Origin of the sequence: Mucilaginibacter sp. P25 (assembly GCF_050859465.1) — a bacterium.
GTDB lineage: Bacteria > Bacteroidota > Bacteroidia > Sphingobacteriales > Sphingobacteriaceae > Mucilaginibacter > Mucilaginibacter gossypii.
The window spans coordinates 629,839-744,507 of sequence record NZ_CP193937.1 but is presented as its reverse complement, the minus strand read 5'-3'; the positions used below and the strand labels follow the sequence as shown (position 1 = coordinate 744,507).

Genomic DNA, 114,669 nt, shown 5'->3' with positions numbered 1-114,669 from the left:
GAAAACGAAATAGGTTGACGGCCTGATCTGTGTTTTAATATGCTCGCTGTCATTAATAAAGTCCCAGGCTACAGGAAAAATAATCTCGTAGGATACCTCGTTGCCATTATTCATTTTGGCGATTACCTGGCTGGTTGGGTGTTCGGTGTCAGTTTGCAGCAGGTGCTTTTTTATGCCCCAGTTATCGAGCAGGTTTTCAAGCTTTTGGCCATCGGGATCATTACCAATTTTACTTACCAGGCTGGCGGGCATACCCAGTTTATTAAGGTGGTACGATACATTCAGCAATGCCCCGCCGGGCTGCGGGCCATCCGGCAAAACATCCCAAAGTATTTCGCCGTAGCAAATGGCCGGTGTTAAGGTATTTGTATGTAAGTTCATCATTGCAGATCCTGATTAATGCATTACCATATTAGTTTCAATTTGCTCCAGCGATCTGCCTTTTGTTTCGGGCATCAACCTCCACACAAAAATTAGCTGGCATATCATCATGGTGCCGAAAAAGGAAAATGTTATTGTTCCGCCAAGCTTTTCGGCGAAATATGGAAAGGAGAAAGCGATCAATGCCGCCATGATCCAATGGGTTGAGCTGCCCAGTGTCTGGCCTTTTGCACGTACCTGGTTTGGGAATATCTCCGAGATAAATACCCAGATAACTGCCCCCTGCGAAAACGCAAAGAATGCAATGAACAGCATCATATAAGCGGGAACGGCAAAGCCGCTCATGTTTCCTGAGTAAAAGGTATAGGCTACCAGGAACAGGGAAATGATTAAGCCAGCCGAGCCGATGAGCATCAGGATACGGCGCCCAACTTTATCTATCACATTAATAGCGATGAGCGTGAATACAAAGTTGATAGCCCCCAGGCCAACTGTTGACAGTAATGATGAATGAGCACCTAAACCTGCCATTTCAAATATGCGGGGTGCATAATAAATAATAGCATTGATACCCGAAACCTGGTTGAAAAAGGCGAACAGCACAGCTAATATTATAGGCGTTTTATATTGACCCGAGAAGAGGTTGCCGCCGGAAGCAGTATCATTTAAAGTTGAGTGTTTGATAGATGCCAGCTCCTGTTCACAGTTAAGCGGATTAATGATCCGTAAGATCCCGAGGGCCTTTTCCATTTCGCCCTTTTTAAGAATAAGCCAGCGCGGGCTTTCAGGTATAAAGTAGATCAGTATTAAAAACAGAGCCGAAGGGAAAGCCTGTACGCCAAGCATCCATCGCCATGAAGTTTCGCCAACCTGGCTGATAAGGTAGTTGGACAGATATGATATCAGAATGCCCAGCACCACATTAAACTGAAACAGGCCCACCAGCCTGCCCCGGCGGTCAGCAGGTGAAACTTCTGAAATATAGATAGGCGCGGTAACCGATGAGATACCAACACCAAGACCGCCCAGCAGTCTGAAAACCAGAAATGCATACCAGCTATCGGCCAGTGCAGTGCCCAATGATGATAGTAAATATGCCGCAGCTACAAAATAAAGCGTGTTTTTACGGCCAAACAGATCTGAAGGCCGGGCTCCTAACAATGACCCGATGACTGTTCCTATTAGTGCGATAGAAATCGTGAACCCATGCTCCACTACGGATAGGTGCCAGAATTGCTGGATAGATTTTTCAGCGCCCGATATTACAGCGGTATCAAACCCGAAAAGGAAGCCACCAAGGGCCACGACCATGGACCAGGCCAGGACGGAGTGTTTTCTCATAATAATTATAAAAGGTGTTATATTGGATTTATTGAGGCCAAAGTAGGGTAATGGGCCATGTGAGGGTTATTGATTTTGTATCAATAAAGTATAAAAATCAATCTTGTTTTATCTTATTGGTTTACAGTTAGATAAAATAAAAAATGCGAAATTTGAAATTGAAATATTCGTTTATGTTACCTGTTACTTTCAATTTGGTTACATCACTCCGGTTGTGAGGTAGGTTGCCCGGCCCTATAAATTTGTTTTTCAGGAACGTTTATAGATATCTTTACTTTGTTTAATCCTAAAAGGGAAAAAATAAACCAATAATTAACCCTGTTTTATTACCTTTTTCTTCCAAATAATCTGAGCTTATGACCTTGCTTAATAAGTGGCATGCAAAAAACATAAGGACCGGTATCCTACTGATCGGTTTTATGATGCTTATTGCTGCCGGTTGTAAGCGGGCTGATAAAACATCACAGTATACGATAGGGTTTTCGCAATGTATTGGTTCTGATCTCTGGCGTCGCACGATGCTTGATGAAATGAGGATGGAACTTTCATTACACCCTGACGCCCGGTTTATTTATGCCGATGCGGACGGTAACAGCAGCAAACAGGTTGAACAGGTGAAAAAAATGCTGGACGATGGCGTCGATCTGTTGATCATATCACCCAACGAAGCGCAGCCCCTCACCGGGATAGTGGAGCAAACGTACAATAAAGGTATCCCGGTAATTGTGATCGACCGTAAAACATCATCAGCTTTATATACAGCTTATGTTGGTGCGGATAATTACCAGATAGGTAAAATGGCGGGTGAATATGCAGGTGCCCTTTTAAAGGGAAGGGGGAACGTTGTAGAAGTTATGGGGCTGCCCGGCTCGTCTCCGGCTATTGAGAGGGACCGCGGCTTTTCCGACGGTTTAAGGAAATACACTGATATTAATATAACAGACAGGATATATGGTGATTGGTTAAAGGATAGCGCTAAAAAACAATTGACCAGGATAGCGCCTGTTATAAAAAATGCAGATGTAATATTTGCACATAACGACGTAATGGCCCTCGGGACCAGAGAGGTGCTTGACAAATTTAAAATTCATGGCACCAAAGTATTGGGAGTTGATGCCTTGCCCGGACATGGAGGTGGCCTGCAAATGGTTGCTTCAAAAACTATCAATGCCAGTATGCTATATCCTGCAGGGGGTAAAGAAGCAATTATGACCGCTTTCAGGATCCTGAACAAAGAGTCGTTCGCAAGGGAAAACCTGCTACAGTCGGTTGTTATTGACTCTGCCAATGTACAGTTAATGAAAATGCAATGGAGCAAGATCAGCAGTCAGCAGAAAGATATTGAACGGCAACGATCATTATTGACTGAGCAGCGTGAGGTGTACAACAGCCAGCAATTGGTTTTAAATGTAATTGTAATGTCGCTGGTGTTAGCTATTGTTTTTGGCGGTCTTGCATTTTACTGGCTCATGGAAAACCGGAAGATCAACAAAAGCCTGGAGGCAAAAAATAATGAAATTCTGCAACAGCGTAACCAGCTGATCGAGATGTCGGCAAAGGCTGAAGTAGCTACGGAGGCTAAATTGCAATTTTTCACTAATATTTCTCACGAATTCCGTACGCCGCTCACACTTATCCTCTCGCCGGTAGAAGATATGATGAGTAATGAAAAGCTAAACCTGGTTGCCGGGAAAAGCCTGAAACTGATCCATAAAAATGTATACCGTTTGCTGCGCCTGATTAACCAATTGATTGAGTACCGTAAAATAGAATACGATAAACAACAGATCAATGTATCACCCAATAATATTGTTGAATTTGCCCGGGAGATCATCACCAGCTTTCAGGAAAATGCCCAGAAGCGTAATATCAGCCTGAGCCTGGTAAGCGATGAGCAACAGATAATTGTTTGGTATGATGTTAACCTGTTAGATAAGGTGTTTTTTAATATCATAGCTAATGCGCTGAAGTTTACCAGCGACAATGGCCGTATCCAGGTGAGTTTCAAAAACAGAGATAATAACTCTGTTGATATCGCCATCCAGGATAACGGGATAGGTATGGAGCCGCAGGACACCACCCATGTATTTGAGCAGTTCTACCAGGCCGAAAACAGCTCTTCGGGAGGATCCGGATTAGGGCTTGCACTGTCAAAAGAAATCGTATCCCTGCATCATGGCAGTATCGAAGTTAAGAGTAAAAAATGGGAAGGAACTACTTTTACCATTAACCTGCTATTGGGAAATGGTCATTTTGACCAAACTGCCCAGGAGCACGTTAATGCAAAACAAACAGATCTTGAAGAGCGGGCAAAAATTTATGTTACAGACCTGGCTACACCTGTGTCAGTGGCCGATGAAGGGCAAATATTCGGCACGCCCAGGGAGCAATCCATATTGATCATCGAAGACAATAAAGACCTGCTGAGCTACCTGAGTGAAAAACTGGGAGCTACTTATGAGATATTTACAGCGGATAATGGCACAAGCGGATTAAATGAAACCTTTGAGCGTGTTCCGGACCTGATCATATCTGATGTGGTGCTGCCGGGGATGTCTGGCAAAACGTTAACAGTAAAACTAAAAACTGATGTACGTACCTCGCACATCCCTATTATTCTTTTAACGGCACAAGGCAGTGTTGAACAACAGATAGATGGGATTACTTGCATGGCCGATGCCTACATTGTTAAGCCATTTAATTTTGATTATTTACTCGCGACCGTGAAGAATTTGATCAAAAGCCGGGCAACACTTAAAGAACATTTTACCAGCGATGTAAGTAAATCAACTGTACCTGTATCAAAAGCCCTTGACAAAAAATTCCTGAATGATTTTGCGGGTATTGTAGAACAGAATTTAGCGAATGAAAACTTTAGCGTTGATGAAATATGTAAACTGATAGGTGTTTCAAGAATCCAGCTTTACCGAAAGGTTAAAGCGTTGCTTGGCTGCAGCATCTCTGATTACATATTAAACCGCCGGCTAAAAAAAGCGAAATATTTGTTAATGAATGAAGGGTATCCGATATCCGAAATAACCTATATGGTGGGTTTCTCTACGCCAAACTATTTCTCCACGGTTTTTAAAGCAAAATATGGCTGTACGCCAAGTGAATATAAACGCAAGCAACAGCATTCATAGGTTTTATTTTCTGATCATTAACGAAGGAATAAACGTTAGCTATTGTATAACAAGATAACGCCGCATACACAGTTATTAAAACCTTTTTTGCCAATCCCTGTTACTCCTGCATCGAAACGGCCTGTTGAGTTTTCAATGATTAGATAAGATGGATAACCACACATCTACATAAGACGGATATTTACAGACAGCGCAAAAAGAAGATAGCTTTTCATGAAGAATAACTTATTACCTGACCTCTTCACACTAACCGCCATTTTTGAAGGAATGGAAGATGCGGTATTGAGCCATGATCTTGACTATATTATTTTAAATTGCAATACGGCTGCTGAAAAAATGTTTAGATGCCCGGCCCCGGTGTTGTTAGGGCAGAACATCCTTGGCCTGATCCCCGAAAGCGTCCGTCAGGAACAACTGGCTATTCTTGAACGTGTATGGTCAGGTGAAAGAGTAAACCACTTATATACTGTCCGCAACGACAAACTACATGTCGATTTTCCGGTATCACTTACCATTTCCCCAATAAAAAATGAAGAGGGGAGGTTATTGGAGCATCACACATTATGCGTGATGTGACTGACGAAAGAGAGACAGAAGAGAAACGGGGCATGCTGGCTGCAATTGTTGAAAATTCTGATGATGCCATTATTAGCAAAACCCTTAACGGGATCATCACTACCTGGAACGGTGGTGCCGAAAAGATTTTTGGTTACCAGGAAAGAGAGACTATCGGTAAACATATATCTATTCTCATTCCTCGTGACAGGCTGTCCGAAGAGGATATCATCATTAAAAACATCAGGAACGGTAATAAAGTTGATCATTTTCAAACAGTTAGGCTGCACAAAAATGGAAGCGCCATTGATATATCTCTTACAGTTTCACCGGTAAAGGACCGGCATGGAACCATTATTGGTGCATCAAAGATCGCCAGGGATATTACAGCCGCAAAAAAAGCCGAAACGGCTATCCGACACCAGGCGGAAAAATTGAAGATCCTGAATACTATAGGGAAAGCCATTTCGGAGAAACTTGATACCGAATCTATTCTGCAAAAAGTAACGGATGCCACTACACAAATTACCGGTGCCACTTTTGGCGTATTTTTTTATAATACCATCAATCAGGACGGCGAAGCCTATATGTTGTACTCTTTGTCGGGCGCACCAAAAGAGGCATTTGAAAATTTCGGAATGCCCCGGAATACGGCAGTTTTCCATCACACATTTAGCGTTGAAGGCGTACTAAGGGTAGATGATATAACGAAAGACCCCAGGTATGGACAAAATGCGCCGTATTTTGGAATGCCCGAGGGGCATCTGCCGGTAGTAAGCTACCTGGCCGTGCCGGTTATAAGCAGTTCAGGCAATGTTGTTGGTGGCTTATTCTTTGGTCACCCGGAAGCTGGGGTTTTCCTGCAGGAGCATGAAGACATCGTGGTTAGCCTGGCTTCCCAGGCGGCAGTGGCACTCGATAATTCCAGGCTGTTTACAGAAGTAAAAGAGCTGAGTCAGAAAAAAGATGAGTTTATCGCTTTGGCTTCCCATGAATTGCGAACCCCTCTCACTTCTATGAGCGGTTTTTTACAACTGCTGGAACGAAAGGTAATTGATGTACACCAGCCTTTTGTTGCAAAAGCAATAACCCAGTTAAAAAAGCTGAATGCCCTGATCAATGACTTGTTTGATATCTCAAAAATACAATCCGGAAAATTGCAGTTTTATTTTGAAGAATTTGATTTTGCGGAGCTTATCAAAGAAAACCTTGAAGCTATCCTGGAAGCATACACATCACATGAAATTTATTTCGAAGAAAGTGGAGAAATGATTTTAGAAGGGGATAAAATGAGGCTGGATCAGGTACTAACCAATTTGGTCACCAACGCGATCAAATATTCGCCGGAATCTGATAGAATTGAAGTATCAGCAAAAAGGTCAGAAACGGAAATTCAGGTATCTGTTAAAGATTACGGTATGGGCATCAATGAGGAAAATATCAGCCACATATTCAGCCAGTTTTATCGTGCAAAAGATGTAAACAGTAGCATTACTGGCCTGGGCTTGGGGTTATATATTACCAAAGAGATTATTGAACGGCATGGGGGCCGCATTTGGGTAGAAAGTGAGGCCCGGATGGGATCGACTTTTTCTTCGTGTTACCGCTAAAAAAACGAAACAGCGTTAATAGCCACCTCCGAAAAAAGAAGAAGAGAGGGTCTGAAGTTGTGCTTTTCCATCAATTAAGGCATCAGGCTTTGCACTCAATATATGCCAGCAGGCAAATGTTAACATACAACACCGATTTCTTAAGCCATTTGTATATGTCAACAGCCCGATTTTTATAGGTGTCCTATAATAGGGTAATTCGAATTTGTACTTTTTTACATCTTTACGCTATAGTTAAATTGCGGCCGGTGGACTTGCCTGTTCGCGGAAATTCCTGGTGAGTGTGGTGAGTTGTCTTTCAAGCACGGTGGCCTGCTTCTTTAGTCCTTTGAGTGTCTCTTTGCTGTTCCGGGTATCCGCCGTGGTTGAAAGAAGTGCGATGGCCAGTTCATTGTCATGCCAGTCGCCGATGGCTGCCTGCACCAGGTCAAGATAAGGTTCATTAAAAGTGAGGTCCAGTTCTGGGCCAGCGAGGGGGTAATTATAAAGAAGTACCTTCAGTTGTTTACGGCAGGTATGCAATTCCTCATTAAAACGGGGGCGGCTTAAGGCTGCAGCAATAATTTCCAGTCGTTGCCTGTAATATAGGGAGAGGTGATGTTTACTGATCGGCCTGATCTGCTTCAGCAGTTTGCGGCGTGTTTTTCGGAGCCAAGCCCGGTGCTGATCCTTATCGGTGTTAAATGCCCGGGTGGTGATTTTCATGATTTGCTCTTGCTCCCGGATAAAATCGGTGTTTTCACCAACTGCTTTGCCCAATTCCTGGTTTATATAGGCATTCCTGATTTCGCCGGCCTGCTTAAATATCTTACGAACAGGTTTGAAGCGTTTCTCCAGCGCAACATCCTTTGCCGCGCTGTCTCCCAAGATCAAAAGCGCCCGTAGTTTTTTTACCCCGGTGCGAAAACGATGCAAATCTTCCTGTTCGCCGTTTTCGACAAAAGAGCGGAGATGGCGTTTCATGGTTCGCCATGTCTTAATTATATACTTCTTTTCCGTCTTCTTTTTCATAGCCGGCGGCATAAAAAGGATGCCACATATTCAAAAATACGGCTAAAACGACAAATTTGGTGCTAAAAATCGATCTAATTAATCCAATATTATTACATACAAATCACCGGCCGTACAACAGCATGGGATGCTTGGTGAGGCAATGATAGAAATAACAATCATTGCTCACCTGCTATGTTTTGGATTGCCTGTGCCCGATGTCTGGATAGTTTTAACCGGAACTTTATCATATTGGGCCAGGCAACTGTCCAGTGGTTTACCCAGGTTGTGCACACAGTCGCAAAAAACCTTACAAGCCTCCGGTTTGGCATTTCCGGTACATCCATTATTGCATTCCATTAATGAATTGCCCGGACGGATATCATATATGAACTGGTTAATTACTATTACCGCGGCTATTGTTGCAAAAACGCCTCCAAAAAACATGAACGGAAACTTATTACTCTGCATTTCGGGTTGCGTTGTATCGCTGCTTTTTTGCTTGAATGGCAAAATGAATTTTAAACGGTCATAATCCCAACCCAGCAAATATAAGTTGGCAAGTACCATTAAGGTGGTGATGCGGGTGCCTTCAAACCTGACGGCGTATGCCAGTATGCAGATGTTCAGTATAATAGGAAAATAAATTAACGCCCCGAGGAGCCGAGTACGGGGAATCAATAACAGGATAGCGGCTGCAACCTGCAAAATGCCAATAAAAGTGTAATAATAACCTGTATGGTGCAACGCTTCTAAATAATGGCCCATTGGTTGGTTGGCCGATAAACCACTGGCGAACCGCTCACCCATAATTTTAACACTACCGGCAATAAAGAAACCGGCCGCCAGCATTATCCTGTTAAAAGTAGCAAAAAGCTGCACCCATTTATTTCCTTTTGCCAAAGAGTGCAATTGATCGAGTATGGTAGAAACGCGCATGATTACCTGTAATTTATGTTTATAAAAGTACTTTGAAATACAAAGTTACTGAAAATAGATTGATATTTGCAAGAAGCAAAAAATCCTCTTAGCGTTAACTTAGAGGATTTCTTTTTCTGTGGTACCAACAGGGATCGAACCAGTGACACAAGATTAAATAAAGAATTTTTATTTGACTCGCTTGTAGATTTCTACAGATTGGCCATTTGTAGCACTATTAATCACCTGGGTATATTGGTCATGACCATTCATCGTAACTTTAACAGTAAATTTGTTACCCTGAAGAAGCCGGTAATTTGATATTTGCTCTTCTTCCCTAAGCGTATCATTACTAAAAGTAAATACCCCGGTGCCAAACCCATTTTTAAAGATGGTTTTTTCCTTGTTTTGAGCGAGCCTGTGGACGAAAATAAAATGCCCTCCCCAAAATATTTTATACTGCGTTACATCAGTTGGGATTGTGTCTTTGCCTTTTATCGTGTAGGTTTTTTCCATTTTCCACAAGCCGTCAAGTACTGAGCTATCCGCCGGTGGGAGTTTTTTATAATCTTCCTTCAATGCATATTTTATACCTTTTACCGTGGCAAAGTCGGGAATCACTTGGCTATAACCATCAGGTTTTTTTGTAACCTCAAGATTATACGTTAGGGATGAGTCGAGCGCTCTGCTGGTGTAAATACTATGTTCTTTAAGTCGGTTAGCCGAGTCAAGTGTATAAGTGCCCACACCAAATCCAACAGATGAATCAGGAACTATACTGGCGTATAAATAATTATGATCTGTGTAGATTTTAATTTGCGTTCGTTTAATAACAGAGTCTTTGCCTCCTCGATCAAGCACTTGTTTTTCAAGTTCATATACACCCGAGAGGCCTGCCTCGGACGGCTTATCTTTTTTCTTACATCCAAAAATCAGGAAGCTAAATAAAGCTGCGAAAACTAAAATCTTATTCATAATGCTTAAGGTTTAATATGATATAAGGCTTTACTTCGTCTGGTAGCGGTTTTATTTGGCGGGCGACAACTTCTTGGTAAAAGAGCCAGGTAAAGACAAAATAATGCCTAAAATTTTATCACCATAAATAATGCAATTGGTTACATAAACTTACAAATAATATATATCATAAACAATTTGTTAGTGAATTATTAATATATTGTTAATGAGGTATTTAAATGGAAGTAAGGCTGTTTAATTAAATACAGTGCAAAGAGAAAGTCAATCAATATTTAGTTGGAGAGAAAAAGATGCCTTTAAACAGAAAGAAGGCCATTTTCTTATCGAAAAATGACCTTCTTTTTTGCTGTGGTGCAGACTTTAGTTATAACACAACATTTCTTTTATGATTTAAAGAGATTGGCTAATTTGGACCTAAAATGAAATTGGTTCAAATTAGGCAAAATGCTATATAGTAATGCCTTTTTTTGAACAGAGAAAATCAATAAACATTTAAAATTTATAGCGTTGTGAATAAATCTTAGCGTACTTCTGAACCGCTTGTTTAAAAATGGTTCTATGCCTCCTTGTCTGTTTTACAATAGAATTAGTACCCATGATTTCGCTTGCTCGCTCTCCGTATTTAAAATAATTACTTCTAAATTCACCTTCATTCTTTTGAACCCTATAAACATAATCTCCAAATTGATTTGGAACAAGAGATTTAAAATTGCGCGTAATTGATTTTTTGTCAAGATCAATATTGGTGTATAATCTATAGAGCCTTCGATTGAAAAGAGCAGTATTGATCGTTTGATTGCCATAAGCTGATGCATATGCGCGCTTTGTTCGACTTTTCACAGCCAAAATCATCCGCCGATAGAACTTCGATAAGTTAGCAGATTTTATTAAAGTTTTATTTCCATAAAATTCAAACCCTAAATACGTCAAGGGACGGTTGTCAAAAAATCGCCCATTTTGCCACAGTTGTGAGGTTAATTTTGAAACGCCCCGAACATCTTTATTCGAAAAGAAATATTCCTCGTTTTTACCAGGGCTTACGTTCAATTCAATGTCCTCCAAAGTATTGTCGACCAATTCCATGATCGCTTTTTTATGTTCCTCGCTACACACTATAATGATATCGTCGGAATAACGTCGATAGAACCCCTGCCTTTTTACAACAACCTCGTCAAGCATAATTTTATCGAAGCTTAAAAGGTATAGGTTTGCCAATGTCGCACTTATCGGTAATCCCTGGGGAATGCCTACCATCTCACCCTGTTTGTTTCTAAAATTGTTTTTGTGAACCTTTAGTTTACCTTCTTTCAAAGTGTTCCGAAAATCGACTGGATCGTAAAAAAATGCCGATACGTTCGTTTTTCTTATTTCCGCAAGGTAACGTTCATCAAAACCAGCACGCCTATTAAAGTCATGTGATTTTAGACGGAGGTCATCGCGATAAATGAATGAAAATTTAGTTGCAGCTTTAAATACACTATAATGATCAGTAGGTAATGTTGTGTTGTCAAGCAACTTTGCCCAAGCATTTTTTAAAACGCGATGGTTCATGTTGCTAAAAAATTTTTCTATATCATATTTTAGTGCCCAGCACCCTTGCTCAGAGCGGCTTTCAATTTCTTTAAATACCTCGTGAGCAAAATCTATAGTGCCTTTGTTTTTACCTTTACGTACTGGATGCGCAATCTGGATGTAAGCAGTAACACAGTCTGTTAACCCCTCGGTTTTTTTCAACTCATCCAAATATTTTAACTGTAGCCTTTCGCCATAATAGCCAAAAATCATGGCATCTATATGTGTAGCGTAATGGAGTGGCCGTAGTTTATAAGTTTGCTCACCGTTATGTGAATGGGCTCTTGCCGTACCTGGCTTATCGAATTTATATCGCCTCACTTTGATATTAGTGTGTATCAAAGGAAAAAAGCATGTTTTGCAACTGCTTCTTTATTTTTCACAAAACCCAAAATCTCTCCTCGCTTTTCACTTACATTAATTTGGTTTGTGAAATGCAGATAACCGCGATTGCGAAGCCATGTTGATTTACGTTTCGGTTTCATAAAAAAGGGACTTCGGATTACGGCGTAGTTGATATCAGACCCGCATACACCCTTAGGCTGACCGTTACCCAATTTCTTGAGTCACGCCACTGTCTCGAATTATACAGTAAATAACCAAACAACAGTTAAAGTAATGAAAGCACTACCTAACATATTGAAGATAATTGCTATATTTGTTCATAGTCTAACCATAGCGTTGCCGATGATGAGTTACCTCACTAAAGGTTCGCCAGTAACCTATAATCAGCGGGAGATGATTATCACCTCTGCTTCCTACAAGGCCGGTAATGACAATGTACATCCATCATGCACTATTTCGCATGAAGTATCTTATGGTCAATTCCAAATGCAATAGATAAGGCCATTTCTTCCTCCGAAGTCCCTCCCAAAGATATTATATTTGAGTTTATTTTTTCCCTATGCCTAAATTCACTATTGGGGATGCAGTGATTTTAAAAACGCACCCATTTCAAGAAACAATCCATTCCATCGTTATTAGCGGTGAATATCTGATGACGCCGCCAATAATGGTTGTTACAGAGGTTATCAATCATGATGAAGATGTTGATCCTCCAATTTTGAATAAGTACAAATGCGTATGGTTTTCAAGTAAAAAAATCAATTTCAGGAAAGTAATTTACTGGAAACTGATTTAAGAAGGCTTGAAATTGAAGGCACGGATTATGATAATTTCCTACCTGGTTCGTTAGTAGCATTAAAAACTTTACCAGTTGAATTGGGTAAAGAGAGAAGTTTTATGCATTCCGAGCTTTCGTCTAACTCCAGCAAGAAAACTAATACTCTAAGTGGTTTACTTTCATTTGTAAGCCCAATAATGACGCTTTGCGAAATTAAAGAACACGATTTGGAGAAAGGAAGCAAGGTAAGCCCCGATATTAAGCGCAAAAAAATCTATCCCGACTATGTTGCAAAGTGCAAGTGGTTCAATGCAGTTGGTGAAAAATTCTCTGAAGAACTGTTGCCGTTAGCCTCGCTAATGATCATCATGGAACCTGACAATGAATTATTATCGATTTTGGATAAGGCAATAAAGGAAGAAACCTGTATAAATTGTTTAAATACGATTTTGAAACCTTTACAATTGTCAAATCGGAGCGGAATTTATTATATAACCTATTTCGATTATGTATTAAATAGAAACGTTAATAAAGAAGTTTCAGAGATAATTGATCCGATTGTAATATCTAATCCCTTTAAAACCCACGCTCCAATATTTAAGAAACGTAAGAAAGGCGGAAAAAGCATCCTAAAGCTTACTACCGAAGTTGAGACTCTTTTAAATAACGCCCTTAAAAGAAAAAGTAAAAACTACTTATTTATAAAATATCAAGATCGATTTGGGCAGATAACAACACGGACTTTAAGTAATTATGAGGTGATTGAGGGAGAGGATGATTTGTCACCAACAAAAGATCTTGTGAAATACTTAAGAGCATTCTGCCATCTTAGAGGATCGGATAGAAATTTTCGGGTAAAATCGATTATCGAAATTAGTGAATTGAGGTTAGCATTTTAAACGCTATAGCTTGCGACAGCAACGCCCGTTCTGCCGCGTCGCGGCAGACGGGCACGAGATATATATTTAATAAAAAAAGCCCTCAGAAAATCTCTGAAGGCTTAATAAATTTTTTTAATAATTTGACCATATGGTCTTTTAAGTGGTACCAACTGGGATCGAACCAGTGACACAAGGATTTTCAGTCCTTTGCTCTACCATCTGAGCTATGGTACCAAACCGTTCCCGTGTTTGGGGAGTGCAAATGTAGCCTTTTTTTTATGTTTGAAAACTTTTTTTGAAAAAAGTTTCTGTTCGCCCCCTGGTTTTAAATAATTGTGCAGGTAATCAGCTAATTAATTTTCAAATATTTTTTCAATCCCAAAACATTTTGCGCTTTAAACAATTCATTTAACTTTGAGAAAAATACTATGCACGCATAATGATTGCTCAGCTTATATTTATTATCATCCTGGCGGCTGCCGTTTACTTCTTCGGCAATAACGTGTCTAAAATAAGGCGCAATATTTTGCTGGGTAAAGACACGGATCGTAACGACCAGCCAGCCCTGCGCTGGAAAGTGATGGCCAAAATTGCCCTTGGCCAAACCAAAATGGTTAAACGCCCCGTAGCGGCGGTAATGCACTTTTTTATTTATATTGGTTTTATTATCATCAATCTTGAAGTGCTGGAGATCATGATTGATGGGGTCTTTGGCTCGCACCGCATTTTTGCGCACCCGCTTGGTGGCTTGTATGGTTTTTTAATAGGCGGTTTCGAGGTGCTTGCAGTATTGGTACTTACGGCATGTATCGTTTTCCTGTGCAGGCGCAATGTTGTGCATCTAAAACGCTTTACGGGTACAGAAATGACTCAATGGCCAAAATCCGATGCGAATTACATCCTCATTACCGAAATATTGCTCATGACCGCTTTCCTGACCATGAATGCGGCCGATTATAAATTACAACTGCTGCATTTTGGCCACTATATTACAGCCGGAAGCTTTCCGGTGAGTTCATTGCTGGCGCCGTTACTGCCTGGTAGCGCTTCGGCATTGGTAATTACCGAACGGGTTTGCTGGTGGTTTCATATTGTAGGAATCTTGTGTTTCTTAAATTACCTACCATATTCAAAGCATTTTCATATCCTGCTGGCTTTCCCCAATACATACTATTCAAACTTGAACCCTAAAGGGAAATTTACCAATATGGCATCGGTTACTAATGAGGTTAAGGCCATGCTTGATCCATCATCTCGTCCCTGAAAATAATGGCGAGCCCGCCCGTTTTGGTGCAAAGGATGTAACTGACCTTACCTGGAAAAACCTGATGGAGGCATATACCTGCACCGAATGCGGCAGGTGCACCTCGGTTTGCCCGGCTAACATTACCGGCAAACTGCTGTCGCCGCGCAAGATCATGATGGATACCCGCGACCGCATCACCGAGATTGGTAATAACATTGATAAGCACGGTAAAGACCACCAGGATGATAAATCATTGCTTGACAATTACATTACCCGCGAAGAGCTCTGGGCTTGTACCAGTTGCAATGCCTGTGTGGAAGCTTGCCCGGTGAACATCAATCCGCTGGAGATCATAACAGAAATGCGCCGTTATATTGTAATGGAAGAATCGCAGGCCCCGGCAAGCCTCAATAATATGTTTGGCAACGTAGAAAACAACGGCGCCCCATGGAAATACAGCCAGGCCGACAGGTTTAACTGGGCGGAGGAATAGTTTTACAGATCATAGTTAATGGTTTATAGATCATGGCTGTGAAGGGAAATAAAAATAATTAACAATGGTCCATGGACTATCGACCATAAATAAAACCATGAGCTATGAACAATGAACCATTGGCCATCCCAACCATGGCCGAAATGGCTGCACAGGGAAGGGAGCCTGAAATATTGTTTTGGGTAGGGTGTGCCGGCAGCTTTGATGAACGTGCCCGTAAAATTACCCGCGATATTTGCAAGATATTACAGCATGTGGGTATTAGCTACGCAGTGTTAGGTACAGAAGAAAACTGCACTGGCGACCCGGCTAAGCGGGCTGGTAATGAATTTTTGTTTCAGATGCAGGCCATGATGAACATCCAGGTGTTGGATGGCTATAACATCAAAAAAATAGTTACCGGTTGTCCGCATTGTTTCAATACCATAAAAAACGAATACCCTGGCTTGGGGGGTAATTATGAGGTGATTCATCATACACAACTTATTCAACAGTTAATTGATGCCGGTAAGCTGAAAGCCGAAAACGGTGAAAGTTTTAAGGGTAAAAAGATCACCTATCATGATCCTTGCTATTTGGGCCGGGGAAACGGCGTCTACGAGGCTCCGCGGGCAGCGCTGGAGATATTGGATACTGAGTTGGTGGAAATGAAACGCTGTAAATCAAATGGTTTGTGCTGTGGTGCCGGTGGTGCCCAGATGTTTAAGGAGCCTGAGCCCGGTATAAGGGATATCAATATAGAACGTATTGCTGATGTTATCGAGACTAAGGCCCAGGTGGTAGCCGCCGCTTGTCCTTTTTGTATGACCATGCTAACTGATGGCGTAAAAAACCAGGATAAGGAGCAGGAGATAAAAGTTTTGGATATTGCCGAGATCACGGTTAGGGCTAACGGGTTATAAACCTTTTGTCCTGAAATAATGCAACGCATTCTTCAGGCTGTCAAATTTGGTGGCGCTCATGTTATGAACCGGTAAATCAAATGTAGTGGCCATTGAGTCGATATTGCCATTAGGGTCTTCGTAGGTTTGTACAATAATATCATCAGTTTGCGTATTGAATTTTAATATGCCTGTAGTATCGCTGGCCAGATAATCAACATTGGTTAGGCGGTGCAGGTTAAAAGAAAAATATTCCTGTTTACCCTGTTGATAAGTTTTCCTCACACGTAAAAAATAGTCGTTAGTAAGGGTTATCTCCCACTTTTTGAGGTTGATACCAGGCGCGGGATTAAATGAGCTGTTGAGGCATTTATTGCTCCAGTTTAACCATTCCTGTTCGCTCATTTCGGCTTTAAAACCGTAATTTAGCGCAACAAGGGCTAAAATTGATGTAATGAGCGCGGTTTTTTCAATTGATGGCAGAATTGATATTTTCATGACAACAAAATGTAACCCGAAGTTAATAAATTGATATTTTTGGAAATGAAATTTTCTCCACAGTCAAGAGTTTGGATCTATCAGTCGGACAGGAAATTAACCGACCAGGAAGTACAACAGATTCAGCCTGAGCTGGACAAGTTTGCTACCGGGTGGACAGCTCACAATAACCAGCTGAAAGCCAAAGGTGAGGTTAGGTACAACCGTTTTTTTATTTTGATAGTTGATGAAAGCCAGGCAGGTGCCAGCGGCTGTTCTATTGATAAATCGGTTCATTTTATGCAGCAGGTGCAGCAGCATTTAGGCATCAATCTTTTCGACAGGTTTAATTTGGCTTATCGCGAAGGTGAGGAAGTGCTCTCACTGCCACGCCGTGATTTTGAGGCTAAGCTGAAAGATGGTAGCATCAATAAGGAAACGGTTGTTTACAATAACCTGGTTCAAAATTTAACCGAGCTTGAAACTAAATGGGAGGTGCCGTTTAAAGATAGCTGGCATATTCAGTTATTTCGCGACCTGGTAGCCAGTTAATTAACCGGCTATCCAAATTTTTTAAATTTACTGTGCTTAAGCCATGCAAATGTTTACCTTTGGCACAAAATTTAGATATAAATCATTTATACTGATACTTTATAAATAAGCTATAAAAATGAAAGGCTTCATCTCAACCAAAACTTACGGATTTTTAAACTACGTTGTAGCCCTGTTAATGATCTCAACTTTGTGGACTTTTGGTGGTACCCTGCATGTTGGTGGCGCTGCTTTATTCCTGCCTCTGATAATTGGCTGGCTGCAGTTGATCATGGCTATCTTCGCTAAAAACGAAATGGGTTTTATCAAACAATTCCCGATGGTTATGCACAATGTAGGTGACGTAATTATGGGCTCGTTCCTGTTTTGCTCGCCTTGGGTTTATGCTTTTTCTGATAAAATGGTTTTACCTCAATTAGTTTTTGGTGCTTACCTTTTAATTGTAGGTTGCTTTACCAAAGGTTCACCATTCATTAACCCACAGGTTGAAGAAGATCACGGCGTAAGCTATAATGCTTAATCCTTTTTCCCGAAAAGATATAAAACAAAAGAGGTGCTCATTTGAGCACCTCTTTTGTTTTATATGCCAAGCTCTTTTGATCGCTGCTCTTCCCGTTGATTACGCATGATTTTAGTGAAACCACGATGATTGTGCTGTTCATCAAACAGCGGAAAAACCAACCCGCTGCCCCAGAAACGTGTGCCGTCCTTGCGTACATGATAACGCTCATCAATAGCCCTGCCCCGGCTCAGCGCTTTTTTTAATTCGGCTTCGGGTTTACCTTCAGCAATATCTTCGGGAGTAAAAAAATCCGGGCGCTTAGGCCTAATACTTCCTGTTCGGTGTAGCCAAGCACTTTTTGGGCGCCGGTATTCCAGCTGTTAATATCACCATTTTTATCTGTAGTGATCACCGCGTAATCTTCTAGGCTGTCCAACACCTGCCTGAAAAAGTCCTCGCTCATCCTAAAATAAGTGTCATCGAAAAGGTCCTGGCTGGTTATAGTGTCATCAAAGGTTTGATATTCGATGAAAATACTGGTATTGTCGACACCGCAAACCAGTTGCATGGGCTCGCGGGTGATGCGGTAAAAAGTTTCAAAGCCCGCTGGTAATTTATTTAATTCCGGTTTTTCTTTTATTGGTACAAGTGTTATGTCGACAGCCTCATCTTGTTGTGGGTTCAGGTTGATCTTTACCAATACATATTCGTAGCCTTTTTCAATCAGGTCGCCAAGTAGTTGTGAGGTTAACGGAGTGCGCATTTTTAAGGTAGATTGCTTGTTCAGAAGATTCCAGTACAAAAATGACACCAGTTATAACGGTGTACTTATCATCGCAGCCTGTTTACAGCTAAAATACCTCGTTAAGTCCCAAAAAGAACCCACTTGAACCATAAGTTCCCCTGGCATAATCAATACATAGATTGGAGCGCGTGTATTTATTAAACAACAGTCGCAGCCCTGCGCCGCCGCCGGGTTCCCAATACCTGAATAGTTTTATGCGTTGCTGATTGTTTGCTGTTTCTGCATTGATAAAGGCAACGCCACTAAGTAATTTGTTGCTTGTTAGCGGAAAACGGTATTCGGCCTCGTTATATACAAATGACATGCCTTTAAACCTACCTATAATAAATGCTCTGCCAATGCGGCCATAAGCATCGCTGCCGGTGCCGGGCAATTCAAGGTAGGGCAGCGCCCCGCTCAACAAATAGTTTGACCAGTGCCACAACGCAAAAACATGTTCGGGGTGGGTTGATGACAGGCTCCAATACTTCCTGAATTCAAACTTTACCTGCATGGCATTGCGGTTGCTGCCCAGCCAGGTTTGGTTGCTCCGCAAAACAATATCGGCATAAATACCCCTGAACGGCCGGTTGGGCTGGTCGCGGTTATTAAACTGGAAATTGAACAGCAGTCCATTAGCCTGGTACGAGTTAACAGGAAAACCGTTACGGATACTATAGCGATAATTATGAGTTTTTGATAGCGGAATGTCTTTGCGGTCATCATCTATATGGCTGTAATAATTAAAGCTTAGCCCGGCACCTACATATATATGATGTGCCAGTTTACGGTAGATGCGCTCATTGGCTTTGATATATACATAACGGATAGGGAATGCATCAGGATTATTTTCAAAATGGGTGTTGTTCATGAAAAAGTTGCCTTCACCAAAACTGCGCCTGCCGGTGCCGAGGCCGTTGTCCATGGCAACGGTTTTCCCAATTTGTACAGTGCCCTGCAGGTTCCACTTGTTTTCGGCCGAGAAAGCGTTTTGTTTAAACTCAAAAGTAGAGAGCCCGCTTGTTGACAGGTAAAAGCCCGCATTAATTACCGAAAGGGTTGTAGTTGAAGGATCGCCAAAGTATTTTCCTCCTGATGAGATCACCCCTCCCGCAAAACCTACACTTGGGTTATAAGCGGCCGATGGCAATACCGACCAATAGGTACGATTTCGTAGCTGTTCGGTAGCTGCGGCAGGTTTGCTGCTTTTGCCGCTGAATATGGAAGCTAAGATTCCATTGGCGTCTACCTGCGATTGCAGCGAATCAACCGGATCGGCCAGTGTTTGGGCAAACAACTTGCAGGTACTTAAAAGTACAATCAAGGTTAAGGTGAGCCGGTAAGCAGCGGGAGCCAATTATTCAGGAATTAATTAGTGTTCCTGCTAATATATTTATATCATCTGAATGTAAAAAACTTATTACAAAATAAAAATTCCATAAGTGCCGGCTGTCTGCCGAATGACTGATTACAAGTAATTAAGAAGCTGCTTGCAACCAATTTGCTATTTTGCGCATCATGTTTGATATGAAGCTGCCTTTACTCTTATTACTAATGATGGTGTTGCCTGTTGTTGGCTTGTCTGCAAAAAAACGGGACACTCTTGCTACAGAAAAACACTACTCAAAACATCAGTTAGCCGAAGATGTAAAATACCTGGTTGCCACGGTTGCCGACGTACATCCTGATATGTATCACAGCATAAGTAAGGCTTCCTATTCGCGGCTCATTGATAGTGTGCTTGCCGGCCTGCACGATGGTATGACAGCAAAAGAGGCGTGGCCAATTATGGCAAGGCTGATAGGCGCATTGAATGAAGGGCATAGTGTGTTTAACTATCCCGAATCGTTAGTTGGCGAATTGAAGGCTGGGGGAAATCTTTTATTTCCTGTACTGATAAGAGAGTTTAACGGCTCAGAGTTTATTGTGAGGCTTGATGCTTCCGCGGGAGATAAACTAAAGCCGGGCGATGCCATCATCAGCATCAATGGAATTACTACAGAGAAATTGATGGGTAAGCTGGGTGGTTATGCGGGCGGTCTGCCGCAATATAAGGCTCTTGATATCTGTCGTAACCTCATCGTGTATTTGCATTTGTATGGAGTAAACGGGCCATGGCATATCCGTTACCTACGCAACAATCAGGTAGATAGTGCAGTAGTAAACCCGGTTTCATGGGCAGATTTCAGAAGCAATATTGCTGCAAGAGCGAAAGACCTGCCTAAGATTAAACCAATTGCAGATCATCAATTTGATTTTTTGAATACGGATAAAGCCTATTTAGCATTGAATACACTTACAGCTGAACCGGCTGTATTTAAACGGTTTTTAGATTCGTGCTTTACTTCCATTAAAAACAAACAAGCCAAGGTGCTGATCATCGATTTGCGAAAAAATGGAGGAGGTAATTCGGCATTAGCCGAAATGCTATTAGGCTATATTACCGATAGGCCTTTCCGGATGACAGGAGGTGTGAAGTGGAAAGTAAGCCAGGAGTACAAAGATCAGCTTAATGAAAAGTTAAAGGGAGAAGGGCCACAAACGATGGCTTATTATTTTAATGCCATTAATGGTACTACTATATCAAATAGCGGTGATAAACCTGCCCGGCCAATATTTAATGATTTGTTATTCAAAGGGAACGTTTTGGTGCTGATTGGCCCGCATACTTTTTCAAGTGCCAACATGCTGGCCAATACCATTCAGGATTATAAGCTGGCTACATTGGTCGGTGAACCATCAGGCGAACCGGCCAATGATTATGGTGAACTGATTTTTTAAAACTGCCTAACACCGGGTTTACTTTTACTACTTCAACCAAGCAATTTATCAGGGCCAATGGTAATACTAATGATCAACACCCGGTAATGCCAGATTTTATGGTAAAGGATAACCCGCTAACACCTGCTGATGAGGTATTGGATTTTGCTTTGGCCAAGTGAAAATTTTCGAGTTGGGGAAGGTAGCGTATACCGGCCAATGCGGTAAGGCCTGCAGGCGTATGAACGGATGGCCAGGGCCGGAGGCAATACCATTATGAACCGTGATTTTTAGGATTTAAGGATTGTCGGGATGTTTCTGCCTGTTCAAACAAAATAAAACCCTGGCAATCCCTGAATCTCCCCAAATCCCGGTTCAGACAATCCTTTAATCATGCTACAATATTTTCCTTAAAATCTATTTGCTAATAAGATAATTAACCCTATCTTTGCAGTCCCGAAAATACGGGGTATAATAAACGTTTAAACAATTTAATTTAAAGCAAGTGAATACGTTAAGTTACAAAACTGTCTCAGCCAACAAAAAAACCGTTAACAAACAATGGGTTGTTGTTGACGCCGAAGGCGAGATTTTGGGGCGCTTGTCTACGAAGATCGCAATGATCATCCGTGGTAAAACCAAGCCTGATTTCACCCCAAACGTAGACTGTGGTGATAATGTGATCGTTATCAACGCAGACAAGGTAAAACTGACCGGCAACAAACTAAGCGACAAAGTTTATGTTCGTTACACTGGATATCCAGGTGGTCAGCGTTTTATTTCTCCTAAGGAGTTATTGGCGAAACATCCAACCCGCATCATCGAGAAAGCGGTACGTGGTATGTTACCTAAAAATCGTTTGGGTAAAGCATTATTCGGCAATTTGCATGTATATGCAGGTGCTGAGCATCCTCATGCAGCGCAAAACCCAACAGCCATTTAATTTTTAATTTTTAAGGAGAAAAAAATGCCAACAACTAACACTTCAGGCAGAAGAAAAACAGCCGTTGCCCGCATCTACCTTACAGAAGGAAATGGTGCGATCATCGTTAACGGTAAAGATTACAAAGAGTATTTCCCTACTTTGCCATTGCAATATATCGTAACTCAGAGCACTGAGGTTTCTGGTAGCACCGGAAAATATGATGTTAAAGCAAACGTTGCAGGTGGTGGTGTAAAAGGACAGGCAGAAGCTGTTCGTTTAGCTATCGCTAAAGCTATTGTTGAACTTGATGCTGAAAAGAAACCGGCATTACGTGCTAAAGGCTTAATGACCCGCGATGACCGTATGGTTGAGCGTAAAAAACCAGGTCGCAGGAAAGCACGTAAGAGATTCCAATTCAGTAAACGTTAATCAAAGGAGGACAACAAAATGGCAAGAACAACTTATCAGGATTTACTGGACGCTGGTGTACACTTTGGTCACCTTACCCGCAAATGGGATCCGAAAATGTCACAGTACATTTTCATGGAGCGTAACGGTATCCACATTATCGATTTAAATAAAACCTTAACTAAGGTTGAAGAAGCTGCTGCAGCTATAAAACAAATTGTAAAATCAGGCCGTAAGGTATTATTCGTAGCTACAAAGAAACAAGCGAAAGATATCGTTGCTGATTATGCGAAAAGCGTAAACATGCCATACATCACCGAGCGTTGGTTAGGTGGTATGTTAACTAACTTTGCTACTGTACGTAAGTCGATCAAAAAGATGTCAAACATCGATAAATTGACTAAAGACGGTACTTACAGCAACCTTTCTAAAAAAGAGCGTCTGATGATTCAGCGTGAGCGTATCAAATTAGAAACCCTTTTAGGTGGTATCTCTGACTTGAACCGTTTACCGGCTGCTTTATTCCTGATCGACGTTAAGAAAGAGCACATCGCGGTTTCAGAAGCATTGAAGTTGAACATCCCTACATTTGCTATGGTTGATACCAACTCTGATCCTTCAAACATCGACTTCCCGATCCCTGCGAATGACGACGCTACAAAATCAATCTCTTTGATCACCAGCATCATCATCAAAGCTATAGAAGAAGGTTTAGATGAGCGCAAACGTGAGAAAGAAGACGAAGCTGAAAAAGAAGCAGTAGCTGCAAAAGCTAAAGCTGATGCTCCTGAAGTTAACGAAGGCGGTAAAAGAACCCGTAAAGTTGCTGAAGTAGCTACTGAAGGCGAAGCTGAAGCTCCGGCTGCTGAAACAGAAGAATAATCTTCCTTGTTAACCCTTTAAGGGAACAACAAAAAATATATTAATTCTCTCACCTCAGCAAGGGGTGGGAGATTTTTAATATTAAAAATAGTTGCAGGTTACAGTATTATAACACCATAGCGGTAACTTGTAACCCGATATAAAAAATCTTAAAACTCAAAAAACATGTCTACAGTACAAATTTCTGCAGCCGACGTAAACAAACTGCGCCAGCAAACCGGTGCCGGTATGATGGATTGCAAAAAAGCATTAACCGAAACTAACGGTGATTTTGAAGCAGCTATCGATTTTTTAAGGAAAAAAGGTGCTAAAGTTGCAGCAAGCCGTCAGGACAGGGAATCAAACGAAGGTGTTGTTATTGCACGTACGTCTGAAGATTTTAAAACCGGTGTTATCATCGAGCTTAACTGCGAAACTGACTTCGTAGCTAAAAATGCTGAGTTTATCGCTTTTGCAAATGAAATTGCTAACAAAGCTGTTGAAGCAAAACCAGCTTCAATTGAAGAGCTTTACGCCCTTGAAATCGACGTTGAAACTGCCCGCGTTAAAATAGGTGATGCAATCATCGAAAAAACAGGTAAAATCGGTGAGAAAATCGGCGTATCTAAATATGAAGTTGTTAACGGTGAAAAAGTTGTTGCTTACATCCACGGTAACTTCCGTTTAGGTGTATTGGTAGCATTAAGTGCTGATGGTGCAGGTGCCGAAGAAGCCGGTAAAGACGTAGCCATGCAAATTGCTGCTATGAACCCTATCGCTTTGGATAAAGATGGTGTTGACGCTTCAGTAATTGAGCGTGAGCTTGAAATTGCTAAAGAGCAGATCCGTGCAGAAGGTAAACCAGAAGCAATGGTTGAAAAAATTGCTGCAGGTAAGTTGAATAAATTCTACAAAGACTCAACCCTGTTAAACCAGGAGTTTGTGAAAGATTCGTCTAAGAGCATTTCACAATTCCTTGACTCAGTTGAAAAAGGCCTTACAGTAACCGCCTTCAAGCGAGTAGCTTTAGGAGCTTAATCATATTATCCCCCGATGAAAATCGGGGGATTTTTTTGCGATATTGTTTCGTTATCGAAACAACTGTTTGCTTCCCCTCTTGAGAGGGGGCGCGACGGGAAAGCGCGTTTGCAGGGGTGCGTTTGTACAAGCGGACAGACACACCCCTCCACCCCTCTCAAGAGGGGAATTGCACACCCCTCGCTTTAAAATGTATTGGTTTAAAAGTTATATTGATCAATCATGTCTATCCTCGCCCTCCACAACCTCAAACTCATCTCCACCGGCACTATTGCCGAGGGCAAAGCCGTTTTAATTTCAAACGGTACCATTACCGATGTAATTGATGAAAGCGCTATCCCAGCGGATGCGGTAAAGAAAAACCTGAACGGCGCATACCTTGCCCCGGGATTTATCGATCTGCAGATCTACGGGAGCGGCGGTAAGCTTTTTGCCGGTACACCTACCGTTGAGGCGCTTGAACAATTGGAGAATGACCTGCTGAACCAGGGAACTATAGGCGTGTTTGCCACTATCGGCACCAACACCAATGATATTGTGGAAACTGGTATTGAAGCGGCTAAGATCTATAGCCAAAAAAGCAGGGGGCTTTCTGGGGATTGCACTTGGAAGGGCCTTATTTAAACCCTGCAAAAAAGGGCGCTCACCCTGAAAAGTTTATCAAGAAAGCCACCCTTGCTGAGGTTAAAACCTGGCTCGAAAAGGCCGATGGTGTTATCAAGATGATCACCATTGCGCCCGAACTGCAGGATCAGGAGGTAATTAATTATTTATATGAGCAGGGTGTCATCATATCATCCGGCCATAGTAATGCTACTTATGCCGAAGGCAAATCATTTTTAAAGAAACCGGTGCAGGCAGTAACCCACCTGTTTAATGCTATGCCATCCATGCACCATCGTGAGCCCGGTTATATCCCTGCAATTTTTGAGGAAAGGCCATATACCAGTATTGTAGCAGATGGTATCCACGTTGATTTTGCTATGATCCGCCTCGCCAAACGTGAGCTTGGCGACAAGCTTTTCCTGATCACTGATGCTGTTACTTCAACCAAAGAAGGAGCTTATCAACATGAACTAAGGGGTGACAGGTATACCATGCCCGATGGTACTTTATCAGGTTCAAACCTTACCATGCTTAAAGCAGTTGAAAATTGCGTTAAATTGGCCGGTATTGACCTGGCTGAGGCCGTAAATATGGCTTCATTATATCCCGCCGAGCTAGCATCGCAAACAAAAAAGGGTAAAATAGAGAAGGGCTTTGATGCTGATCTCGTTATTTTTAATGCTGATTTTGAAGTGCTTGGGACTATACTAAAGGGTGATTTTTTAACAAAGACAACATAAAATTTTAACACTGAAATTTATTCGCTATTTTTGGCGAACTACTCTCGTATGAACAGAGCTTTATCAATTCTTGATATAAACAAAAGCAGGTTTCATCTTTTTCTATTATTAGCAAATCACACCAAATGAAATACAAAAGAATATTACTGAAACTTTCGGGCGAATCGCTGATGGGCGCAAGGCAATATGGTATTGATAACAACCAGGTTTTGCAGTATGCTCATGACATTAAAAACGTTTATGATGCCGGTATCGAGATTGCGGTAGTTGTTGGAGGCGGTAATATTTTCAGGGGATTAAGTGCTGAAAAATCGGGTATGGAACGTGCGCAGGCCGATTATATGGGTATGCTTGCAACGGTGATTAACTGTATGGCGCTGCAAAATGCTTTAGAAAGCATTGGTGTGGAAACCCGCCTGCAATCGGCCATTAAAATGGAACAGATCTGTGAGCCGTACATCCGTCGTCGTGCTATGCACCACCTGGAAATGGGCAAGATCGTGATCTTCGGAGCCGGTACAGGTAATCCTTACTTTACTACTGATACTGCCGCTTCATTACGCGCTATTGAAATTAAAGCTGATGTGGTATTGAAAGGTACCCGCGTTGACGGCATCTACACTGCCGACCCGGAAAAAGACCCAAGTGCAACCCGTTACGACGAGATCACCTTCCAGGAAGTATATGATAAAGGCCTGAATGTAATGGATATGACCGCCATAACCCTTTGCCAGGAAAATAAGCTGCCTATCATTGTATTTGATATGAACAAGGAAGGTAACTTTATGAAAATTGCCAAAGGCGAAGATATTGGTACACTGGTAAAATAAAGAGCGAAAAGCCGAAGGCTCAAAGCTTAAGGCCGAACGCAAAAGCTGAAAGCTAAATAATGCCAACAGTCAAAAAGCTTTTGGCTTTAGGCCTTAAGCTCAATCACATCGCTTTAAACTAAAAATAAAAGGACGCCCGATAAAAGGCGTCCTTTTATTTTTAGATGCTTATATATTATTTAGCATCATTCACAGCCTTGATAGCATCGTCAGCAGCTTTTGCCGATGCATCGTCTTTCATAGTAGTACGCGAGGTTTTGATACCTTCCAGTTGGGTTACTATAAATGGTGCTGCTCCGTAAACCTTAAATTTAATGCCGGCGTTTTTAAGCTCTTCAATACCTTGTTGAGCGTACTCAGGCTTATTCACTTTGGCCGTCATGTCAGCAAAGTTTTTAAGGGAATTGAACTTTTCCTGAATCCCTGCCTCGGTAAACGCATGGTAAACAAATGGCCATTCAGCATCATTACCATTAGTTGTATATAAAGTCATGATAGCGGCAGTTAACGCGCCTTTGTTGTCTTTTTCAAGGCCTTTGGCTAAGCTTAATGCCTTGGCCGGGTCAAGTTGTGCTATGGCGTTTAAGGCAGCGCCCTGTACAGCGTATGATTCGCTCGATATGGATTGGGTAAACAAAGCCATGTTACCGCTCGCTTTCAATTTGCCTAATGCAGTTATAGCAGCTGCTTTTACAAGCGTGTTATTATCGGTTTGAGCTAATGAGATTAATATTGGCTGGGCTGCATTACGCACGTCATCTTTGGTGAGATTTAATGCCCTGATGGTTTTAATGCGGAGGCCATAATACTTATCCTTTAAAGCCGCGATTAGGATTTTTTGTGCTTGCGGACGGGTTTGATCTGATGCAGCAGCTTCTATAGCCTCGTAACGGTCGAGGTAATTAGGGGCGTTGAAATACTGGAATGAAAACTCGTCAATTGTTTTATTGTCAGTTTTCTTGGTTAACAGGATTTTATCGGCATCAACATTCACCAAATCAGGTTTGCCGGTCAGTTGGTAGCTGATAGAATCTACCTTGTCATTCATCCACTCTTTGTGGCGCACTTTTTTACCGCCCTGGTAAATATCAATAGCCATTGGCAGTTTAAAGGTTTGGCCATCCTGGGTTTGTTTCAGGTAAGCGGTTTCGGTTTTAGTTGCCTCGTCCCATTTGTAGCTGATGTTCAGTATCGGGTGACCGGCGCCATAATACCATTGGTTAAAATACCAGTTAAGGTCCTGGCCGCTGGCTTCCTCAAATGCTAAACGTAATTGCTGGGCTTCACCGTTTTTGAAGGCGTTAGTTTTAAGGTAGATATTAAGGCCTTTATAAAAGGCGGCATCGCCTAAATAATTGCGGAGCATGTTCAGGATGCGGCCACCTTTTTGGTAGGTTACAGCGTCAAAAACGTCCTCTTTATCGGCATAGTAAAAACGCACCAGGTTTTTGGTGCTGGCCCCCTGCGAACGGAGATAGCTTTGCATATCTGCATAGTTATGGGCATCGGCTTCATCCTTGCCGTATTTATGCTCGGCCCAAATGGTTTCGCTGAAGTTGGCAAACGATTCGTTTACGGTAAGGTTGCTCCAGCTTTCGGCGGTAACATAATCGCCAAACCATTGATGAAACAGCTCGTGCACAATAGTGCTGCGGCCATTGCTAAAGTTGGCATCTATCAGCTCACGGGGGTAGCCTGTACATATTCGCCGTGAAGGGTAGCCGAAGTATTTTCCATGGCGCCGCTCACGTAATCACGAACTACGATTTGGGAGTATTTAACCCATGGAAAATCAACACCCAGGGTTTTTGAATAAAAGTCGATAGCTTCCGGGGTAAAGCCGAAGATCTCTTTGGCGTAAGGGGCGTATTTAGGCTCAAGGTAATAGCTTACCTCTTTATCTTTCCACTTGTCTTTATAGATCTTGAAATCGCCAACGGCCATCATAAACAAATATGGTGAGTGTGGAAGCTCCTGTTTCCAGGTATCGGTACGGGTACCGTCGGCATTTGTTTTTTGAGCAGTCAGTTTACCGTTTGATAGGGTTACGTACTTTGCAGGCACAGTCATCGTGATCTCTTCGGTAGTTTTTTGGCTTGGCTTATCAATGGTAGGGAACCAGGCCGATGAACTTTCGGTTTCACCCTGGGTCCAGATCTGGGTTGGCTTATCTTTTTCCGTGCCGTCGGGATTGATGAAATATAAGCCTTTGGCATCGTTAATAGCTGCGCTGCCTTTAGCTTTCAGCTCATTGGGCTTGGCAGTATAATCAATGTAAATGGTATAGCTTTCGTTGTTGCGGTAAACCTTGTCCAGTTTAATGGCTACCGAAAGGCTATCCTGGTAAGTAAATTTAAGCGGGACGTTTTTGCCATTTTTTACCACCGAGATGTTTTTAAGGTCCATGCCTTTAGCGTCGAGCCTTAAGCTGTCGGTTGGATAAAAGTGAGGTTTCAAAGTAACCCATTCTTTGCCATACAGGTAACGTTTTTTGTAATCGAAACGAACATCAAGTTTGGTGTGGATGAGATCGTTGATTTTAGTTGGTACGGCCCGGTAAATTTTTAGTGCCGGGTTTTCCGGTGGAGGAGTTTGCTGCCCGTAAGCAGTTGCCATAGCTGTGGTAAGCACACACGACAGCATGAGTTTTGTAATTAATTTGCGATCAGTCATATATGGTACAAAAAGTTTGCTTTTTACAAGCTGTTAAGGATAGTAAATTTTCAAATATACACCCCGCCAGCCAAAATGTTTTGTGCGTAAATCACCTATGACGCGCCGGACGGGATTATGTTACGGGGAGTGACTGATTTTTGAAAGGAAGGCACAAGTAAGCCCGGCCCTGGTCTCCGCACAACACTTACTACAGCTGAGGGCGGAAGGGGTTAATAGGGTTAACATAAATTGGAATTTTGTTAAATAAATTACTGTATTTCAAGTTGTTAAAAAAACAGGGGTTACGCCAATGATTGGTTAAAGACGTTCTGTTTGCAGCTGGTGTTATCATACTTGTTCAGGAAGGAAATGACTCTGCTTAAAACCGAACACCAGATGTACGCTATCGTACAGTAATAACGACGATTTTTATCTAAATTATTGATTTTAAGATATTTATATAAATGGCATGGCTTTTATCTATCCAAACAGTAGTGTACTGCCTATCAATAAACTGACAACCTGTGAGATATGAACTTAGATGACGACGTTTGGAACCTGGCTTCAAAGAAGTTGGCCAATGAAGCTTCGGAAAGGGAGTTGGCTGAGCTAAACGCTTTGCTGGCCGAAAATCCTCAATTGCATAGTCAGCTAAAGCTCATGTCGAAATGGTGGGATGATGGAGAAGAAAAGCCGGCAGACAATGGTTCGGCTTTGTTCAGTAAAATCCAGGCAAAAATTAAAGATATTGAAGGTGTAAAGGCACCGGAACTTGCAGCGGTGCGCCCGGTTAAGCAAGTGAAAGTACTACAGCGTAATTATAAGACTGAAAAGCTACAACAGCATACGCCATTTTTAAACAGCATAGCCATGATCAAAAATTACCTGAAGGTTGCCTTAAGACAGTTGCGCAAGCAAAAAATGTATACTGCTATTAAAATTGGTGGCTTTGCGTTTAGTATTGCGGCCTGTTTGCTAATTGCCCTCTACATTCGCGATGAGTTGAGTTTTGATAAAAGTTACCCTAATGCCGCCAATATTTATCGCTTGCTTGGGCACTACCACGATGGTTCGGTAGATGAAAAAGGTGTTGATTGGCCTTCGGTGATGGCTAAGGTGATCAAACAGGACTATCCGGAAGTAGAGAAATCAGGGCGTTTAATGCCAAACTCGCTGTTTTGGGGAGCCGGCGCAAATGAGTTAAAGCGTGCCGACCAGGCTGATAATACCCACGAAGAAGGGTTTGCCTATGCCGACCAGGGGCTAATAGATATTTTAAACCTGCCCATGGTTTACGGCGACCCAAAACATGCCTTAAGCGAGCCGTTGAGTATGGTGATCTCAAAAAGCAAGGCCGATAAATACTTCCCCGGTCAAAACCCGGTAGGTAAGGTAATGTACCTAAACAATAACAAAACCAAACCTTTTAAAATAGCCGCGGTAATGCAGGATATCCCCAATAATTCGCATTTGCACGATTTTAAGTTTTTCATCACCCTTGCCGGTGTCGAATTCTGGAATGGCGAGCAGGCAACCTGGGATGCAAATAATTATCATATATATATGGCGCTGAAACCCGGCACCAACATAGCACAGTTTAATAAAAAGGTGAATGATGGGATCCTGAAAAATTATTACATCCCCAGCATGACACGTAACGGCGATAAACGGGCCAGCAGGGTAATGAGTTTGTTTAACTTGATGGTACAGAATGTAAAGGATATCAATCTGCGTTCGTATGATGTTCACGATGGTATGTCGCACGGGGATATCCGCTTTGTGTGGTTATTTGGTGCGGTAGCAGGTTTCATCCTGGTTATTGCCTGTATTAATTTTGTTAATCTATCCACAGCCAAATCGGCTAACAGGGCCAAAGAGGTTGGGTTACGTAAAGTAGTTGGCTCGCAGCGAAGTGGTTTGATCAGGCAGTTTTTGTCCGAATCATTATTGTATAGCTTTTTCTCGTTTGTATTAGGGCTGATATTAGCCTGGGCATTACTGCCGTATTTTAATACGCTGGCATCTAAATCGCTTGTTATGCCATGGGCGGTTTGGTGGTTAGTGCCGGTAGTGTTGGCAGCGGCATTCTTAATTGGCATTGTGGCGGGCATTTACCCGGCCTTTTACCTCTCGGGCTTTAAACCAGCCGAAGTGCTTAAAGGTAATTTAAGTGCCGGAAGTAAAAGTTCGGTATTGCGTAATGTGCTGGTGGTTTTCCAGTTTGCCACATCTATTATTCTCATCATCAGTACGGTAGTTATTTATAACCAGATGCAATACCTGCTTAACAAAAAAGTAGGTTTTGAGAAAGACCAGGTGGTGATGATACAGGGTACCAACACGCTTGATAACCAGGTGAAGCCATTTAAAAGCGAATTGTTGAAGCTATCCACAGTTAAAAGTGCATCTATCAGCGATTTTTTACCGGTTTCGGGCACTAAGCGTAATGGCAACCAATTTTTTATTGAGGGAAGAGAAAAGATTGATCCTACTGTAGGTGGCCAGTTTTGGGATGTGGATCATGATTATCTCAAAACACTGGGCATTAAACTGGTGGCTGGCCGCGACTTTATTCCCGATATGAAAGCCGACTCGCAGGCGGTGATCATTAACCAAATGATGGCCAACAAACTCGGACTTAAAAATCCGATAGGGAAAAAGATAGTTAACTATGGCCCGGGTAAAACAATTATCGGCGTGGTGCAGGATTTTAATTTTAACTCGATGCGCGATGGTATTGAGCCATTGGTGATGCACTTAAGCTCAAGCGAATCGATAGTATCGGTAAAAATAAAAGCCGGTGATGTAAAAAAAGCGCTCGACCAAATCACTGCGACCTGGAAACAGTTTGCACCCAACCAGCCCATCCGCTATACTTTTATGGACGAGACGCTTTGCCAGTATGTATGCCGATGTGCAACGGATGGGGCGTATTTTCACAAGTTTCGCGGTATTGGCCATTATTATAGCCTGTCTTGGCCTGTTTGCTTTAGCCGCCTTTATGGCCGAGCAGCGCAGCAAGGAAATAGGGATTCGCAAGGTACTGGGCGCAACCGTTGGTAATATCACCACTATGCTATCTGTGAATTTTGTAAAGCTGGTGTTTGTTGCCATCGTGGTTGCAACACCGATAGCCTATTATGCAATGACCCAATGGCTGCAGGATTTTACCTATCGCGTACAGCTTAGCTGGTGGATGTTTGCCCTTGCAGGTGTGGTAGCAATTATGATAGCACTGGTTACAGTAAGCTATCAAAGCATTAAAGCCGCGTTGATGAACCCGGTAAAGAGTTTGAAAGCGGAGTAGTTTTGATTTCGGATTTCGGATGTTCGATTTCGGAATTAAGAAAATAATAATTCATGTCATTGCGAGGCACGAAGCAATCGCATGCTATACAGAGCTGCTCTGCTTCCGTGCGATTGCCACGCTATCGCTCGCAATGACATATTTGAATGAACCATTGAATCAACTAAAATGTTAAAAAGTTATTTAAAAACGGCATGGCGGTTTTTGTTGAAAAACAAAACCTTTAGTTTAATTAATATAGTAGGGCTGGCTACGGGTACACTTTGCTGCCTTTACATTTTGCTGTATGTGCAGGATCAGTACAGTTACGATAAACAACATAAAGATGTTAAGGATATTTATCGTATCATCACTACGCTCGAGCTAACCGGCGATAAACATGACGGCGCTGCAAGTTCGCCGCCTATTGCGCCGGCTATGAAAAACGATTTCGGTGAAGTTTTGCAGTTTACCCGGTTAGTTACTACTGAGGGTTTTGGCGCCAAGCAGCACCTGTTACGCTACAAAGAAAAATCATTTTATCAGCAGGATGCTGCTTATGTGGATTCTACCTTTTTTGATGTGTTTAACTTTCATTTTGTTAGCGGCAACGTTAATAAAGTGCTGGCTGAGCCTTACAGCCTTGTATTAATGAAGCCGGTAGCTGATAAGCTTTTCGGCAGCGAGAATCCCATAGGGAAAATGATCTCTATCGATAATTCATTCGGCAAACATGATTTTAAGGTTATGGGGGTGATAGACGAAAGCGCCGGACAGTCGCACATTAAAGTAAGCATGTTTATGGCCATGAACAGTGGTGGCCTTGGGCAGTACGTACGGCAAAATACTGCATGGGCCGGTAATAACTTTTTATACGCTTATGTAAAGTTACGCCCCAATGCCAGTGCTGCTGCTCTTGAGAAAAAGCTTCCGGACTTTTTGAATAAATATGGCGCCGACCAATTGAAGGCTATCGGCATGAAAAAGTCGCTGCACCTGCAGCCGGTAACTACCATTCATACAACGCCGGGGCATGAGCATGAGCTAACCAAAACGCTTGATCCTGCATTCCTGTACATCATGATATTGGTGGCTGTACTGATACAGGTAGTGGCCTGTATCAACTTCATGAACCTTTCAACAGCGCGTGCATCAAAACGCGCCAAAGAGGTTGGTGTACGCAAAGTAATAGGCGCCGGCCAGGGTGATTTGATGAAACAGTTTTTAGGCGAATCATTTATGCTAACGCTCATTGGTGTGGCAATAGCCTTACCAATGCTTATAATTCTGCTGCCTTATTTAAACCAGGTAACGCATACAGATATTCATTTATCGTTTTTTAGCAATTATAAGCTTTGGCTAATGCTGGTGTGTATAGTTGTGGTTACCGGTTTTGTGGCAGGGAGCTATCCGGCTTTTTATTTATCGGCGTTCAGGGCTATTAAGGTAATCAAAGGGAATTTTACCAGTCATATTTCGGCAGCAGGGATCCGTAAATCATTGGTAGTGTTTCAGTTTGTGCTGTCTATAGTACTTATAACAGGTATTATCGTGATTTACAGTCAGCTCAATTTCGTAAAGAATAAAGACCTTGGCTTCGACCAAAATCAAAAGCTCATCTTTAATTTTTATACCGGTACTACTCAAGGCAAAATGAAAAATTTTGCAAATGATTTAAGGCAGATGGCCGAGGTTAAAACAGTAAGTAATGCCGATAATTACCTGAGCCAGTTTGTACCACATGATCATGGTGTTTATACCGCAGGCGGCAACATGACCACCGCAACGGATGCACAAAATATTAATACTGATGAGTTTTTTGCCAAAGCCAACGGCATCAAAATAATTGCAGGCAGAGATTTCCGTATTGGCGATACTACCCGTGTACTTATCAATGAAACCTTATGTAAAAGATTGGGAATTAGTCCGCAGGCTGCTCCCGGTACCAGGCTTTATACGCAATATGCGCCCGATCCGGTAAGCTTTGTTGAAGTGGCCGGTGTAATGAAGGATTTTAACTACAACTCCCTGCATATGGAAGTAAAACCGTTTATGCTGGTTTACCGTAATGATCCGCGGCAATTTAATGTGATGGTGGTATCAACAGATAGCAAAAACTATAAATCGTTACTGAGCAAAATGGAAGCGCTATGGCGCAAGGACATTGCTGATGCACCGTTTGAATATTCGTTTTTAGATACTGAGGTTCAAAAGCAATATGAAACCGAGGTTACGCTGTCGCAAATCATCAATTCATTTACATTGATGGCGATAGTGATCTCCTGCCTTGGTTTGTTTGGTTTGGCAGCTTTCAGCGCCGAACAGCGCAGCAAGGAAATTGGCGTACGTAAGGTGCTTGGTGCCAGTGTAACGGGTATTGTACAATTACTGTCGAAAGATTTTGTACAACTGGTGCTGGTAGCCCTCGTGATAGCTATACCAATAGCCTGGTGGGGCATGAGCAAATGGCTGCAGGCATTTGAATATCGGGTAACTATAAGCTGGTGGATGTTTGCCCTGGCCGGTGTGCTGGCTATGGTAATAGCTCTGTTAACGGTAAGCACACAAGCCATAAAAGCCGCGAGGATGAACCCGGTGAAGAGCTTGAAGGCGGAATAGAGTGGTTAGAGGTTGGAGATTAGAGGTTAGGAAGATTTCGGAATTCGGATGTTCGATTTCGGAATTAAAGAAATAATATAATCTATGTCATTGCGAGGAGCAGGCTGAGTAACGAATAGGCGCGACGCGGCAATCTCGTAACTAATGCATAAACGCCATGCAACGCGGTCGAGTTAAGCACGACGAGGTTGCTACGCTGCACTGCGCTGCAATGACATGATTGCAAATACCAATGAACCAATGAACTATAATCATGTTAAAGAATTACATCAAAATCGCGTTCCGTAATATTGTTAAAAACAAGGTGCATGCCTTTATTAACATTGCGGGTTTATCGGTGGGGATGGCAGTGGCCATGCTTATCGGTCTTTGGATCTGGGACGAGCTATCGTTTGATAAGTACCATAGCACCTACAACCGCATGGGGCAGATTATGGTTACACAAACGGCAAATGGCGAAACGCCTACTTTTCGATCTACCGTGGTGCCGCTGAGTGCCGAATTGCGTACTAAGTATGCCAGCGATTTTAAACACACCTCGCTTTTTTGGGGTGGGGCGCATATTCTTACAGTAGGTGATAAAAAGATATCACAAATTGGGGCCTGGGCCGAGGGTGATTTGCCGGCCATGCTTGCATTGAATATGGTAAGAGGCAGTTATACCGAGTTTAGGGATCCTTCATCAATAGTTATATCTCAATCAATTGCCAAAGCGCTGTTTGGCAATGCCGATCCGGTCAATAAAACTATCAAAGCTGATAATAAAACAAACTTAAAAGTTATCGGCGTATATGAAGACCTGCCACGCAATACTTCATTTTATGAAACAAAGTTCCTGATGCCTTTTTTTAATAAAAACAACTGGTGGGGCACGCAAACGGGAGCATGGGATAATCATGGCTGCTCATTGTTTGTTCAGCTGGCCGATAACGTGGATTTTGATAAAGTATCGGCTAAGATCAGGAACATTACCAAGCCACATTTCAAGATGAATGATGAAAGTATACAGGTGCACCCCATGAGCAAATGGCACCTGTACAGCGATTTTAAAAACAGCAAACCTGTTGGTGGACTTATTGAAATGGTTTGGCTGTTTGGTATTATTGGGGTATTTGTGTTGTTGCTGGCCTGTATCAATTTCATGAACCTGAGTACCGCCCGAAGTGAGAAACGTGCTAAGGAAGTGGGGATCAGAAAGTCTATCGGCTCCATGCGCTCACAGCTCATCAACCAGTTTTTGAGCGAATCGGTAATATTTGCCTGTTTGGCGCTGATAGTTACACTTGGTATAGTTTTGATTGCGCTGCCATCATTTAATCATATTGCTGATAAACAAATAGGTATGCCATTTGGCAATGTTTGGTTTTGGCTCCTGGCTTTGGGTTTTACTTTATTTACAGGCGTCATAGCAGGCAGTTATCCGGCATTTTACCTTTCATCATTTGAGCCGGTGAAGGTTTTAAAGGGCACTTTCAAGGTCGGCCGTTTTGCGTCTCTGCCGCGTAAGGTTTTGGTTGTTGTGCAGTTTACGGTATCCATAGCGCTGATTATAGGTACCATTGTCATATTCAGGCAAATCCAGTATGCTAAAGACAGGCCGGTCGGTTATTCGCGTGCGGGCTTACTTTCTTTCGAGATGAAGACTCCTGAAATTTACGGACATTATGAAACCATGCGTAACGACCTGATCCAAACCGGCGCGGTTGAGGATATGGCCGAATCAAACAGTACCACCACAGAGATTTGGGCAAATAACGGAGGCTTCGATTGGGAGGGCAAGCCCGCAGGCTTCGATCCAACTTTTGGTACCGTTGCTACAACCTATGATTTTGGGCATACCGTAGGCTGGAAAATTATCCAGGGCCGCGATTTTTCAAGAAACTTCCCAACGGATACCGGTGCCTTTATCCTCAACGAATCGGCAGTGAAAATGAGTGGTATTAAAAACCCGGTGGGCAAAGTGATCAGGTGGAACAAACAGGATCATGTTGTTACGGGCGTGGTGAAGGATATGGTGATGGAATCGCCTTACAAAAAAACTGTAGCTACGGTATTTATGATGTTACCGGGCTGGGTTAATTTCATAACGCTGAGGGTTAAACCAACCATGCCCATGCAGGAAGCCTTAAAAAAGATAGAACCGGTGTTCAAAAAATATAACCCCGGCAGCCCGTTTGATTTTAAATTTAATGATGACGAATACGCGAGCAAGTTTTCGGACGAACAGCGGATCGGCAACCTCGCTACCATATTTGCGGTGCTGGCTATATTTATATCGTGCCTTGGCTTATTCGGCCTGGCTTCATTTGTTGCCGAACAACGTATCAAGGAAATTGGCGTACGCAAGGTGCTCGGAGCGTCGGTAGTCAACCTGTGGCGATTGCTTTCGACAGAATTTGTAGTATTGGTTACTATTTCGCTGTTTATAGCGATACCTGCTGCTTATTATTACATGAACAACTGGCTGCACAGGTACGAGTATAGATCAGCCATAACCTGGTGGATCTTTGCTGCATCAGGAGTTGGCGCTGTTTTAATCACTTTGCTAACGGTAAGCTATCATGCCATAAAAGCGGCGCTGGCAAACCCGGTTAAGAATTTGAGGAGTGAATAAAACCTCACCCAACCCTCTCCAAAGGAGAGGGCTAATAAATTATTAATTAAATTAAAGATCCCTCCCCTTTGGGGAGGTTAGGAGGGGTAAATGTTTAAAAACTATTTAACCGTTGCGTGGCGAAACCTTGTTAAGAACAAGGCACATACGCTTATCAATATTACAGGCCTGTCGGTAGGTATGGCGGTAGCGATGCTTATTGGCCTGTGGATCTGGGACGAGTTATCGTACAATAAAAACTTCGATAATTACGACCGGATAGTTCAGGTATGGCAAAATCAAACATTCAATGGAGTAACGGGCTCGCAAACGGCTATGCCTATACCTCTGGGTTATAAGTTGCGGAACGACTATAAGCACGATTTTAAATACGTGGTGCTTTCGTCCTGGAATTATGGGCACATCATGGCCTATGGAGAAAAAAAGCTGACTAAGGAGGGAAGCTACATGCAGGCCGAAGCGCCTGATCTGCTTACTTTAAAAATGCTGAAGGGCACACGTGACGGTTTGAAAGATCCATCATCTGTTTTACTTTCGGCAACATTGGCCAAGGCTTTGTTTGGTGGTACCGATCCGATGCTTAAAACCATCAAAATTGATAATGTATGGAATGTTAAAGTGACCGGCGTTTATGAAGACATGCCGCATAATTCCGAGTTTCGCGAGCTGGGTTTCATAGCGCCATGGGATTTATATATAACTACCGCCGCATGGTTAAAACGGGCCGAAACACGTTGGGGCAATAACTCCTGGCAAATTTTTGCTCAGCTGAAGCCTGGTATCGACGCCAAAAAAGTATCGGCCGAGATCAAAGATCTTAAACTGCATGCGATTAAAGCGCAGGGAGACGACGTTGGCGCCAGCTTTAAACCGGTAGTTTTTCTGCATCCAATGAGTAAATGGCACCTTTACTCGAGCTTTAAAGATGGCTTTAATGTTGGCGGCGATATCAAATTTGTATGGATGTTTGGCATTATCGCCGTATTTGTGCTGATGTTGGCCTGTATCAATTTCATGAACCTGAGTACCGCCCGTAGTGAGAAAAGGGCCAAGGAAGTAGGGATCCGCAAAACGGTAGGCTCGTTAAGGAGCCAGCTGATCAGCCAGTTCTTTATCGAGTCGGTAATATTAGCGTTGTTCGCATTTTTAATTTCGGTTTTACTGGCGCAGCTTACGCTATCGTGGTTCAATGGCGTAGCCGATAAAACCATGCACATTCTTTGGGGCAACGCGGTTTTCTGGCTGCTGGGTTTAAGTTTCAGCATTATCACAGGGCTAATTGCCGGTAGTTACCCGGCATTTTATCTGTCGTCCTTTCAACCGGTTAAGGTTTTGAAGGGTACATTCAAGGCCGGCCGCTATGCAGCAGTGCCGCGTAAAATACTGGTGGTACTGCAGTTTGCTGTGTCGGTTACGCTAATCATCGGCACCATCATCGTGTTCAGGCAGGTGCAGTTCACCAAAAACAGGCCTATCGGTTATGAGCGTACGGGGTTGGTACAGATAGATATGCGTACCGATGAAATTCATAAACATTTTGAAGCCGTAAGGAACGATCTGCTTAAATCGGGGGCTATTATTGAAATTGCCGAGTCTGGTAGCCCGCTTACTGCTGTGTACTCCAATAACAGCGGCCTAAACTGGCGGGGAAAACCTGCCGGTTTACAGGATGACTTCGCCACGATAACCCTTAGTCCGGAGTTTGGCAAGGTTGCCCAGTGGAAGTTAATTGAAGGCCGCGATTTTGAACGCAATAATGCAGGCGATTCGTCAAGCATGATTGTAAACGAAACTGCCGCCCGTTTCATGAATTTTAAGCACGCTGTAGGTGAAACAATCGACTGGGGCAAAAAATTCAAGATCATAGGCGTGGTAAAGGATATGGTGATGTCGTCGCCATATGAGCCGGTTAAGTCATCGATATTTGTGCTGGATAATGATCCGGGCGGGCTTGTGGATATCCGTTTAAACCCCAAAATGAGCGCCCACGATGCTATTGCCAAAATTGAGTCAGTTTTTAAACAATATGCGCCCGGCAGCCCGTTCGAATATAAGTTTACCGACGAAGAGTATGCCCGTAAATTCACCAACGAAGAGCGCATAGGCAAACTCGCCGGGTTCTTTACCTTGCTGGCCATTTTTATCAGCTGCATGGGCTTGTTTGGTATGGCATCATTCATGGCCGAACAACGCACTAAGGAGATTGGTGTACGCAAAGTGCTGGGTGCTTCAATATTTAGCCTATGGCAATTAATGTCGAAGGAATTTGTGCTTCTGGTATCGGTATCATTATTGATAGCCATACCAACAGCTTATTACTTTATGCAGGGCTGGCTGCAGGATTATAAATACCGGGCCGATTTATCATGGTGGATATTTGGCCTCACCGCAATAGGAGCTATCGCCATAACGCTGCTCACCGTAAGTTATCAAAGTATAAAAGCAGCTTCAATGAACCCGGTAAAAAGTTTGAAAACGGAATAGAGTAGTATTGTTGGAGATCAGTTTTTACCCCGTTGTCGTGCCCTCACGACAACGGGGTGTGAGCTTCTGAACCTAAATTTATAGAATTTAATGAATTAACCGGATGCCAGGCAAATTCCGAAAATTCTTTAATTCGTTTAATTCGAGTTCAGACATTCTGAGCCAAGCAACAACAAATACAAACACCGTAATGTCAATCTTACATCCACGCATAACGGTTTAAAGCATTATCCTTTCGGCATTCGGCACAAAACCTTACATTTGCCTGTCAATTTGGCTCTAACGGCTGCTATGGCGCAATTGTTGAGCCGGGTTGTATCATAATAAAATAATATGTTAAATTTTATCAGTAAGCTTTTCGGAAGCAAATCAGAACGGGATGTAAAAAGTATACAGCCTATAGTTGAGAAAATTAAGGCTGAATATGCTAAGCTTGGCTCCCTGAGTAATGATGAGCTTAGGGCTAAGACCATATATTTTAAAGAAACCATTGCCGAAGGCCTTTCTGGTATCGACAGTGAAATACAAGCCATTAAAGATCGTACAGAAAACGAGCTTGATATGGATGTAGCCGAAAAAGTTGAGCTTTATACTCAGCTTGATAAGCTTGAAAAAGACCGTAATAAAGAGCTTGAAGATATATTGATGAATATATTGCCCGAGGCATTTGCTGTAGTTAAAGAAACAGCAAGCCGCCTGGCTGCCAATAGTTCATTAGAAGTTACCGCTACCGAGTTTGACCGCACGCTGGCTGCCCGCAAACCAAACGTTACTATTAAAGGCGATAAAGCTTTTCATAGCAGCACCTGGATAGCAGCCGGCAACGAGGTTACCTGGAACATGGTTCATTATGATGTACAGCTGATTGGCGGTACCGTACTGCACCAGGGTAAAATATCGGAAATGGCCACAGGTGAAGGTAAAACGCTGGTAGCCACGCTGCCTGCATATCTTAACGCTTTGGCCGGACAAGGTGTTCACATCGTAACGGTGAACGATTACCTGGCCCGACGAGATAGTGAGTGGATGGGCCCATTGTATGAGTTCCATGGGTTATCTGTTGATTGTATCGATAAGCATGAACCAAACTCTGAGCAGCGCCGTGCCGCTTATTTGGCCGATATTACTTTTGGTACCAACAACGAATTTGGTTTCGATTACCTGCGTGACAATATGACACGCAGCCCGGAAGAGCTGGTACAACGCAAATTGCATTATGCCATGGTGGATGAGGTTGACTCCGTTTTAATTGATGATGCCCGTACACCTTTAATTATATCAGGCCCTATCCCACGTGGCGATGAGCATGAGTTTTATGAGCTGAAACCACGCATCGAGCGTTTGGTTAATGCGCAAAAAAACTACGTTAACGGCGTATTGAACGAAGCTAAGAAAGCTATTAACGACGGTAATACCGATGTTGATGGTGGTGGCTTAGCTTTGTTACGTGCTTTCCGTGGTTTGCCAAAAAGCAAAGCATTAATCAAATTTTTGAGCGAAGGTGGTAACCGCACCATCCTGCAAAAAGTAGAAAATCACTACATGCAGGATCAGGGAAAAGAAATGCCAAAGGTTGACTCTGAATTATTCTTCGTTATTGATGAAAAGAACAACCAGGTTGAACTTTCTGAAAAAGGCATCGAGCTGATCACCGCATCCGGCGAAGATCCACATTTCTTTGTAATGCCTGACGTAGGTACCGAAATAGCTGAAATTGAAAAATCAGCCTTAAGCACCGAAGAAAAGATTGCCCGTAAAGACGAGTTGATGCGCGATTTCTCGATCAAATCTGAACGTATCCATTCGGTTAACCAGTTACTGAAAGCTTATACCCTTTTTGAAAAAGATACCGAATACATTCTTGACGAAGGCAAGGTAAAGATAGTTGACGAGCAAACCGGTCGTGTATTGGACGGCCGCCGTTACTCTGATGGCTTACACCAGGCTATTGAGGCTAAAGAAAACGTAAAAGTTGAGGATGCTACCCAAACTTTTGCAACCATTACCCTGCAAAACTACTTCAGGATGTACCATAAGCTTTGCGGCATGACTGGTACCGCTGTTACCGAAGCAGGCGAGTTTTGGGAGATCTACAAACTGGATGTGGTTGAAATACCAACCAACACCCCAATTACCCGTGATGACAAGCAAGACCTTGTTTACCGTACTGTACGTGAAAAATACAATGCGGTGGCCGAGGAAATTGTTAGTCTTACTCAGGCTGGTCGCCCGGTACTGGTTGGTACAACGTCGGTTGAGATCTCGGAGTTATTGAGCCGTATGCTTAAACTGCGCGGTATCAAACATAACGTACTGAATGCCAAAATGCACCAGAAAGAGGCCGATATTGTGGCCGAAGCTGGTAAGGCCGGCACTGTGACTATTGCTACCAACATGGCTGGTCGTGGTACGGATATTAAATTGGGCCCTGGCGTTAAAGAAGCCGGTGGTTTAGCCATTGTGGGTACCGAGCGTCACGAATCGCGCCGTGTTGACAGGCAGTTGCGCGGTCGTTCTGGGCGTCAGGGTGACCCGGGCTCATCACAGTTCTTTGTATCGTTAGAGGATAACCTGATGCGTTTATTCGGATCAGAGCGGATTTCAAGCCTGATGGTACGTATGGGTATTGAAGAAGGAGAAGTGATCCAACACTCCATGATCTCCAAATCAATTGAGCGTGCACAGAAAAAAGTGGAAGAAAACAACTTCGGCATTCGTAAACGTTTGCTGGAATATGACGACGTGATGAACTCACAGCGTACAGTGATCTACACCAAACGTAAAAACGCCCTGTTTGGTGAGCGTTTGGATGTTGACCTGAGCAACACCATTTTTGATGTGGTTGAGGACATTGTTACCGAATATAAAGAAAGTGCCAACTACGAAGGCTTTACCTTAGAAGTGATCCGTTTGTTCTCGGTTGATATTGAGCTTAGCGCTGACGAATTTACTGCAAAAACAATTCCGGCGTTAACTGATCTGACCTTCCAAACGGTAATGGATTTTTATAAACGTAAACAGGAAGCAGTTGCACAACAGGCTTACCCGGTTATTAAAGACGTTTATGAAACCCGCGGCCAGTATGTTGAAAACATTGTTGTTCCGTTCAGCGATGGTATTCACGGCATCCAGGTAGCTGTTCCGCTTAAAAAAGCGGTTGAAAACCATGGTCACGAGGTATTTAAATCTTTCGAGAAAAACGTTACCCTGTACCTGATCGACGATGCGTGGAAAGAGCACCTGCGCGAAATGGACGAGTTAAAACAATCGGTACAAAACGCGGTTTACGAACAAAAGGACCCACTGTTGGTTTACAAGTTTGAGGCCTTTGAATTATTCCGCGGCATGCTGGCCAATGTGAACAAGGAAATTGTAAGCTTCCTGTTCCGCGGTGGCATCCCGGTTCAGCAACAGGCCGAAGAGGTAAGGGAAGCGAGGCCCGAGCCGAAGCTTGACCTGCGCAAGATGAAAACAACCAAGGCCGAAGTGGTGAGCGAAAGCAACGGCGTGCCTATGGATGATTTTCCGCAGGAGCAGCAAAAGATCACCCCGGTAAGGGTTGAAAACAAAATTGGCCGTAATGACCCTTGCCCTTGCGGTAGCGGTAAAAAATACAAAAACTGCCACGGTGTAGGGCAGAATTAATATAAAGCTCGTGAAAACGGGCTATGATAATCATGTCATTGCGAGGTACGAAGCAATCCCAAACTATACAGGGCAAACTTTAATGGATGCTCTGCAAATCGGGGATTGCTTCGTACCTCGCAATGACGGTTAAAAAAGGTGTCATGGGTAGCCTGTCGAAGCATGGTGGGAGTGCCTTTACTCGCGACCCTTCGACAGGCTCAGGGTGACAGGCCTTTATGCAAGTTTCATCCGCTATTAATGCCAAATAATAATTTATCATATGAAAAAAGCAGTATTTGATCATCAAGCTAAATCAGCCATTATCAGATACTGCTTTTTTGTTTTATTACTGCTTGCATCAACCCAAACCTTTGCCCAAACACGCGGCAAGGTTGAAGTGATCAAGGACCCGCTGGTTGACAGCCTGATAGCTAAAAGATTTACGCTGAACAGTACAGCGGGTACTGATGCCGCCGGTTATTCATCCTACGGCTACCGCGTACAGTTCTTCAGTGGCTCAAACCGCAAGGATGCCTACAACGCGCAAAACCGGTTGCAGCAGCAATACCCCGAACTGCGTACGTACATCAGTTACCGCGAGCCCAACTTTAAGGTAAAGGCAGGCGATTTCCGTACCCGGCTTGAAGCTGAAAAACTGGTACAGGAACTGCGCTCGTCGTTTTCGAGCATATTCATCATTTCCGAAAAAATAAATCTTCCTAAAACGGATCCTAATAATGATTAAAGAGCAAATACAGGAATTATCCGCAAAAATATTCAATGAGGTAGTGGCTAACCGCCGTCACCTGCATGCCAACCCGGAGCTTTCATTTCATGAATTGCAAACCTCGGTTTTTGTAGCCAACAAGCTTGAAGAGCTTGGCCTGGAATACCATAAGATGGCCGATACAGGTTTGGTAGCCCTCATTAAAGGCGAAAAACCATCTGACGCCGGCAATGTTGTTGCATTGCGTGCCGATATGGATGCGCTTCCGATATTGGAAGCCAATGATGTTCCGTATAAATCGCAAAACCCGGGTGTAATGCATGCCTGTGGCCACGATGCGCACACATCATCATTATTAGGTACAGCTAAAATATTAACCGAATTGAAAAGTCAGTTTGCAGGCACCGTTAAACTGATCTTTCAACCGGCCGAAGAGAAACTGCCCGGCGGTGCCAGCCTCATGATTAAAGAGGGCGTTTTGGAAAACCCAAAACCGGCTGCCGTATTGGGCCAGCATGTAATGCCTTTGATTGATGCCGGTAAAGTTGGTTTCCGTGCAGGTAAATATATGGCCTCAACTGATGAACTTTATGTTACTGTTAAAGGTAAAGGCGGTCACGGTGCTCAGCCGCAGCAGAATATCGATCCGGTTATCATTACCGCACATATATTAACCGCGCTACAGCAGGTGGTGAGCCGCTTTGCCGATCCTAAAAGCCCTTCGGTATTATCATTTGGTAAGGTAATAGCCAATGGGGCTACCAACGTGATCCCTAACGAGGTTTACCTGGAAGGTACTTTCCGCACCATGGATGAGAAATGGCGCGAGGAAGCTCACAAACGCATGAAAAAAATGGCCGAAGGTATTGCCGAAAGCATGGGCGGAAGCTGCGATTTCAATATCATGCGCGGTTATCCATTCCTGATTAACGAAGAAAAATTAACCCATGCCACCCGTGGCCATGCCGAAGCTTACCTGGGGAAAGAAAACGTGCTCGACCTGGACATCTGGATGGCTGCCGAAGATTTTGCTTATTACTCGCAGGCTGCCAGCAGCTGTTTTTACCGCCTTGGCACCCGTAACGAAGCCCGCGGAATAACTTCATCTGTGCACACACCTACTTTTGACGTGGAAGAAGATGCATTTAAAATAAGTACCGGTTTGATGGCTTATTTGGCGGTTAAACAACTCGGCAACTAAAAACCATGTCATTGCGAGGTACGAAGCAATCGCGAACTCTGCAGATCCGCTCTGTATTGCATGCGATTGCCGCGCTACGCTCGCAATGACATGCTGTAAAAAGCAATCAATGAAAAAACTACTCCTGATCCTTATCCTTACTACTGCCAGCCTGCTAACAAAAGCTCAGCAAATCAATCGCTTTAATCCGGATACTATCCGTACCATCGTTATCGATTCACTGGTTGATATCCGCTCACATAAACTCAACGCGCAGGATTTCATAGATGCCGTATTGGCCGATACAGGCTTTTATAAGGCCTTCCAGAATATGAAAGGCTTTGGCTTTACTGCCGAAAACCGAATTTTTACTTACGACAGCAAGAACCGGGTAAACGGGCGCATCTACCGTAAAATACTCCACAGCAACGCAGCCGGTAAACATAAAATAGAATACGTTGCTAAAAGGGACAGCGGTGACGTTTACAAAAAGAACGGCAAGTACCAGTTGTATACGGTTGAGATGTTCGATTTTATTTTCATGAATGCGTATAACTCTGATTTTACTAAAGGTGATGCCCTGCCGGGATCGGGAGGTAAAAATGAATCGTACAAAAGCAAACTCAAAACGCTGATCTTTACGCCGGGTCGCAAAGTAAGCGGAATCCCTTTCATCAGCAGCAAAACGGAAATTTTCTCTAATGATATGCGCCAATATTATTATTACGAATTTGCCCGTGGTAAATACCTCGACACCATCCCTGTTTATCGCTTTAAGGTGAGGTGCAAGCCGAGCACATCCGACAGCGATACCATGATTAAGGAAATGACCACCATTTTTGATGAGCGTACCTTTCAGATCCTTGGCCGGTATATCGATATGAAATTCAGCAACATGTTCTTTGATTTTAATGTGCAGATGAACATCGAGCTTAATAATTTCCAGGGCGAAACGCTACCTGCAAAAATTACCTACCAGGGTAATTGGAATATTCCTTTTCATAAGGAAGAGCGTGCGAGTTTCTTGATTGTACATAAGGATTATAAGAAAGAGTAGAAACTCTTAACCACCTGAAAGGGGCATTAAGAAAAAGCCCTTAGCCAGCGCTCAACCGGAGCCGGGCGTAGCAGCCTTTTTTGTGCTTGCAGACCCTAAGCATGACATCTGCAACACACAGAAATATGATTAGCTTGTTTTTCATATTAGCAGGCTTTTGTATACTAATAGTTAACTTTTGGGAGATAACGCCTGTTCACGATAAGTGGTTGTTTTGCAGTGAGTAATATATTCGTGGTTTAATTGCTTTTATACGCTGGGATAACCAAAAAAATATATTTTTGATGGTTCGATGTTTATATCCTTCAACCGGTTAATGCCTTTTAATTTCATTAAATTATTTCTGTTGATCTTGTTTGCTTTTACTTTTCCAAAGGTTAAAGTGAAAACGGCTGTTTGTAATGGCAGTTACGGCGACCCGGTAGTAAAACTTGATTTTGGATCGGGAGTTAGTCATACCGGTCCTCCACTGGCTACAGGTATTACAACCATGTTCTATGCTCCTGATTGCCCGGATGATAGGTATTATTCAATTGTAAGCAGTCAAACTTCGTGTCATGATACCTGGCATACTGTACTTCATGATCATACAGGAAATTCTGGTGGTTATATGATGCTCGTGAATGCATCGTACGAACCAAGTGTTTTTTTTACCGAAATGAAGGAGCTTAATCTTTGCGAAAACACAACCTACGAGTTTTCAGCTTATGTACTCAATCTCATGAAACTTTCATCAAGTGATGCCAGTACTAAACAGCCTGATTTATTATTTACCATAAAAAAGCCCGATGGCACAATCTTAACCCAGTACGATACCAATACCATACAGCCCACCGCAGATCCTCAGTGGAATAAATATAGTGTGCCATTTTCAACAGGGGCGGGCGTTACGCAAATTGTATTGGAAATCAGCAATAGTGGGCCGGGAGGTAATGGAAACGATTTGCTGCTTGATGATATTGAATTCAGGGCTTGCGGACCTAACATTAAAGTTGGATTTACAAATGTTGACAACACCGAACCGCAAAATGTCTGCAAGGAGCAGGTGCAAAACTATAAACTTATTGCAGATCTGAATAACGGCTATAGCAACCCTAAAGTACAATGGCAAAGCAGTACTGATGGTGGCGGTAGCTGGACTAACATTCCGGGTGCTACTGATCTTAGCTATGCTTTTCAATTTGCTGCGGATAAACCGGTAGGTACCTACCAATACAGGATGGCTGCAGCTGAAGGAGATAATATCAATTCGCCAACTTGCCGCGTTTACTCAGACGTGCGCACCATAACGGTTAATGCTTACCCGGCCAAACCTTCTATTACCGCACCGGCTGTATGCGAAGGGGATGTGCTTACACTTACTGCAAATGCGCCGGGAGCAATCAGGTATGAATGGACCGGGCCGGGCGTTACCGCTAATAATAAAGCTCAAAATCCTCTGGTAATTGACAATGCCACTGTTGCTGTTAATGGCGATTATCAGGTTACTGTGTTCTCGGCTGGTGATTGTCCTACTTTATCAGATAAAGTTACGGTAACTGTTAACTTAAAACCCGTTATACCTGTTCTCACCCCAGCTCCAATTTGTAAGGGCGACCTAATCATTCTCAATGAAACTACGCCCAACGCCAAAAGCTATAGCTGGTCGCCGGTTACAGGATTGTCTGATCCAACTGCGGCAAACCCTACTGCCATGCCGACCGAAACAACCACTTATACAGTAACAGTAACAAGCAATGGGGATTGTACTGCAACCCAAACAGTAACTGTAACAGTTATGCCCACTCCCGAAGCAAGTATAAGTCCGCAGAAAAAAATCTTTGAAGGGCAATCGGTAGTACTGGATGCCGAGGCAAAATATGCAGATACTTATTTATGGAGCCCCGCGGATGGACTCGACGATCCTACCAAATTGAACCCTGTTGCCAGCCCTTCCGATGATGTTACTTATACCCTGAAAGCCTCATCAGGTATTGGTTGCGGATATGTTAATGCCTCAATTTTTGTACGGGTTTATAAAAAGATCGTTATTCCATCAACGTTTTCGCCCAATGGAGATGGTTTAAATGATAACTGGGATATTGAGGCTTTATCAACCTATCCGCAATGTTCACTGAATGTTTTTAACCGAAACGGGCAAAAAGTATATGCCTCTACAGGTTATGATAAACCGTGGAGCGGCGGTTATAAAGGATATGCTTTACCACCCGGGACTTACTACTATGTGATTGATCTTAAAAGTGGGGCGCCGCTATTATCGGGCTGGGTGCTTATAGTGCGCTGATTATATAAAGCCAAAAGCAGATTGTGCAAAGCCTAAAACAAAATTGATTACATAGGTTTAAGTTATTACTGAAGCTAATTTTTAGGCTTCATATAATTGCTTCTTTTTATGTTATCATTAACTGCGGTGCTTGTGCCCGGAATTAATCCAACAGGTAGCTCAAGCAAAAATCAAAACTTAATGATCTTTTCTATCTGCTCGTTTACAAACTTTATGGTATCGGGCTTAAACAGGTTCCCTTCTTCATCAAACTCTTTGTGTATGGCCGCTATGTGTAATTTAAGCGCCATAATGTTGAGGTGCAGGTAATGGCAAACGCCGGTAAAATGGTCAACCCCGCGGATATTACCATATTTGCCCGATGATAAGCCTACCAATGCCGCTTTTTTATCATAAAAACTTTCGGGGAAACTACAGGCATCAATGAAAACCTTAAGTACACCCGGAAAGCTGCCGTTATATTCGGGGATAAGGAATATGAATTTATCTGTATTGGTAACTGTTTGCTGGATAGGCTCAAATGCTGCGCTGCGTTTGTTGTAGAGGTCGGTTTCAATAACGTTTGGAGGCAGCTGAGCAAGTGATAAGATACCTGCTTCAACACCCTTTTCCTGCAGTTTTTGCTGATAAACCTTAGCAAGTTTGAGCGTTGAGCTTCCCGGTCTGTTGGTTGACGATATTATGGTTATCATTTATTATTGGTAAATTGCTGACTGATCTGATTAGTAATATTGTTGTTGATTAATTTGTAATATTTTGTTAATGAATGTTTTAATAATAAATATGATTAAGTAATAATATTTATTAGTTGCCGCGCTGATAATTGACTAATTGATCAATTTTGTTTGTAAATAGGCAAAAGCTGTGGAATTCTGCATTATTTAATTCCGTATCTTTATCACCGGATAAAAACTTTACGAAAGTAGAAATTTCTGTTTCTATTTAACGTTGTTATAAATCACAGAACTATAAATTTTTTTAAACTATAGAATGAGTAAAATTATTGCTTTAGCCAACCAGAAAGGCGGCGTAGGGAAAACTACATCATCTATAAATCTGGCTGCAAGTTTAGCTGTATTAGATTATAAAACCTTGTTGGTTGACGCCGACCCGCAGGCTAATTCAACTTCGGGTATTGGTTTCGATCCCCGCAATATAAAAAACAGTATCTATGAATGTATCATCAATGAGGTTGATCCTCATGAGGCCATTCAGAAAACTGAAACTCCTAATCTTGATTTATTACCCGCACATATTGATCTGGTAGGTGCCGAAATTGAAATGATCAATTTAACGGGCCGCGAGTTTAAAATGAAACAGGTATTTGAAAAAGTGAGGGATGAATATGATTTTATTATTATCGATTGTTCGCCGTCATTAGGTTTGATCACCATTAACGCTTTAACCGCTGCCGATTCGGTAATTGTACCGGTACAGTGCGAGTATTTCGCATTAGAGGGTTTGGGCAAATTGTTAAATACCATCAAAATTGTTCAGTCGCGCCTTAACCCCCAACTTGAAATTGAGGGGATTTTGTTAACCATGTACGATGTGCGTTTGCGTTTGAGCAATCAGGTGGTTGATGAAGTTAGGACCCATTTTGAAGACATGGTTTTTGATACCATTATACAGCGTAATACCCGGTTAAGCGAGGCCCCGAGCTTTGGCGTATCGGTAATTATGCATGATGCTACCTGTAAGGGTGCAATAAATTATTTAAACCTTGCCCGCGAAATTCTGGAGAAAAACGGGTTGGTTAAGGGTGAACAGGCAACAGCTACAGCAACAGTATAGTAAATGAGTGGTGAAAAGAGAAATGCCCTGGGAAAGGGACTGAGTGCGCTATTGAACGACACGCCTAACGTACAACCATACCAAAACAGAAGTAGAGAAACAGCAAGCCCTGCCGAGGTAAATGACCTTGGCTCGGTTAATGAAATAAAACTGGCCGAAATTGAGGTTAACCCGTTTCAGCCCCGTACCGATTTTGATGAGCAGGCACTGGCCGAGCTTTCAGAGTCGATCAAACTGCAGGGTTTAATTCAGCCGATAACGCTCAGGAAAATTGGGGCGCATAAATATCAGCTGATATCTGGCGAGCGTCGTTTTCGGGCATCAAAGCTGGCCGGCCTAACCCAAATTCCGGCTTATGTGCGCACCGCCAATGATCAGCAAATGCTGGAGATGGCACTTATCGAAAACATTCAGCGCGAAAACCTGAATGCTATAGAGGTTGCCCTTAGTTTTCAGCGCATGATTGAGGAATGTAACCTGAAGCAGGAAGAACTGGGCGATAGAGTAAGCAAAAACCGCTCGACGGTGACCAACTACCTTCGTTTGTTAAGGTTGCCGCCGGTTATCCAGGCCTCCATTCGTGATGGCGAGCTTTCAATGGGGCATGCAAAAGCTATTTTAACGCTAACCGATCCTGCCAAACAATTATTTATACATCAGCATATTATAAAGGAAGGTTTATCCGTTCGTAAGGTTGAAGAACTGGTAAGAGAGATGCAAAAGTCGCCGGTAAAAAAGGAAGGCAAACAGCCCGAGCCGGTATCATATCAGTTGCAGAAGATCCAGGATGACCTGGCTTCAAAATTTAGTACAAGGGTAAAACTAAAAGTTGGCAGCCGCGGAAGCGGTGTTATCGAGATCCCTTTCCTTTCGGAAGATGATCTTGGCCGCATCCTTGAAATGCTTGATTGGTAATTGTTAATTTAAAAAATGTATAAATTCCTGTTTTTTTTAGCTGTATCCGCTTTTTTTATTTCTGCCGCACAGGCGCAGGTAGTTGATAGTACGGGGAGTAAAAAAAGTGATACGCTGAAAGTAAAGCATCCTGTTAAAACCCCGTCAGGCTCATTTGCTCCCAAAATTGATCCTGCCAAAGAAAAGATCTATCATCCCGATAGTACCCATATCCCGCATAAAGCAGTAATGCATTCATTGATGATACCTGGTTGGGGCCAGGTGTACAACCGCAGATGGTGGAAAGTGCCGTTAATTTACGGAGGTTTAGGTTTGCTAACCTCGGCCATTATATATAACCAGCATTATTACAAAGAATATTTAACATTATCAAGATATCGCCAGGGTACTCCTCCTAATCCCGGCGATCCTTATTATACAGAATATAACCTTTATAAAGACGTGCCAGATGCCAACCTGAGCGATGCCCGTGAAAATTCAAGGCGTAACCGCGATTTGAGCATACTGGGCTTTTTAGCTGTATGGGGTATCCAGGCTATTGATGCTTATATCGATGCCAAGTTCATCCACTCATATACGGTAGATAATAATTTGTCGTTCAAAGTAGCTCCGGGTATAATTAATCAGCCGGTTTATGCGCAGGGCGCTAATAATGCTTATATTCCGGGTATAAAAGTTACCTTTACGTTTTAATAAGGAAAACCACAATACCTGAAATGAAGATAGCGTTACTTGGCTACGGAAAAATGGGCAAAATCATCGAAAAGATAGCCCTTAGCCGCAAGCATGAAATTGTACTTACCATTGATCATGAAACCCTTCATGACCTTACAACCGAAAATCTGCAAAAAGCAGATGTGGTAATTGAATTTACTACCCCGGCATCCGTATTATCAAATATCGAGCATTGCTTTAATGCTAATGTACCTGTTGTTATTGGTACTACAGGCTGGTACGAGAAATTACCGGAAGTAAAACAGCAATGTATTGAGGGGAATAAATCATTATTGTGGGCTTCAAACTTCAGCGTTGGCGTTAACGTGTTTTTTTACGTGAATAAGCTGTTGGCTAAAGTCATGAACAAGTACCCTTATTACGAAGTACAGGTTGAAGAGATCCACCATACCCAAAAAATGGACTCGCCAAGCGGTACTGCCATAACCATCGCCGAAGGCATCATTAACAACACCGATACCAAAAATGAGTGGATTAATGTATTAACTACCGACGACAGTGATGACGATGCGAATGTTGCTCCTAACCAATTACTTATAGAATCATTAAGGATAGACAGTGTGCCGGGTACTCATACCGTTATTTATGATTCGGAAGTGGATAGCATCGAATTTAAGCATACTGCCCATAACCGTAATGGGTTTGCTTTAGGCGCTGTACTGGCTGCCGAGTGGCTGCACGATAAAAAGGGTTTTTACTCTGTTGAAGCCATGTTTGATTTTAACAGCTAATAGCTTTTTAATATAAATGGCAATAGCGGGCTATATAGGGTTTTATATCATTACGGGCCCGCTATTGATTTTAATACTGGCTGGATACTGGAAACTTTTTGAAAAAGCCGGTCGCCGGGGGTGGGAAGCACTGATCCCGGTTTACCATCTTTACATTATGCTTAAGTTGAGCCAACGGCCGTTGTGGCTCCTTTTGTTGCTTTTAATACCGGGCGTAAACTTTATTATAAGCATCGGCATCCTCATTGATTTTATTAAATCGTTTGGCAAGGTGGGCATAGGGCAAATCACCATGTCGGTGTTGTTGCCATTTATTTTTATCCCCAAATGGGGTTTTGATAAAAACACCCGTTATGTTGGCCCGTCGGCAAGTGACGATTTCAGGGAAAAATACCGTGACCTTGATAAATCCCCACTAAGGGAATGGACGGAAGCTATTCTTTTCGCTATAATAGCGGCAACGGTTATTCGCGGGCTTTTCCTCGAGGCTTTCACCATCCCTTCGTCATCTATGGAGAGCTCACTAATGGTAGGCGATTTTTTATTTGTGAGCAAGATCAATTACGGTGCACGCCTGCCTATGACCCCCATAGCATTTCCATTTGCACACCACACTATGCCGCTCACCGGTACTAAAGCCTATTGGGATGGTATTAAGCTGCCCTACTATCGGCTGCCGGGTTTCAGCGAAGTGAAAAAGGGTGATGCAGTAGTATTTAACTATCCAATGGATGCTGATTCGCCGTTTTACCGCCCTGTAGATAAGCAGGAAAATTATATCAAACGGTGCCAGGGCACACCCGGCGATACCATAAGGCTGGAGTACGGCCAGGTATACGTAAATAACCGTTTGATAGCCGCCCCACCCAACGCGGAAATGGAATACCGGGTACGTACAAATGGTTCGGGAAGAGGTTTTGGTCCCCATACGCGATATAACCTTCATTTGTCTGATATTCAACAGTTTACCTGGGTTTATTTTACAGCGAATATGACTGCACAATCGGCCGAAAAGCTAAAAACATATCCCTATATCAAGGCGGTGAAGCCCGATGTTAAGTTAAGAGGGGTGTATGATCATGAGGTTTTTCCGCATGATCCGCGCTTTAGGTGGAACGAGGATAACCTGGGGCCAATTATTATTCCGCAAAGAGGCTGGACTGTAAAGCTGGATAGCATGACCATGCCTTTTTATCGCCGGGCCATTGAGGTGTATGAAAATAATAAAGTGCAGGTTAAAGGGAACGCAGTTTTTATTAATGGGAGCAAGGCCGATAGTTATACCTTTAAAATGGATTACTATTGGATGATGGGCGATAACCGCCATAACTCTGAAGATTCGCGTTTTTGGGGCTTTGTGCCCGAAGACCATATTGTAGGTAAAGCCATATTGGTTTGGATGAGCTGGGATGCCAATTCGCCTTCATTTTGTAAAATAAGATGGGACAGGGTATTTAGAAGAATTAATTAGAGAGATATGCAGATGTGCAAATTCCGGATGTGCAGATGAGAGATTAAATAATTATCAATTTGTGCCCTAATAATAGAATCTATAATTAATATGGGGGAGCGTAACATATAACGTGTAACATATATCTTATACATAAAATATAAACATTAAAAAATCTGCACATTTGCACATCTGAAATTTGCACATTCGATACATCATATGAACTGGAAATTCTGGAAAAAGAAAGATTCAACTAAAGTAAAAAAGAAAAAAGTGCGCTTCGTGAATGGGGCGACGCTATCATATTTGCAGTAATAGCCGCCACCCTTATTCGTACGCTGTTTATCGAAGCCTACGTTATCCCCAGCGGCTCAATGGAAAACTCACTTTTAATTGGCGACTACCTGTTTGTAAGCAAGGTTAACTATGGCGCAAGGATGCCTATAACGCCTGTTTCGTTTCCGTTTATGCACCATACTACTCCCTGGGGGACTCAAGCTTACTGGGGCGGAGTAAAATTGCCTTATTATCGCTTGCCGGGTTTAAGTGATATAAAAAAGCAGGATATCGTGGTTTTTAACGCGCCGATAGAGGCCGATTCTCCTTATTTCAGGCCGGTGGATAAGCGCGAAAACATTATCAAACGCTGCCAGGGTACTCCCGGGGATACCTTAAGCGTAGTTAACGCGCAGGTTTATATTAACGGCAAGGCCGCTCCAAATCCGGAAAGGGGAAAGGAAGGTTATTTTGTTGAAACCAATGGGCAGGAATTTAACCCGGCTATTTTGAACGAGCTTAAGATAGATATTAGGGGCAATACCGGCAACCGTTATGAAATGATGATGTCTAAGGAATCGGCAGCTACTTTGAAAACTTATTCAAATGTAAAATCAATTGTGCCGGCTTTAACGCTTAAGGGTACCAGTGACCCGCTGAACCCGGTTTACCCTGCCAAGTACCCGCGTTATAAGATCACACCTAATTTTCCTGACTTTAAATGGAATGTAGATAATTATGGCCCCATCATTATCCCTAAAAAGGCTGGACAGTTAAATTGGATAGCCTGACTTTCCCGGTTTATGGCCGCGCTATTGAGATTTATGAAAATAATAAAGTAAATGTTGTGGGTAAGGATGTCATGATTAACGGAAAAAAAGCCGATACTTATACCTTTAAGCTTAACTACTATTTTATGATGGGGGATAATCGTCACAATTCGGAAGATTCGCGCTTTTGGGGGTTTGTTCCGGAAGATCACGTAGTAGGGAAAGCTTTATTTACCTGGATGAGTATTGACAGTACAGCCAGCTTCTTTAATAAAATAAGGTGGAACCGGTTGTTCAGAGGCATACATTAATTGAAAATATAAAAACACCAAAGTGAACGGAATAGGATTAATAATAGTATTTGTTCTTTTTATAGTACTGCCATTTGCAGGTTTATGGAAACTGTTTGAAAAGGCAGGGCGGCCAGGCTGGGAAGGCATTGTGCCACTCTACAACTTTTTCATCATCATTAAGTTAACCGGTAGGCCGGCGTGGTGGTTTATTATGCTGCTAATACCAGGCTTAAACTTTTTGATAGCGCTGGGCTTGATTGTTGATTTTTTAAAATCGTACGGAAAGTTCACTTTTGTTGAACATGTGCAGGGTGTAATCCTTCCGTTTATATATTTCCCTAAATGGGGCGGTGATAAGGATACCAAATATTTAGGCCAGTCGGCGAGCCCCGAGTTCAGGACTAAGTATAAGATTGCCCTAAAGAAAACCCAGGCACGTGAGTGGGCTGATGCCATCATTTTTGCGGTAATCGCTGCAACGCTGATCCGTACATTATTTATTGAAGCTTATGTAATTCCAAGTGCATCGATGGAAAGCTCGTTGCTTATTGGCGATTACCTGTTTGTAAGCAAAGTGAACTATGGAGCACGTTTACCCATGACGCCAGTTGCATTTCCTTTCGCACACCATACCATGCCGCTTATTAATACCAAGGCCTATTGGGATGGTATCGAACTGCCGTACTATCGTCTGCCGGGTTTAAGTGATATTAAAAAAGGTGATGTGGTAGTGTTCAATTATCCTATGGATGCCGATTCGCCTTATTTCAGGCCGGTTGATAAACGCGAAAACTATATCAAACGCTGCCAGGGTACCCCGGGCGATACGCTGAGTGTAGTTAAGGCCCAGGTGTTTATAAATGGGAAAGCTGCTGTTACACCACCAAAAGGCGAGATTACTTATGATGTTAAAACAGATGGGAACGAGCTTAACCCGCAGATAGCTACAGATTTGCATTTGTCGGATATTTCATCGGTAAATAATACTGAGTTTATTACCAATACCACCGAGGAATCGGCAAAGGCACTGAGGGGATATTCAAACATCAAGTCAGTTACACCACGGTTAACTTCGCCAGGCGCGTCTGATCCGATGAACCCGGTTTACCCTGCCATTTTCTCCAACTATAAAATAGGAGCTAACATTCCCGATTATAAATGGAATGTAGACAATTTCGGGCCTGTCATTGTACCTAAAAAGGGCTGGACAGTAAAACTGGATAGTTTAACCTTCCCGATCTACGGTCGTGCAATTGCCGTATATGAAGGTAACAAGGTTGAAGTGAGCGGTAAAGACATCCTGATCAATGGCAAAAAAGCCGATAGTTACACCTTTAAACTCAACTACTATTTTATGATGGGCGATAACCGTCATAACTCAGAAGATTCACGTTTTTGGGGCTTTGTTCCTGAAGATCATATTGTGGGTAAAGCACTGTTCATTTGGATGAGTGTTGACGACAATGCATCGTTCATCCACAAGATCCGCTGGAGCAGACTGTTTAATCTGATCCATTAGCCCCCTAAACCCCTGAAGGGGAACTAAAGTGAAAAGCCTGTTTTGCTTAGCAAAACAGGCTTTTCACTTTAATAAAATCACGGCCGCGGGCTTTCAGTCCGTGGTTTACCATAGTTTCAGGTTTGAGCTGAATTTCCGTAAGATGGAAGCTTACATTATGCCTGCCACGGGTTACGCTGCGCTAAACCCGCGGTAGCGGGCTAATTTTAAACCTTTCCGCCAATTTATTCAAATCTTCAACAACGGCATCAACTAATGGTATGCCGTTGGCTATCCTGTCAGCTTCTGCTTCCAGTTCTGGCTCCCCTGGAATAATTACTTTTTGATCAGGATCAACTGTAGCCGATGATTTAAAACGCTCTATCCAATTATCTAAATGATTTTTAAACTCATTTACCGGCCGGAACCCATCCACGCGCATTGCGCCTAAGAAATGCCCTATACCCGCGCCAACGGGATCATTCGGCGGATCAAGAAAAGCCACAAAGGGCGGTACCCAGGGTCCGTAATTGGCGCCTGATAATACTGCTGATAAAATATCAACGGTAGCACTCAAACCAAAACCTTTATGACTGCCATGGTCGCGGTCGCTGCCGAGGGGGAGGAGAGAGCCGCCGGTTTTTAATGCATGAGGATCGGTAGTATAATTGCCTTCTTTATCCTGGATCCAGCCTTCGGGAACCTGCCTGCCTAAGCGCTGGGCTATTTCCAGTTTTCCGTTAGCAGCGGCTGAAGTGGCAATATCAACTATCACCGGCGGATATTTACCAGCCGGAAAAGCGTAACACATAGGGTTGGTACCCAAAAGCCGTTCACTGGAAAACGTAGGCGCAACCAGCGGACTGGCATTGGTCATGGCAAAACCGATCATATCTTTCTCCACAGCCATCAACGTGTGATAACCGGCAATACCAAAATGGTTGGAGTTGCGTACTGATACCCAACCCGAGCCGTATAGCTCAGCTTTTTTAATGGCTACCTCCATGGCAAACGGAGCTACCACTAAACCAAGGCCTGCATCGCCATCTACAGTGGCAGTTGTTGGCGTTTCATGCACTATCCGGATGTTGGGCGTGGGATTAATGCGTTTCTTCTCCCAAAGGCGTACATAACCGCTCAACCGGGCTACGCCATGCGAGTCGATACCACGGAGATCGGATTTAAGCAGCACGTCGGCTGCTAAAACCGCATGTTCATGGCTGCAGCCAATAACTTTGAATATATTTTCGGTAAATGTGCGTAGAGTGGATGGCGATATCAGCATACGGCAAAGATAACCGTTGATTTTTAAAATGATTACGTTGATTTCGCTGATGAGGTACCTTTATACACTTGATTTGGAGTAGCAGCGGGTAGCCCGGACTAATCTCCAATCACCAACCTCTAATCTCTACCCTCAAGCCATCGCAAACTCGGGCTTTACTTCGCTCAGGTGTTTGTTATACCAGTTGGTACTGTTATAGCGGGCGTTTATTTCGTAGATTTCGGGTTTTAGTTTCAGCAGGTTAAGGATATCCTGGCATGAAAAACGGTTGCAAACCGGGTATAACTCTTTAAATACGCGCTCGATAAAATAAAAATCTTCGGGGTGGTCGAGTGCAAAACGGTGCGACATGGAATAATCCAGGCCAGTTTCCCAGGTTACGTTGCCGATGTTAAAAATAAGCGGATTTTCATAGATGTAGGGCGAGGTATGCTCCAAATCATGAGGGCGACCGGCGTTTTCCCAGGCTTGTTTGAGACAGGCCATGGTCATCACTTCTACGTCGTTGCCATCGGGATAGGTGGCCGGGTACAGGTTGCTTACATAATCAAACTTTTGCCTGTTGCTGAAAAAATATTCAAGCACGTTATCAATGATCCGCGGATCGATTAGCGGGCAGTCGGCCGGAATTTTGACAACCACATCGGTATTGAATAGTTTTGCTGCCTGGTAATGCCTGTCAAGCAGGTTGCCAAGGCTGCCGCGATAACATTGAACGTTAAGATTTTCGGCCTCCTGTGCAATAACATCATCTTCAGCGCCTTCGGAAGTGGCAATAACAATATTGGCCTGGTGCTGGATCATACCTACCCGCTCCACCATGCGCGCTAACAAACTTTTACCCAATATAGGCAGCATTACTTTGCCATATAAACGACTTGATGCCATGCGGGCCGGCACAATAATCACTACATGCTCATCCATCTTTTCCGGAAATTTGAGGTTTATCAAAAAAACATTAACCGGGTTAAATGTAGAATGGTAAGGTTTAAATATGGCGAAGTTTATATTATGAAATTGTTAACCGGTGGGTTGATATGCAAAAAATAAAGCCCGGCACAATGGCCGGGCCTTACAACACAGGTATAGGTTATTTAATAGTAGTAAACGTTGGTTTGAATATCTGCACTTAGTTTTTTATCGTCGGTTGCTGCTTTAATACCCTGCAGCCACACGGTATATACAGAACCCGCCCGAAGGTTAACGTTAGTAAGGCTGGCTAATACGGTAGGAGTGCCTTTTTGGCGAATGTTAAGCGTGTAAGTAACACCGCCTTTAATAGTCACAAAATCAGATACTTGTTTGTAAGCTTTGTTTGATGCCAGAACCGAATCTTTTGAAGTAACCAGGTCAACCGTACCGGCATCGGCGCTGAGGTTTGCCAAACGGATACTGGCCATCCCGGCGGCCGGCTGAACGATAGAATCGGCAACAAAAATTACATCGCGTTTGCCTGCGGTGTTGGCAAGGTATACCGAGTAAAGTTTTTTAGCTACGAGGGTGATGGTATCGTCTGCAACTTTTTGCTTGGTGCCCGAAACATAAAAGGTTGCTGTTCTTTTACCGGGATAAGCATTAATGTAATCTATACCGTGACCGTAACGAATTGGAAAATTGTTCGCCCTGTTGGGCTCAAGATAAAAATCAACCGGATCAGAATCGGGCGAGGCATTGATGACTGAAACAAGTGCCACCGGCGGCTGAACGTAATTGTTGTGATCTTTTAAACACGAGCTGAGTGTTGCTGCCAGCAAACACACCATCCCGATAATGCCTGCCCGCCTTGTTAATTTTTGCTGAACTGTTTTCATAAAATAAAATATTGGTAGTAAACTGATATTTTAACTTTACGTAACCAGCAGGCATTACGCTACTTTGGATTAAAAATTTTAACCCCGGTGTGATTAGCATAAATACGTTTGAGCTTAGGTTTTAGTATGCAAGGGATAGGGGTTTCAATTGTAAAAAAATATCGGATAATTTTTATCCGATATTGTAAATAAGTTAATGGATTATACAATAGGGATAGTGCCTCCATCTATAGTAAATTCGCTTCCGTTTAAATAAGCAGCACGGTCTGATACCAGGAAGGCTACCAGTTCGGCAACTTCTTGGGGTTCTGCCGGGCGGCCCATGGGGATGCCCCCTAACGAATCCATAATGATTTTTAGTGCTGCTTCTTTGTCTCCGCCGTTTTGCGAGGCCAGGTTGTCAATCATGCCCTGTGCCCCGCCGGTATTGATAAAACCCGGCGCTACCGAATTAACCCGTACGCCTCTGGGTGCAAGCTCCTTTGAAATGCCTTTGCTATAATTACTCAGGGCTGCTTTTGCTGCTGCGTATGGTAGTGTTGCCTCGAAAAGTGGCATTTTACGCTGTATGGACGAGAATGTGGACTATCACCCCTTGTTTTTGATTAAGCATGGTTGGCAGTAATCCTCTGTCTAACCTAACGGCTGCCAATAAATTGGTTTGCAAGGCTGCTTCCCAGTCTTCATCGCTTAGCACCATAACTCCGCCTGCCGGCGATTCAGAACCTCCAAGGTTGTTGATCAGGATGTCTATGCCTCCCAAGCGTTCAAGGGTTTCTTTAATTACTTTATCAGTACCTGCTTTGGTGCTGAGATCGGCCTGGATAAACTGTTTAGGGTCAATATCTGTTGGCTGGGTACGGGCTGTGGTTACAATGCTGGCCCCACCTTTAAACAGGCGCTCAAAAATAGCTTTGCCTGCGCCTTTTGTTCCGGCTGTAACCAGGATCTTGTTGCCGTTAAATTCATTTGGGTCGATATTGAAATTTGCTTTTGCAATCATTTTATGTGGATTTGTGTTGTATGATAATGCAAAATTGGTGAAGTGAACGTGGCGGATCAAGTACGGAAAAATGATTCAATACGGATAAATTTATCCCTGTGGTTACCGAAATTTGCAGCTTGAATAATACCGAAACCGGAATTATTATGTACGAAAGAAAATTACCTATACAGGAAGAGTGCGGGCTTGACCTTATCCGTGAGGTTGTATTTGGCAAGTGGAAAATCCATTTGTTGTATTATATATCGCAAGGGATCAGCAGGCCCGGGCAACTGCAAAAAAATATCCCGGAAGCATCCCGCAGGGTTTTGAATATCCAGCTAAATCAACTGGAGGATGATGAACTCGTAGCCAAAACGGTATACAACCAACAACCGCCTAAAGTAGAATATTACTTAACGGATTTAGGGAAATCAATAATGCCCATCATCAATGAGCTTGGCCGGTGGGGGGATACTCACAGCGGGCACCTGAGGAGGGTGATCAAAAAGCGATTGATATTGCCCGAGGCATAGCAGGTGAAAAGCGAGCCCTTATTGTTGATACCTGCTTTTATGGCATTGTTATAAAGCGGATTATTAAGTATAATTTTATCTATAGCGCTTACTTTTCCAGTTGTTTATCAATCAGGTGTTGTAATTCATTTTTAAATTTGTCATCAAGCTTGATGTTTTCGGCAACAGGCTGATGAAACATATTTTTGATCATGCGGTTAATAGCGGTACTTTGTTGCTGAAATACCCTGCAAACGTGGCATCCCGCCAGGTGGATCTTTAATTCCAGTTTTTCTCGCAGGGAGATCTTTCCTATTTCCTGCTTTTCAATCAGGTAAGTAGCCTTTTTGCAGTTGTAGGCTATTTTAGTTAATTCGTCCATAATCCATTAGTTTAAAGCCAGTTTTTTTGAAGGCACTCTCTTAGGCTTAGCTTGGCGCGGTGAATAATTACCCAAAAGTTGGATGATGATATTCTCAAATCGCCGCAAATGGTGTCGGTGGTTTCATCATCAAGGTGTTTCATAGTAAACGCCGAGAGCCATAATGAGGGCAATTTTCTCATGCATCTTTGCAGTATAAACTCAAATTCTTTGCTTTCGAGGTGATCGGGTTGTTCAATGCCAAACTCCGCTGGCCTGTGATCGGTTTTCCAGTTATGGGCATCAAGTTCAAAAAAATCGTCTGTTTCATATTCGGCAAATGTTACCGCAGGTTCCTTAACAAAAGCGGATGCTTTTTTGCGGTAAATATCAATAATCTTGTTTTTTAGTATGGCGGTAAGCCATGTACGTTCGGTGCTTTTGCCCTCAAATTTTTGCAAGCGCTCGAGAGCGGCCAAAAAAGTTTCCTGTACAAGATCGCGGGCTAATTCTTCGTCGTTAATGCGGGTAAGGGCATACTTGTAAAGATAGTCGGCATGGCGCGTTACCCAGGCACGGGGTTCGGTGCTGTTTTGGCTTTGCATAAATCAACGTGGTGGTAATGGTTTGTGTAAAAGTTTATAGCCCATATTGTATTAATGTTTTGATTTGTGCATTCGTCGGGTAGGAGAAGGAATCCTTACAAGATTTTTTTATTTTTTCTGAAACCAGGGCTTAATGAAATGGGATGTCTGGAAGAGTCGTTAATATCTAATATTCCGGTTCAAACTAAATGCAGACAAATAAATGACAGAATAATCGGCTATCGACTGTAAGGTTCTTCGTATATCTACGACAAAGGGGTATGAAAAAGATAAATCTGTTTATTATACCATTGATATTATTGGCCTTTAATGCCTGCAGTCAAAGTACTCCGCATGCCGATAAAACCGTTGATACCAAAACATATCCGCAAGCTAAGCTGGCGAGCTACTGGAAACAGGTATTGACGCCCGAAGCTTACGAGATACTGGTAAATAAGGGCACGGAACAACCCTATCATAACCCTTATTGGAATAACCACGAAAAAGGGACATATGTAAGTGCAGCTACCGGTAAGCCATTATTTAGTTCGGATTCTAAATTTGAATCGGGCACAGGCTGGCCAAGTTTTTTTAAACCTATCGATCCAAAAGCGATTAAAATTGTTAAAGATACATCGTACGGAATGGTACGTGAAGAGGTTGTTGAAGCCAGCACAGGTTTACATCTTGGCCACGTTTTTAATGATGGTCCGGCACCTACCGGTAAACGTTATTGTATGGATTCATACGCTTTCAAGTTTGTTCCGGCTAAATAATAAACCATTAAATTAAAAAGATCATGTTAACAAAAAAATTGAATGTATGCCTGCTTGGCCTGCTGATATTGTTTGGCTGTGCCGATGCGCAAACCGGCGGAAGCGGTTTTGCAAGCCTGCCTGCCCCAAAGGCGGGCGAAAAGGTTGCTACTTTTGCGGGTGGTTGTTTCTGGAGCCTTTCGGAAGGTTTGTATGAATTGAAGGGTGTTAATAAAGTAGTAGCCGGATATGCCGGCGGCACAACTAAAAATCCATCATACGAAGATGTTTGCGGTAAAAATACCGGCCATGCCGAATCGGTACAGGTTTACTACAACCCTGCTGAAATAAGTTACGCTGCTTTAGCCGAAGCTTTCTTTTATGCGCACGATCCTACCACTGTAAACAGGCAGGGCCCTGATGTAGGCGACGACTACCGCTCAGTAGCTTTTTACCGTACACCGGAAGAAAAGAAAACTTTAGAAAGTGTAATAGCTAAAGTTAACGCTACACATCATTACAGCAGCCCTATCGTTACACAGGTTGTTCCGTTTAAAGTATTATATCCGGCCGAAAATTATCACCAGGGATATTACAGGCAGCATATGGATAACCCATATATCAGCCATGTTTCAGTACCTAAAGTATTGAAACTGCGTAAAGCCATGAATAGCTTGTTGAAACCCGAGTTTCAGCATAAGGATTAGAGTTAAGTGTAAATGTTGTATTTGACTGTTCTGTTGTCTCTACACCACGTTATTGCGGGTAACCATCAGGGAAGTCTTTTCATCCGCCGGTTGTTTAAGAATAAAGCATTGGTCATCAGCAAAAAAAAGGCGAAAAGTAACAAAACCTTTCGCCTTTTCCCTTTAACCTTTCCCCTATCTATTGATTACAGATCGTTTTTAATTTTTGATTATAATCAGGATTTAGCGGTTCATTGGTTTGAGCCAGGCGCTGCGAACCTACATTGGCCGGACAGGCAATGCCATTAGGCCCGTCGTAAACCAAACCGGGTTTTGTGCTGAGGAGTTCTTTCGGCACGTAGATCTGTACAGTGGTTTTTGAATAGCTATGCGGATAAAACCGGATGTAATATCCATCAGGGTGTAATGACCATATGCCTGATGGTACCGCCGGATCAGGCGCCGGAGCCAAACCGGCTAACATGGCATACTTTTCCATCTCTTCGTAAGATGAATTACCAGAGGCAGCTAATCGGCGGATATTGTTTTCAGCCTCAAAAACACTTTGAACTGCAGGCGGCAATTGGCTTTTAGCTTTATCCATTACACTGGCGGGCAATACACCCAACGCACCGCCTTCCAGCATTAACAGTTCATTAGCTGATAGCAGCCTGGTCGCAGTAAGCTTAATATCGGACCCCATATCAACAAACCTGGTGCGTGCAATAATCGACCATAATAATATCTGGATGCTATGCTGGTCAACCTCGGGATGAGTTTCAGCATGTTTTAATATCAGTATCACCACATCGCGCTTTGGCCCAAGCACCGGGGCAAGCATATACCCATCGCCTGTACTGGGGCCACGAGTACCAGCATGCAGACAATAGCTTTTGCTGGTCATTTCATAAAAACCGGCGCAAAGCTTAAAACCGCCCCCGGGTGCTTTTGGCAAAAGGTATAAAGGCTCGGCTACCTGCCCTTCCATAAACGATGGTGGCTTGGAGCCTGCCTTGTTAACGTCATTAAAACTGGTGGTAATGGCCTGCGGTTGTTTCAGCAATTTATTAAGGCTGCCGCCCGATACCATATCGGCTCCTTTATCCAATATGGCTTTCCCAAAACCGCCAAACTGGGCTTGTACAGCAGTGCTGCAAAATAGGCAGATACCCAGGCAAATGATAAGATGTTTTTTGAAGTTTTTCAAAGACAATAGGTATATTAGTGTAGGGAGCAGGAGTTTTTTATGTTTCATATAGATATAGTGTTTAAGTTTCAATTGCAAGAAACAAAAAATACTATAAACTGTTTGTTGAATTTATTCACAATTGTTATGCAATAGTTAATAGATCTATTGATGGAAGCAATAAACCCGTTAACTGGCTATTTATTTCAACTCAAGCTCCATTTGGATATTAGCACGTTCGTATGGTGAAGGCCTGCCTGCTACCTTAACAAAGCCCAATTTATGATACAGGCTGATGGCCGGTTTTAAAATGGTGTTACTCTCCAGGTAAAGTTTATGGCTGCCAAGGGCTTTGGCCTTTTCGATAATAGCCTGTCCGAGCAAAAAGCCTATATTTTTTCCCTGCGCCTTTGGCGAAACGGCCATTTTAGCAAGCTCATAGTCATAATCAGGATCGTCCATTTTCAGTAGGGCACATACACCAACGGGTTCGTTATTATAAAGCGCGACCAGGATATGGCCGCCGTTGTTGATAATGTAACTGTCGGCGTTATCAAGGGCCTTATAATCGGCATCTTCCATTACGAAGTATTTGGAGATCCATTCTTCATTCAATGCTTTAAAAGCCCGGGCATATTTAGGTTCATAAGGCACGATGTGTACTTTATTGCTCTCCCTTATTTTTTGATGTGCCTGTACCCGGCGCAACAATGATTTTTGTTCCAGCAGGTATTCCCATTCTTCAATAGCCTTCCATAGGTCATGATTCGCCTGGGCTAAAAGTTCTTCAACGGCGTTAGTCACATCTGCATACTGGTCTTGGATTTTTTTCCAACCTCAATCCCTTTAGCCGACAGGCTTACCATATTGCGCCTGCCATCAGCCTTATCCTTTTTCTCAATAACAAAACCGTTCTTCACCATTTCGGCAATAATCTTACTTACAGAAGGGTGGGAGTGACCAATCTCCCTGGCTATTGAGGTAATTGTAAATTCGCCGCCATCCTGCAATACATAAAAAACCGGGAACCATTTAGGCTGAAAATCGATATCATATAATTTGTAGATCCGCACAGCATCTTCCACCATGGTTTCGGTAAGCATCCTTAACCTGCTGCCTATAGCCATTTTTCCCACTTTATTAAAAAACTCCATATTGATAAGTAACTAATTATGTAACTGATTACACAAATGTATAATGTTGTTTTAAAAAGTGCAATAGTGGGTTACAAAATCAATGTCATCGGCAATTCATAAAACCGGAGCTACTGGCGATTAAAAGAAGTTTTATCTGAACCGTTTCTGAAAGATTGTTTAAATTTTTTCGAATGTAGAGGCGCATAATTGCGTCTCCCGCTTGCAATTTACGGCGATTGGAGCACTTTTAAATCGACTTGTCCTCCGGGAGACGCAATTATGCGCCTCTACATTTTTTGCATTTTAGTAAGTTTAAATATTATGCTAATGCTTTACCCATTAATGGATCGCTGAAGCCCGGTTTTCCTGTTTCCACACGGCCTGCAAAGCGTTTTGTAAAGCTGCCAAACCCGTCAACCTTTGTGCTGAAATCATACCAGCTATGGGTTTTACTTAAATTTAAAGCGATTGTTGTGCTGGCACCTGCTTTTACAGCAACTTTGTGATCGCCGGTTTTATATCCATGATCTGTTACCGTAATAGTTTGGGCCTTACTTGTATGATTTGTTATTTTCAGGGCGATGTTACCTGTTAATTTCCCTGCAAGCTGTTCATATTCACAAATAACGTCAATTAACGGATCGGCGGCGTTACCCAGGTACTCGCGGAAGAAGCCGTTAGGGCCATAGGTGCGCAAATGGTATTCGCTGTTTTCAAACTCATGTAAAGGCCAAACATCCGAGAGGGTATCACCGGCTTTAACGGTATAGGCCCAGGCACGCAGGTCTTCCATTTTCTGCGGATCATTCATCGTAGCATATTTGCCGGGAGCATATACGTTAAATGGCGAGCCCAACGCTTTTGCACCAAAGACTTTGTTACTCGCAGTAAATTTAATTTCGAATGATTTTTTATCTGCACTCAGTTTGCCATCTGCATAAAGCTGGTAAGGCAATGCGGATGATGGTTTGATCCCTTTTTCCTGTTGCGGCATGTACGGTGATAAGTGCGGATCTTTATTGATCTGCGCAATTTCATCGGCAGTCAGCAGCTTATAGTCCGAAGGGAGTTTTTGAATTGAGCTTTATGAATACTCTCCAAAAATGCTTCCCTTGCAACAAATTCCGGATTCTCGATCTTCTCGCCATTATATGGACGGAAAACGCTTGAAAGATCACCGCAAACTGTACGGCGCCATTGGCTGATATTAGGTTCGGTTACTTTTTTGCCGGTTTTGTGGCTTAAAAAGTTCTCTAAAAATTGCAGGGTTGAAGTATGGTCAAACACTTCTGAATTTACCCAGCCGCCGCGGCTCCATGGTGAAGCAATTACCAACGGCACACGGAAGCCTAAACCGATCGGGCTTTCACGATCAAATACTTCCGGGAAGTTATTGCGCGCTTTTTCCTGTTCTAAAGTAACGAATTCAACGCTTGGGTCGATACCTGCTGATACCTTGCCGGTGCCCGGTTTATGCGGATTAGGCGCGGTGAAAGGAGGGACGTGGTCAAAGTAGCCATCATTTTCATCATAAGCTAAAATGAAAACAGTCTTTTTCCAAACTTCGGGATTCTGGGTAAGGATGTCCAGCACTTCAGATACGTACCATGCACCGTACCAGGCCGAGCTTGGATGGTCAGAAAAATGCTCGGGCGCCGATAGCCAGCTTACGGTAGGTAATTGACCTCCTTTTACATCGGCACGGAACTGGTGTAATACATCTCCTTTAGGTACTAAAACTTCGCGTTCGGTGCCATCATCATTATATTTCAGCGGACTTAGAGTACGATAGTGCGGATCATTGGTATTGGTTACAAAACCTTTCTGGTGAAGGTTTTTTCGCGCTGCGGCAGGCTTGCAAACTTGTTAGGATCGAGGCTTGCCATGTCCTTTTTCGTATTCTCCAGGTCGCGCTGTTTTTGTTTAAGCTGTTTTTGCAGGTGATCAATGTGGGCATCGCCTGCAGGCGATGCAGCAATCTGTTTTTCAACGGCTGCTATTTCATCAGGTAAAACAGTTGATTTTTTTGCAGATGGGCTATGTGTTTATCGTAAAGTTTGATGTTGTACTGGCCAAAAAACTCAAGTGGATTATCCTGGAAATTTGATAACCATGGATCTTCTTCGCCCTCTAAACCAGTATCAATAGCAATTTCGTTTTGGTAATGTTTCCATGATATAATATGATCCTCCAAACGCTCAGGGAAGGTAGCCCAGTTGAGGGTGCCATAATCCATATCGTCATTCCAAACGTGTGCAAGTGAATTTTCATGCTGCTCGGCACGGATAGTACCGCTCCAGAAATACAGCCTGTTTGGATTTGTACCTGTCAGGGATGAGCAAAAGTTCTGATCGCAAACGGTAAAGGCATCGGCCAGGGCATAGTAAAATGGGATATCCTCGCGATTGTGGAAACCCATAGTTAATGGCATGTTGGAATATTCCTTAATACCATTACGTTTAACGTTAAGCCATTGGTCAAACTTGCCATCGTTACGGGCATTAACCTGGTTGCTCCAGGAATGCGGCAGCGAGCTCATCCAGGTTGCTTTGGTATTCTTGATATCAAGGTGGAAAGGGGCATAAGTTTCGCCTTTTTTGTTCGATTGCAGCCAAACCTTGTTTTTATTCGGCAAATCAATAGCCCGTGGGTCATTATAACCACGTACCCCTTTCAGCATTCCGTAGGTATGATCAAACGAGCGGTTTTCCTGCATCAGGATCACAATGTGCTCAGCATCCAGGTAAGTACTGCCCGGTGCGGGGTTAATGGCCATTGCTTTTTGAATAGATTGGGGTAAAACGCTTGCGAGGCCGGCCGCCCCGGTTAGCAGGGCTGCTTTTTTAAGAAAATCTCTCCTTGAATCAGACATAGTTTTATTTTTAGTCCATGGTCGATAGTCCATAGACCATGGTTTTTTGTTTTTAGTCTATGGTCGAAAGTTCATAGACCTGGTTATTGTTTTTGTCAATAGTTATAGCCAATAAGCTATGGTTGGCTTATTGAAAAACCAAGATATGCAGTTTTTTCAATCCATGGACTATCGACCATGGACTATGGTCTAAAAAACTAACCGTCCTTCCGCCGGGCAATCTCCTGCTCGCATAGGCCAAATGACAGGGTCATGCCGTTACCGCCGAGGCCATTGATAAGGGTTACCCCAGGCTCAATGTCGATGATAAGTTCGTACGCGCCGTTGGTCATTTTAGGGTAGATGCCGTGCCATGACTGCAGCATTTTCCAGTCTTTAAAATTGGCGAATGTATGTAAGTATTCAATTATCAAATTATTAATAAATTCTTTATCGAAGGGATCATGAACCAAACCATATTCGTGCGAATCGCCGATGGTAAGCTCGCCGCTGCCATTTTGGGATACCATTACGTGGATGCCCCATTTAAGGTGTGTGGCATATTGTTCTTCATAGCGTTTGCGCAAGGCTGGCAATGAAGCTGCGGCCTGGAACCCCGGGTAATGAATCATAGACAAGCCACCACATAACGACGGACCTATGCGCCATTCATCGGGCTGGGTAACTAAACGCATCATTTGCAGTTTGCATTTGGTGATCTGTGTTTGTGCGAATAGTTCCGGATATAAAGTTTCAAAATCGGCGCCGCTGCATACATAGATCTCGTCGGCTTCCCAGCTTTGGTTGCCCGAACTAACTTTGGGATGTTGGATACGGCTGATAGCAGTGTTCCAGTGAAATTCGACACCAAATTTTTCGGCAAGATAAGCTGCCACCTGCCCGATGGCTACCCGCGATTCAACAATCATTTCCTCGCCGCTCCACAGGGCGCCTTTCAAGCCATCGGTATTAATTGCCGGCGATTTTGAAACAGCTTCGCCCGGAGTTAGCACAGCGCAATCACGGTATTGCTTGTTTACATCTACATACTCTTCAATTACCTGCAGTTCATCATCATGATAAGCAAGGTGTAGCGAGCCAACCTCATTATGCCAGATCTTAGCCTCGGTACAAACTGTTTTCCAAATGCTTTTTGATAGCATGGCGCGCTCAAACATTGGTCCGGTAGCCTGTCCTATAGGCCATACCATACCAAAGTTCCGGATGGAAGCACCCACCGCGCGTTCGTTACGTTCAAATACGGTTACCTGATAGCCGCGAACGGCCAAAGCGCGGGCTGTAGCCAAACCTGCAATGCCTGCGCCTATGATTATTGCACTTTTGTTATTGTTCATTGGTTCAATAGTTCATTGGTTCATCGGTTTGAATTGTTCAAACCTCAATTGATTTGATTGGCTGGATTGAAAGTTAGAGTTTGTTGCTCATCAGTTTCATCTGCAATTATCTTTTTTTATCACGGGCAGCGCTTTGCAAAAAGTAAATGAGCGATAAAATACCGCAAATTCCGCCAACAATGGCTACCGTCATTGCGCCTTCCCGAAAAAAGGCACCCCAGCTTATTGAGGGGCGACCAAGTTCTTTTACCAGCAAAACACTAACACTGCCAAGGTAGCCCATCGAATCGGCAATGTACATGATAAAGCCCACATTGCTTTTATAGTGGAACGATGCTATCATCCGTTCAAAAAATATAGCATTGTAAGGAACGTAGCCCATGTATAAGCCAAGGCCTACCAGGGTCATCCATAAGGTTGGGCTTATCATTTTAAAGGTAAACATGATGGTTGATATACCCACCAGTACACAACCGGCAATGATCATTAAATGAATAATACTAAAGGCACGGATATTTTTCCTGACAAGGATAAGCAAGCTCATGGCTACTAATACCACCAGCGAAATTTTTATATCCGTAGTGGTAAAAATGCTGTTATCCTTAATGCCCAGGCTTGCCCAAATCTCTACCTCGAAATTATCGCGTACGTCGCGCATAATAGTAAGTAGCACATAAACAATCAGGGTGAGGATAATACCCGGTAAAAAACGGATAACGAATTGTTTGCGCTCTGTGGCGTTCATGGGGGTACGTTCGGAGCGTAAACTTATGTCTTCGGCGGTAGGTGCTGGGATAAGCTCCATACAACCTACAAAAAATAACAGCGGCAATGCGAATACAGCACCTGTTAAAAAAGGCATGTAATATTCATTTACATGAAGACTGCTTATAAGTGTACGCCCTATTGTTTTTACAAAGCCCGATGCAAAGATGAGACTGATGGATAATACCGAAGCCATGAACTCAGTTGAGCGGCGGCCTTCCAGGTAACCAAAAACCAGGCCCCAGATAAGGCCCAGCGGGAGACCGTTGATGAAAAGGAACGCAATATTCCACGGGGCCGGTACAAAAGCAAAGGCCAGCAGCGCCGCCCAGGCAATGCCGATAAGGGTTAAAATATATCGTGCACGGGTTTTGCCGTTTACTTCGGCTATAAATTTTATGCCGTAAAACTTGCTGCTCATATAGCCGATAACCTGCGCTATAACCAGCCAAACCTTATAATCAACATGAAAGTACTCGTGACCAGTGAAAGTTGCCGCTGCAAATGCCTTACGGAAAGCATACATGGATGTATACGTTCCAAAAGCCGAAACCGCTGCCAAAACTGAAATCAGTGCATAAGGCCATTGGGCTACTTTTGCACGTAAACTTTCAATCAGCCTCATGTTTTATTGATTTATGATGTCAACTACTTGTGCAATATCGTCAATAATATGGGTAGGATTATAGGTTTCCAGCTCGGCCCGGGTAAAAATGCCGGTGGTTACGCCTATTGAATATTTGCAGCCGGTGTTTTGGCCCTCGCGTACATCAACCTCAGTATCGCCTACTTTAGCAACTTCCAAAGCATCTGTTATGCCGGCCTCAAGCATCATTTTTTGGATCATGAAAGGATGCGGGCGACCAAGTTCAACTTCGTCCGATCCAACAACGTAATCGATCAGCCCCTTCTCGTGCCATTGCAGGCGGTTTACAATAGTATCGGCAATATCGCGCGAGAAACCGGTATTGATACCAACTTTAACGCCTTGCTCATGCAGTTTAGCAAATGTTTCCTCTACGTTTGGCAGGGGGTCAATGCCAGGCTCAAACTGGTAAAAATTAATCATTTGCTGTACAAACTCTTTATGTATGGTTGTTACCAGTTCGTCGGTAATCAATGATTGATCGGCTTCATGTTCAACAAGCATTTTACGAATGGCCAGGGTTTTTTCATAGCCCATCAAAGGGTCTATTTTCTCCAGTTCAACCTCGTAACCAGACTTTTGCATGGCAGCCCTGAAAGCCTTGCTAACTTCATGATCATCTTTAACCGTAGTGCCGGCTATATCAAATACCACTAATTTTATGCTCATAATAACAAATATAATTGTTTAGCAATACTAAACTTTTTTTATTAAAATTAAACTAAATTAGTGTTAAAGTTTGGTTAAGGGGAGGTTTGTGGTTGGTTTTGTTCCCTTAATTTTCAAACGGGAAACGTATGTACGGGGTTTCTAAAAAAAATTATCGTAAAAACTTGAGCCATACAGACAAGTAAATTGAGCCATGCAAGAAATTCCGTCATGAACAAGATATCTGATATTTGTTTTAAATTAAATATCAACTATGGAGAACATAACGAAAATAAATTTGGGCAAAAACGGTCCGCTGGTTTCAAAACTGGGCCTGGGCTGTATGCGCATGTCATCAGTTTGGGGCAGCAAAGCCAATGATGAAAACGAAAGTATCGCTACCATACAAGCAGCTTTAGATAGTGGCATCAATTTTTTAAACACCGGCGATTTTTATGGTGCCGGTCATAATGAGTTATTGGTAGGCAAGGCCATTAAAGGCCGTCGGGACGACGCGTTTATCAGCGTTAAATTTGGCGCTATTTTTTATAATGGTCAATGGCTTGGCTTAGACCTTCGCCCTATTGCCATTAAAAACTTCATCAATTATTCGTTAGTGCGATTAGGTATCGACACTATCGACCTGTATCAGCCTTGCCGCCTGGATAATAGCGTACCTGTAGAAGATGTAATAGGTACCGTTGCCGACCTGATTAAGGAAGGAAAAGTACGCCACCTTGGTGTTTCTGAAATTACTGCGGAGCAATTGCGTAAAGCCAACAGCATACACCCGGTAACCGCGTTGGAAATTGGCTACTCATTAGCCGACAGGCAAATTGAAAACGATCTGCTGCCTACTGCTAAAGAACTGGGCATTGGCGTAGTCGCATTTGCCAATACCGCCGAAGGTTTACTTACGGGCGATATGAAAGCGCCGCTTCCGGCGGATAGTTATCATAATCACTTTTCACGTTTTCAGGGAGACAACCTGGTAAAGAACCTTGAAAAAGTTGAAGTGTTAAAGCAAATGGCCAGCGACAAAGGCTATACGCCTACCCAACTTGCTATTGCATGGGTAAACGCCCAGGGCGATAACATTATGCCACTGGTGAGCATGAGCCGCAGATCGCGCCTGCCTGAAAATATACAGGCGATGCAAATTGAATTTAGTGCCGATGAAATGAATACACTTAAAACTGCTTTTACCCAGGGGGCAATATTAGGTGGTACATACCTGCAACGATAAATGGACGGGGCTGCATAAGCCCCTCTTATTTTATATATTTACATAGTGACCAATCCAACCGAAATAATTCCAGGCGTAATCTTTTATTCTTTTTTCTCGAGGATGAGAAAGGAAAAGGTAGGTTTTTTTGAGCATAGCACCCTGGTATTACAGGTTTCAGGACAATTCAGCATCGAAACCGCTAATCAAAAAATTTCGATGAAAGGCGGCGAAATGATGTTGATCCGCAAAAATCAATTGGGCGAACTCGTCAAAATGCCCGTTGATGGCGGTGACTATCAAACCATCATCATTTGCCTGAAAGAAGATATGCTGCGGCAGCTTGCCCTGGAAGAACAGATAGAACCGGGACGGAAATACATTGGTCAACCCAATATCAGGATCCCCGAAAATGAATTTCTTCGGGGCTTTTTTCAATCGGTGATTCCTTATGTGCACCATCCCAACGAAAAAATAACCAAACAACTGGGCATGTTGAAAGTAAGGGAAGCCGTACACTTGCTGCTGCATACTATGCCCGAGCTTAAAGATTTCCTGTTCGATTTTTCTGAGCCGCATAAAATCGACCTGGAAAAATTTATGCTGAGCAATTTTCATTTCAACGTATCTGTCGAGAAATTCGCGCAACTTACCGGCCGAAGCCTTGCGGGGTTTAAACGCGATTTTCAAAAAACTTTTGATACTTCGCCCCGGCATTGGCTGCAAACCAGGCGGCTTGCAGAGGCGCGCCATCTCATCGAAAACAAAAACCGTAAACCATCTGAAATTTACCTCGATTTAGGGTTTGAAAGCCTGGCTCATTTTTCCCATTCGTTTAAAAAAGAATTTGGCAAAGCACCTACAGAGTGGGCGCACTAACCGGAGTTTTTTTGTTGATAAGGGTTGGATTTTGTTATAGCCTCTGAAACAAAAGTGGCACCCTCCACTCAATTAACCATTCATTTAATCAACCCAATCAACCTACTTCTTCTCTTCAAAAAAGTATACCACCAGCATACTGGCCGTGGTATCGCCCATGTTTTTTGGGGTATGGGGGATGCGCCCGTCAAAGAGCATGCTATCGCCCTGGTTAAGAATTACGGTATCGTCATTAAACTGGTAAGCAACCTGCCCGGAGAGGATATACTTATATTCAAACGCTTCGGTTTCAACAAGCGGACGGGAGGCATCGGGCTCAAGCTCCAATATTACAATATCAACAGTACTTTGACTTATCGATTGCGTAAAGATGCGCTGGTAATGAAAACCATCGGCATATTCTTTTTCAAAATGATCGTATTCGTGTTTGCGCTTTACTAAAACTGGGAGATGATCGCTTTTTGAACGCATATCTTTAAAAAACTCGTTCAGGTCTATCTCCAGTGCTTTAATAATATCTATCAGTACGATAAGCGATGGGATAGTGCGGCTATTTTCAATTTGAGATATCAGGCCTTTGCTTACGTTAGCCCTCATGGCAAGCTCCTGTACGGTTATATTTTTTTCCCGGCGGCGTTCTTTTATGCGGTTACTGATCTGTATCAGTATGTCTTCTTCCATTTAAAGCTGGTTATTTGGTGCGCAAAGTAATTAATCAGGCTATTTATCCAAAATGATTTTTTTGTTACGCTTTGAACAGCATAGTGTAAATGTTAACGGATATCTATGTAATATTGTTGTATTAGTTAAGTTTCAATAAACAGTAAGTGAGCTTTGAAATTGTCTGTCTAAGCGTTCTGTAAGAAATTAATGTTAAATATGGGTTCCGATAATATATTTCATGAATATTTAATAATTACCTAACCTGTATGCTGTTTATTTGTAACTAAAAATTTTAATAACATGGTACCATCTCATTATAATCCGAAAGCTGTAGTTGCTGAAGTGTTTTCTTTATACGAAAAATTTGGCGATGCCGATTATATAGGGGAGCCTGTTTCTCAACTGGAGCATATGTCGCAGGCAGCTTCGCTTGCTGAGGCTGAGGGCTATGACGATGAGGTTGTACTTGCTGCGTTTTTTCATGATATAGGGCATCTTTGTGCTGATGCTGAAGAAGCAGGAAGTATGGATGGCATGGGCAATGTTGACCATGAGCGCCTGGGTGCCGATTACCTGTTGGAGCGTGGGTTTTCTGAAAGGGTTGCCAATCTGGTGCAGGGCCATGTAATTGCCAAAAGATATCTTACCTATAAATACCCCGAATATTATAACCGTTTATCGGATGCCAGTAAAGCTACCCTCGAATTTCAGGGAGGCGTGATGACTGAGGCCGAGGCTGCAGAATTTGAATTAAACCAGGATGCTGAACTTATCATCAGACTGCGGTACTGGGATGACATGGCCAAGGAAATGCATGTACCCGTAAATAACCTTGATCATTTAAAAGCTATTGCCCTGGCGCATCTGCAAGTGGTAAATGAATAATATAATATTAAGTTTTTGTGATTAATATATAATCTGCCTGTTACAAAAATCACCTGCTTAACACAGGGTGAACATCAAGTTAAGTATAGCTTAATACTAAATTAGTTTACTAATAATAAACAAAGTTTAGTATTGCTGCATGAAAAATTTGACTGTTTCACCCTTAAACTTTAGCAGATGAACAAGATTTACCAGAGATTAAAAACCGTAATAACGGTTTTGTTATTTTGCGTAGCTCCATCTATTTTATTCGGACAAACCAAAATAAGCGGTACTGTTACCGATGACAAGCACTTGCCCCTGCCGGGCGTAAGTGTAAGAATTAAAGAGCAAAATAAAGGCACTGTTACCGATATTGATGGCCGTTATATAATAAACGCCAGCGCAGGTCAAACCCTTGTTTTTTCTTTTATTGGTTATACCTCGCAATCCGTTGTTGTAGGTGATAAACCAATTATAAACGTAAGCCTTACAGGCGATAATAAATCACTTAATGAAGTTGTTGTAACAGCTCTTGGTATCAAAAAAGAAACCAGGCGAGTTGGCTATGCAATTCAAACAGTGCAAGGCGACGCGTTGACCACTGCTCGCGATCCTAATCCTGTTACAGGTTTAATAGGTAAAGTTGCAGGTGTATCGGTAGGCCCATCAGCCGAATTATTGGGTAACCCTAACGTATTGATCAGGGGTAACCAGGTATCTTTATATGTTGTTGATGGTTTCCCTATTAATACAGATACTTATAACATCAGTCCTGATGATATTGAAACATATACAGTATTGAAAGGCCCGGCCGCCGCAGCCCTGTATGGCAGCCGCGCACAGTTTGGTGCTATATTGATCACCACCAAAAATGGTGCTAAAAACAAGAAAGGCTTAACCATTGATATAAACAGCAGCACGGTATTAAACACAGGTTTCCTTGCATTTCCTCGTATACAAAGTTCATTTGGTCCGGGCGAAAATACTTTTTACCAGTTTGTTGATGGTAAAGGCGGTGCACCTGGTGGTGTAGACGGTGACTACGACGTTTGGGGTCCTTACTTTAACGGACAGCTTATTCCCCAGTATGACAGCCCTGTTGTTAACGGCGTTCGCCAGGGAACACCGTGGGTTGCCCGAGGTAAAGACAACCTGAAGCGCTTTTTGCAAGTTGGTAGCCAAACAAATAATAACGTTTCTATTGGCGCGGTTGGCGATAATTATGTAACCCGTTTCTCGGTGTCGCAGCAACATCAAACAAGCTATATTCCTTCACAATATTTGAATATAGCTAACGCTAATCTTTACGCTTCGTTTACTCCAATTCCTAAATTAACTTTTGAAGGTAATATAGATTTCAACAGGCAGTCAACTGATAATTTCCCTGATGTTCAGTATGGCCCTAACAGTATCATCTATAATATTGCTGTTTGGACTGGGGCTGACTGGAATATCGAAGCGCCTGATATTAAAGCGATCTGGCAGCCAGGTAAAGTCGGAGTTCAATCGGTATTTGCCGAATATCAACGTTACCATAACCCATACCTGTTAACAAAGGAGTGGACCCGTGGTCATTACAAAAACGACGTTTATGGCTATTTAGGTGCTACTTATAAATTCAATGATAACTTGAATTTGAGGTTACGTTCACAAATTGATACCTATGATCTGTTACGTACAGAAAAACTTCCTTTTAGTGCCCACCCTTACGGACGTGAAGGTAACCAGGGCGACTACCGCGAAGACCGCAGGAACTTATTTGATAACAACACGGAGTTGATCTTGAACTATAACTACACCATCAAGAAATTCTTAAATCTGTCGGGTTTAGTTGGTTCTAACTTACGTGAGATGTCATATAACTCAAGCTGGACATCAACAGATTATTTGAACGTACCTGAGGTTTATGCGTTCAGCAACTCAAAAAACCCTATTCAGGCAACCAGCTTCAACGCATCAGAGAGAGTATTTAGTATTTATGCTTCATTGGATATGTCATTTGGTAAATATGCTACCTTATCTGGTACTTACCGTCGTGACAGGTCAAGCGCTTTCCAAAACGCTACAACTTACACTTACCCAAGTGCTTCTTTGGCTACAGTAATTTCTGATTATGTTAAAATGCCGGAGTTCATTTCATTTTTGAAAGCGCGTGGTTCATATGCTAACGTAAAAGCAGATGCTTCAAGCTCAACTATAGGCCCTGCTCCATTTAGCTCAATCACCGCGTTTGGTGGTAGCACAGGTGCTTCGTTATTTAACAATCCGCTGGGGTATGGTTCAACTTATACTTCGCCATATAACGGACCGGATTATTCTTTAAATACATCCTATTCAACCAGCAAACCATACAATAATACAACTGCTGGTTATGCAACCAATTACTTATACATTAATAATATCAAAACTTCAACCCGTGTTAACTATGAGGAAGGCTTTGACATTAAATTCCTGCAAAACCGTTTAGGTTTAAGCGCTACAGCTTTCCAATACATCGATGGTCCGCGAATTTTAGCTAACCCAATTTCTACCGCTTCAGGTTACAGTATCCTTTATCTAAACGCCCTAAAAACTAAAAGGTCAGGTTATGAAGGAACTATCGAGGGTACTCCTATCAAAAACCTGGGTGGGTTTACCTGGAACGTGTTAGTAAACGTAGCTACAAATAAGGAGATTTACAAAGAGTTGCCTGCTGGTCAGAATACTTACAATACCTTCTTTAAAGTTGGCGACCGTACAGATAAATTATACGGATCGGCATTTGTAAGGACTCCTGATGGCCAGGTCATCAACGATGCTGCCGGTAAGCCTTTAGTTAAACCGGTTGCTCAATACCTGGGTAACGAGAATGCTAAATACACCTGGGCTGTATCTAACAAATTACGGTACAAAAACTTTACCATGGGTTTCCAGTTTGATGGTTCGGTTGGCGGTGTAATTATTGATTACATGCACAACAAAACCATGCGTGGCGGTGCAAACATCGAAACAGCTACCGGCGCCCTTGGCGATGCACGTTACCAGGATTGGAAAAACTTTGGCGTAACTGGTTACAATGGTACTTACGTTGGCCAGGGTGTGGTAGTATCTAACGGTACCGCTATCAACTACGATTCAAAAACAGGTGCAGTGTTAAATTACAACGCTCTGCAATATGCTCCTAACAAGCAAACTGCCTTTGTACAGGATTATGTTAGTAAATATTACGGTGTTGACGAATCAAACCTGATGAGCAAAACCTTTAGCAAATTGCGTGAAGTTAGCTTTGGCTTTGATTTTCCTAAAGCCTGGTTGCAGAAAAGCTTTATACAGAAAATATCTGCATCACTTTATGGCCGTAACTTATTGTACTTCTACGGTGACAAACGCTTTAAAGACGTGGATCTTGACCAATACAACGGTGCCCAGGCGCAAACCGTATTGCAATCACCAACAATTCGTAGCTACGGATTTAACCTGAATTTATCATTCTAATTAACAGATGGATATGAAAAAGATATTTTTAATTTACTTATTGCCGGTATTTATGATACTAACGGTAACGGGTTGCAAAAAAAGCTTCCAGGAGTTAACCGTTAACCCTAACGTACCTAATGCTGTGCCAGCGTCGTTGCTTTTCAATGGCATTTTAAACAGCATGGTCGATATGCCTGATGGCTCCGACGAAACTTATTCGCAATACTATATCAATAATTACGATTACTACGGAAATAACCGTTATGATTTTGGCAGCGGCGACAATTATTACAACGCCTTGAAAAATGTTGCGGCTATGGAAAACCAGGCTGTTAAAGGCGGAGCCAAAGCAGTTAACCCATATAGCGCCTTAGGCAAATTTTTCAGAGCTTATTTTTTTAGCAAAATGAGTATGGAAGAAGGCGATATCCCAATGACACAAGCTTTACAGGGATTAACTAATCTAACTCCTACTTATGATACTCAAAAAACAGTAATGACCCAGTCATTAAGCTGGTTGGAGAGCGCCAATGCTGATCTTACCACATTAATTGCCGCAGGCGACAATACGCTTGCCGGTGATATCTACCTTAGCAATAGCTTAACTGCGTGGCAAAAAGTGGTAAACACATTCAGGATTAGGTTGCTTGTACAGTTAAGCAAAAAAACTGCTGATATTGATGTTGTAAATCAATTCGCTACGATTTTGGGTAATCCAACAAAATACCCTTTAATGACCAGCGCGACCGACAACCTGCAATACACCTTTGTTTCGCCAACTAACTATTATCCGCAAACACCTGATAACTTTGGTCAGAGTGGTTCACGTAAAAACACCTCGGCTACTTACATCGGTTTATTAACAAGCTTAAAAGATCCGCGCGTGTTTGTAACGGCTGAGCCTGCGCGGTACAATGTTGATAACCTGAAAGAAAGTCCCACTGCATTTTCATCATTTATTGGTGCAGATCCGGGCCTGGATTTAGGTGTAATGTATAACAATGCAGGCTTGCAGAAATATTCTTTCCTTAACAGGAAACGTTATTACTCAACTTATACCGGCGAGCCTTCTATACAAATAGGCTACCCCGAGCTGATGTTTAACATAGCCGAAGGTATTAACAGAGGTTGGGCTACAGGAAATGCGGAAGACTATTATATCAAAGGAATACAGGCTTCGTTTGCTTTCTACAGTATCCCAACTGGTACAGGTACTTTCACCGCTTATTTTTACCGCCCTGGTTCAACCAACGTAGCTGCTTTATCTAACTACGATACTTACACCATCAACGTTGATTGGGCTACCTACTATTCGCAAAGCAGTGTTAAATATACTACCGGTACAACTGGTTTAACTAAAATATTGCAGCAAAAATACCTGGCGTTATTCCGTCACTCGGGTTTGGAATCATATTTTACATACCGTCGTACCGGTATACCAACCTTTACAACAGGGCCAGGTACTGGTAACGGTGGTCGTATAGCAACCCGTTTCCAATATCCGCAATCAGAGCGTACTTCAAATGCCGATAATTATAACAAAGCGTTAGCCAGTCAGTATGGCGGTAACGATGATATTAACGGTGTTATGTATATACTTAAATAACCTCAGCTTATACGTTTTAATTAATCTGCATAAAGGCCCCGCTAATCAGGGGCCTTTATCATTAAATACAAAAGCCATGAAAAAAGTTATCTTATTTGCATTATTCACTTTGTCGTTTTCGGCCTTAAGCGCCCAGCATAAAACCCAAAACGTAGTTATCGTCACTATCGATGGTTTACGCTGGCAGGAAGTTTTCCGTGGTGCCGATTCGGCCATTATCAACTCAAATGATACGCATGATAAGAATGATGTGCGTAAAAAATTCTGGACGGAGGCCGCAGCCGATCGTCGAAAACTGCTGATGCCTTTCTTTTGGAGCACGGTAGTTGAAAAAGGACAACTGTATGGAAACCGTGATCTGGGCAGCAAGGATGAAGTAGCCAACCCGTATCATTTTTCATACCCGGGATACAATGAAATATTTACCGGTTTCCCCGATAAGCTGATGAACACCAACGATGGTATCTATAACCCAAACATGAATGTGCTTGAGTTTTTGAACAAACAAAAAGGTTTTGAAAACAAGGTGGCTGCATTTGCATCATGGGAGCGCTTTTCACAGATCCTGAGCCCTCAGCGTGCCGGTATTTTAGTTAACGCGGGTTTTATGCCTTTAGAAATTGCGGGGATGAATGACCGCCTGAAACACCTGAATGAACTGCAATTGGAAGCACCCCGTTATATCAGCGATTCAACGCGGATCGATTTCCTGACATTTGAGTTTGCCAAAAACTATATGATGCAATATAAGCCGCGTGCATTGTATGTTTCATTTGATGAACCGGATGATATGGCCCATGCAGGCAATTATAAGTTTTACCTTGACCGTATTAAACAGGAAGATGGCTTTATAAAACAACTTTGGGATTATATCCAGTCAGAGCCTGCTTATAAAAACAAAACTACCCTGATCATCACCTGCGACCATGGCAGGGGTGATGAGCCAATGAAAAAATGGCATGACCATGGGTCGGACGTGTTGCATTCAGAGCAAACCTGGTTTGCCGTTATTGGCCCGGATACCCCGGCATCAGGAGAAATGAAACAAGGTGAAACAACTTATCATAAGCAACTGGCTCAAACCATAGCCAATTTATTGGGCTTTGATTTTAAAGCCAGTCATGAAGTGGGGGAGGCGATAAATAGTGTTACAGGTAAAAAATAAAATACGATGCGTTTTCAACTATTAACAATTTTAGGGTTACTATGGCTGCTGCCCGGTGATGGGTGGCAGGCCAACCCGGCTCCCGTTTCAAGGCATAAGTTTATAGTCGCTGCCCACCGCGGCGATCACGTCATTTATCCTGAAAATACACTTGAAGGATATAGAGAGGCTATAAAAAATGAGGCCGATTATGTAGAGATAGATTTGCGTACCACCAAAGATGGTGAACTGGTAAGTATGCATGACGGCAGTATCAACCGCATGACTGATGGTAAAGGGCAACTGAAGGATTTTACTCTTGCCGAGTTGCTGCAGTTAAAGGTTAAAAGCAAAGATACAGCAAGTAAACAGGCATTCCGGATCCCAACCTTTAAGCAGATTCTGCAATTGTGTAAAAACCGGATAGGCATCTACCTTGATTTTAAGGCTGCAGACCCCGAACAGGCTTATCAGATGATCAAAGAGTATGGTATGGAAAAACAGGTATTGGTTTATATCAACAGCGCGGCTCAGTTTACAGGCTGGCGTAAATCTGCACCGAAAATGCCGCTGATGCTGAGCCTGCCCGATAGTGTTAAAAATACTGCCGGCATGAAAAGCTTCATTGATCAGTATCACCCCGATATTCTTGACGGATCTTATAACCAATACACTGCTGATATGGTAGCCTTGGCCGGAGAATATCACATCCCGGTTTGGCCTGATATCCAAAGTGCAGGTGAAGGCCCTGCGGATTGGAGCAAAGCTCTTGCAGTGGGCCTGAAAGGTTTGCAAACTGATCATCCTGCGGCACTGGTGAAGTTTTTAAAAGAAAAGGGGTTGAGGTAAATTGTCTGAATCAGAATTTTCAGAATGTCCGGAATGTGATATGTTTAATTCTGAAAATTCAAGCATTCTGAAATTCTGATTCAAATAGTTTCTTAACTTTTATTTAACATCACAAGACAACGTTTATAAATAAAGTAATATCCTATGACCTCGGCCCCCGAGCTTTTCGGTATATGCCCATCTAACCAGTGAATGTTTGCGGGCAATATTAAAGCCCTCAAGTATATATCAACTAAAACGGCACCCCAATTACGTAAGAATATTTAGGGATTAGCGTAACTGAATAATTATAACTACTTTTATATCAATAAGGTAAGATATTAACAAGTTTCTTTTTATAAACCGATATAAAAGCGCTTCGCCATGAAAAGAAATAATTTCATTACTGCCATGTTAGCTTTTGCTGCAATGCCTTTAACATCCTTTTCTACAGGTGTAAAGAGATTTATGCGGGTAAACAAAGGATTTAAAATAAGTGCGGGAGAAGGCCGTATACATGGGCATATTAAATTAAAAGGGGTCAATTCAAATATAATGGATGTGAAAGTATCTGGCAGTGATACCGACGGCGACTTGGCTATTTTTGAACAAACAAGTTTATCGCAAGGCCGGGGTACTCCATTGCATGTGCATCCCTTGCAAGACGAGATATTTTATGTTTTAGATGGCGCCTACTACTTCCAGGTTGGTGAAGATAAGTTCCATTTAAGTACAGGCGATAGTGTTTTTTTACCCCGAAATGTACCACATGCATGGACGCAAGTATCTGAAAAAGGAAAAATGACGGTTATATTTCAACCTGCTGGCAAGCTTGAAGATTTTTTTGTAACATTGCAAGCGTTAGATCATGAACCAACAAAACAGGAACTCGCCAAAATTTTTAACGACCATGATATGCAACTTGTAGGTCCGCCGTTAAAACTGGAATAAACTTCATACGGTCTATAACAGGGCACGTCAAATTAGGTGTTTTCTTAACTTTCATTTAACACCTCAAGCCTACCTTTGCCGTAAAATAATAGCCTATGACCTCGCGCCGCGAATTTTTTGGCACTGCCTTAACAGGTGTTGCCGCCTTAAGTCTTTTACCCACTGTTAACAGTTTTGCTGCCGAAAATGACCAGTATAATCGTAGTACCGGTGCTAACCTTAAATTGCGGTTTGCTTTGGCCTCTGATATCCACTACGGTCAACCGGATACCGATTTTCCTTTACATACCGGCAATATGATTAAATGGCTAAACGAGGATCATAGCAAAAATCACCTTGATTTTGTTATCGTGAACGGCGACCTGGTACACAATCGCCCGGACCTGCTCCCGGAGATCAAAACAAAATACCTTGATAAATTAAATGTCCCCTACCATACCATCCCCGGCAATCATGATTTTGCGGATGCCACAGTTTGGAAGAATGCTTTTGGTTATGAAGATAAATACACGGTAGAGTTTGGCGATATAGGCTTCGTACTGGCCCACACTGCCGATACCAAAGGTGTTTATACCTGCCCTAATAATGCTTTCCTCAAGGTGTCGTTAGATAAATTTGCCGACAAAAAAATTGTTTTTGTGATACTGCATATCCCACCTACCAAATGGGTTAAGAATGATGTATTTGTTGATTGTCCTGAAACTATTCAATTGCTGCATGCTTATCCTAACGTTAAAGCTGTTTTTCACGGGCATGATCATTTGTTAGATGGCGTACGCTACACCGATAAGCTCCCGCATTTTTTTGATTCGCATATAGGCGGCGACTGGGGTACTGAATACAAAGGCTACCGCATAGTTGAAGTTGATGAGCAAAATGCTATCTGCACCTACCAGGTAAACGCCAGTCAAAACCCCGTGCTTAATTCGGCTAAACTGTAATTAGCATACCGGATTTCGGAATTTTAATTTTGGGGTAAAACGATAAGATAAATTAAAAGCCCATGTCATTGCCGCACTTCGCTCAATGACATTTTTTGTTTACTATATATTTTACTTTTCCACCGGATATTTTAAACCTATTTGTGCCCTCGCCTGATCTATCATAGCTATCATTTGTCTCGACAGTTCGTGTGGCAGTATCGGGCTTTCGGTTTTGCGCTGCTTTATGAGTTCACAGAAATGGATGATCTCATAATTTAGCCCTCCGGCGATGAATGGTTCATTCAGTTCTACTGTGCGGCCATCAAGGTAGCTGATAGTTGCCTTTGCAGGGTTCCACCAGTTTTTGTGGATGGTAATATGTCCCAGCGTGCCCACTATTAGCGCGTCGCCTTTTCCATGCATATCAAAGCCACAATATAGTTGTGCGTAACCGTTTTGATGCAGTGTTTGAAAAATGGCAAACATATCGATTCCGGTTTCACCAAACTTGCCCATGGTTTGAATATCTTGCATGGGACCGAGCCAGTCGAGTGCTAAAAAAGCTTCGTAAATGGCAATGCCCATCAGACTACCGCCAACAAGTTCAAGATTATAATTTGGATGACCCGGCGGACAATCGGCCACGGCAGAACCTGCTCTTACATAACCCACCGGGCCGATAGGGTCATTAGCAATATATTCTTTTAATTTGCCGTATAAAGGGTAGAAGGGCGGTTTCATTCCTTCCATAAAAAGTAAGCCGGTTTGTTTAGCAACAGCAAGCAGCTCGTCCAGTTCGGCAAGATTAACAGTAACCGGTTTTTCACAAAGCACATGCTTGCCAGCTTTAAGTGCGGCAATGCTGTAAGCGGCATGGCTGTCAGGCAGCGTAGCTATATAAATGGCATCGATATCACTGGCGAGTAATTCATCGATGCTTCTACATGCTATACCTCCATATTGTGCAACAAAGGCATCAACAGTTTCAGGCCGGCGGGAATAAGAAGCTACGAGTTCAACACCGTCAACAGCTGCAAATCCCTGCATAAACCTGTGCGAAATTCGCCCACAACCAATAATGCCCCATTTAAACATAGTTCTAAGTCTTAAGTTCGGAGTTCTAAGTCAAAAATTGATTTTTCAAGTATATGGCTTTAAATGCAAAAGCCCTGAGTAAATAATATATTATTACCTACTCAGGACTTTTAACTTCCTACTTAAGACTTCCGACTTATTGATACTGGATATAAATCGGGTATGGTTTGTATCTTGATAAAACCTCCTCAGGGGTTAACATGTGGTGAGGTGGTTTTTTGATGTCGTTTTTGTAAAACAATTTAAAGCCTGTAAACTGTACCGGCTCCTGGTTAATGAAGTAGCGGTAAGTGCCGGTTTTTAGGTCAGGTTCGCCCCAGCCATCCATGTTCATTACCAGTTGAATTTCCGGGTGCAATTTGATACTCTTGTAGTTGGTTACCATTTTTTTAGTAAAGCGGTGCACTACCAGGATCTTTGGCGGCAGGCCATTTTTCTTAACAATTTTGGCAAGATAGTCTGATACGTAGTTGATATCATCGGCATCATAAGTACCTATCTTTTTACCCGGATGAGTTCCGTCTTTCATCGAAAATTCAGGGTCCATACCAAAATGTACTTGTGGCAATTCCAGGTATTTTTCAAGTAGTGGTAATTCTGCGCGGATGTTGCTTAAAGCTACCTGTACATCTAAAAATACAATAGCATGGGCTTTTTTAGCCAGTACCAATACGCTGTCGATCTGTTTAAATGGCATACGGTAACGGAATTTGCCGTCTTTACCGCCATCGCCCTGGGCTACAACGGCAATGTAATGCAACGCAGGTTGAACAGGAGTTTTAGGATCTGCCTTTTCCCAATGTTTTACTTCGCCTTTTAATTTGGCAAGCATTTCGTTTGGCGGCAATTCGCCCAAAATGCCCATTCTTTTTGAGTATAGGTTACCGTAATAAGCAACTACACGTTTGAATGGTAAAATAGCTCCACCAATTGGATAAGGTGTATTTTTTACTGGCCATCTGCCTGTAGTATCACCGTGCGCGTTGAATTTCATCAACGAATCGTACAACTTTTTATCGACAGGAGGGTAGGTAGATTTTTTAACGCTTAAGGTATCTGCTGTTTCAGCCTGGGCCGAATCACCTTTAACTGCAGCGGCGGTTTTTTTACCGTCGGTTTTGGCATTGCTGCCGTTTTGAGAGCAGCTGTTTAAAAGCAAAGCTGCCGATGCCACAAATGTAGCGGATAGTACAAGCGTTTTTAATTTCATTGTTTTAACGTTCAATATAATGCAGGTGTATGTAAGGCGTGTTTAATTAATTTAATTTCCAGCTACTTATAAAGCAGCAATTGTGTTGGTTTGGTCGCCGCCAAAGATAGATATTGGAAATTAATTACTTTTAATTTTATGAAACTTTCCAAAAACCCCTAGAGGTAGTTTTGGCCCGGCTGTTGCCTGCAGGTAAAGCTCGCCAATTTCGAGGTTTTGCACCTGCGGGAACGAGCTTTTAATGAGGTTTTCAACTATTACAGATGAAAATCCAAGAGAGTAAGTGTTCAGGATCAGGAAATGCTCTTCAGGGTCGAGCAGTTGGGTTACATCACGCATCATTTCGGTGATATTATCTTCCAGTTTCCATTTTTCGCCGTTTGGCCCATTGCCGTAAGCTGGCGGATCGAGAATGATGCCATTGTATTTTTTACCGCGTTTCAATTCGCGTTTAACAAACTTCAGGGCATCCTCAACAACCCAGCGTATATCTTTAAGTCCTGAAATTTCCTGATTTTCATTGGCCCAGGTAACTACTTGTTTAATGGAGTCAACGTGAGTGGTATCGGCACCTGCGGCGCGCGCAATTAATGAAGCACCGCCGGTATAGGCAAACAGGTTAAGTACTTTAGGATCTGGCGTTTTGAAGCGTTTAACGTTTTGGCTAATGTAATCCCAGTTTACAGCCTGTTCCGGGAAGATACCAACATGTTTAAACGAGGTAAGGCCCAGCCTGAATTTAATGGCGCCTTCCTTGTTTTTATATTCGATATGCCAGCGGTCGGGAGTTTTAGGATCTTTTTTTAACCACTCGCCTGATGTTGCCGAACGGCCTTTAAACTTGATATGGTGCAAGCGCTGCCACTCTGAAGCGGGCAGGGTTTTGTTCCAAACGGCCTGCGGTTCGGGGCGGATGAGTATGATATTCCCAAAACGTTCCAGCTTTTCAAAGTCGCCGCAATCAATCAGTTCGTAATCTTTCCAGTGCGTTGGGGTAAGTAATTGGATCATTCTTATTCAGTTTGCAGTATGCTGTTGGCAGTTTGCATGCCCCAGTCAATAAATTGGTTGCAAATATAGTTATTATAAAAATACATGCAGATAACTCTGCACACACTGCTTACTGCCACTGAAAACCGTCAACTACAAAGTTGCCTTCGCTGCCCGCATAAACGGACTGGCAAATACAAATTCGTTGAGCTCTTTGTTGTCGGTTTTGGCTATCTCCTTATTCGATCCTTCCCACCATTTTTTACCCTGGTGAAGGAAAATGATGTGATCGCCAATCCCCATTACCGAGTTCATATCGTGGGTTACCACTACGGTAGTAATGCTGTACTCTGCTGTAAGTTCGGCAATCAGTTCATCTATCAGGATAGATGTTACCGGGTCAAGGCCCGAGTTAGGTTCGTCAACAAACAAATATTTAGGTTGCATGGAAATGGCGCGGGCAATACCCACACGTTTTTTCATACCTCCTGATAGTTCGGACGGATATAATTTGTTTTTGCCGGCAAGGTTAACCCTTTCGAGACAAAAGTTGGCGCGGTCAAGTTTTTCGCTTTTTGATTGATCGGTGAACAGGTTAAGCGGAAACATGATATTTTGCTCAACTGTCATGGAGTCAAAAAGGGCCGAGTTCTGAAAAAGCATCCCTATTTGAGTACGGATAGGCACGCGTTGCTCAAAATTCATATTGGTAAAATTCTCGCCATCAAAAATCACATCGCCCTTAGTAGGTTCATGCAGCCCAACAATGCATTTAAGCAAGGTGGTTTTACCAGAACCAGACCCACCGATGATCAGGTTGTTTTTTCCGGGATGGAAAATTGCAGTGATGCCCTTCAGTACTTCGTTTTCGCCGAAGCTTTTATATACGTCTTGTATTTCGATCATAGTAACAGGCGTGAAATGATAAGGTCACAAAACAGGATCATGATACAGCTCCACACCACTCCGCGTGTTGCAGATTGGCCAACCTCAAGTGATCCGCCGTTAACATAAAAGCCCTGGTATGAACATATGGAGGTAATTACGAAGCCGAATGATATCGCTTTAACGGCGCAAACGGTGACAATAACCGGGTTAAATCCGTCGGTCAGGCCTCTCAAATAATCGTTGGTTGATACATCATTTGATGCCCAACAGGCAATATAGCCGCCGGTTAATCCTAAACCTACAGAAACAATAACCAGTAAGGGGATCATGGTAACACCGGAAATGATTTTGGGCGATATCAAATAACCAGGGGCATTTACACCCATAATCTCCAGGGCGTCTATCTGTTCCGTAACGCGCATTGTGCCAATTTGCGATGCCATGGCAGAGCCTACGCGGCCGGCCAAAACCAGTGCCGATATGGTAGGGCTAAACTCCAGGATAGTTGAATCGCGGGTAATACCGCCTACCACTGTTTTGGGGATAAAATCGCTGATAAGCTGGAAAGCCGTTTGGATGGTAGCTACCGCGCCAATAAAAAGCGAAATAATAGCAACAATGCCCAAAGAGCCAATACCCACCGAAACCATCTCACGCATGATCTCGGCCCAGTATACACTGAATTTTTCGGGTTTCCTGAAACTTAAACGCAGTAAGAGTATATATTTTCCTAAGCTATGAAACATGTAGATGCATAAAAAATCGGTTAAAAATACGCTTTTTACCTTTAAGCCTAAATGGTCAGGTGTTAAAACCAGTCATTTAAATTCAATTTTATAAGCGTTTCAATTACTCTGCTTACGTAAATTGCGGGCATAAAGCTTCACTAACTATAAAAATTAATTTAACAACATGAAAAACGTACTCATCACCGGTTCAACTAAAGGCATGGGCCGCTCAATTGCAATTGCTTTTGCTAATGAAGGATTAAACGTGGCAATTTGTTCGCGGAATGAGCAAGAATTATTAAATTTTAAAGATGAACTTGAACAGGTTGATGCAGGGGTAAAGGTTTTTGCTATGAAGGCCGATGGCAGCAAAAAAGCCGAACTGTTGAAGTTTGCTTCAGCTGCCGAGAACGAACTTGGTTTTATTGATGTTGTAGTAAATAACCTGGGCACGTTCATCCCCGCAAGTATATTGGATGATAATGAGGATACCCTTCCAATTCAGATGAATACCAACCTGATGCCGACCTATGAGTTGTACCGTTATTTTGGTAAAACTATGGCAAAGGCGCGTAACGGACACTTTTTTAATATATGTTCGGTAGCCGCAATAAACCCTGTACCACAAGCGGGGAGTTACAGTGTAACAAAGTATGCGTTGTTAGGTCTAACAAGAGTAATGAGGCTCGAGATGCAGGAGCATGGTGTAAAAGTTACCGCCGTAATTCCCGGATCAACGTTAACGGATTCATGGAAAGACGCGGTGGTTGACCCAAACACCATGGTGCTGCCCGAAGACATAGCATCGGCAATCATCAATATTTATAGGATGAGCCCCGGCGCCAATGTCGACGAAATCATCATCAAACCTGCGCCGGGCCAGTTATGATAAATCAACTTAAAACATAAACGAACATAAATTATGGAAAAGAAACTTCATCGCGATGAACACCGAAAGGTAATAGGCGGTGTTTGCGCGGGCCTTGCTGAGCATTTCGGCACGGACGTGGCAGTTGTCAGGGCTGCATTTTTAGTTGCCCTTATTTTAAAGGGCTTTAGCTTACCTATATATATAGTATTGTGGATAGTACTGCCCAAGAAAGGTTTTGACTTTACCCCCGGCGTTGATTACAGGGTACCTCCGCAGGACAACCCGTTTACAGGTGCCCCACAATCAGGGCCCTTTTACGACCCGAAATTTGCCGGCCGGCCTTTCAATTCTCCGCCATTTGTAAATCCTCCTAAAAAGCAGGCTTCAACAGTTGGGTTAATATTTGGCGTGGCGATGATATTTTTAGGGTCGATATTTCTGCTTAACGAGCTTGACCTGATGCCCGACTGGGATTTTGAAAGCCTTTGGCCCGTAATGCTGGTAGGCGCCGGTATTGCCCTGATAATTTCAGGAATAAAAAAACAGCCATGGGAAAAACAAAACTGGCATGCTAACGAGGTAACGGACGCTCCGGAAGCCGAACCTGCAAAAGAAGAAACAGAAACAAAAGATACACCTCCAACTATATAATATTATGAGAAGCGATAAACTTGTTCCGGGCGCGATCCTGGTATTGTTGGGAGTGGTATTCCTGCTGGATAACTTCCACGTAATAAATTTCGACTGGATGAACCTCCTGTACCTATGGCCTATATTTTTAATAATGGGGGGTATCAGCCTGGTATTTGCAGGCAACCGGTCGCCATTAGCTACTATCCTGAAGCTGGCGGTTGTAGTAGGCTGCTTTGCCTTGCTGGTATTTGGCAACTTTGGCAAACGCTACCATTTTTGGCCAAATGCATGGACCTTCCACAGCGATGATTATAACAATGACGACGACAGCGATACCACCAACACCGATCAGGGTGTGGTTAAAATAGGCGGCGATAAAACTTTTAAACAGGAGTATACTGCGGATATTAAACATGCCCGCCTTAACATCAGCGGCGGCGGTACCATTTATAATTTAAGCGATAGCACTGCCGATTTGTTCAATGCCCAAACGCAGGAACTTTACGGTAAGTATACCTTTAACCATAGTAAGGATGATTCGGTATATGTGCTTAACCTTAATTTGAAAAATAATAAAGGTTTTCATTTTGACTCCGACGACCGCAAAAACAACAAGGCCGACATCAAATTAAACACCAATCCGGTTTGGGATATTGACGTAACTACAGGTGCAACAGATTTAAATTTTGATCTTTCAAAATTTAAAATAAAAAGCTTATCTTTAAAGGGCGGTGCAGCATCGTTTGATGTGAAGCTTGGAGCCCCTCTTGCCAATACTAATATAGAGGTTTCAACCGGTGCATCTGAGGTTACTATAAGGGTACCAAAAGGTGCTGCATGCCGTATCACCTCCAATACCGGCCTCTCATCAAACGAGTTTGAGGGCTTTAGTAAAAAGAGTGATAACGACTACGAAACCGATGGCTTTGATGCCGCAAAAAACAGGATCCTGATCCATATGAGTGGTGGGATCTCTGATTTTAAAGTTAACCGATATTAACCTAAATCCTGAGTAAAACGATACCGGGACATAATACAACAATAATGACTTGCCATCCGCTCCATCAATTTGATGGGGCGTTTTTTTTGCACTATATTATGAGCTGATTCAGTGTTTTGTCATTTAAGTTAGCGCAGCGGTGAAAAAGTGTTAAAATGAAAACCTTTGGAACAAAAAATAAGTTTAATTTACAGCTCAAATAATCTGCTATGAAATACCCATACCTTATATTATCTGCCTTGCTATTTTGGGCTTATACCGTAAATGCTCAAACCACTGTAAAAGGGACTGTTGTTGAGTTGGGCAAAAACAATAAAATGAGCGATGTTTTTGTGCGAGACAACCAAAACAGGCAAATGACACTTACCGATAGTAAAGGTAATTTCACTATCCGTACAGAAACAGGGCACACCCTGATTTTTAGCTCTCCGGGTTATGTATCAGATACCTTATATGTAACCGATTTTACCAATAAGAAAATAGAGATGGTTGCCCAAACCATAGCCCTGAGGCAGGTTAATATCAGCGCCAAACGCGAAACATTTGACGCTCACAAAGAGTATCCGGAAGTGTATACCCGCGCTAAAGTTTATCCGCTATCACCTACATCGTGGTTTAGCAAGGAGGCAAAAGATGCCCGCCGCCTTAAAAAGTACTTTAAACACGAGGAAGAAGAACGCCATGTTGACGAAGTGTTTACCATGAATTACGTACAAAGCATTATCCCGCTGCGCGGACAGGAGCTGGAGAACTTCATGACTATTTACAGGCCTTCATACGAGTTTGTCAAAAATAACAACGGCCCTTCCATGGCGGTTTATATCAATGATTCGTACAAGAAGTATCTGGCACTACCGGCTGATAAACGTACGCTGCCTGATTTGAAGGAGTAGTTTTTTAGTAGCAGCGACAGTTGCAGTAACAGTTTGGGTTAGATATGAGTTGGCGCAGTTAGCATTAATCAATCTGCCCAAACGCTGATATCGTTAGTAATGATCTTTTGGTAGAGTAGTTCTATCTGGCTTTTCAGGATCCGGTCTTCCGATAGTGGGGGCAGATTGCTGATGTCAAAATACTGCACATCCAGCACATCAAAGCCTTTATTAATTTCTGTGGTTATGGCTTTACAGTAGAAAACCATTTTATATACATAAAAAGGCTGTGGCGGGTGTGGGTGCATTTTTTTATCAAATACGGCCAGCAGCCTGTCGGCAGTAACCTGCAAGCCGGTTTCCTCCCAAAACTCTTTTACTATGGTTTCCTTAGGTGTATAGCCTATATCGCCCCATCCACCAGGTAACGACCATTTTCCATCTCCGCTCTCCCTGGCCAGCAAGATTTTATTATCCGGCGATAGCAGGATGCCGCGTAAATCAACTTTGGCAGTAGGGTAATCCGTTGCCTGTGGAAATAGCAGGTTGATGGTTTCTGCACCATAGCCGCTTACCTCATCAAACATTTTAGTGCTCAGGTGTTGCAGTTCCTGGTAACGTTCAATATCGTATTCGTTTTTGGCGTATAGCAGACCTGTATCGGCAATGGAACGTAGTTGGGTTATAAGGGAAAGCAGGTTGGTGTTGGGCATAGTAGGCGTTAATATTTTGTTATGCTGAACATAGTGAATCATCTTCTTCGTCCTGTATAGCAGTTATGCAAAGTCAAGAAGATCTTTCGCTATCACTCAAGATGACAAATAAAATCAATAAATGTTAAGTTGCCGATAAAAAATTCGAAATCGAAAATCTCAATTCCGAAATCAAAAAAATTACCCTCTGCCTAACAGTTCATCAAGCTTATTGCGTTCGGTTTGAAGTTCGCGGGCAAGTTTCTTTTCTTTTTCGTTGGCTTTAGCTTTATAGGCTTTGTATTCTTCGTCAAGCTCTTCGTAAAGCTTGATGCGGTATTTGGCTTCGCGGCTGTGTGCACCCGAGCGGGCTATCACGATAACGGCAACCACTCCAAAAACAATAACCAAGCCCCACATTACCAGGTTGTATGTTGCTTTAGTAAACGGAATGCCTAATAGGCTTATCTCATCGCGTTTGGCATTTGATTCATTAAGGGCTTGCTCCTTACTGCTTGCGTCAGATTTAAGGCTTTCAACATTTTTACCCTGTTCGGCAAGTTTGGCCCGGGCCTCTTTAAGCTGGCGGCGCTCGGTGTTGAGGGTATCCTTCATGTTTTTCCACAGGGCGGCAACCAGCGGCTGCTGATAGTGGTATAGTTTGCTGAGCAGGTATTTGTACTGGCCATTAAGGCTTTTATCTTTTTGCAGGGCCGAATCGGCAGCAGCACTGATTTTGGGCAGGGTATAAGCAGATTTAGCCGGTTGTTGCGGCGTTGCAGCCGGATTTTTAAGCGCTGCCGGGCTCGATCTTACAATTGGCGGAATAGCATTGGGCTTTAAGGTAGCGGTTTTTTCCTGGTGCTGTCCTGTGCAAAAGTTGCCGCAACACTGCCCGTTATCATCGCTATTAAAACCGTTATCGTAAGTAGTAAATGCTTGTTCATCAAATGTAAAATTAGGTATATGCTATTAACAAAACAGGATGTTTACGGTTTTTATTATATACACCCTGCGTTTTTGAGGCTAAAATAAGCTTTCGTACGTAATTAACCTACTCATAGTTATATTAGCGGCATGAATATAGGTATTATTGGGTTAGGCGATATGGGCCGCCTTTACGCAAAGGCTTTTGCAAAGGCTGGTTACACCGTTTCGGGCTGCGACCTGCCGGCCAACCGTGAAAAGCTTGAAGAAGAGCTTACGCCCCACGGCATCACCGTTATGGATCACGGCAGCGATGTTGCCCGTATCAACGACCTCATCATCTATTCGGTTGAGGCCGATAGCATGGAGCGCGTGGTTGCTGAGTATGGCCCTTCAACCAAATACGGTGCCATTGTGGCCGGACAAACTTCGGTTAAGTCCCCGGAGATTGCCACCTTTGAAAAGCACCTGCCTGCCGATGCCCAGATAGTTACCTTTCATGGGATGCACGGCCCGGGGTTTGAACCCGCCGGGCAAACCCTCATCCTGATCCCGCACCGCTCAACGCCCGATGCCTACCAGCGCATGTATGACCTGTTTACAGCCATTGGCAGCAATATAGTTGAAATTGCCGACTACCACGAGCACGACCGCATCGTAGCCGATACCCAGGCCGTTACCCACGTTGGTTTTGAGAGCATGGGCACGGCCTGGAAATCGGCCGGATTTTTCCCCTGGGAAAACGCTTCATATATTGGGGGGATAGATAATGTGAAGATCCTGACCACCCTCCGCATCTTCAGCTATAAGGCCCACGTTTACGCCGGGTTGGCCATCCTCAACCCGTATGCCCGCCAGCAGGTGAAACGTTATGCCGAATCGGAGTCGGAGTTGTTTAAGTTGATGATCAAGGAAGAGGCCGATGCATTTAAGCAACGCCTTTATCGCGCACGCGACTTTGTTTTTCACGAAAGCCGCAAGCCTATTATGCTTAATGATACCGTGATGAAGGAGTTTTCGCTGTCACAGCATGCCGATCATCAAAAGCCAAACTCGCACCTCAGTATCCTGAGCATGGTTGATGCCTGGTACCACCTCGGCGTTAACCCGTATGATAACCTTATTTGCCAAACCCCGCCCTTCCGCCTGCGTTTGGGCATTGCCGAATACCTTTTCAAGAACGAAGAGCTGCTGGAAGAATCATTGGAAACAGCGCTGTACGATAAAACCATCCGCGGCGACGACCTGGAGTTTCACTCGGCGGTGAGGGAATGGTCGGCTATTATTGGATATGGGGATATGGAGGGATATAAGAAACACTTTAACGATACGCAGGCATTCTTTAGTCACCGGCTTGAAGAGGGCAAAGCCCAGAGCGCGGAGCTGATCCGGAGGTTGATGATGGAGTAATTTTTTGATTTGGGAATTCGGATGTTCGATTTCGGATTTAAGCTTGATTAGCAGGTGTTCAATTTTTTAAGGTGTGAACACTTGTTGTTTTTTGGGATTTTATTGTTGTTGATAATCAGTTGTTTATAAAGTCTGTAAAATCATCTATTCGCTGTTTTGAACAGATTGGTATTGATAGTCAGTGGGTTGTAATTTTGGCTCGTAAAATGTTGAACACCCTGTTTTTGAAAAATTGAACACTGACATTGGTTGTAAGCTTTCAGAAAAGCTAAGGTCATTTCAAATATTCTGATATTATATCAAATTGTTCAGAGACTGCGAAGACATCTCTTCTATCTTGGTTTTTGTCATGGAATGCATAGAATATCTCGATGCTTTCCTGATTCAAAAGTTTTTTAAGATAGAGCATTTCAAATCTTCGTTTTGATTGATAGATCTCATTATCATTAACCGAAAAGTAATTCAAAGTAAAGAAGTTATCTGATTTCCATTTTGAGGTACAGTGATATTTAACGAAATAAACTCTTTTAAAGGAAGGATCTTCTAAAATATTGTCGATAACACAATGGTCTGAAATTAAATGGTTTTCGAGGTATATAGAGCAAATCCATGGGCCGCCCATGTTAATGATCTGCTCTATATTCTCTATATTAAATTCTAAGCCACAAAGTTTTTTCTTCATTGTATCAAGGAATATATCGCCAATGGCTAACTATAGGATTCGAGAAACTCATCTATGGTATCTTCACTATCCATATTCAGAATAGCATTTGCCAACTTTACTTGCCCCTTAGCTAATGCAATAGCTGTTAATGCCGTTGCTGCTAAATCCAAATCCCAATATTGATTCATAGCAAGCTTCGCAAGATCTGCTAAATCTTCAATCGCTTTATTGTAGTTTGGTTTTAGCGAGTTTGGTATTTGAGGATTGTTCTTATGCCTTTGTATTTCGATAACCGAAATCAGTCCAAGTATATTATAGTCTACAATTTGTTTTTGTAGCGATATCCGAACCAAAAGAGGAACCGAATAATATGATGCCAAGCCAACATCCCCCTGATGGTGTAGCTCGTTCCATAGTTCTTGATAGATTTGGTTAACAGTTTGTTTATTGTCTGCAAGTTCAAGTTTCTTCAAGGCTATTGAAGCATCATATAATGTTCCTCTGTAACCGCCTTCTAAGGTTGACCATCTTGGGTCGTCAAGTTCCAATGCCGGCTCATCTACTGATTTCTTAGGGAAGAAGTCGCTTAACTTTATTGTCATAAGGTTATTTGTTTCTCAAAGATAGATAAACGGAGGAAGTTTTTTTCCATCGAGATCGGCTGTTGGTACTAATGATGGCCCTTACATGCACTGATCGGTAAGGCCAGTTAAGCTGAAAGCTTAACTCATTTTAGGACGAAGTTACGCTGTCGCTAAACTTCGACCAGTGGATGTATAAATTTACTCACTGTATAAAAAAACATATCATTGGCTTGCCACATGTGCGAGCCAATGATATGAAAACAGATATACCAGATTACGCATTACTGCGCCGCTGACACTGTTTTGCTTGCTGCAGCTGTATTTATCCAGTTTAACAACCGCTCCTGGATATATTGTGTCCATGCCGGTGCGCAGGCGTGATAACATTCAAATTCTGGTACCAGTCCAACATGGGTGAATACAATTTTTGTGGCATCGCCCTCCGCAAAAATTTCAAAGCAAAGTTTGGTGCCGGTCCACTCGGTTTGGTTTTGTGTAAAAGTTAGTTTGCTATCGGTAATCAGCCAGGCTATTTTCTTGTTGGGGACCAATTCAACAAGTTTTTGTTTGGTGTAGTGCGCTCCGTCGCCGGCAAAGAATGAAAACTCGTCGCCAAGTTTTTCCGACTTGCCTTCAAATATTTCCGAATGCAAGCCTGACCACCATCCCCGGACATTTTTTAACGCATCAAAAACTTCTTCAGGGCTTTGGTTTACCAATAAGGTTGTTGTGAAATCTGTAGTTGTCATTTTTTTGATCTTTAAGTTGAATAATTCATTATTTAACAGGCCTTGTTAAAATGGGTAACTTTAAAGTTACGTAAATGTATAAGTAACTTCTGGGTTACGCAATTTTTTCTGAAAATTTTTTATTGCCTTATTTTAAGGGGATAGGCGTGTGTCACGGCGACGCTACCGCGAGCGTTTCATAAATCAGAACAATTTTTTGCCTGTAATTTTTCGTTCAGTATATTTAAAACTTATTGATCACAACCTGAACTTTACATGCGCCAGTTCAAAGCCAAGTTTAAGTACATTTTTTTACCCCTTGTTTTTATAGGCATTTGCATCATAATTATTTATACCTTTTTGCATTGGCTGCTGCTTATCAGGTTTAATGTTTTTACGCTGAAAGATAAAGATGCCGATTTTCTTATCCCCGGTATTGTAGGTCTTGTTTTGCCACAGCTTTTGCTTTTTCCTAAGTTGAGGCAATTAAAGGCATATAAAGCAACCAGTCGTGATCCAATAACTATTTTGTTAATGGTAGGCGGTTTTACATTTGCTGTACCTATCTGTATCGCACAAAATTATCTTGAATCAGCTACCGGTAAGCTAACACGTCTGGATAGCATAAGCGAGGTACATTATGTGCCGCAGACTAAGTACTATACCGTTAAACAGAAGTATCCTAACAAGCATATGGCCCACTTTAAGGTTATATTTTCTGTTAGTGGTAAAAATAATGCAGATTTTAATATGGATGCTTATGCCGCGGTTCCGGTTTTTGACCGTATTTTCCCCGATACCAGCAAGATAGCTGCTATGCGAAAAAGGGTAAACCCTAAAACACTGGTGATCATTAATGATACGCTGCGCAATATGTTGTTTTTAAAAAAATTACCTGCCGACTCGATAATGATGATGCGTTATGTCAATCCTACTATGGTAATGCCTAAATATGGGGATGCCGGTAAATACGGCGCGTTAGCGGTTGTAACCCGGAGTTATAAATTTAAGATAAAGCCTATAATCCCGAAAATAGAGCCTGCCGCGTGGTTTGTTTTTAAATACCACAAAACTATCAGCAATAGTTTATCCACGAGTGAAAAGAATTCCTATTTCAGTCAGTTTGCAAAAGATTGCGACACAGCTTTTAAATACAAGCCGTTAAACAAATTTATATACCTGGCCCGCTTACCTAATGATGGTGAGGTATCCAACTACGAGGCGGCCATAAACTCGCGCGATGATGTTGCTGAAGGAGAGCAAACAATGCTTTCGCCTGTTTACGAGTCGTTTGAAAAACGGAATGGTAATAAGCTTGCATGGATTGGCGGATCATTTACCATCGGAGCAACGCTGTTTTTACTCCTGCTCGGGTTATTCAGGATTAAAGGTTTGGATAATTTTGAGAAGAGGATGTTTGAAAAATGGGAGAAAGACCTGATAAACAGGCGTTGAGTTTATAGAGCTGAATTTCGACGGAGGTAATGGTTTGATTACCAGCACTGTGATTTAGTGAGATAAATTGAACAACAAGCCACTTCAAAACACTTGACAATCCCCTGATAATCCTCCATTCCAATTTTAACCCAGGTTAAAATTTCATGCGATTGACAACAGTACTTTTGTTCTGTCGGAAGACACAACAACAAAAAACAAAATCATGAAACGTACAGCAAATGCACATTGGAACGGTACCTTACAGGATGGTAAGGGCGAGATCACTACTCAAAGCACCGTATTAAATAAAACACAATATTCTTTCAAAACCCGTTTTGCCGAAGGCGTAGGTACCAATCCTGAAGAACTGATTGCAGCGGCCCATGCCGGTTGTTTTACCATGGCGGTTGGCGCAGCATTAACACAGGCGGGTTATATCCCTGGGGATCTGACTACCGACGCCATTCTTGACCTGGATATGCAGGCATTAAGTATAACAGCTATAGCTTTAAACCTGAAAGCCACTGTTATTGAGGGTCTTAGTGAGCAGCAGTTTAAAGAAATTGCTGAAGGTGCAAAAGCAAATTGTATCATCTCCAAAGCCTTGAATGTGCCTATTTCACTGGATGTAATTTACGCTTAAGTAAATTTTGCTTTGGTATGCTATTCAGAGGACCGGTGAAGCCGGTCCTTTGTTTTTATGATGGATGCCGTCATTTTTAATACCCTTCACGGGTTAAGATTTAAGAATAATATAAATTTCACCGCTACTTCTTAATTTACATTTATCTGCCTTCGGCTCAACAAAATATACTATCCAACCCAATTCAATTCCCTCATCCATTCCTCCTCACAATACCTTATATTAGTATAGGTTTTCATACCTGCCAATTATAGTCCTCATTTAAAAAAGTCGAACATGAAAAAGGTATCGCTGTTATTTGTGTTCCCTGTGGTGTTGTTCGCTACCTATTTGTTTGCGTTCCAGGGAAAAAAATTAAAAGTATCGGGCAAAACAAAACCGGTAATCCCGGTAATGTGCGGATCGGGTATAGTGCAGGATGCAGATACGGCGGGGAATGGCAAATTTATACAGCGCTTACCCGGTTGGGGACATCACAGCTATGTTATAGCTACCGGTAACGATAGCGCCCGGTTTTACTTTAACCAGGGCTTAACTATGTATTACAGCTACCACATGAAGGAGGCATTTGCCTCGTTCAAAGAAGCGTCGCGCTTTGACCCCTCGGCCGCTATGACTTACTGGGGGCAGGCTTTAAGCCTGGGCCCTTACTATAACGCAGGCGGGCCGTATGTTGCGCCCGCCGGTTTGCCTGCTGTTTTGAAACAAATGAACGCCGTTGCCGGCAGCGCTCCCGAAAAGGAAAAAGCCTTGATAGCGGCGATGAACCTTCGTTACCCGCATGGTGGCACCAACGCAAGCGATAATGAAGCTTATGCACAGGATCTGAAGAAACTGATGCAGGCTTACCCAACCGATGCCGACCTTAAGATGCTGTATATCGACGCGGTAATGCTCATTCACCCCTGGGATTTTTGGGCGCCCGACGGTACCGATAAACCCTGGACAGCCGAACTGGTTACCTTGTGCAAAGGCGTTTTAAATACCAATCCGGAGCACCCGGCGGCGCTGCATTATTATATCCACTTAACCGAGGCTTCGCGTAACCCCGGCGCCGCGCTGCCCAATGCAGGGGCTTTAAAAAGGTTGTTCCCCGGTATCGGGCATATGGTGCATATGGCCAGTCATGTTTATCAGCGCAATGGTTTATATTTTCAGGGCGTTGACGTTAATGAAAAAGCAGCAAAATGTATTGTTACTTATGCCGCCCTGGCGCCCAATTTAAAGCTCACAAAAATAAACTCTCACTTTTACGCTGTCGAAACACTTTGTGCCTTTAACGGGGCTATGTACGAGCGGGGAATGGAAGCGGCCCAACGCTGCCGCAATGCTGTAAAACCTTCGGCAGGCGATACTTATTCGCAATACCTGTACATGATGCCTGTATTTACCATGATGCGCCTTGGCAAATGGCACGAACTGCTGAAAGACAGCGTTGGCCCCAATGGCGACTGGGCCTATGCGCGGGTGTTATACCATTTTGCCCGCGGAATGGCATTTCTGTATACGGGCGGGCAGGATTCGGCCGTGGCCCAGCTTGCTTTATTGCGTGGCAGGCTTAATGATGCCTCTTTAAAACAGCGGCATATTCCTTTTAATATCGCACTGGATGGCGCCACCGTTGCCGAAAATATATTGGATGGTGCTATTTTACTTGGCCGCAATAAGTTTGATGATGGTATGGCGGCATTAAAAAAAGCAGTGCAAACAGAAGATAACATGATTTACTCGGAGCCTGCCGAGTGGCCTATCCCGGCAAGACAGTTCCTGGGGGCTTACCTGCTCAAAACCGATTATAACCCGCAGGCCGAAAAAGTTTTCCGCGAAGACCTGGAACGTAACCCGGGTAACGGCTGGTCGATGCTGGGCATGTACCAAAGTTTAAAGGCGCAAAACCGTACCGAAAAGCTGCCTTATTACAAGGCGGGCTTCACGCGCTCGTTTTCGCATGCTGATGAAGTGCCCGCAAGTTCGGTGGTTATGAATTAGGGCAATGTTCCGGGCGACAGGTGCGGTGCCGGTTTTTGTTGGTTAGCTTTCGGGGAAAAATCTAAATACTTTTGTAGTTTAGGCTCAAATCTAAAAGCCTTAACCCGGAATGTAAGTGAACAGATACCTAACCCAAAGATTTGTTTTATACGCCCTTTTTATAATTGCAATAGTATTAGCGGGGATTCAATTTTTAAGCGACCGGGGCGTATGGCTTGATGAAGCTGTATTAACCCTTAATTTAATACACCGTAATGCTGTTGGTCTGTTCCGGCCTCTTGATTATAATGGGGTTGCGCCTGTGTTGTTCCTGCTTATTCAAAAAGCATTTATATCGCTGGTGCCCAAATCAGATTATGCGCTTAAGGTATTCCCCCTTATCTGCTATTTGGCGTTCCTGCCCCTTTTTGGCCGGATACTAAGCAGGCTTTTCAAAAGCATTTACAGCATTATTTTAGGATTGAGCCTGGTCATTTTTAATCAAACCATAATTTATTACTCAAGCGAGGCCAAACAGTATATTGTCGATCTTCTGGTAATTGCCATATTCTATTATCTGTTGATTGAAGAGAAAGCATTAAAGGGATTTTACTATAAGCTTTTGGTACTGGGCTCAATCTGCATATATCTCTCCAACATCACACCAATTATCCTGCTTACGGTTGATATATACCTGTTTTATAAATCAAGATCGGAAAATAGGCCCCTGGGCAGGCATTTTATAATCACCAATTTGTGTTGGGGTGTTTTCTTTGCTTTATATTATTTTGTGTTTATCTACAGCCATCCAACGCAACATAAAATGGTTGGGTACTGGTCAAACGCGGGTGCTTTTATGCCCTTTGATTCGTCGTTTTGGGGGTGGATAGCAGGTCGTTTTCACGGCATTTTTTATTTTCTTTTTACTTCGGGCAGCTTATCGGGACCTGTATTTTGGTATTATTCGGCCTGGGTGTCATACTGTTGGTTAGGTACAGAAGATACGATCTCATGATATTAACATTACTGCCGGTTTGCGTCCATCTTGTTTTATCCGGGCTTAAATTATATCCATTTGAAACCCGATTATATTTATACTTAACCCCTGGCCTGGTCATTACGTGCGTATTCAGCTATGAGTTTTTAGTCACCGGGCTATCTCATCTGAGATTTGGAAAAGCCGTCGGTTTTATCTTTTTACTGTTTCCGGCATTAATGGCCAGGGTTGTATTTATACACCAACCGCCTTACACGCAGCATGATGATATTAAAAGGGGGATTGAAACCATCAATAAAAAATTTGAAAAAGGCGATGCCCTTTATACGGGCAACTTAACAGGCTTACCGGTAAAATACTATAAAGATTTAGGTGTTATAGATAGGCGGCTTGATGTAATCTATAAGGATAGCCTTTTAAATACGCATTGTCCCTATGCCGTTAAGCGTTTGTGGGTACTTACATATTCCGTTGAAGATCAACCCCAGGAACTTTCTGAACTATTGAAAAGCAGGCAATTAATAAAAAAAGACAGTTTTGAAACCCGGGGCGGTGTACGCTTTAGCTTGTTTGCGCAAGGTAATGCACTTGTTCAAAAAAATCGGCGCCATAAAATAGAACTGAATTACTGTAAATCGCGAGTATACCACGCTTTTGCCGGCGTTGCATGCCCGCGCCGGATGGGGGCTTTCCATGGCCAGGCCTGCATCGGGGGCGTTATGTCATTGCTGTTCAATTGTTATTATAAATGTTTAAATTTGTTATATGACAACGTTAACAATCGAAATACCCGAAAAGGCAGGGAAAACGCTGGCCGATCTGGTCGAGCAGTTAGGAGGGAAGGTTATTTCTATAAAGAAAGACAAAGAGACAAAAGGCGAGAAGAAGAAAAAACAGGTATTAGACGATCTGGAAGAGTCAGTAAAGTTTGTCAGGTTGCATCAGCAGGGTAAGGTTGAAGCAAAAACGATACAAGAATTACTTAATGAGCTTTAAGATTCTGCCAACCCCGGCGTTTGTCCGTGAACTTAAGAAACTTTCTAAAAAGTACATTTCTTTAAAGAAGGATTTAACAGTTTTAATTGCCGAATTAGTTGAAAATCCGAAATCGGGAACTCCTTTAGGAAATAACTGTTATAAAATTCGGATGGCTATTACTTCAAAAAATAAGGGAAATCGGCCGGTGCAAGAATAATTACCTATGTTCAGGTTGTTAATGGAACGGTTTACTTATTATCTATCTATGATAAATCTGATCTGGATAGCATAAGTGATAGTGAGTTAACAAGCCGCATAAAGGATCTGTGATTTTTAGGCTGACATGCTAATTCTTTGCTTAAGGGTTCATGGTCGGCATGCTGTCAGCAAATAGCCCCTCAATCCCCCCAATCTTTAAAAATTTCCCCGGCCCATCTTCAGTTTTACGCCGTCAGCCGGGTGATGCGGTAGCATACCTTCCAAAATGGCTGTGAAAAGTCAAAAAATCAAACCGGCTAATGCTTAGCCAAATACCTTTCAAACATATGTTAAAACGCGGATGCAAAAATTATAAAAAAATAACTTACTAACTATTTGATAATTAATACAAAGTTTCTATCTTTGCCGTCCCTTTCGGGGGAGAAATATGCCTTGAACGAAGCCCTACTGCTTCGATGGGCACAAAAACAATTAAAAAAATGTCAGGAATTATTGGTAAAAAGTAGGAATGACCAGCATTTTCGACAGAACAGGGAAAAACATTCCCTGCACAGTAATCGAAGCTGGCCCTTGCGTGGTAACACAAGTTAAGTCTGTGGATACAGACGGATACGCTGCTGTTCAGTTAGCGTATGGCGACAAAAAGGAAAAAAACACTTCTGCCCCTCTAAAAGGACACTTCCAGAAAGCCGGTAGCGCTCCAAAGCGTAAACTGGTTGAATTCAAAACTTTCGAAGATCAAAAAGCATTAGGCGACACCGTTACTGTCGACATTTTTGCTGCGGGAGATTTTGTTGACGTGGTAGGTACCTCAAAAGGTAAGGGTTTTCAGGGTGTGGTAAAACGTCATGGTTTTGGCGGCGTGGGTATGCAAACTCACGGTCAGCACAACCGTTTACGTGCGCCAGGTTCTTTGGGTGCGTCATCATGGCCATCACGTGTATTTAAAGGTATGCGCATGGCAGGTCAAACCGGAAACGCCCGTGTTAAAATACAAAACCTTGAAGTAGTTAAGGTTTTCGCGGAGCAGAATCTGTTAGTAGTTAAAGGTTCCATCCCCGGAGCTAAGGGTTCATTCGTAATAGTGGATAAATAAGATGGAAGTTAACGTATTAAACGTATCAGGTAAAGAAACAGGTGCCAAGGTGCAGCTTCCTGAGTCGGTTTTCGGTATTGAGCCAAATGATCACGCTATCTATCTTGATGTTAAGCAATTTCTTGCTAACCAGCGTCAGGGTACACACAAATCAAAACAGCGTAATGAAATTGCAGGTTCAACCCGCAAATTATACAAACAAAAAGGTACAGGCGGTGCCCGTGCCGGTGGTATTAAATCACCATTATTTAACGGTGGTGGCCGTGTATTCGGTCCGCAACCACGCGATTATAGCTTCAAATTAAACAAAAAGCTTAAATCACTGGCCCGTAAATCAGCTTTATCATACAAAGCAAAAGATAACAATATTTTAGTGTTAGAGGATTTTAGCTTTGATAGCATCAAAACTAAAAACTACATTAAGCTGGAGGCCGATCTGAATGTTACTAATGAAAAAACATTATTAGTAGTAGCATCTGCCGAAAATAACAATGTGTATTTATCAAGCAGGAACCTGAAGAAAAGCAAAGTAATTTCAGTTGAGCAGCTTAACACTTATGATGTGTTAAACGCAGGCAAGCTGTTGTTAACTACAGGTGCTGTTAAAACTTTGGAGGAAGCATTAGCTAAGTAATTATGGAAATTTTAAAACAACCCCTACTTACTGAAAAAGTTACTCAGTTAACTGACAAGCTTAACCGTTATGCTTTCAAAGTTGATCACAGGGCTAACAAAATTCAGATCAAGAGTGCCATCGAGGCAATGTACGGTGTAAACGTTACGGCGGTAAACACCATGAAATACGTCGGCAAACTTAAAACTCGCAATACTAAGGCAGGCGCCGTTCAGGGCCGTTCAGCTACTTACAAAAAAGCGATCATTACGTTGAAGGACGGAGAAGTAATTGATTTTTACAGCAATATATAATTATAGAAATGGCAGTAAAGAGATTTAAACCGGTTACCCCGGGTACCCGCTTCAGAGTTGATGTATCTAATTCAGATATCACAACAAACGTTCCTGAAAAATCGTTGGTTGTAGCATCAAACAAAAGATCGGGCGGTCGTAACAACAGCGGTAAAATGACTATGCGCTACTTAGGTGGTGGTCATAAACAAGCATACAGGTTAATTGATTTTAAACGTAATAAGTTTGATATCCCGGCAAAAGTTGCAACTATCGAGTACGATCCTAACCGTTCGGCACGTATAGCCCTGCTACACTTTGCTGATGGCGAGAAAAGGTACATGATTGCTCCGGAAGGCTTAACAGTTGGTACAATTGTAACAGCAGGCGAAACAGCAGCTCCCGAAGTAGGTAATACCTTACCATTAAAGAATATCCCTCTTGGTTCGATCATTCACAACATTGAGTTAAACCCTGGTCAGGGTGGTGTAATTGCCCGCAGCGCCGGTACTTACGCTCAATTATCAGCACGTGATGGCAAATATGCTATCATCAAATTGCCTTCAGGCGAAACCCGCATGATCCTGTCAACTTGTTTGGCAACTATCGGTACCGTTTCAAATGGCGAAAGAGCAAACGCTGTGTTAGGTAAAGCCGGCCGCAAACGCTGGTTAGGCCGCAGGCCAAGGGTACGTGGTGTAGCTATGAACCCGGTAGATCACCCTATGGGTGGTGGTGAAGGCCGTGCCTCAGGTGGTCACCCACGTTCACGTAAAGGTTTATTGGCTAAAGGCTACAAAACCCGTGACAAGAAGAAAACATCGGATCGTTACATCATTGAAAGAAGGAAGAAATAATGGCTCGTTCAATAAAAAAAGGACCTTACATCGATCATAACTTAGATAAGAAAGTTATGGTACTGAATGATGCAAATAAAAAATCAGTTGTAAAAACATGGTCACGTCGTTCCATGATCTCTCCTGATTTCGTTGGTCATACATTCGCAGTACACAACGGTAACAAGTTTATCCCTGTGTACGTAACAGAAAACATGGTTGGACACAAGCTGGGAGAGTTTGCCCCAACCCGTACATTCCGCGGACACGCAGAAAAGAAAAAATAACAGGCAATGGAAGCAACAACAAAAATTAAAAAGTCTGTACTAATCAGGCAACAAAAAGAAGCTGCGAAAGCTCTTGTAGGCGGCGCTTCTGTTGCTAAGTTACAGGACTGCCCAACTTCACCACGCAAAATGCGTTTGGTGGTTGACTTGATCCGCGGTGAAAACGTTGAGAAAGCGTTATACATATTGAAATTTACTAACAAAGAAGCTGCTATTCGTGTAGAGAAACTTTTGTTATCAGCTATCAAAAACTGGGAAGCAAAAAACGAAGGCAAACGTGTTGAAGACAGCAACCTTTTTGTTAAGGAAGTATCTGTAGGCGGTGGCCGTCAGTTAAAAAGGTTACGCCCTGCTCCGCAAGGAAGGGGATACCGTATCCGCAAACGCTCAAACCACGTAACACTTGTTGTGGATAGTAAAAACGAAAACAATTAATTTGAAATGGGACAGAAAGCACATCCAATAGGTAACAGGTTAGGAATCATCAGAGGTTGGGATTCTAACTGGTTCGGTGGCAACAACTACTCCGATAAATTAGTTGAAGACGAAAAAATCCGCAAATACCTTTCAGCTCGTATTGCTAAAGGTGGTGTATCTAAAGTAGTTATCGAGCGTACTTTAAAACGCATTACCGTAACTATCCACACTGCCCGTCCGGGTATTGTGATCGGTAAAGGCGGTCAGGAAGTTGACAAGATCAAAGAAGAGTTGAAAAAACTTACCAAGAAAGAAGTTCAGATCAACATTTTCGAGATCAAACGTCCTGAGCTTGATGCACAATTAGTAGCAGAAGGCATTGCAAAACAATTAGAAGCACGTATCTCTTTCCGTCGTGCCATGAAAACCACAATCGCTGCAACCATGCGTATGGGTGCCGAAGGTATCAAGGTAATGACTTCAGGCCGTTTAGGCGGCGCTGAGATGGCACGTAGCGAGCAATATAAAGAAGGCAGGATTCCTTTGCACACTTTCCGTGCTGACATTGACTACGCATTAGCAGAAGCATTAACTACCTATGGTAAAATAGGTGTTAAAGTTTGGATCTGCAAAGGCGAGGTTTATGGCAAACGCGATCTTTCTCCAAACATTGGCGGTACCAGCAGCGCAAGCGGTAAAGGTGGCAGGCCAGAGGGCGGTGCACCAGGCTTTGGTGGCCGTGGTAACGAAAGAGGCGGCGAGCGCGGCGGTGAGCGTCGTGGCGACAGGAAACCAGGTGGCGATCGTCGTGGCGGTGGTAACCGTCCGGGCGGACAAGGTGGAAACCGTCCGGGTGGACAAGGTGGAAACCGTCCGGGTGGCCCAGGTAAGAGATAATAATTAAAGTACAAGACAAATATCGAATAACGATATAAAAGCTTAAGAAAATGCTACAGCCAAAAAGAACGAAGTTCAGAAAGATGCAAAAAGGCAGGATGAAAGGTTTAGCCACCCGTGGTGCTGAACTTTCATTCGGATCTTTTGGTGTTAAATCACTCGAAGCGGCATGGATCACCAGCCGTCAGATCGAGGCTGCACGTATCGCTGTAACACGTTTTATGAAACGTGAAGGACAGGTTTGGATCAGGATATTTCCTGACAAACCTGTAACCAAGAAACCTGCAGAGGTACGTATGGGTAAAGGTAAAGGTGCTCCTGAATACTGGGTTGCGGTAGTACGCCCCGGAAGGATCATTTTTGAAGCCGAAGGCGTGCCTTTGGAAGTTGCTAAAGAGGCTTTACGCCTTGCAGCACAGAAATTACCGGTGCAAACTAAATTTATTGTACGTAGGGATTACGTAGAAGCATAAATTGAGGAGTTAGTTGAAGAGTTGTAAAGTTTTAATGTTGTGAAGTTAGATGCCGAATTTCACCATTCAAATAAAAACAATACAACGTTTAAACTTACCAACAGACAACAAATAACAAAGAAAAATGAAGAACTCAGAAATTTTGGGCCTATCAACTGAAGAGATTGTTGCTAAGATCAGCGAGGAAAGGGCTACCCTAACCAAATTGAAATTCGCTCATGCAGTTTCAGCTATTGAGAACCCGTCCCGTATAACTAAAGTACGCAAAGGAATTGCTCAGTTAAATACTGAATTAACAAAACGTAAAGCGGCGGCCGCTTCTGAAAAGAATTAATTTTTTAAACATTCAGACAATGGAATTGGAAAGAAATTTAAGAAAAACACGTACCGGCCTCGTAGTTAGCAACAAAATGGAGAAATCTATCGTTGTGGCCGTTGAACGTAAGGTGAAACACCCTATTTACGGTAAGTTCGTAAAAAAGACTACCAAATTTATGGCTCATGATGAAACCAATACTTGTGGCGTAGGCGATACAGTATTGATCATGGAAACCCGCCCGCTGAGCAAAACCAAAAACTGGCGATTAGTTGAAATTTTAGAAAGGGCTAAATAAGATGGTACAACAGGAATCAAGATTAACAGTAGCCGACAATAGCGGCGCTAAAGAAGTTTTAGTGATCCGTGTATTGGGTGGTACCGGTAAAAGGTATGCATCAATCGGCGATAAAATTGTGGTTACCGTAAAAAGCGCTTTACCATCAGGTAACGTTAAAAAAGGTACCGTATCAAAAGCCGTAGTTGTGCGTACTAAAAAAGAGATCCGCAGAAAAGACGGTTCATATATCCGTTTCGACGATAACGCAGCTGTGTTGTTAAACAACCAGGACGAGCCAAGAGGTACACGTATCTTTGGCCCTGTTGCAAGGGAACTGCGCGAGAAACAATTTATGAAAATTGTATCATTAGCACCGGAGGTATTGTAACATGGAAAAGAAAGTAAAATTAAAGATCCGTAAAGGCGACCTGGTTAAAGTTATCGCCGGCGATTCAAAAGGATCACAAGGCAAAATCGTTGAGGTTTTGGTAGATAAGAACAGGGCTATTGTTGAAGGTGCCAATATGGTATCAAAACATACAAAACCTAATGCTGCTAACCCTAACGGCGGAATTGTTAAACAAGAAGCTGCTATACATATTTCAAACCTAATGCTGGTTGATCCTAAAACAGGTAATACAACCCGTGTTGGCCGTCAAAAAAATGACGCCGGCAAATTAGTAAGGGTAGCAAAAAAATCAGGGGAGGAAATTAAGTAATGACTTACGTACCAAGATTAAAATCAAAATACAAGGACGAAATCCGCACCGCACTGAAAGATAAATTTCAGTACAAAAGCGTAATGCAGGTTCCTAAATTGGAGAAAATTGCCATTAACCAGGGTGTAGGTGGTGCAACTACCGACAAGAAATTGATCGAAAACACCATCACTGAGTTAACTACCATCACTGGTCAGCAGGCAGTATCTTCAAAATCTAAAAAAGATATCTCAAACTTTAAATTGCGTAAAAATATGCCGGTTGGCGTACGTGTTACCCTGCGTGACAACACAATGTACGAGTTTTTGGATCGTTTAATCGCTGTAGCCCTGCCACGTATCCGTGACTTCAAAGGCATCAACGATAAAGGTTTTGATGGCCGCGGCAACTATACATTAGGTATTACTGAGCAAATTATCTTCCCTGAGATAAATATTGACAAAATCAATAAAATCCAAGGTATGGATATTACCTTTGTAACCTCCGCAACAAACGATGTTGAAGCATTGGAGTTGTTGAAACAATTTGGTTTACCATTTAAAAATCAAAATAGCAATGGCTAAAGAAGGTGTAAAAGCACGTGAAGTAAAGCGCGCAAAATTAGTAGCTAAATACGCTGAAAAAAGAGCTGCTTTAAAAGAAGCTGGCGATTACGCTGCTTTAGATAAATTACCAAAAGCATCATCACCGGTAAAACTGCACAACCGTTGCAAATTAACCGGCCGCCCTCGTGGTTATATGCGTCAGTTTGGCATCTCACGTGTTACATTCCGTGAAATGGCTCTTGAAGGCAAGATCCCGGGAGTAAAAAAAGCAAGCTGGTAAGAAGATATAAAAATATCGGATTTCGGAATTTCGATTTCGAAATTTCGATATTTTTAATTTTTTTGAGATTGTGGCAAATTCGAACATCCGAAATCTCAAATACAAAATGAATTAACCGATGGAAGGTCGCCCGGGATGTTACCGGAAGGAAACCACCGTCATAACACAATAAAATGAATACAGATCCAATCGCAGATTATCTTACAAGAGTAAGGAATGCTATTAAAGCCAACCACCGGGTTGTTGAAATTCCTGCATCAAATCTGAAGAAGGAAATCACTAAGGTGCTTTTCGACAAAGGTTACATTGCAAATTATAAGTTTGAGGATAATGGTCCTCAGGGCACTATCAAAGTTGCTTTGAAATACCACCCGATAACTAAAATTTCTGCTATCCGCAGCATTTCGCGCATCAGCAAACCAGGTTTGAGGAAATACGCAGGTATGGAAAACATGCCACGTGTACTAAATGGTTTAGGTATCGCCATCCTGTCAACTTCTAAAGGCGTTATGTCTGATAAAGAAGCTCGTCAGCAAAATGTTGGTGGTGAGGTTTTATGCTACGTTTATTAACAGAAGAAATTTAAGCAATGTCAAGAGTAGGAAAAGCACCGATAGCACTGCCACAGGGAGTAACCATTACAGTTTCAGCAGATAATGTTGTTACCGTAAAAGGCCCTAAAGGCCAGTTGCAACAGGCAATAGATAGCGATATCACTATTGCACAGGAAGACGGTCAGTTACTGGTTCAACGCCCGTCTGATCAAAAACGTCACAAAGCGTTACATGGTTTATACCGCGCGCTTTTAAATAACATGGTAATTGGTGTAACCGAAGGTTACAAAGTAACCCAGGAATTAGTGGGTGTAGGTTACCGTGCCACCAATACCGGTAATACATTAGATTTAGTGTTGGGTTTCTCTCACCACTATGTATTTGAATTACCTCAAGAAATTAAAGTTACAACCACTGCTGATAAGGGTAAAAACCCAACCATCATCCTTGAATCAATTGACAAACAGTTAATTGGCCAGGTAGCAGCTAAAATCCGTTCATTACGTGCACCAGAGCCTTACAAAGGTAAAGGTATCAAGTTCCAGGGCGAGATTTTGAGAAGAAAAGCAGGTAAATCAGCATCTAAAAAATAATCGTCATGGGAGCTAAACTATCAAGAAGAGACAGGATTAAAAAAGGCATCAGGAAACGCCTTTCAGGGTCAACAGAACGTCCCCGCCTGTCAGTATTTAGAAGTAATAAAGGTATTTATGCGCAGATCATTGACGATGTAACCGGTAAAACTTTAGTTTCAGCATCATCTTTATCAAAAGATTTTGCCGCTGAAGGTACAAAATCAGATCAATCAGTAGCTGTAGGCAAACTGGTAGCTTCAAAAGCTATCGCTGCAGGTATTAAAGATGTGGTTTTCGACAGGAACGGTTACCTGTACCATGGCCGTGTTAAGTCATTGGCCGAAGGTGCACGTGAAGGTGGTTTAAACTTTTAATCGAAAAGAGAAATGTCAACAATCAACATAAAAAGAGTAAAAACAAGCGAGATCGAATTAAAAGACCGCTTGGTAAGCATACAGCGTGTTGCCAAAGTAACCAAAGGCGGCCGTACTTTCAGCTTCTCTGCTATCGTAGTAGTAGGTGATGAAAACGGTGTTGTAGGTTACGGTTTAGGTAAAGCTAAAGAGGTAACTGAAGCTATTGCTAAAGGCATTGATGATGCTAAAAAGAACCTGGTAAAAGTTCCAATCATTAACGGAACTGTACCTCATGAGCAAATTGGTAAATTTAGCGGTGGTTTTGTTTTCATTAAACCAGCAGCTAACGGTACCGGTGTAATTGCAGGTGGTGCTATGCGTGCCGTATTAGAGTCGGCAGGTGTACACAACGTATTGGCAAAATCAAAAGGTTCATCAAACCCGCACAACGTGGTAAAAGCAACCGTATCGGCATTAGCCCAGTTACGTGATGCAAATACAGTAGCACAACAGCGCGGAATTAGTTTAGGTAAAGTATTTAACGGATAATCAGTCATGGCTAAGATCAAAATAACACAGATTAAGAGCGTGATCGACAGAACGGAACGCCAGAAAAAAACAATCGAGGCTTTAGGCTTGCGTAAAATTAACCACAGTGTGGAAGTTGAGGCTACACCTGCTATAGTTGGGATGGTTAGGAAAGTGAACCACCTGGTAGCGGTTGAAAATATTTAATATCATGAATTTAAGTAATTTAAAACCTGCAGAAGGTTCAACCAAAAATAGAAAAAGAATTGGCCGTGGTACAGGTTCTGGCCGTGGCGGTACGTCAACCCGTGGCCACAAAGGCGCCGGTTCACGTTCAGGTACCAGCACCAAGGTAGGCTTTGAAGGCGGTCAGAT

General features: G+C 42.7%; 117 protein-coding genes, 1 tRNA gene and 2 pseudogenes (2 of these 120 cut by a window edge). 79 read left to right on the top strand and 41 right to left on the bottom strand.

The window, feature by feature from the left end; translation table 11 throughout:
- Both ACRQ5D_RS03860 and ACRQ5D_RS03855 read right to left on the bottom strand, forming a co-directional pair.
- Positions 1-384, bottom strand: partial view of a carbohydrate kinase family protein gene (locus tag ACRQ5D_RS03860; protein WP_091165145.1) — the 5' portion only. 528 nt of this gene lie to the left of the window's left edge; only the first 384 of its 912 coding nucleotides appear in the window; it begins with the start codon at positions 382-384; its stop codon lies off the left edge, out of view.
- A 12-nt stretch (positions 385-396) separates the two neighbouring features.
- A complete protein-coding gene (locus ACRQ5D_RS03855) occupies positions 397-1,722 on the bottom strand; it encodes a sugar porter family MFS transporter (RefSeq protein ID WP_091165151.1) in 1,326 nt (441 codons plus the stop codon).
- Positions 1,723-2,141: 419 nt separating this feature from the next.
- Here ACRQ5D_RS03855 and ACRQ5D_RS03850 point away from each other — a divergent pair, with 419 nt between their 5' ends.
- The 3 genes from ACRQ5D_RS03850 to ACRQ5D_RS03840 all read left to right on the top strand — a co-directional run bounded on the left by ACRQ5D_RS03850 (position 2,142) and on the right by ACRQ5D_RS03840 (position 7,030).
- The gene (locus ACRQ5D_RS03850) at positions 2,142-4,865 is read left to right on the top strand and encodes a hybrid sensor histidine kinase/response regulator transcription factor (RefSeq protein WP_218134399.1); all 2,724 of its coding nucleotides are present in this window, start codon (positions 2,142-2,144) and stop codon (positions 4,863-4,865) included.
- A gap of 213 nt (positions 4,866-5,078) precedes the next feature.
- Positions 5,079-5,441, top strand: a complete 363-nt coding sequence (locus ACRQ5D_RS03845; RefSeq protein WP_431199114.1) for a PAS domain-containing protein — start codon at positions 5,079-5,081, stop codon at positions 5,439-5,441.
- Positions 5,429-7,030, top strand: a complete 1,602-nt coding sequence (locus ACRQ5D_RS03840; RefSeq protein WP_431199113.1) for an ATP-binding protein — start codon at positions 5,429-5,431, stop codon at positions 7,028-7,030. Before ACRQ5D_RS03845 ends, ACRQ5D_RS03840 begins: the two co-directional genes overlap by 13 nt.
- A gap of 234 nt (positions 7,031-7,264) precedes the next feature.
- On the opposite strand, the gene ACRQ5D_RS03835 is transcribed toward ACRQ5D_RS03840, so the two are convergent.
- From ACRQ5D_RS03835 to ACRQ5D_RS03815, 5 genes are all read right to left on the bottom strand, one after another.
- Positions 7,265-8,041: a CHAD domain-containing protein gene (locus ACRQ5D_RS03835; RefSeq protein ID WP_176844418.1), complete on the bottom strand. Its 777-nt coding sequence runs from the start codon at positions 8,039-8,041 to the stop codon at positions 7,265-7,267.
- A 165-nt stretch (positions 8,042-8,206) separates the two neighbouring features.
- Positions 8,207-8,959 carry a DoxX family protein gene (locus ACRQ5D_RS03830; protein ID WP_091165160.1) on the bottom strand — a complete coding sequence of 251 codons (753 nt, stop codon included), beginning with the start codon at positions 8,957-8,959 and terminating at the stop codon, positions 8,207-8,209.
- Positions 8,960-9,127: 168 nt separating this feature from the next.
- On the bottom strand, positions 9,128-9,913 hold the full coding sequence (locus ACRQ5D_RS03825) for a hypothetical protein (protein ID WP_091165163.1): 786 nt from the start codon (positions 9,911-9,913) through the stop codon (positions 9,128-9,130).
- A 492-nt stretch (positions 9,914-10,405) separates the two neighbouring features.
- On the bottom strand, positions 10,406-11,698 hold the full coding sequence (locus ACRQ5D_RS03820; RefSeq protein WP_432328458.1) for a reverse transcriptase domain-containing protein: 1,293 nt from the start codon (positions 11,696-11,698) through the stop codon (positions 10,406-10,408).
- Between the two features lie 125 nt (positions 11,699-11,823).
- Positions 11,824-11,970, bottom strand: coding sequence for a hypothetical protein (locus ACRQ5D_RS03815; protein ID WP_432328457.1), 147 nt, complete (start codon positions 11,968-11,970; stop codon positions 11,824-11,826).
- A gap of 133 nt (positions 11,971-12,103) precedes the next feature.
- On the opposite strand from ACRQ5D_RS03815, the gene ACRQ5D_RS03810 reads away from it, so the two are divergent.
- The 3 genes from ACRQ5D_RS03810 to ACRQ5D_RS03800 all read left to right on the top strand — a co-directional run bounded on the left by ACRQ5D_RS03810 (position 12,104) and on the right by ACRQ5D_RS03800 (position 13,507).
- Positions 12,104-12,325, top strand: a complete 222-nt coding sequence (locus tag ACRQ5D_RS03810) for a hypothetical protein (protein WP_143020721.1) — start codon at positions 12,104-12,106, stop codon at positions 12,323-12,325.
- Between the two features lie 64 nt (positions 12,326-12,389).
- A complete protein-coding gene (locus ACRQ5D_RS03805) occupies positions 12,390-12,626 on the top strand; it encodes a hypothetical protein (protein ID WP_431199107.1) in 237 nt (78 codons plus the stop codon).
- 80 nt (positions 12,627-12,706) lie between these two features.
- Positions 12,707-13,507 (top strand): hypothetical protein, encoded by an 801-nt coding sequence (locus ACRQ5D_RS03800; RefSeq protein WP_431199106.1) that lies wholly within the window; start codon positions 12,707-12,709, stop codon positions 13,505-13,507.
- A 143-nt stretch (positions 13,508-13,650) separates the two neighbouring features.
- Here the strand turns inward: ACRQ5D_RS03800 and ACRQ5D_RS03795 are convergent.
- Positions 13,651-13,723: transfer RNA gene (locus ACRQ5D_RS03795), tRNA-Phe, on the bottom strand.
- Positions 13,724-13,928: 205 nt separating this feature from the next.
- Here ACRQ5D_RS03795 and ACRQ5D_RS03790 point away from each other — a divergent pair.
- A pseudogene (locus ACRQ5D_RS03790) lies at positions 13,929-15,228 on the top strand (4Fe-4S dicluster domain-containing protein).
- Positions 15,229-15,332: 104 nt separating this feature from the next.
- Positions 15,333-16,130: a (Fe-S)-binding protein gene (locus tag ACRQ5D_RS03785; protein WP_091165177.1), complete on the top strand. Its 798-nt coding sequence runs from the start codon at positions 15,333-15,335 to the stop codon at positions 16,128-16,130.
- Here the strand turns inward: ACRQ5D_RS03785 and ACRQ5D_RS03780 are convergent.
- A complete protein-coding gene (locus tag ACRQ5D_RS03780) occupies positions 16,125-16,607 on the bottom strand; it encodes a hypothetical protein (RefSeq protein ID WP_091165180.1) in 483 nt (160 codons plus the stop codon). The genes ACRQ5D_RS03785 and ACRQ5D_RS03780 overlap by 6 nt on opposite strands.
- A 45-nt stretch (positions 16,608-16,652) precedes the next feature.
- Here ACRQ5D_RS03780 and ACRQ5D_RS03775 point away from each other — a divergent pair, with 45 nt between their 5' ends.
- Positions 16,653-17,138 carry an ABC transporter ATPase gene (locus tag ACRQ5D_RS03775; RefSeq protein ID WP_091165184.1) on the top strand — a complete coding sequence of 162 codons (486 nt, stop codon included), beginning with the start codon at positions 16,653-16,655 and terminating at the stop codon, positions 17,136-17,138.
- Positions 17,139-17,256: 118 nt separating this feature from the next.
- The gene (locus tag ACRQ5D_RS03770) at positions 17,257-17,658 is read left to right on the top strand and encodes an SPW repeat domain-containing protein (RefSeq protein ID WP_091165187.1); all 402 of its coding nucleotides are present in this window, start codon (positions 17,257-17,259) and stop codon (positions 17,656-17,658) included.
- A 241-nt stretch (positions 17,659-17,899) separates the two neighbouring features.
- Here ACRQ5D_RS03770 and ACRQ5D_RS03765 read toward each other — a convergent pair whose 3' ends face one another.
- Positions 17,900-18,403 (bottom strand): PAS domain S-box protein, encoded by a 504-nt coding sequence (locus tag ACRQ5D_RS03765; protein ID WP_431199105.1) that lies wholly within the window; start codon positions 18,401-18,403, stop codon positions 17,900-17,902.
- 88 nt (positions 18,404-18,491) lie between these two features.
- Complete coding sequence (locus ACRQ5D_RS03760) at positions 18,492-19,748, bottom strand: BamA/TamA family outer membrane protein (RefSeq protein ID WP_143020722.1); 1,257 nt, start codon at positions 19,746-19,748, stop codon at positions 18,492-18,494.
- 194 nt (positions 19,749-19,942) lie between these two features.
- On the opposite strand from ACRQ5D_RS03760, the gene ACRQ5D_RS03755 reads away from it, so the two are divergent.
- The 8 genes from ACRQ5D_RS03755 (at position 19,943) to pyrH (ending at position 26,592) form a co-directional block, all read left to right on the top strand.
- The gene (locus ACRQ5D_RS03755) at positions 19,943-21,205 is read left to right on the top strand and encodes a S41 family peptidase (protein ID WP_431199104.1); all 1,263 of its coding nucleotides are present in this window, start codon (positions 19,943-19,945) and stop codon (positions 21,203-21,205) included.
- A 484-nt stretch (positions 21,206-21,689) separates the two neighbouring features.
- The gene (rplM, locus tag ACRQ5D_RS03750; RefSeq protein ID WP_090529488.1) at positions 21,690-22,127 is read left to right on the top strand and encodes a 50S ribosomal protein L13; all 438 of its coding nucleotides are present in this window, start codon (positions 21,690-21,692) and stop codon (positions 22,125-22,127) included.
- Positions 22,128-22,151: 24 nt separating this feature from the next.
- A complete protein-coding gene (rpsI, locus tag ACRQ5D_RS03745) occupies positions 22,152-22,538 on the top strand; it encodes a 30S ribosomal protein S9 (protein ID WP_090529485.1) in 387 nt (128 codons plus the stop codon).
- Positions 22,539-22,556: 18 nt separating this feature from the next.
- Positions 22,557-23,399, top strand: a complete 843-nt coding sequence (gene rpsB, locus ACRQ5D_RS03740) for a 30S ribosomal protein S2 (RefSeq protein ID WP_091165203.1) — start codon at positions 22,557-22,559, stop codon at positions 23,397-23,399.
- A gap of 165 nt (positions 23,400-23,564) precedes the next feature.
- Complete coding sequence (tsf, locus tag ACRQ5D_RS03735; RefSeq protein WP_091165207.1) at positions 23,565-24,416, top strand: translation elongation factor Ts; 852 nt, start codon at positions 23,565-23,567, stop codon at positions 24,414-24,416.
- 222 nt (positions 24,417-24,638) lie between these two features.
- A complete protein-coding gene (locus ACRQ5D_RS03730; protein ID WP_431199103.1) occupies positions 24,639-25,040 on the top strand; it encodes a hypothetical protein in 402 nt (133 codons plus the stop codon).
- Positions 25,022-25,762 (top strand): N-acetylglucosamine-6-phosphate deacetylase, encoded by a 741-nt coding sequence (gene nagA / locus ACRQ5D_RS03725; RefSeq protein WP_431199102.1) that lies wholly within the window; start codon positions 25,022-25,024, stop codon positions 25,760-25,762. The genes ACRQ5D_RS03730 and nagA overlap by 19 nt, the downstream gene beginning before the upstream one ends.
- Before the next feature lie 125 nt (positions 25,763-25,887).
- Positions 25,888-26,592, top strand: a complete 705-nt coding sequence (gene pyrH / locus ACRQ5D_RS03720; RefSeq protein ID WP_090529473.1) for a UMP kinase — start codon at positions 25,888-25,890, stop codon at positions 26,590-26,592.
- A 175-nt stretch (positions 26,593-26,767) separates the two neighbouring features.
- Here the strand turns inward: pyrH and ACRQ5D_RS03715 are convergent, their stop codons facing one another.
- Positions 26,768-28,234, bottom strand: a complete 1,467-nt coding sequence (locus ACRQ5D_RS03715) for a M1 family aminopeptidase (RefSeq protein WP_432328456.1) — start codon at positions 28,232-28,234, stop codon at positions 26,768-26,770.
- 35 nt (positions 28,235-28,269) lie between these two features.
- A complete protein-coding gene (locus ACRQ5D_RS03710) occupies positions 28,270-29,265 on the bottom strand; it encodes a M1 family metallopeptidase (protein WP_432328455.1) in 996 nt (331 codons plus the stop codon).
- Between the two features lie 513 nt (positions 29,266-29,778).
- Here ACRQ5D_RS03710 and ACRQ5D_RS03705 point away from each other — a divergent pair.
- The 10 genes from ACRQ5D_RS03705 to ACRQ5D_RS03660 all read left to right on the top strand — a co-directional run bounded on the left by ACRQ5D_RS03705 (position 29,779) and on the right by ACRQ5D_RS03660 (position 49,125).
- Complete coding sequence (locus ACRQ5D_RS03705; protein ID WP_431199101.1) at positions 29,779-32,310, top strand: ABC transporter permease; 2,532 nt, start codon at positions 29,779-29,781, stop codon at positions 32,308-32,310.
- A complete protein-coding gene (locus ACRQ5D_RS03700; RefSeq protein WP_431199100.1) occupies positions 32,249-32,554 on the top strand; it encodes an ABC transporter permease in 306 nt (101 codons plus the stop codon). The genes ACRQ5D_RS03705 and ACRQ5D_RS03700 overlap by 62 nt, the downstream gene beginning before the upstream one ends.
- A 168-nt stretch (positions 32,555-32,722) precedes the next feature.
- Positions 32,723-35,152, top strand: coding sequence for an ABC transporter permease (locus ACRQ5D_RS03695; RefSeq protein WP_091165215.1), 2,430 nt, complete (start codon positions 32,723-32,725; stop codon positions 35,150-35,152).
- A 253-nt stretch (positions 35,153-35,405) separates the two neighbouring features.
- On the top strand, positions 35,406-37,766 hold the full coding sequence (locus tag ACRQ5D_RS03690) for an ABC transporter permease (protein WP_091165218.1): 2,361 nt from the start codon (positions 35,406-35,408) through the stop codon (positions 37,764-37,766).
- A gap of 90 nt (positions 37,767-37,856) precedes the next feature.
- Positions 37,857-40,250 (top strand): ABC transporter permease, encoded by a 2,394-nt coding sequence (locus tag ACRQ5D_RS03685; RefSeq protein WP_091165220.1) that lies wholly within the window; start codon positions 37,857-37,859, stop codon positions 40,248-40,250.
- 333 nt (positions 40,251-40,583) lie between these two features.
- Complete coding sequence (gene secA / locus ACRQ5D_RS03680; RefSeq protein WP_091165222.1) at positions 40,584-43,895, top strand: preprotein translocase subunit SecA; 3,312 nt, start codon at positions 40,584-40,586, stop codon at positions 43,893-43,895.
- A gap of 262 nt (positions 43,896-44,157) precedes the next feature.
- Positions 44,158-44,622, top strand: coding sequence for an SPOR domain-containing protein (locus tag ACRQ5D_RS03675; RefSeq protein ID WP_091165225.1), 465 nt, complete (start codon positions 44,158-44,160; stop codon positions 44,620-44,622).
- A complete protein-coding gene (locus ACRQ5D_RS03670) occupies positions 44,615-45,805 on the top strand; it encodes a M20 metallopeptidase family protein (protein ID WP_090529452.1) in 1,191 nt (396 codons plus the stop codon). The genes ACRQ5D_RS03675 and ACRQ5D_RS03670 overlap by 8 nt, the downstream gene beginning before the upstream one ends.
- 109 nt (positions 45,806-45,914) lie before the next feature.
- Positions 45,915-46,841, top strand: coding sequence for a hypothetical protein (locus tag ACRQ5D_RS03665; protein WP_091166919.1), 927 nt, complete (start codon positions 45,915-45,917; stop codon positions 46,839-46,841).
- 382 nt (positions 46,842-47,223) lie between these two features.
- Positions 47,224-49,125: a gliding motility-associated C-terminal domain-containing protein gene (locus ACRQ5D_RS03660; protein ID WP_218134394.1), complete on the top strand. Its 1,902-nt coding sequence runs from the start codon at positions 47,224-47,226 to the stop codon at positions 49,123-49,125.
- A 170-nt stretch (positions 49,126-49,295) separates the two neighbouring features.
- Here ACRQ5D_RS03660 and ACRQ5D_RS03655 read toward each other — a convergent pair whose 3' ends face one another.
- Entirely contained in the window at positions 49,296-49,817 is a 522-nt protein-coding gene (locus ACRQ5D_RS03655; protein WP_091165234.1) for an NADPH-dependent FMN reductase, read from the bottom strand.
- A 298-nt stretch (positions 49,818-50,115) separates the two neighbouring features.
- Between ACRQ5D_RS03655 and ACRQ5D_RS03650 the strand changes: the two genes are divergently transcribed.
- From ACRQ5D_RS03650 to lepB (ACRQ5D_RS03615), 8 genes are all read left to right on the top strand, one after another.
- Positions 50,116-50,919, top strand: a complete 804-nt coding sequence (locus ACRQ5D_RS03650; RefSeq protein WP_090529444.1) for a ParA family protein — start codon at positions 50,116-50,118, stop codon at positions 50,917-50,919.
- 3 nt (positions 50,920-50,922) lie between these two features.
- Entirely contained in the window at positions 50,923-51,834 is a 912-nt protein-coding gene (locus ACRQ5D_RS03645) for a ParB/RepB/Spo0J family partition protein (protein WP_091165240.1), read from the top strand.
- Positions 51,835-51,849: 15 nt separating this feature from the next.
- Complete coding sequence (locus ACRQ5D_RS03640; protein WP_091165243.1) at positions 51,850-52,527, top strand: DUF5683 domain-containing protein; 678 nt, start codon at positions 51,850-51,852, stop codon at positions 52,525-52,527.
- A gap of 23 nt (positions 52,528-52,550) precedes the next feature.
- Positions 52,551-53,300, top strand: coding sequence for a 4-hydroxy-tetrahydrodipicolinate reductase (gene dapB / locus ACRQ5D_RS03635; protein ID WP_091165245.1), 750 nt, complete (start codon positions 52,551-52,553; stop codon positions 53,298-53,300).
- Positions 53,301-53,316: 16 nt separating this feature from the next.
- Positions 53,317-54,771: a signal peptidase I gene (lepB, locus tag ACRQ5D_RS03630; RefSeq protein WP_091165248.1), complete on the top strand. Its 1,455-nt coding sequence runs from the start codon at positions 53,317-53,319 to the stop codon at positions 54,769-54,771.
- A 278-nt stretch (positions 54,772-55,049) separates the two neighbouring features.
- Positions 55,050-55,817: a signal peptidase I gene (lepB, locus tag ACRQ5D_RS03625; RefSeq protein ID WP_432329699.1), complete on the top strand. Its 768-nt coding sequence runs from the start codon at positions 55,050-55,052 to the stop codon at positions 55,815-55,817.
- A complete protein-coding gene (lepB, locus tag ACRQ5D_RS03620; RefSeq protein WP_432328454.1) occupies positions 55,805-56,107 on the top strand; it encodes a signal peptidase I in 303 nt (100 codons plus the stop codon). The genes lepB (ACRQ5D_RS03625) and lepB (ACRQ5D_RS03620) overlap by 13 nt, the downstream gene beginning before the upstream one ends.
- Positions 56,108-56,129: 22 nt before the next feature.
- Positions 56,130-57,608, top strand: a complete 1,479-nt coding sequence (gene lepB / locus ACRQ5D_RS03615; RefSeq protein WP_176844421.1) for a signal peptidase I — start codon at positions 56,130-56,132, stop codon at positions 57,606-57,608.
- 181 nt (positions 57,609-57,789) lie between these two features.
- On the opposite strand, the gene ACRQ5D_RS03610 is transcribed toward lepB (ACRQ5D_RS03615), so the two are convergent.
- The 5 genes from ACRQ5D_RS03610 to ACRQ5D_RS03590 form a co-directional block, all read right to left on the bottom strand.
- Positions 57,790-58,872, bottom strand: a complete 1,083-nt coding sequence (locus ACRQ5D_RS03610; protein ID WP_432328453.1) for an Ldh family oxidoreductase — start codon at positions 58,870-58,872, stop codon at positions 57,790-57,792.
- A 132-nt stretch (positions 58,873-59,004) separates the two neighbouring features.
- Positions 59,005-59,823, bottom strand: a complete 819-nt coding sequence (locus tag ACRQ5D_RS03605) for a glycosyltransferase family protein (RefSeq protein ID WP_256337383.1) — start codon at positions 59,821-59,823, stop codon at positions 59,005-59,007.
- A 143-nt stretch (positions 59,824-59,966) separates the two neighbouring features.
- Positions 59,967-60,683 carry a DUF4397 domain-containing protein gene (locus tag ACRQ5D_RS03600; protein WP_091165258.1) on the bottom strand — a complete coding sequence of 239 codons (717 nt, stop codon included), beginning with the start codon at positions 60,681-60,683 and terminating at the stop codon, positions 59,967-59,969.
- A gap of 201 nt (positions 60,684-60,884) precedes the next feature.
- The gene (locus tag ACRQ5D_RS03595) at positions 60,885-61,241 is read right to left on the bottom strand and encodes an SDR family oxidoreductase (RefSeq protein WP_432328452.1); all 357 of its coding nucleotides are present in this window, start codon (positions 61,239-61,241) and stop codon (positions 60,885-60,887) included.
- Between the two features lies 1 nt (position 61,242).
- Entirely contained in the window at positions 61,243-61,686 is a 444-nt protein-coding gene (locus ACRQ5D_RS03590; RefSeq protein ID WP_432328451.1) for an SDR family NAD(P)-dependent oxidoreductase, read from the bottom strand.
- A gap of 146 nt (positions 61,687-61,832) precedes the next feature.
- On the opposite strand from ACRQ5D_RS03590, the gene ACRQ5D_RS03585 reads away from it, so the two are divergent.
- Entirely contained in the window at positions 61,833-62,201 is a 369-nt protein-coding gene (locus ACRQ5D_RS03585) for a winged helix-turn-helix transcriptional regulator (RefSeq protein ID WP_091166922.1), read from the top strand.
- Between the two features lie 88 nt (positions 62,202-62,289).
- On the opposite strand, the gene ACRQ5D_RS03580 is transcribed toward ACRQ5D_RS03585, so the two are convergent.
- Positions 62,290-62,562, bottom strand: a complete 273-nt coding sequence (locus ACRQ5D_RS03580; RefSeq protein WP_091165263.1) for a hypothetical protein — start codon at positions 62,560-62,562, stop codon at positions 62,290-62,292.
- Positions 62,563-62,573: 11 nt separating this feature from the next.
- A complete protein-coding gene (locus ACRQ5D_RS03575) occupies positions 62,574-63,146 on the bottom strand; it encodes a sigma-70 family RNA polymerase sigma factor (RefSeq protein WP_091165267.1) in 573 nt (190 codons plus the stop codon).
- 260 nt (positions 63,147-63,406) lie between these two features.
- On the opposite strand from ACRQ5D_RS03575, the gene msrB reads away from it, so the two are divergent.
- Positions 63,407-63,901, top strand: a complete 495-nt coding sequence (msrB, locus tag ACRQ5D_RS03570) for a peptide-methionine (R)-S-oxide reductase MsrB (protein ID WP_091165270.1) — start codon at positions 63,407-63,409, stop codon at positions 63,899-63,901.
- A gap of 23 nt (positions 63,902-63,924) precedes the next feature.
- Positions 63,925-64,587 (top strand): peptide-methionine (S)-S-oxide reductase MsrA, encoded by a 663-nt coding sequence (gene msrA, locus ACRQ5D_RS03565; RefSeq protein ID WP_091165274.1) that lies wholly within the window; start codon positions 63,925-63,927, stop codon positions 64,585-64,587.
- Positions 64,588-64,765: 178 nt separating this feature from the next.
- Here msrA and ACRQ5D_RS03560 read toward each other — a convergent pair whose 3' ends face one another.
- The 9 genes from ACRQ5D_RS03560 to ACRQ5D_RS03520 form a co-directional block, all read right to left on the bottom strand.
- Positions 64,766-65,773: a hypothetical protein gene (locus ACRQ5D_RS03560; RefSeq protein ID WP_143020723.1), complete on the bottom strand. Its 1,008-nt coding sequence runs from the start codon at positions 65,771-65,773 to the stop codon at positions 64,766-64,768.
- Between the two features lie 180 nt (positions 65,774-65,953).
- On the bottom strand, positions 65,954-66,556 hold the full coding sequence (locus ACRQ5D_RS03555; protein WP_431199093.1) for a GNAT family N-acetyltransferase: 603 nt from the start codon (positions 66,554-66,556) through the stop codon (positions 65,954-65,956).
- Positions 66,553-66,906, bottom strand: a complete 354-nt coding sequence (locus ACRQ5D_RS03550; RefSeq protein WP_431199092.1) for a MarR family winged helix-turn-helix transcriptional regulator — start codon at positions 66,904-66,906, stop codon at positions 66,553-66,555. Before ACRQ5D_RS03550 ends, ACRQ5D_RS03555 begins: the two co-directional genes overlap by 4 nt.
- A 301-nt stretch (positions 66,907-67,207) precedes the next feature.
- Entirely contained in the window at positions 67,208-67,882 is a 675-nt protein-coding gene (locus tag ACRQ5D_RS03545; RefSeq protein WP_432328450.1) for a phospholipase domain-containing protein, read from the bottom strand.
- A 50-nt stretch (positions 67,883-67,932) separates the two neighbouring features.
- Positions 67,933-68,661, bottom strand: a complete 729-nt coding sequence (locus ACRQ5D_RS03540; protein ID WP_432329698.1) for an alkaline phosphatase family protein — start codon at positions 68,659-68,661, stop codon at positions 67,933-67,935.
- A gap of 223 nt (positions 68,662-68,884) precedes the next feature.
- Positions 68,885-69,760: an alkaline phosphatase family protein gene (locus tag ACRQ5D_RS03535; RefSeq protein ID WP_431199091.1), complete on the bottom strand. Its 876-nt coding sequence runs from the start codon at positions 69,758-69,760 to the stop codon at positions 68,885-68,887.
- Positions 69,761-69,957: 197 nt separating this feature from the next.
- The gene (locus ACRQ5D_RS03530) at positions 69,958-71,094 is read right to left on the bottom strand and encodes a TIGR03364 family FAD-dependent oxidoreductase (protein ID WP_091165287.1); all 1,137 of its coding nucleotides are present in this window, start codon (positions 71,092-71,094) and stop codon (positions 69,958-69,960) included.
- A 106-nt stretch (positions 71,095-71,200) separates the two neighbouring features.
- Positions 71,201-72,484: a DUF5690 family protein gene (locus tag ACRQ5D_RS03525; protein ID WP_432328449.1), complete on the bottom strand. Its 1,284-nt coding sequence runs from the start codon at positions 72,482-72,484 to the stop codon at positions 71,201-71,203.
- Between the two features lie 3 nt (positions 72,485-72,487).
- Positions 72,488-73,174, bottom strand: coding sequence for an HAD hydrolase-like protein (locus tag ACRQ5D_RS03520; protein ID WP_091165290.1), 687 nt, complete (start codon positions 73,172-73,174; stop codon positions 72,488-72,490).
- 253 nt (positions 73,175-73,427) lie between these two features.
- Here ACRQ5D_RS03520 and ACRQ5D_RS03515 point away from each other — a divergent pair, with 253 nt between their 5' ends.
- Both ACRQ5D_RS03515 and ACRQ5D_RS03510 read left to right on the top strand, forming a co-directional pair.
- Entirely contained in the window at positions 73,428-74,399 is a 972-nt protein-coding gene (locus ACRQ5D_RS03515) for an aldo/keto reductase (protein WP_091165294.1), read from the top strand.
- 102 nt (positions 74,400-74,501) lie between these two features.
- A complete protein-coding gene (locus tag ACRQ5D_RS03510) occupies positions 74,502-75,257 on the top strand; it encodes a helix-turn-helix domain-containing protein (protein ID WP_256337384.1) in 756 nt (251 codons plus the stop codon).
- A 102-nt stretch (positions 75,258-75,359) separates the two neighbouring features.
- Here the strand turns inward: ACRQ5D_RS03510 and ACRQ5D_RS03505 are convergent, their stop codons facing one another.
- The gene (locus tag ACRQ5D_RS03505; protein WP_091165300.1) at positions 75,360-75,938 is read right to left on the bottom strand and encodes a helix-turn-helix domain-containing protein; all 579 of its coding nucleotides are present in this window, start codon (positions 75,936-75,938) and stop codon (positions 75,360-75,362) included.
- A 282-nt stretch (positions 75,939-76,220) separates the two neighbouring features.
- Between ACRQ5D_RS03505 and ACRQ5D_RS03500 the strand changes: the two genes are divergently transcribed.
- From ACRQ5D_RS03500 to ACRQ5D_RS03470, 7 genes are all read left to right on the top strand, one after another.
- Positions 76,221-76,805 (top strand): phosphonate degradation HD-domain oxygenase, encoded by a 585-nt coding sequence (locus ACRQ5D_RS03500; protein ID WP_091165304.1) that lies wholly within the window; start codon positions 76,221-76,223, stop codon positions 76,803-76,805.
- Between the two features lie 177 nt (positions 76,806-76,982).
- On the top strand, positions 76,983-80,261 hold the full coding sequence (locus ACRQ5D_RS03495) for a SusC/RagA family TonB-linked outer membrane protein (RefSeq protein WP_091165308.1): 3,279 nt from the start codon (positions 76,983-76,985) through the stop codon (positions 80,259-80,261).
- A gap of 13 nt (positions 80,262-80,274) precedes the next feature.
- Positions 80,275-81,849 carry a SusD/RagB family nutrient-binding outer membrane lipoprotein gene (locus tag ACRQ5D_RS03490; RefSeq protein WP_091166924.1) on the top strand — a complete coding sequence of 525 codons (1,575 nt, stop codon included), beginning with the start codon at positions 80,275-80,277 and terminating at the stop codon, positions 81,847-81,849.
- Positions 81,850-81,925: 76 nt separating this feature from the next.
- Entirely contained in the window at positions 81,926-83,014 is a 1,089-nt protein-coding gene (locus ACRQ5D_RS03485) for an alkaline phosphatase family protein (RefSeq protein WP_176844423.1), read from the top strand.
- A gap of 6 nt (positions 83,015-83,020) precedes the next feature.
- A complete protein-coding gene (locus ACRQ5D_RS03480) occupies positions 83,021-83,842 on the top strand; it encodes a glycerophosphodiester phosphodiesterase family protein (RefSeq protein ID WP_091165313.1) in 822 nt (273 codons plus the stop codon).
- Positions 83,843-84,205: 363 nt separating this feature from the next.
- Entirely contained in the window at positions 84,206-84,772 is a 567-nt protein-coding gene (locus tag ACRQ5D_RS03475; protein ID WP_432328448.1) for a cupin domain-containing protein, read from the top strand.
- A gap of 95 nt (positions 84,773-84,867) precedes the next feature.
- Positions 84,868-85,713: a metallophosphoesterase family protein gene (locus tag ACRQ5D_RS03470; protein WP_091165319.1), complete on the top strand. Its 846-nt coding sequence runs from the start codon at positions 84,868-84,870 to the stop codon at positions 85,711-85,713.
- A gap of 111 nt (positions 85,714-85,824) precedes the next feature.
- Here the strand turns inward: ACRQ5D_RS03470 and ACRQ5D_RS03465 are convergent, their stop codons facing one another.
- From ACRQ5D_RS03465 to ACRQ5D_RS03445, 5 genes are all read right to left on the bottom strand, one after another.
- A complete protein-coding gene (locus ACRQ5D_RS03465) occupies positions 85,825-86,790 on the bottom strand; it encodes a Gfo/Idh/MocA family protein (protein ID WP_091165322.1) in 966 nt (321 codons plus the stop codon).
- A 136-nt stretch (positions 86,791-86,926) separates the two neighbouring features.
- Positions 86,927-88,000 carry a DUF4148 domain-containing protein gene (locus ACRQ5D_RS03460; RefSeq protein WP_091165325.1) on the bottom strand — a complete coding sequence of 358 codons (1,074 nt, stop codon included), beginning with the start codon at positions 87,998-88,000 and terminating at the stop codon, positions 86,927-86,929.
- A gap of 120 nt (positions 88,001-88,120) precedes the next feature.
- Entirely contained in the window at positions 88,121-89,011 is an 891-nt protein-coding gene (locus ACRQ5D_RS03455) for a class I SAM-dependent methyltransferase (protein ID WP_091165327.1), read from the bottom strand.
- A gap of 132 nt (positions 89,012-89,143) precedes the next feature.
- Positions 89,144-89,896 carry an ABC transporter ATP-binding protein gene (locus ACRQ5D_RS03450; protein ID WP_090529341.1) on the bottom strand — a complete coding sequence of 251 codons (753 nt, stop codon included), beginning with the start codon at positions 89,894-89,896 and terminating at the stop codon, positions 89,144-89,146.
- Positions 89,893-90,624, bottom strand: coding sequence for an MlaE family ABC transporter permease (locus ACRQ5D_RS03445; protein WP_090529338.1), 732 nt, complete (start codon positions 90,622-90,624; stop codon positions 89,893-89,895). Before ACRQ5D_RS03445 ends, ACRQ5D_RS03450 begins: the two co-directional genes overlap by 4 nt.
- A gap of 166 nt (positions 90,625-90,790) precedes the next feature.
- On the opposite strand from ACRQ5D_RS03445, the gene ACRQ5D_RS03440 reads away from it, so the two are divergent.
- The 4 genes from ACRQ5D_RS03440 to ACRQ5D_RS03425 all read left to right on the top strand — a co-directional run bounded on the left by ACRQ5D_RS03440 (position 90,791) and on the right by ACRQ5D_RS03425 (position 94,003).
- Entirely contained in the window at positions 90,791-91,495 is a 705-nt protein-coding gene (locus tag ACRQ5D_RS03440) for an SDR family oxidoreductase (RefSeq protein ID WP_091165331.1), read from the top strand.
- Between the two features lie 33 nt (positions 91,496-91,528).
- Positions 91,529-92,128 (top strand): PspC domain-containing protein, encoded by a 600-nt coding sequence (locus tag ACRQ5D_RS03435; RefSeq protein ID WP_091165334.1) that lies wholly within the window; start codon positions 91,529-91,531, stop codon positions 92,126-92,128.
- Positions 92,129-92,132: 4 nt separating this feature from the next.
- Positions 92,133-93,110 carry a LiaI-LiaF-like domain-containing protein gene (locus tag ACRQ5D_RS03430; protein ID WP_091165337.1) on the top strand — a complete coding sequence of 326 codons (978 nt, stop codon included), beginning with the start codon at positions 92,133-92,135 and terminating at the stop codon, positions 93,108-93,110.
- 209 nt (positions 93,111-93,319) lie between these two features.
- Positions 93,320-94,003: a carboxypeptidase-like regulatory domain-containing protein gene (locus ACRQ5D_RS03425; protein WP_091165341.1), complete on the top strand. Its 684-nt coding sequence runs from the start codon at positions 93,320-93,322 to the stop codon at positions 94,001-94,003.
- A 68-nt stretch (positions 94,004-94,071) separates the two neighbouring features.
- Here the strand turns inward: ACRQ5D_RS03425 and ACRQ5D_RS03420 are convergent, their stop codons facing one another.
- On the bottom strand, positions 94,072-94,737 hold the full coding sequence (locus ACRQ5D_RS03420) for an NUDIX hydrolase (protein ID WP_218134395.1): 666 nt from the start codon (positions 94,735-94,737) through the stop codon (positions 94,072-94,074).
- A 138-nt stretch (positions 94,738-94,875) separates the two neighbouring features.
- A complete protein-coding gene (locus ACRQ5D_RS03415; protein ID WP_431199087.1) occupies positions 94,876-95,289 on the bottom strand; it encodes a hypothetical protein in 414 nt (137 codons plus the stop codon).
- Between the two features lie 462 nt (positions 95,290-95,751).
- Between ACRQ5D_RS03415 and ACRQ5D_RS03410 the strand changes: the two genes are divergently transcribed.
- Positions 95,752-97,011 carry a prephenate dehydrogenase gene (locus ACRQ5D_RS03410; RefSeq protein WP_091165348.1) on the top strand — a complete coding sequence of 420 codons (1,260 nt, stop codon included), beginning with the start codon at positions 95,752-95,754 and terminating at the stop codon, positions 97,009-97,011.
- Positions 97,012-97,285: 274 nt separating this feature from the next.
- On the opposite strand, the gene ACRQ5D_RS03405 is transcribed toward ACRQ5D_RS03410, so the two are convergent.
- From ACRQ5D_RS03405 to ACRQ5D_RS03395, 3 genes are all read right to left on the bottom strand, one after another.
- Positions 97,286-97,693, bottom strand: coding sequence for a hypothetical protein (locus tag ACRQ5D_RS03405; RefSeq protein WP_091165351.1), 408 nt, complete (start codon positions 97,691-97,693; stop codon positions 97,286-97,288).
- Positions 97,694-97,719: 26 nt separating this feature from the next.
- On the bottom strand, positions 97,720-98,277 hold the full coding sequence (locus ACRQ5D_RS03400; RefSeq protein WP_091165354.1) for a hypothetical protein: 558 nt from the start codon (positions 98,275-98,277) through the stop codon (positions 97,720-97,722).
- 263 nt (positions 98,278-98,540) lie between these two features.
- Positions 98,541-99,008, bottom strand: coding sequence for an SRPBCC family protein (locus ACRQ5D_RS03395; protein ID WP_091165357.1), 468 nt, complete (start codon positions 99,006-99,008; stop codon positions 98,541-98,543).
- Between the two features lie 255 nt (positions 99,009-99,263).
- On the opposite strand from ACRQ5D_RS03395, the gene ACRQ5D_RS03390 reads away from it, so the two are divergent.
- From ACRQ5D_RS03390 to rplO, 26 genes and pseudogenes are all read left to right on the top strand, one after another.
- Entirely contained in the window at positions 99,264-100,442 is a 1,179-nt protein-coding gene (locus ACRQ5D_RS03390) for a hypothetical protein (RefSeq protein ID WP_091165360.1), read from the top strand.
- A gap of 205 nt (positions 100,443-100,647) precedes the next feature.
- The gene (locus tag ACRQ5D_RS03385; RefSeq protein WP_091165363.1) at positions 100,648-101,067 is read left to right on the top strand and encodes an OsmC family protein; all 420 of its coding nucleotides are present in this window, start codon (positions 100,648-100,650) and stop codon (positions 101,065-101,067) included.
- Between the two features lie 276 nt (positions 101,068-101,343).
- Positions 101,344-103,056 (top strand): hypothetical protein, encoded by a 1,713-nt coding sequence (locus ACRQ5D_RS03380; RefSeq protein ID WP_091165365.1) that lies wholly within the window; start codon positions 101,344-101,346, stop codon positions 103,054-103,056.
- A 115-nt stretch (positions 103,057-103,171) separates the two neighbouring features.
- Positions 103,172-104,050 (top strand): hypothetical protein, encoded by an 879-nt coding sequence (locus ACRQ5D_RS03375; RefSeq protein WP_432328447.1) that lies wholly within the window; start codon positions 103,172-103,174, stop codon positions 104,048-104,050.
- Between the two features lie 747 nt (positions 104,051-104,797).
- Positions 104,798-105,028: a hypothetical protein gene (locus ACRQ5D_RS03370; protein WP_091165371.1), complete on the top strand. Its 231-nt coding sequence runs from the start codon at positions 104,798-104,800 to the stop codon at positions 105,026-105,028.
- Positions 105,018-105,227, top strand: a complete 210-nt coding sequence (locus ACRQ5D_RS03365; RefSeq protein ID WP_256337385.1) for a type II toxin-antitoxin system RelE family toxin — start codon at positions 105,018-105,020, stop codon at positions 105,225-105,227. The genes ACRQ5D_RS03370 and ACRQ5D_RS03365 overlap by 11 nt, the downstream gene beginning before the upstream one ends.
- A gap of 481 nt (positions 105,228-105,708) precedes the next feature.
- A pseudogene (gene rplC, locus ACRQ5D_RS03360) lies at positions 105,709-106,325 on the top strand (50S ribosomal protein L3).
- Position 106,326: 1 nt separating this feature from the next.
- Entirely contained in the window at positions 106,327-106,959 is a 633-nt protein-coding gene (gene rplD / locus ACRQ5D_RS03355) for a 50S ribosomal protein L4 (RefSeq protein ID WP_090529285.1), read from the top strand.
- A 2-nt stretch (positions 106,960-106,961) separates the two neighbouring features.
- Positions 106,962-107,252, top strand: coding sequence for a 50S ribosomal protein L23 (gene rplW / locus ACRQ5D_RS03350; RefSeq protein ID WP_090529282.1), 291 nt, complete (start codon positions 106,962-106,964; stop codon positions 107,250-107,252).
- 8 nt (positions 107,253-107,260) lie between these two features.
- Positions 107,261-108,088 (top strand): 50S ribosomal protein L2, encoded by an 828-nt coding sequence (rplB, locus tag ACRQ5D_RS03345; RefSeq protein WP_090529279.1) that lies wholly within the window; start codon positions 107,261-107,263, stop codon positions 108,086-108,088.
- Entirely contained in the window at positions 108,088-108,354 is a 267-nt protein-coding gene (gene rpsS / locus ACRQ5D_RS03340; protein ID WP_022832979.1) for a 30S ribosomal protein S19, read from the top strand. The genes rplB and rpsS overlap by 1 nt, the downstream gene beginning before the upstream one ends.
- A gap of 6 nt (positions 108,355-108,360) precedes the next feature.
- Positions 108,361-108,789 carry a 50S ribosomal protein L22 gene (gene rplV, locus ACRQ5D_RS03335; RefSeq protein ID WP_091165379.1) on the top strand — a complete coding sequence of 143 codons (429 nt, stop codon included), beginning with the start codon at positions 108,361-108,363 and terminating at the stop codon, positions 108,787-108,789.
- 6 nt (positions 108,790-108,795) lie between these two features.
- Entirely contained in the window at positions 108,796-109,668 is an 873-nt protein-coding gene (rpsC, locus tag ACRQ5D_RS03330) for a 30S ribosomal protein S3 (protein WP_090529273.1), read from the top strand.
- 50 nt (positions 109,669-109,718) lie between these two features.
- Complete coding sequence (gene rplP, locus ACRQ5D_RS03325; protein ID WP_090529269.1) at positions 109,719-110,141, top strand: 50S ribosomal protein L16; 423 nt, start codon at positions 109,719-109,721, stop codon at positions 110,139-110,141.
- Between the two features lie 124 nt (positions 110,142-110,265).
- Positions 110,266-110,475, top strand: a complete 210-nt coding sequence (gene rpmC, locus ACRQ5D_RS03320; protein WP_090529266.1) for a 50S ribosomal protein L29 — start codon at positions 110,266-110,268, stop codon at positions 110,473-110,475.
- A gap of 25 nt (positions 110,476-110,500) precedes the next feature.
- Positions 110,501-110,755 carry a 30S ribosomal protein S17 gene (gene rpsQ, locus ACRQ5D_RS03315; RefSeq protein ID WP_091166929.1) on the top strand — a complete coding sequence of 85 codons (255 nt, stop codon included), beginning with the start codon at positions 110,501-110,503 and terminating at the stop codon, positions 110,753-110,755.
- A gap of 1 nt (position 110,756) precedes the next feature.
- Entirely contained in the window at positions 110,757-111,125 is a 369-nt protein-coding gene (gene rplN / locus ACRQ5D_RS03310; protein ID WP_090529260.1) for a 50S ribosomal protein L14, read from the top strand.
- Between the two features lies 1 nt (position 111,126).
- A complete protein-coding gene (gene rplX / locus ACRQ5D_RS03305; RefSeq protein ID WP_090529257.1) occupies positions 111,127-111,456 on the top strand; it encodes a 50S ribosomal protein L24 in 330 nt (109 codons plus the stop codon).
- Positions 111,456-112,019 carry a 50S ribosomal protein L5 gene (gene rplE / locus ACRQ5D_RS03300; RefSeq protein ID WP_090529254.1) on the top strand — a complete coding sequence of 188 codons (564 nt, stop codon included), beginning with the start codon at positions 111,456-111,458 and terminating at the stop codon, positions 112,017-112,019. Before rplX ends, rplE begins: the two co-directional genes overlap by 1 nt.
- On the top strand, positions 112,012-112,281 hold the full coding sequence (rpsN, locus tag ACRQ5D_RS03295; RefSeq protein WP_090529250.1) for a 30S ribosomal protein S14: 270 nt from the start codon (positions 112,012-112,014) through the stop codon (positions 112,279-112,281). The genes rplE and rpsN overlap by 8 nt, the downstream gene beginning before the upstream one ends.
- Before the next feature lie 173 nt (positions 112,282-112,454).
- Positions 112,455-112,853: a 30S ribosomal protein S8 gene (gene rpsH, locus ACRQ5D_RS03290; RefSeq protein WP_090529247.1), complete on the top strand. Its 399-nt coding sequence runs from the start codon at positions 112,455-112,457 to the stop codon at positions 112,851-112,853.
- 17 nt (positions 112,854-112,870) lie between these two features.
- Entirely contained in the window at positions 112,871-113,428 is a 558-nt protein-coding gene (gene rplF / locus ACRQ5D_RS03285) for a 50S ribosomal protein L6 (RefSeq protein WP_090529244.1), read from the top strand.
- Between the two features lie 5 nt (positions 113,429-113,433).
- On the top strand, positions 113,434-113,784 hold the full coding sequence (gene rplR, locus ACRQ5D_RS03280) for a 50S ribosomal protein L18 (RefSeq protein WP_090529241.1): 351 nt from the start codon (positions 113,434-113,436) through the stop codon (positions 113,782-113,784).
- Between the two features lie 12 nt (positions 113,785-113,796).
- Complete coding sequence (gene rpsE / locus ACRQ5D_RS03275; protein WP_090529238.1) at positions 113,797-114,315, top strand: 30S ribosomal protein S5; 519 nt, start codon at positions 113,797-113,799, stop codon at positions 114,313-114,315.
- Positions 114,316-114,321: 6 nt separating this feature from the next.
- On the top strand, positions 114,322-114,501 hold the full coding sequence (rpmD, locus tag ACRQ5D_RS03270; protein WP_022833274.1) for a 50S ribosomal protein L30: 180 nt from the start codon (positions 114,322-114,324) through the stop codon (positions 114,499-114,501).
- Between the two features lie 4 nt (positions 114,502-114,505).
- On the top strand, positions 114,506-114,669 hold the start of the coding sequence (gene rplO / locus ACRQ5D_RS03265) for a 50S ribosomal protein L15 (RefSeq protein WP_090529235.1). It continues 283 nt past the right edge of the window; the window shows 164 of its 447 coding nt (coding positions 1-164); the start codon lies at positions 114,506-114,508; the stop codon falls past the right edge of the window.

What these genes read in the sequence shown, in the direction of transcription:
- ACRQ5D_RS03665 (WP_091166919.1), top strand. Translation starts at nt 45,915, where the DNA reads ATGAAAAAACTACTCCTGATCCTTATCCTTACTACTGCCAGCCTGCTA.
- ACRQ5D_RS03755 (WP_431199104.1), top strand. Translation starts at nt 19,943, where the DNA reads ATGTTTGATATGAAGCTGCCTTTACTCTTATTACTAATGATGGTGTTG.
- ACRQ5D_RS03580 (WP_091165263.1), bottom strand. Translation starts at nt 62,562, where the DNA reads ATGGACGAATTAACTAAAATAGCCTACAACTGCAAAAAGGCTACTTAC.
- ACRQ5D_RS03530 (WP_091165287.1), bottom strand. Translation starts at nt 71,094, where the DNA reads ATGAACAATAACAAAAGTGCAATAATCATAGGCGCAGGCATTGCAGGT.
- msrA (WP_091165274.1), top strand. Translation starts at nt 63,925, where the DNA reads ATGTTAACAAAAAAATTGAATGTATGCCTGCTTGGCCTGCTGATATTG.
- ACRQ5D_RS03415 (WP_431199087.1), bottom strand. Translation starts at nt 95,289, where the DNA reads ATGAAGGATACCCTCAACACCGAGCGCCGCCAGCTTAAAGAGGCCCGG.
- ACRQ5D_RS03485 (WP_176844423.1), top strand. Translation starts at nt 81,926, where the DNA reads ATGAAAAAAGTTATCTTATTTGCATTATTCACTTTGTCGTTTTCGGCC.
- lepB (WP_091165248.1), top strand. Translation starts at nt 53,317, where the DNA reads ATGGCAATAGCGGGCTATATAGGGTTTTATATCATTACGGGCCCGCTA.
- rpmC (WP_090529266.1), top strand. Translation starts at nt 110,266, where the DNA reads ATGAAGAACTCAGAAATTTTGGGCCTATCAACTGAAGAGATTGTTGCT.
- rplV (WP_091165379.1), top strand. Translation starts at nt 108,361, where the DNA reads ATGGAAGCAACAACAAAAATTAAAAAGTCTGTACTAATCAGGCAACAA.
- ACRQ5D_RS03510 (WP_256337384.1), top strand. Translation starts at nt 74,502, where the DNA reads ATGAGAAAGGAAAAGGTAGGTTTTTTTGAGCATAGCACCCTGGTATTA.
- ACRQ5D_RS03445 (WP_090529338.1), bottom strand. Translation starts at nt 90,624, where the DNA reads ATGTTTCATAGCTTAGGAAAATATATACTCTTACTGCGTTTAAGTTTC.
- ACRQ5D_RS03655 (WP_091165234.1), bottom strand. Translation starts at nt 49,817, where the DNA reads ATGATAACCATAATATCGTCAACCAACAGACCGGGAAGCTCAACGCTC.
- ACRQ5D_RS03780 (WP_091165180.1), bottom strand. Translation starts at nt 16,607, where the DNA reads ATGAAAATATCAATTCTGCCATCAATTGAAAAAACCGCGCTCATTACA.
- rpsE (WP_090529238.1), top strand. Translation starts at nt 113,797, where the DNA reads ATGTCAACAATCAACATAAAAAGAGTAAAAACAAGCGAGATCGAATTA.
- ACRQ5D_RS03855 (WP_091165151.1), bottom strand. Translation starts at nt 1,722, where the DNA reads ATGAGAAAACACTCCGTCCTGGCCTGGTCCATGGTCGTGGCCCTTGGT.
- ACRQ5D_RS03455 (WP_091165327.1), bottom strand. Translation starts at nt 89,011, where the DNA reads ATGATCCAATTACTTACCCCAACGCACTGGAAAGATTACGAACTGATT.
- ACRQ5D_RS03815 (WP_432328457.1), bottom strand. Translation starts at nt 11,970, where the DNA reads ATGAAACCGAAACGTAAATCAACATGGCTTCGCAATCGCGGTTATCTG.
- ACRQ5D_RS03520 (WP_091165290.1), bottom strand. Translation starts at nt 73,174, where the DNA reads ATGAGCATAAAATTAGTGGTATTTGATATAGCCGGCACTACGGTTAAA.
- ACRQ5D_RS03585 (WP_091166922.1), top strand. Translation starts at nt 61,833, where the DNA reads ATGTACGAAAGAAAATTACCTATACAGGAAGAGTGCGGGCTTGACCTT.
- ACRQ5D_RS03700 (WP_431199100.1), top strand. Translation starts at nt 32,249, where the DNA reads ATGGCCGAGCAGCGCAGCAAGGAAATAGGGATTCGCAAGGTACTGGGC.
- ACRQ5D_RS03395 (WP_091165357.1), bottom strand. Translation starts at nt 99,008, where the DNA reads ATGACAACTACAGATTTCACAACAACCTTATTGGTAAACCAAAGCCCT.
- dapB (WP_091165245.1), top strand. Translation starts at nt 52,551, where the DNA reads ATGAAGATAGCGTTACTTGGCTACGGAAAAATGGGCAAAATCATCGAA.
- ACRQ5D_RS03440 (WP_091165331.1), top strand. Translation starts at nt 90,791, where the DNA reads ATGAAAAACGTACTCATCACCGGTTCAACTAAAGGCATGGGCCGCTCA.
- ACRQ5D_RS03695 (WP_091165215.1), top strand. Translation starts at nt 32,723, where the DNA reads ATGTTAAAAAGTTATTTAAAAACGGCATGGCGGTTTTTGTTGAAAAAC.
- rpsB (WP_091165203.1), top strand. Translation starts at nt 22,557, where the DNA reads ATGGCAAGAACAACTTATCAGGATTTACTGGACGCTGGTGTACACTTT.
- rplP (WP_090529269.1), top strand. Translation starts at nt 109,719, where the DNA reads ATGCTACAGCCAAAAAGAACGAAGTTCAGAAAGATGCAAAAAGGCAGG.
- ACRQ5D_RS03785 (WP_091165177.1), top strand. Translation starts at nt 15,333, where the DNA reads ATGAACAATGAACCATTGGCCATCCCAACCATGGCCGAAATGGCTGCA.
- ACRQ5D_RS03435 (WP_091165334.1), top strand. Translation starts at nt 91,529, where the DNA reads ATGGAAAAGAAACTTCATCGCGATGAACACCGAAAGGTAATAGGCGGT.
- ACRQ5D_RS03685 (WP_091165220.1), top strand. Translation starts at nt 37,857, where the DNA reads ATGTTTAAAAACTATTTAACCGTTGCGTGGCGAAACCTTGTTAAGAAC.
- ACRQ5D_RS03460 (WP_091165325.1), bottom strand. Translation starts at nt 88,000, where the DNA reads ATGAAATTAAAAACGCTTGTACTATCCGCTACATTTGTGGCATCGGCA.
- ACRQ5D_RS03550 (WP_431199092.1), bottom strand. Translation starts at nt 66,906, where the DNA reads ATGGAGTTTTTTAATAAAGTGGGAAAAATGGCTATAGGCAGCAGGTTA.
- rplB (WP_090529279.1), top strand. Translation starts at nt 107,261, where the DNA reads ATGGCAGTAAAGAGATTTAAACCGGTTACCCCGGGTACCCGCTTCAGA.
- ACRQ5D_RS03575 (WP_091165267.1), bottom strand. Translation starts at nt 63,146, where the DNA reads ATGCAAAGCCAAAACAGCACCGAACCCCGTGCCTGGGTAACGCGCCAT.
- rplR (WP_090529241.1), top strand. Translation starts at nt 113,434, where the DNA reads ATGGGAGCTAAACTATCAAGAAGAGACAGGATTAAAAAAGGCATCAGG.
- rplF (WP_090529244.1), top strand. Translation starts at nt 112,871, where the DNA reads ATGTCAAGAGTAGGAAAAGCACCGATAGCACTGCCACAGGGAGTAACC.
- ACRQ5D_RS03425 (WP_091165341.1), top strand. Translation starts at nt 93,320, where the DNA reads ATGAAATACCCATACCTTATATTATCTGCCTTGCTATTTTGGGCTTAT.
- rpsI (WP_090529485.1), top strand. Translation starts at nt 22,152, where the DNA reads ATGCCAACAACTAACACTTCAGGCAGAAGAAAAACAGCCGTTGCCCGC.
- rpsS (WP_022832979.1), top strand. Translation starts at nt 108,088, where the DNA reads ATGGCTCGTTCAATAAAAAAAGGACCTTACATCGATCATAACTTAGAT.
- rpsN (WP_090529250.1), top strand. Translation starts at nt 112,012, where the DNA reads ATGGCTAAAGAAGGTGTAAAAGCACGTGAAGTAAAGCGCGCAAAATTA.
- secA (WP_091165222.1), top strand. Translation starts at nt 40,584, where the DNA reads ATGTTAAATTTTATCAGTAAGCTTTTCGGAAGCAAATCAGAACGGGAT.
- ACRQ5D_RS03840 (WP_431199113.1), top strand. Translation starts at nt 5,429, where the DNA reads ATGCGTGATGTGACTGACGAAAGAGAGACAGAAGAGAAACGGGGCATG.
- ACRQ5D_RS03385 (WP_091165363.1), top strand. Translation starts at nt 100,648, where the DNA reads ATGAAACGTACAGCAAATGCACATTGGAACGGTACCTTACAGGATGGT.
- ACRQ5D_RS03545 (WP_432328450.1), bottom strand. Translation starts at nt 67,882, where the DNA reads ATGCCGCAACAGGAAAAAGGGATCAAACCATCATCCGCATTGCCTTAC.
- ACRQ5D_RS03475 (WP_432328448.1), top strand. Translation starts at nt 84,206, where the DNA reads ATGAAAAGAAATAATTTCATTACTGCCATGTTAGCTTTTGCTGCAATG.
- ACRQ5D_RS03650 (WP_090529444.1), top strand. Translation starts at nt 50,116, where the DNA reads ATGAGTAAAATTATTGCTTTAGCCAACCAGAAAGGCGGCGTAGGGAAA.
- ACRQ5D_RS03770 (WP_091165187.1), top strand. Translation starts at nt 17,257, where the DNA reads ATGAAAGGCTTCATCTCAACCAAAACTTACGGATTTTTAAACTACGTT.
- ACRQ5D_RS03380 (WP_091165365.1), top strand. Translation starts at nt 101,344, where the DNA reads ATGAAAAAGGTATCGCTGTTATTTGTGTTCCCTGTGGTGTTGTTCGCT.
- rplD (WP_090529285.1), top strand. Translation starts at nt 106,327, where the DNA reads ATGGAAGTTAACGTATTAAACGTATCAGGTAAAGAAACAGGTGCCAAG.
- ACRQ5D_RS03640 (WP_091165243.1), top strand. Translation starts at nt 51,850, where the DNA reads ATGTATAAATTCCTGTTTTTTTTAGCTGTATCCGCTTTTTTTATTTCT.
- ACRQ5D_RS03825 (WP_091165163.1), bottom strand. Translation starts at nt 9,913, where the DNA reads ATGAATAAGATTTTAGTTTTCGCAGCTTTATTTAGCTTCCTGATTTTT.
- ACRQ5D_RS03710 (WP_432328455.1), bottom strand. Translation starts at nt 29,265, where the DNA reads ATGACTGATCGCAAATTAATTACAAAACTCATGCTGTCGTGTGTGCTT.
- ACRQ5D_RS03450 (WP_090529341.1), bottom strand. Translation starts at nt 89,896, where the DNA reads ATGATCGAAATACAAGACGTATATAAAAGCTTCGGCGAAAACGAAGTA.
- ACRQ5D_RS03775 (WP_091165184.1), top strand. Translation starts at nt 16,653, where the DNA reads ATGAAATTTTCTCCACAGTCAAGAGTTTGGATCTATCAGTCGGACAGG.
- rplW (WP_090529282.1), top strand. Translation starts at nt 106,962, where the DNA reads ATGGAAATTTTAAAACAACCCCTACTTACTGAAAAAGTTACTCAGTTA.
- ACRQ5D_RS03420 (WP_218134395.1), bottom strand. Translation starts at nt 94,737, where the DNA reads ATGATTCACTATGTTCAGCATAACAAAATATTAACGCCTACTATGCCC.
- ACRQ5D_RS03495 (WP_091165308.1), top strand. Translation starts at nt 76,983, where the DNA reads ATGAACAAGATTTACCAGAGATTAAAAACCGTAATAACGGTTTTGTTA.
- ACRQ5D_RS03430 (WP_091165337.1), top strand. Translation starts at nt 92,133, where the DNA reads ATGAGAAGCGATAAACTTGTTCCGGGCGCGATCCTGGTATTGTTGGGA.
- rplN (WP_090529260.1), top strand. Translation starts at nt 110,757, where the DNA reads ATGGTACAACAGGAATCAAGATTAACAGTAGCCGACAATAGCGGCGCT.
- ACRQ5D_RS03675 (WP_091165225.1), top strand. Translation starts at nt 44,158, where the DNA reads ATGAAAAAAGCAGTATTTGATCATCAAGCTAAATCAGCCATTATCAGA.
- ACRQ5D_RS03405 (WP_091165351.1), bottom strand. Translation starts at nt 97,693, where the DNA reads ATGAAGAAAAAACTTTGTGGCTTAGAATTTAATATAGAGAATATAGAG.
- ACRQ5D_RS03705 (WP_431199101.1), top strand. Translation starts at nt 29,779, where the DNA reads ATGAACTTAGATGACGACGTTTGGAACCTGGCTTCAAAGAAGTTGGCC.
- rplX (WP_090529257.1), top strand. Translation starts at nt 111,127, where the DNA reads ATGGAAAAGAAAGTAAAATTAAAGATCCGTAAAGGCGACCTGGTTAAA.
- rpsC (WP_090529273.1), top strand. Translation starts at nt 108,796, where the DNA reads ATGGGACAGAAAGCACATCCAATAGGTAACAGGTTAGGAATCATCAGA.
- rpmD (WP_022833274.1), top strand. Translation starts at nt 114,322, where the DNA reads ATGGCTAAGATCAAAATAACACAGATTAAGAGCGTGATCGACAGAACG.
- tsf (WP_091165207.1), top strand. Translation starts at nt 23,565, where the DNA reads ATGTCTACAGTACAAATTTCTGCAGCCGACGTAAACAAACTGCGCCAG.
- rplE (WP_090529254.1), top strand. Translation starts at nt 111,456, where the DNA reads ATGACTTACGTACCAAGATTAAAATCAAAATACAAGGACGAAATCCGC.
- ACRQ5D_RS03820 (WP_432328458.1), bottom strand. Translation starts at nt 11,698, where the DNA reads ATGATTTTTGGCTATTATGGCGAAAGGCTACAGTTAAAATATTTGGAT.
- ACRQ5D_RS03590 (WP_432328451.1), bottom strand. Translation starts at nt 61,686, where the DNA reads ATGATTGCAAAAGCAAATTTCAATATCGACCCAAATGAATTTAACGGC.
- ACRQ5D_RS03525 (WP_432328449.1), bottom strand. Translation starts at nt 72,484, where the DNA reads ATGAGGCTGATTGAAAGTTTACGTGCAAAAGTAGCCCAATGGCCTTAT.
- ACRQ5D_RS03810 (WP_143020721.1), top strand. Translation starts at nt 12,104, where the DNA reads ATGAAAGCACTACCTAACATATTGAAGATAATTGCTATATTTGTTCAT.
- ACRQ5D_RS03850 (WP_218134399.1), top strand. Translation starts at nt 2,142, where the DNA reads ATGATGCTTATTGCTGCCGGTTGTAAGCGGGCTGATAAAACATCACAG.
- ACRQ5D_RS03480 (WP_091165313.1), top strand. Translation starts at nt 83,021, where the DNA reads ATGCGTTTTCAACTATTAACAATTTTAGGGTTACTATGGCTGCTGCCC.
- msrB (WP_091165270.1), top strand. Translation starts at nt 63,407, where the DNA reads ATGAAAAAGATAAATCTGTTTATTATACCATTGATATTATTGGCCTTT.
- ACRQ5D_RS03610 (WP_432328453.1), bottom strand. Translation starts at nt 58,872, where the DNA reads ATGCTGATATCGCCATCCACTCTACGCACATTTACCGAAAATATATTC.
- ACRQ5D_RS03365 (WP_256337385.1), top strand. Translation starts at nt 105,018, where the DNA reads ATGAGCTTTAAGATTCTGCCAACCCCGGCGTTTGTCCGTGAACTTAAG.
- ACRQ5D_RS03470 (WP_091165319.1), top strand. Translation starts at nt 84,868, where the DNA reads ATGACCTCGCGCCGCGAATTTTTTGGCACTGCCTTAACAGGTGTTGCC.
- ACRQ5D_RS03535 (WP_431199091.1), bottom strand. Translation starts at nt 69,760, where the DNA reads ATGTCTGATTCAAGGAGAGATTTTCTTAAAAAAGCAGCCCTGCTAACC.
- ACRQ5D_RS03370 (WP_091165371.1), top strand. Translation starts at nt 104,798, where the DNA reads ATGACAACGTTAACAATCGAAATACCCGAAAAGGCAGGGAAAACGCTG.
- ACRQ5D_RS03600 (WP_091165258.1), bottom strand. Translation starts at nt 60,683, where the DNA reads ATGAAAACAGTTCAGCAAAAATTAACAAGGCGGGCAGGCATTATCGGG.
- ACRQ5D_RS03805 (WP_431199107.1), top strand. Translation starts at nt 12,390, where the DNA reads ATGCCTAAATTCACTATTGGGGATGCAGTGATTTTAAAAACGCACCCA.
- ACRQ5D_RS03835 (WP_176844418.1), bottom strand. Translation starts at nt 8,041, where the DNA reads ATGAAAAAGAAGACGGAAAAGAAGTATATAATTAAGACATGGCGAACC.
- ACRQ5D_RS03690 (WP_091165218.1), top strand. Translation starts at nt 35,406, where the DNA reads ATGTTAAAGAATTACATCAAAATCGCGTTCCGTAATATTGTTAAAAAC.
- ACRQ5D_RS03390 (WP_091165360.1), top strand. Translation starts at nt 99,264, where the DNA reads ATGCGCCAGTTCAAAGCCAAGTTTAAGTACATTTTTTTACCCCTTGTT.
- ACRQ5D_RS03505 (WP_091165300.1), bottom strand. Translation starts at nt 75,938, where the DNA reads ATGGAAGAAGACATACTGATACAGATCAGTAACCGCATAAAAGAACGC.
- ACRQ5D_RS03490 (WP_091166924.1), top strand. Translation starts at nt 80,275, where the DNA reads ATGAAAAAGATATTTTTAATTTACTTATTGCCGGTATTTATGATACTA.
- ACRQ5D_RS03410 (WP_091165348.1), top strand. Translation starts at nt 95,752, where the DNA reads ATGAATATAGGTATTATTGGGTTAGGCGATATGGGCCGCCTTTACGCA.
- ACRQ5D_RS03830 (WP_091165160.1), bottom strand. Translation starts at nt 8,959, where the DNA reads ATGCGCGTTTCTACCATACTCGATCAATTGCACTCTTTGGCAAAAGGA.
- ACRQ5D_RS03465 (WP_091165322.1), bottom strand. Translation starts at nt 86,790, where the DNA reads ATGTTTAAATGGGGCATTATTGGTTGTGGGCGAATTTCGCACAGGTTT.
- ACRQ5D_RS03400 (WP_091165354.1), bottom strand. Translation starts at nt 98,277, where the DNA reads ATGACAATAAAGTTAAGCGACTTCTTCCCTAAGAAATCAGTAGATGAG.
- ACRQ5D_RS03645 (WP_091165240.1), top strand. Translation starts at nt 50,923, where the DNA reads ATGAGTGGTGAAAAGAGAAATGCCCTGGGAAAGGGACTGAGTGCGCTA.
- ACRQ5D_RS03515 (WP_091165294.1), top strand. Translation starts at nt 73,428, where the DNA reads ATGGAGAACATAACGAAAATAAATTTGGGCAAAAACGGTCCGCTGGTT.
- rpsH (WP_090529247.1), top strand. Translation starts at nt 112,455, where the DNA reads ATGAATACAGATCCAATCGCAGATTATCTTACAAGAGTAAGGAATGCT.
- pyrH (WP_090529473.1), top strand. Translation starts at nt 25,888, where the DNA reads ATGAAATACAAAAGAATATTACTGAAACTTTCGGGCGAATCGCTGATG.
- ACRQ5D_RS03670 (WP_090529452.1), top strand. Translation starts at nt 44,615, where the DNA reads ATGATTAAAGAGCAAATACAGGAATTATCCGCAAAAATATTCAATGAG.
- ACRQ5D_RS03595 (WP_432328452.1), bottom strand. Translation starts at nt 61,241, where the DNA reads ATGCCACTTTTCGAGGCAACACTACCATACGCAGCAGCAAAAGCAGCC.
- ACRQ5D_RS03765 (WP_431199105.1), bottom strand. Translation starts at nt 18,403, where the DNA reads ATGCGCACTCCGTTAACCTCACAACTACTTGGCGACCTGATTGAAAAA.
- ACRQ5D_RS03730 (WP_431199103.1), top strand. Translation starts at nt 24,639, where the DNA reads ATGTCTATCCTCGCCCTCCACAACCTCAAACTCATCTCCACCGGCACT.
- ACRQ5D_RS03845 (WP_431199114.1), top strand. Translation starts at nt 5,079, where the DNA reads ATGAAGAATAACTTATTACCTGACCTCTTCACACTAACCGCCATTTTT.
- ACRQ5D_RS03500 (WP_091165304.1), top strand. Translation starts at nt 76,221, where the DNA reads ATGGTACCATCTCATTATAATCCGAAAGCTGTAGTTGCTGAAGTGTTT.